General features: G+C 47.9%; 100 protein-coding genes, 1 tRNA gene and 4 pseudogenes (2 of these 105 running past the window's edge). 52 read left to right on the top strand and 53 right to left on the bottom strand.

Annotation, left to right across the window (positions count from 1 at the left end):
- Positions 1 to 753 carry the 3' end of a hypothetical protein gene (locus B5G04_RS01705; protein WP_143270411.1) on the top strand. The gene continues 1,539 nt to the left of window position 1, outside the view, so the window shows 753 of its 2,292 coding nt (coding positions 1,540-2,292); the start codon falls outside the window, past its left edge; it ends in the stop codon at positions 751 to 753.
- 345 nt (positions 754 to 1,098) lie between these two features.
- Entirely contained in the window at positions 1,099 to 2,040 is a 942-nt protein-coding gene (gene bla, locus B5G04_RS01700; RefSeq protein ID WP_087395388.1) for a class A beta-lactamase, subclass A2, read from the top strand.
- On the opposite strand, the gene B5G04_RS19250 is transcribed toward bla, so the two are convergent.
- From B5G04_RS19250 to B5G04_RS01690, 3 genes are all read right to left on the bottom strand, one after another.
- Positions 1,967 to 2,251, bottom strand: coding sequence for a hypothetical protein (locus B5G04_RS19250; protein ID WP_143270410.1), 285 nt, complete (start codon positions 2,249 to 2,251; stop codon positions 1,967 to 1,969). The genes bla and B5G04_RS19250 overlap by 74 nt on opposite strands.
- A 99-nt stretch (positions 2,252 to 2,350) precedes the next feature.
- Complete coding sequence (locus tag B5G04_RS01695) at positions 2,351 to 2,830, bottom strand: S-ribosylhomocysteine lyase (RefSeq protein WP_087395386.1); 480 nt, start codon at positions 2,828 to 2,830, stop codon at positions 2,351 to 2,353.
- A gap of 12 nt (positions 2,831 to 2,842) precedes the next feature.
- A complete protein-coding gene (locus B5G04_RS01690; protein ID WP_087207990.1) occupies positions 2,843 to 3,538 on the bottom strand; it encodes a 5'-methylthioadenosine/adenosylhomocysteine nucleosidase in 696 nt (231 codons plus the stop codon).
- Positions 3,539 to 3,627: 89 nt separating this feature from the next.
- On the opposite strand from B5G04_RS01690, the gene B5G04_RS01685 reads away from it, so the two are divergent.
- Positions 3,628 to 6,120, top strand: a complete 2,493-nt coding sequence (locus B5G04_RS01685) for a YfhO family protein (protein ID WP_087395383.1) — start codon at positions 3,628 to 3,630, stop codon at positions 6,118 to 6,120.
- Between the two features lie 116 nt (positions 6,121 to 6,236).
- Here B5G04_RS01685 and B5G04_RS01680 read toward each other — a convergent pair whose 3' ends face one another.
- Both B5G04_RS01680 and B5G04_RS01675 read right to left on the bottom strand, forming a co-directional pair.
- Entirely contained in the window at positions 6,237 to 6,986 is a 750-nt protein-coding gene (locus B5G04_RS01680) for a glycosyltransferase family 2 protein (protein WP_087395380.1), read from the bottom strand.
- A gap of 9 nt (positions 6,987 to 6,995) precedes the next feature.
- Positions 6,996 to 8,258 carry a glycosyltransferase family 4 protein gene (locus B5G04_RS01675; RefSeq protein WP_022039013.1) on the bottom strand — a complete coding sequence of 421 codons (1,263 nt, stop codon included), beginning with the start codon at positions 8,256 to 8,258 and terminating at the stop codon, positions 6,996 to 6,998.
- A gap of 76 nt (positions 8,259 to 8,334) precedes the next feature.
- Between B5G04_RS01675 and B5G04_RS01670 the strand changes: the two genes are divergently transcribed.
- Complete coding sequence (locus tag B5G04_RS01670) at positions 8,335 to 9,156, top strand: glycosyl transferase (protein WP_239413999.1); 822 nt, start codon at positions 8,335 to 8,337, stop codon at positions 9,154 to 9,156.
- Between the two features lie 116 nt (positions 9,157 to 9,272).
- Positions 9,273 to 9,836 carry an NUDIX hydrolase gene (locus tag B5G04_RS01665; protein WP_013618324.1) on the top strand — a complete coding sequence of 188 codons (564 nt, stop codon included), beginning with the start codon at positions 9,273 to 9,275 and terminating at the stop codon, positions 9,834 to 9,836.
- Between the two features lie 38 nt (positions 9,837 to 9,874).
- Here B5G04_RS01665 and B5G04_RS01660 read toward each other — a convergent pair whose 3' ends face one another.
- On the bottom strand, positions 9,875 to 10,774 hold the full coding sequence (locus tag B5G04_RS01660) for a serine acetyltransferase (protein WP_022039010.1): 900 nt from the start codon (positions 10,772 to 10,774) through the stop codon (positions 9,875 to 9,877).
- A gap of 90 nt (positions 10,775 to 10,864) precedes the next feature.
- On the bottom strand, positions 10,865 to 11,998 hold the full coding sequence (gene mnmA / locus B5G04_RS01655; RefSeq protein WP_255395959.1) for a tRNA 2-thiouridine(34) synthase MnmA: 1,134 nt from the start codon (positions 11,996 to 11,998) through the stop codon (positions 10,865 to 10,867).
- A gap of 268 nt (positions 11,999 to 12,266) precedes the next feature.
- On the opposite strand from mnmA, the gene B5G04_RS01650 reads away from it, so the two are divergent.
- The 8 genes from B5G04_RS01650 (at position 12,267) to B5G04_RS01620 (ending at position 18,203) form a co-directional block, all read left to right on the top strand.
- Positions 12,267 to 12,983 (top strand): hypothetical protein, encoded by a 717-nt coding sequence (locus B5G04_RS01650; RefSeq protein ID WP_022039008.1) that lies wholly within the window; start codon positions 12,267 to 12,269, stop codon positions 12,981 to 12,983.
- 88 nt (positions 12,984 to 13,071) lie between these two features.
- On the top strand, positions 13,072 to 13,842 hold the full coding sequence (locus B5G04_RS01645) for a lipopolysaccharide kinase InaA family protein (protein WP_022039007.1): 771 nt from the start codon (positions 13,072 to 13,074) through the stop codon (positions 13,840 to 13,842).
- The gene (locus tag B5G04_RS01640) at positions 13,839 to 14,738 is read left to right on the top strand and encodes a glycosyltransferase family 2 protein (RefSeq protein WP_087395375.1); all 900 of its coding nucleotides are present in this window, start codon (positions 13,839 to 13,841) and stop codon (positions 14,736 to 14,738) included. Before B5G04_RS01645 ends, B5G04_RS01640 begins: the two co-directional genes overlap by 4 nt.
- Positions 14,739 to 14,755: 17 nt before the next feature.
- Positions 14,756 to 15,598 carry an alpha-1,2-fucosyltransferase gene (locus B5G04_RS01635; protein ID WP_087208004.1) on the top strand — a complete coding sequence of 281 codons (843 nt, stop codon included), beginning with the start codon at positions 14,756 to 14,758 and terminating at the stop codon, positions 15,596 to 15,598.
- Between the two features lie 13 nt (positions 15,599 to 15,611).
- Entirely contained in the window at positions 15,612 to 16,514 is a 903-nt protein-coding gene (locus B5G04_RS01630) for a glycosyltransferase family 2 protein (protein WP_204246985.1), read from the top strand.
- On the top strand, positions 16,514 to 17,395 hold the full coding sequence (locus tag B5G04_RS01625) for a beta-1,6-N-acetylglucosaminyltransferase (RefSeq protein WP_022039002.1): 882 nt from the start codon (positions 16,514 to 16,516) through the stop codon (positions 17,393 to 17,395). The genes B5G04_RS01630 and B5G04_RS01625 overlap by 1 nt, the downstream gene beginning before the upstream one ends.
- A gap of 1 nt (position 17,396) precedes the next feature.
- On the top strand, positions 17,397 to 17,504 hold the full coding sequence (locus tag B5G04_RS20130) for a glycosyltransferase family 2 protein (protein ID WP_143270409.1): 108 nt from the start codon (positions 17,397 to 17,399) through the stop codon (positions 17,502 to 17,504).
- Positions 17,505 to 18,203 carry a hypothetical protein gene (locus tag B5G04_RS01620; protein ID WP_087395373.1) on the top strand — a complete coding sequence of 233 codons (699 nt, stop codon included), beginning with the start codon at positions 17,505 to 17,507 and terminating at the stop codon, positions 18,201 to 18,203.
- Between the two features lie 166 nt (positions 18,204 to 18,369).
- On the opposite strand, the gene B5G04_RS01615 is transcribed toward B5G04_RS01620, so the two are convergent.
- On the bottom strand, positions 18,370 to 19,635 hold the full coding sequence (locus tag B5G04_RS01615) for a glycosyltransferase family 4 protein (RefSeq protein ID WP_022039000.1): 1,266 nt from the start codon (positions 19,633 to 19,635) through the stop codon (positions 18,370 to 18,372).
- 326 nt (positions 19,636 to 19,961) lie between these two features.
- Positions 19,962 to 21,794, bottom strand: a complete 1,833-nt coding sequence (locus tag B5G04_RS01610) for an ABC transporter ATP-binding protein (protein ID WP_022038999.1) — start codon at positions 21,792 to 21,794, stop codon at positions 19,962 to 19,964.
- 262 nt (positions 21,795 to 22,056) lie between these two features.
- Between B5G04_RS01610 and B5G04_RS01605 the strand changes: the two genes are divergently transcribed.
- From B5G04_RS01605 to B5G04_RS01580, 6 genes are all read left to right on the top strand, one after another.
- On the top strand, positions 22,057 to 22,959 hold the full coding sequence (locus B5G04_RS01605; protein ID WP_087395370.1) for a lysophospholipid acyltransferase family protein: 903 nt from the start codon (positions 22,057 to 22,059) through the stop codon (positions 22,957 to 22,959).
- A gap of 11 nt (positions 22,960 to 22,970) precedes the next feature.
- Positions 22,971 to 23,687 carry a glycosyltransferase gene (locus B5G04_RS01600; protein ID WP_087395802.1) on the top strand — a complete coding sequence of 239 codons (717 nt, stop codon included), beginning with the start codon at positions 22,971 to 22,973 and terminating at the stop codon, positions 23,685 to 23,687.
- Between the two features lie 5 nt (positions 23,688 to 23,692).
- Complete coding sequence (locus B5G04_RS01595) at positions 23,693 to 25,405, top strand: glycosyltransferase family 39 protein (protein ID WP_087395800.1); 1,713 nt, start codon at positions 23,693 to 23,695, stop codon at positions 25,403 to 25,405.
- Positions 25,402 to 25,779, top strand: coding sequence for a GtrA family protein (locus tag B5G04_RS01590; RefSeq protein ID WP_022038995.1), 378 nt, complete (start codon positions 25,402 to 25,404; stop codon positions 25,777 to 25,779). Before B5G04_RS01595 ends, B5G04_RS01590 begins: the two co-directional genes overlap by 4 nt.
- 4 nt (positions 25,780 to 25,783) lie before the next feature.
- Positions 25,784 to 26,758, top strand: coding sequence for a glycosyltransferase family 2 protein (locus tag B5G04_RS01585; RefSeq protein ID WP_087395367.1), 975 nt, complete (start codon positions 25,784 to 25,786; stop codon positions 26,756 to 26,758).
- A gap of 125 nt (positions 26,759 to 26,883) precedes the next feature.
- The gene (locus B5G04_RS01580) at positions 26,884 to 29,427 is read left to right on the top strand and encodes a glycoside hydrolase family 9 protein (protein WP_204246984.1); all 2,544 of its coding nucleotides are present in this window, start codon (positions 26,884 to 26,886) and stop codon (positions 29,425 to 29,427) included.
- A 129-nt stretch (positions 29,428 to 29,556) separates the two neighbouring features.
- Here the strand turns inward: B5G04_RS01580 and typA are convergent, their stop codons facing one another.
- The gene (gene typA, locus B5G04_RS01575; protein ID WP_022038992.1) at positions 29,557 to 31,362 is read right to left on the bottom strand and encodes a translational GTPase TypA; all 1,806 of its coding nucleotides are present in this window, start codon (positions 31,360 to 31,362) and stop codon (positions 29,557 to 29,559) included.
- A 218-nt stretch (positions 31,363 to 31,580) separates the two neighbouring features.
- Between typA and B5G04_RS01570 the strand changes: the two are divergent.
- From B5G04_RS01570 to rpsO, 4 genes and pseudogenes are all read left to right on the top strand, one after another.
- Positions 31,581 to 31,742 (top strand): annotated as a pseudogene (locus B5G04_RS01570) (DNA adenine methylase); the annotation flags it as partial.
- A gap of 65 nt (positions 31,743 to 31,807) precedes the next feature.
- Positions 31,808 to 32,551 (top strand): hypothetical protein, encoded by a 744-nt coding sequence (locus tag B5G04_RS01565; RefSeq protein WP_087208018.1) that lies wholly within the window; start codon positions 31,808 to 31,810, stop codon positions 32,549 to 32,551.
- A 167-nt stretch (positions 32,552 to 32,718) separates the two neighbouring features.
- The gene (locus B5G04_RS01560) at positions 32,719 to 33,792 is read left to right on the top strand and encodes a DNA methyltransferase (protein WP_158098035.1); all 1,074 of its coding nucleotides are present in this window, start codon (positions 32,719 to 32,721) and stop codon (positions 33,790 to 33,792) included.
- Between the two features lie 204 nt (positions 33,793 to 33,996).
- Positions 33,997 to 34,266, top strand: coding sequence for a 30S ribosomal protein S15 (gene rpsO / locus B5G04_RS01555; protein WP_022038638.1), 270 nt, complete (start codon positions 33,997 to 33,999; stop codon positions 34,264 to 34,266).
- A gap of 622 nt (positions 34,267 to 34,888) precedes the next feature.
- Here the strand turns inward: rpsO and B5G04_RS01545 are convergent.
- The 4 genes from B5G04_RS01545 to xerD all read right to left on the bottom strand — a co-directional run bounded on the left by B5G04_RS01545 (position 34,889) and on the right by xerD (position 40,314).
- On the bottom strand, positions 34,889 to 36,427 hold the full coding sequence (locus B5G04_RS01545) for a YifB family Mg chelatase-like AAA ATPase (RefSeq protein ID WP_087395359.1): 1,539 nt from the start codon (positions 36,425 to 36,427) through the stop codon (positions 34,889 to 34,891).
- A 19-nt stretch (positions 36,428 to 36,446) separates the two neighbouring features.
- A complete protein-coding gene (locus tag B5G04_RS01540) occupies positions 36,447 to 37,454 on the bottom strand; it encodes a thioredoxin-like domain-containing protein (RefSeq protein WP_087395356.1) in 1,008 nt (335 codons plus the stop codon).
- A 110-nt stretch (positions 37,455 to 37,564) separates the two neighbouring features.
- Positions 37,565 to 39,241 (bottom strand): tetratricopeptide repeat protein, encoded by a 1,677-nt coding sequence (locus tag B5G04_RS01535; protein WP_022038641.1) that lies wholly within the window; start codon positions 39,239 to 39,241, stop codon positions 37,565 to 37,567.
- A 161-nt stretch (positions 39,242 to 39,402) separates the two neighbouring features.
- Complete coding sequence (xerD, locus tag B5G04_RS01530; protein ID WP_087395352.1) at positions 39,403 to 40,314, bottom strand: site-specific tyrosine recombinase XerD; 912 nt, start codon at positions 40,312 to 40,314, stop codon at positions 39,403 to 39,405.
- Between the two features lie 66 nt (positions 40,315 to 40,380).
- On the opposite strand from xerD, the gene aroQ reads away from it, so the two are divergent.
- The 9 genes from aroQ (at position 40,381) to B5G04_RS19240 (ending at position 48,231) form a co-directional block, all read left to right on the top strand.
- Positions 40,381 to 40,821, top strand: a complete 441-nt coding sequence (gene aroQ / locus B5G04_RS01525; protein ID WP_087250416.1) for a type II 3-dehydroquinate dehydratase — start codon at positions 40,381 to 40,383, stop codon at positions 40,819 to 40,821.
- 108 nt (positions 40,822 to 40,929) lie between these two features.
- Positions 40,930 to 42,390, top strand: coding sequence for a pyruvate kinase (pyk, locus tag B5G04_RS01520; protein WP_022038644.1), 1,461 nt, complete (start codon positions 40,930 to 40,932; stop codon positions 42,388 to 42,390).
- Between the two features lie 110 nt (positions 42,391 to 42,500).
- Complete coding sequence (locus B5G04_RS01515; RefSeq protein WP_087210905.1) at positions 42,501 to 43,139, top strand: class I SAM-dependent methyltransferase; 639 nt, start codon at positions 42,501 to 42,503, stop codon at positions 43,137 to 43,139.
- A 113-nt stretch (positions 43,140 to 43,252) separates the two neighbouring features.
- Complete coding sequence (rbfA, locus tag B5G04_RS01510) at positions 43,253 to 43,588, top strand: 30S ribosome-binding factor RbfA (protein WP_022038646.1); 336 nt, start codon at positions 43,253 to 43,255, stop codon at positions 43,586 to 43,588.
- On the top strand, positions 43,585 to 44,811 hold the full coding sequence (locus tag B5G04_RS01505) for an FtsX-like permease family protein (RefSeq protein ID WP_022038647.1): 1,227 nt from the start codon (positions 43,585 to 43,587) through the stop codon (positions 44,809 to 44,811). Before rbfA ends, B5G04_RS01505 begins: the two co-directional genes overlap by 4 nt.
- Positions 44,812 to 45,195: 384 nt before the next feature.
- Positions 45,196 to 46,029 carry a hypothetical protein gene (locus B5G04_RS01500; RefSeq protein WP_087395349.1) on the top strand — a complete coding sequence of 278 codons (834 nt, stop codon included), beginning with the start codon at positions 45,196 to 45,198 and terminating at the stop codon, positions 46,027 to 46,029.
- Positions 46,030 to 46,131: 102 nt separating this feature from the next.
- Positions 46,132 to 46,410 carry a hypothetical protein gene (locus B5G04_RS01495; protein WP_087395348.1) on the top strand — a complete coding sequence of 93 codons (279 nt, stop codon included), beginning with the start codon at positions 46,132 to 46,134 and terminating at the stop codon, positions 46,408 to 46,410.
- Entirely contained in the window at positions 46,403 to 47,782 is a 1,380-nt protein-coding gene (locus B5G04_RS01490; protein ID WP_087395345.1) for a S41 family peptidase, read from the top strand. Before B5G04_RS01495 ends, B5G04_RS01490 begins: the two co-directional genes overlap by 8 nt.
- Before the next feature lie 188 nt (positions 47,783 to 47,970).
- The gene (locus B5G04_RS19240; RefSeq protein ID WP_143270408.1) at positions 47,971 to 48,231 is read left to right on the top strand and encodes a hypothetical protein; all 261 of its coding nucleotides are present in this window, start codon (positions 47,971 to 47,973) and stop codon (positions 48,229 to 48,231) included.
- Here the strand turns inward: B5G04_RS19240 and B5G04_RS01480 are convergent.
- On the bottom strand, positions 48,138 to 51,377 hold the full coding sequence (locus tag B5G04_RS01480) for a S41 family peptidase (RefSeq protein ID WP_087395342.1): 3,240 nt from the start codon (positions 51,375 to 51,377) through the stop codon (positions 48,138 to 48,140). The genes B5G04_RS19240 and B5G04_RS01480 overlap by 94 nt on opposite strands.
- Before the next feature lie 133 nt (positions 51,378 to 51,510).
- Here B5G04_RS01480 and B5G04_RS01475 point away from each other — a divergent pair.
- Both B5G04_RS01475 and mutS read left to right on the top strand, forming a co-directional pair.
- Positions 51,511 to 51,581: transfer RNA gene (locus tag B5G04_RS01475), tRNA-Gln, on the top strand.
- A 263-nt stretch (positions 51,582 to 51,844) separates the two neighbouring features.
- Positions 51,845 to 54,433 carry a DNA mismatch repair protein MutS gene (gene mutS / locus B5G04_RS01470; protein ID WP_087395798.1) on the top strand — a complete coding sequence of 863 codons (2,589 nt, stop codon included), beginning with the start codon at positions 51,845 to 51,847 and terminating at the stop codon, positions 54,431 to 54,433.
- Between the two features lie 316 nt (positions 54,434 to 54,749).
- Here mutS and B5G04_RS20705 read toward each other — a convergent pair whose 3' ends face one another.
- On the bottom strand, positions 54,750 to 54,872 hold the full coding sequence (locus B5G04_RS20705) for a hypothetical protein (RefSeq protein ID WP_343211131.1): 123 nt from the start codon (positions 54,870 to 54,872) through the stop codon (positions 54,750 to 54,752).
- A 5-nt stretch (positions 54,873 to 54,877) separates the two neighbouring features.
- Complete coding sequence (locus B5G04_RS01465; protein WP_343211130.1) at positions 54,878 to 55,306, bottom strand: hypothetical protein; 429 nt, start codon at positions 55,304 to 55,306, stop codon at positions 54,878 to 54,880.
- A 290-nt stretch (positions 55,307 to 55,596) separates the two neighbouring features.
- Here B5G04_RS01465 and B5G04_RS01460 point away from each other — a divergent pair, with 290 nt between their 5' ends.
- Together B5G04_RS01460 and B5G04_RS01455 are read left to right on the top strand one after the other, a co-directional pair.
- Entirely contained in the window at positions 55,597 to 55,968 is a 372-nt protein-coding gene (locus tag B5G04_RS01460) for a helix-turn-helix domain-containing protein (protein ID WP_087213101.1), read from the top strand.
- A gap of 178 nt (positions 55,969 to 56,146) precedes the next feature.
- Positions 56,147 to 58,846 carry a TonB-dependent receptor gene (locus B5G04_RS01455; protein WP_087395340.1) on the top strand — a complete coding sequence of 900 codons (2,700 nt, stop codon included), beginning with the start codon at positions 56,147 to 56,149 and terminating at the stop codon, positions 58,844 to 58,846.
- Here B5G04_RS01455 and B5G04_RS19575 read toward each other — a convergent pair.
- The gene (locus tag B5G04_RS19575) at positions 58,843 to 59,013 is read right to left on the bottom strand and encodes a hypothetical protein (RefSeq protein WP_158098033.1); all 171 of its coding nucleotides are present in this window, start codon (positions 59,011 to 59,013) and stop codon (positions 58,843 to 58,845) included. The genes B5G04_RS01455 and B5G04_RS19575 overlap by 4 nt on opposite strands.
- Before the next feature lie 94 nt (positions 59,014 to 59,107).
- Between B5G04_RS19575 and B5G04_RS01450 the strand changes: the two are divergent.
- Positions 59,108 to 60,280, top strand: a pseudogene (locus B5G04_RS01450) (hypothetical protein); the annotation flags it as partial.
- Between the two features lie 39 nt (positions 60,281 to 60,319).
- Positions 60,320 to 61,354 (top strand): annotated as a pseudogene (locus B5G04_RS20335) (hypothetical protein); the annotation flags it as partial.
- 257 nt (positions 61,355 to 61,611) lie between these two features.
- Here B5G04_RS20335 and B5G04_RS01445 read toward each other — a convergent pair.
- On the bottom strand, positions 61,612 to 61,962 hold the full coding sequence (locus B5G04_RS01445; protein WP_021928858.1) for a helix-turn-helix domain-containing protein: 351 nt from the start codon (positions 61,960 to 61,962) through the stop codon (positions 61,612 to 61,614).
- A gap of 171 nt (positions 61,963 to 62,133) precedes the next feature.
- Here B5G04_RS01445 and B5G04_RS01440 point away from each other — a divergent pair, with 171 nt between their 5' ends.
- The 3 genes from B5G04_RS01440 to B5G04_RS01430 are packed head-to-tail and all read left to right on the top strand — an operon-like array spanning position 62,134 to position 63,706.
- Entirely contained in the window at positions 62,134 to 62,517 is a 384-nt protein-coding gene (locus tag B5G04_RS01440; protein WP_021928857.1) for a nuclear transport factor 2 family protein, read from the top strand.
- A 12-nt stretch (positions 62,518 to 62,529) separates the two neighbouring features.
- Positions 62,530 to 63,069: a flavodoxin family protein gene (locus tag B5G04_RS01435; RefSeq protein ID WP_087207705.1), complete on the top strand. Its 540-nt coding sequence runs from the start codon at positions 62,530 to 62,532 to the stop codon at positions 63,067 to 63,069.
- Positions 63,070 to 63,073: 4 nt separating this feature from the next.
- Complete coding sequence (locus B5G04_RS01430) at positions 63,074 to 63,706, top strand: flavodoxin family protein (protein ID WP_021928855.1); 633 nt, start codon at positions 63,074 to 63,076, stop codon at positions 63,704 to 63,706.
- Between the two features lie 137 nt (positions 63,707 to 63,843).
- Here B5G04_RS01430 and mobV read toward each other — a convergent pair whose 3' ends face one another.
- The 27 genes and pseudogenes from mobV to metG form a co-directional block, all read right to left on the bottom strand.
- Positions 63,844 to 65,214 carry a MobV family relaxase gene (mobV, locus tag B5G04_RS01425; RefSeq protein ID WP_087395336.1) on the bottom strand — a complete coding sequence of 457 codons (1,371 nt, stop codon included), beginning with the start codon at positions 65,212 to 65,214 and terminating at the stop codon, positions 63,844 to 63,846.
- A gap of 160 nt (positions 65,215 to 65,374) precedes the next feature.
- Positions 65,375 to 65,704 (bottom strand): hypothetical protein, encoded by a 330-nt coding sequence (locus tag B5G04_RS01420; protein ID WP_143270407.1) that lies wholly within the window; start codon positions 65,702 to 65,704, stop codon positions 65,375 to 65,377.
- Positions 65,705 to 65,794: 90 nt separating this feature from the next.
- Positions 65,795 to 66,988 carry a DUF5906 domain-containing protein gene (locus B5G04_RS01415; RefSeq protein ID WP_072530732.1) on the bottom strand — a complete coding sequence of 398 codons (1,194 nt, stop codon included), beginning with the start codon at positions 66,986 to 66,988 and terminating at the stop codon, positions 65,795 to 65,797.
- A gap of 295 nt (positions 66,989 to 67,283) precedes the next feature.
- Positions 67,284 to 67,655, bottom strand: coding sequence for a hypothetical protein (locus tag B5G04_RS01410; RefSeq protein WP_072530733.1), 372 nt, complete (start codon positions 67,653 to 67,655; stop codon positions 67,284 to 67,286).
- A gap of 11 nt (positions 67,656 to 67,666) precedes the next feature.
- Positions 67,667 to 68,878 (bottom strand): annotated as a pseudogene (locus B5G04_RS01405) (tyrosine-type recombinase/integrase).
- 310 nt (positions 68,879 to 69,188) lie between these two features.
- Positions 69,189 to 70,385, bottom strand: coding sequence for a multidrug effflux MFS transporter (locus tag B5G04_RS01400; RefSeq protein ID WP_087395330.1), 1,197 nt, complete (start codon positions 70,383 to 70,385; stop codon positions 69,189 to 69,191).
- Positions 70,386 to 70,591: 206 nt separating this feature from the next.
- Entirely contained in the window at positions 70,592 to 71,956 is a 1,365-nt protein-coding gene (locus B5G04_RS01395; protein WP_204246983.1) for an ammonium transporter, read from the bottom strand.
- A 44-nt stretch (positions 71,957 to 72,000) separates the two neighbouring features.
- Positions 72,001 to 72,357 (bottom strand): P-II family nitrogen regulator, encoded by a 357-nt coding sequence (locus B5G04_RS01390; protein ID WP_013618448.1) that lies wholly within the window; start codon positions 72,355 to 72,357, stop codon positions 72,001 to 72,003.
- Positions 72,358 to 72,431: 74 nt separating this feature from the next.
- The gene (locus tag B5G04_RS01385) at positions 72,432 to 73,136 is read right to left on the bottom strand and encodes a hypothetical protein (protein WP_087395327.1); all 705 of its coding nucleotides are present in this window, start codon (positions 73,134 to 73,136) and stop codon (positions 72,432 to 72,434) included.
- Between the two features lie 457 nt (positions 73,137 to 73,593).
- Entirely contained in the window at positions 73,594 to 73,956 is a 363-nt protein-coding gene (locus tag B5G04_RS01380) for a hypothetical protein (protein WP_022040778.1), read from the bottom strand.
- A gap of 70 nt (positions 73,957 to 74,026) precedes the next feature.
- The gene (locus B5G04_RS01375) at positions 74,027 to 74,743 is read right to left on the bottom strand and encodes an outer membrane beta-barrel protein (RefSeq protein ID WP_022040777.1); all 717 of its coding nucleotides are present in this window, start codon (positions 74,741 to 74,743) and stop codon (positions 74,027 to 74,029) included.
- A 21-nt stretch (positions 74,744 to 74,764) separates the two neighbouring features.
- On the bottom strand, positions 74,765 to 75,760 hold the full coding sequence (locus B5G04_RS01370; protein WP_022040776.1) for a PD40 domain-containing protein: 996 nt from the start codon (positions 75,758 to 75,760) through the stop codon (positions 74,765 to 74,767).
- Positions 75,761 to 75,866: 106 nt separating this feature from the next.
- Positions 75,867 to 76,076: an XRE family transcriptional regulator gene (locus B5G04_RS01365; RefSeq protein WP_204246982.1), complete on the bottom strand. Its 210-nt coding sequence runs from the start codon at positions 76,074 to 76,076 to the stop codon at positions 75,867 to 75,869.
- Between the two features lie 657 nt (positions 76,077 to 76,733).
- Positions 76,734 to 80,138 carry an SbcC/MukB-like Walker B domain-containing protein gene (locus B5G04_RS01360; protein WP_022040773.1) on the bottom strand — a complete coding sequence of 1,135 codons (3,405 nt, stop codon included), beginning with the start codon at positions 80,136 to 80,138 and terminating at the stop codon, positions 76,734 to 76,736.
- Positions 80,122 to 80,697, bottom strand: coding sequence for a DUF4194 domain-containing protein (locus tag B5G04_RS01355; RefSeq protein ID WP_022040772.1), 576 nt, complete (start codon positions 80,695 to 80,697; stop codon positions 80,122 to 80,124). The genes B5G04_RS01360 and B5G04_RS01355 overlap by 17 nt, the downstream gene beginning before the upstream one ends.
- A gap of 93 nt (positions 80,698 to 80,790) precedes the next feature.
- Complete coding sequence (locus B5G04_RS01350; RefSeq protein ID WP_022040771.1) at positions 80,791 to 82,254, bottom strand: DUF3375 domain-containing protein; 1,464 nt, start codon at positions 82,252 to 82,254, stop codon at positions 80,791 to 80,793.
- Between the two features lie 168 nt (positions 82,255 to 82,422).
- Positions 82,423 to 84,570 (bottom strand): ribonuclease R, encoded by a 2,148-nt coding sequence (rnr, locus tag B5G04_RS01345; RefSeq protein WP_087248652.1) that lies wholly within the window; start codon positions 84,568 to 84,570, stop codon positions 82,423 to 82,425.
- Between the two features lie 162 nt (positions 84,571 to 84,732).
- Positions 84,733 to 85,641 carry a glycosyltransferase gene (locus B5G04_RS01340; RefSeq protein ID WP_087395324.1) on the bottom strand — a complete coding sequence of 303 codons (909 nt, stop codon included), beginning with the start codon at positions 85,639 to 85,641 and terminating at the stop codon, positions 84,733 to 84,735.
- A 36-nt stretch (positions 85,642 to 85,677) separates the two neighbouring features.
- The gene (locus B5G04_RS01335) at positions 85,678 to 86,586 is read right to left on the bottom strand and encodes a glycosyltransferase family 2 protein (protein ID WP_087395321.1); all 909 of its coding nucleotides are present in this window, start codon (positions 86,584 to 86,586) and stop codon (positions 85,678 to 85,680) included.
- Between the two features lie 10 nt (positions 86,587 to 86,596).
- Entirely contained in the window at positions 86,597 to 87,592 is a 996-nt protein-coding gene (locus B5G04_RS01330) for a hypothetical protein (protein WP_087395318.1), read from the bottom strand.
- An 886-nt stretch (positions 87,593 to 88,478) separates the two neighbouring features.
- Positions 88,479 to 89,393, bottom strand: a complete 915-nt coding sequence (locus B5G04_RS01325) for a hypothetical protein (protein WP_087395316.1) — start codon at positions 89,391 to 89,393, stop codon at positions 88,479 to 88,481.
- A gap of 180 nt (positions 89,394 to 89,573) precedes the next feature.
- Positions 89,574 to 90,161, bottom strand: coding sequence for a DUF4840 domain-containing protein (locus B5G04_RS01320; protein ID WP_143270406.1), 588 nt, complete (start codon positions 90,159 to 90,161; stop codon positions 89,574 to 89,576).
- Between the two features lie 26 nt (positions 90,162 to 90,187).
- Complete coding sequence (locus B5G04_RS01315; protein ID WP_022039230.1) at positions 90,188 to 90,406, bottom strand: hypothetical protein; 219 nt, start codon at positions 90,404 to 90,406, stop codon at positions 90,188 to 90,190.
- Entirely contained in the window at positions 90,403 to 90,891 is a 489-nt protein-coding gene (locus tag B5G04_RS01310) for a DUF3990 domain-containing protein (protein WP_087395313.1), read from the bottom strand. The genes B5G04_RS01315 and B5G04_RS01310 overlap by 4 nt, the downstream gene beginning before the upstream one ends.
- Entirely contained in the window at positions 90,888 to 91,118 is a 231-nt protein-coding gene (locus B5G04_RS01305; RefSeq protein WP_087395310.1) for a DUF3791 domain-containing protein, read from the bottom strand. The genes B5G04_RS01310 and B5G04_RS01305 overlap by 4 nt, the downstream gene beginning before the upstream one ends.
- Positions 91,119 to 91,180: 62 nt before the next feature.
- Complete coding sequence (locus B5G04_RS01300) at positions 91,181 to 92,635, bottom strand: lipopolysaccharide biosynthesis protein (RefSeq protein WP_087395307.1); 1,455 nt, start codon at positions 92,633 to 92,635, stop codon at positions 91,181 to 91,183.
- A 109-nt stretch (positions 92,636 to 92,744) separates the two neighbouring features.
- A complete protein-coding gene (gene metG, locus B5G04_RS01295) occupies positions 92,745 to 94,787 on the bottom strand; it encodes a methionine--tRNA ligase (protein WP_087395303.1) in 2,043 nt (680 codons plus the stop codon).
- A 148-nt stretch (positions 94,788 to 94,935) separates the two neighbouring features.
- Here metG and B5G04_RS01290 point away from each other — a divergent pair, with 148 nt between their 5' ends.
- The 4 genes from B5G04_RS01290 to B5G04_RS01265 all read left to right on the top strand — a co-directional run bounded on the left by B5G04_RS01290 (position 94,936) and on the right by B5G04_RS01265 (position 100,316).
- Entirely contained in the window at positions 94,936 to 95,454 is a 519-nt protein-coding gene (locus B5G04_RS01290; protein WP_143270405.1) for a hypothetical protein, read from the top strand.
- A 755-nt stretch (positions 95,455 to 96,209) separates the two neighbouring features.
- On the top strand, positions 96,210 to 97,520 hold the full coding sequence (locus B5G04_RS01275) for a TolC family protein (protein WP_087395294.1): 1,311 nt from the start codon (positions 96,210 to 96,212) through the stop codon (positions 97,518 to 97,520).
- Positions 97,521 to 97,702: 182 nt separating this feature from the next.
- Entirely contained in the window at positions 97,703 to 98,734 is a 1,032-nt protein-coding gene (locus B5G04_RS01270) for an HlyD family secretion protein (RefSeq protein WP_087248670.1), read from the top strand.
- A gap of 1 nt (position 98,735) precedes the next feature.
- Entirely contained in the window at positions 98,736 to 100,316 is a 1,581-nt protein-coding gene (locus B5G04_RS01265; protein ID WP_087248672.1) for a hypothetical protein, read from the top strand.
- 161 nt (positions 100,317 to 100,477) lie between these two features.
- Here the strand turns inward: B5G04_RS01265 and pafA are convergent, their stop codons facing one another.
- Positions 100,478 to 102,118 (bottom strand): alkaline phosphatase PafA, encoded by a 1,641-nt coding sequence (gene pafA, locus B5G04_RS01260; RefSeq protein ID WP_158100013.1) that lies wholly within the window; start codon positions 102,116 to 102,118, stop codon positions 100,478 to 100,480.
- Between the two features lie 207 nt (positions 102,119 to 102,325).
- Here pafA and B5G04_RS01255 point away from each other — a divergent pair, with 207 nt between their 5' ends.
- From B5G04_RS01255 to B5G04_RS01240, 4 genes are all read left to right on the top strand, one after another.
- Positions 102,326 to 103,228 (top strand): cation diffusion facilitator family transporter, encoded by a 903-nt coding sequence (locus B5G04_RS01255; RefSeq protein ID WP_022038624.1) that lies wholly within the window; start codon positions 102,326 to 102,328, stop codon positions 103,226 to 103,228.
- A gap of 10 nt (positions 103,229 to 103,238) precedes the next feature.
- A complete protein-coding gene (locus tag B5G04_RS01250) occupies positions 103,239 to 104,261 on the top strand; it encodes an NAD(P)-dependent oxidoreductase (protein WP_239413998.1) in 1,023 nt (340 codons plus the stop codon).
- A complete protein-coding gene (locus B5G04_RS01245) occupies positions 104,252 to 105,226 on the top strand; it encodes a phosphatase PAP2 family protein (RefSeq protein WP_087395291.1) in 975 nt (324 codons plus the stop codon). The genes B5G04_RS01250 and B5G04_RS01245 overlap by 10 nt, the downstream gene beginning before the upstream one ends.
- Positions 105,227 to 105,375: 149 nt before the next feature.
- Complete coding sequence (locus B5G04_RS01240; RefSeq protein ID WP_087395288.1) at positions 105,376 to 106,296, top strand: DUF2807 domain-containing protein; 921 nt, start codon at positions 105,376 to 105,378, stop codon at positions 106,294 to 106,296.
- Positions 106,297 to 106,305: 9 nt separating this feature from the next.
- Here the strand turns inward: B5G04_RS01240 and B5G04_RS01235 are convergent, their stop codons facing one another.
- The 4 genes from B5G04_RS01235 to B5G04_RS01220 all read right to left on the bottom strand — a co-directional run bounded on the left by B5G04_RS01235 (position 106,306) and on the right by B5G04_RS01220 (position 111,664).
- Positions 106,306 to 108,918: a carboxypeptidase-like regulatory domain-containing protein gene (locus tag B5G04_RS01235; protein WP_087395285.1), complete on the bottom strand. Its 2,613-nt coding sequence runs from the start codon at positions 108,916 to 108,918 to the stop codon at positions 106,306 to 106,308.
- 154 nt (positions 108,919 to 109,072) lie between these two features.
- The gene (locus B5G04_RS01230) at positions 109,073 to 109,945 is read right to left on the bottom strand and encodes a cysteine peptidase family C39 domain-containing protein (protein WP_087395282.1); all 873 of its coding nucleotides are present in this window, start codon (positions 109,943 to 109,945) and stop codon (positions 109,073 to 109,075) included.
- Between the two features lie 50 nt (positions 109,946 to 109,995).
- Positions 109,996 to 110,817 (bottom strand): GLPGLI family protein, encoded by an 822-nt coding sequence (locus B5G04_RS01225; RefSeq protein WP_087248681.1) that lies wholly within the window; start codon positions 110,815 to 110,817, stop codon positions 109,996 to 109,998.
- Between the two features lie 13 nt (positions 110,818 to 110,830).
- The gene (locus tag B5G04_RS01220) at positions 110,831 to 111,664 is read right to left on the bottom strand and encodes a GLPGLI family protein (RefSeq protein ID WP_087395279.1); all 834 of its coding nucleotides are present in this window, start codon (positions 111,662 to 111,664) and stop codon (positions 110,831 to 110,833) included.
- A gap of 350 nt (positions 111,665 to 112,014) precedes the next feature.
- On the opposite strand from B5G04_RS01220, the gene B5G04_RS20665 reads away from it, so the two are divergent.
- On the top strand, positions 112,015 to 112,143 hold the full coding sequence (locus tag B5G04_RS20665) for a hypothetical protein (RefSeq protein ID WP_255395935.1): 129 nt from the start codon (positions 112,015 to 112,017) through the stop codon (positions 112,141 to 112,143).
- Between the two features lie 224 nt (positions 112,144 to 112,367).
- Here the strand turns inward: B5G04_RS20665 and B5G04_RS19570 are convergent, their stop codons facing one another.
- Complete coding sequence (locus tag B5G04_RS19570; protein WP_158100012.1) at positions 112,368 to 112,562, bottom strand: hypothetical protein; 195 nt, start codon at positions 112,560 to 112,562, stop codon at positions 112,368 to 112,370.
- Between the two features lie 101 nt (positions 112,563 to 112,663).
- Between B5G04_RS19570 and B5G04_RS01210 the strand changes: the two genes are divergently transcribed.
- Positions 112,664 to 114,403 carry an ATP-binding protein gene (locus B5G04_RS01210; RefSeq protein ID WP_087395273.1) on the top strand — a complete coding sequence of 580 codons (1,740 nt, stop codon included), beginning with the start codon at positions 112,664 to 112,666 and terminating at the stop codon, positions 114,401 to 114,403.
- 264 nt (positions 114,404 to 114,667) lie between these two features.
- Positions 114,668 to 114,838, top strand: coding sequence for a hypothetical protein (locus tag B5G04_RS19565; protein ID WP_158100011.1), 171 nt, complete (start codon positions 114,668 to 114,670; stop codon positions 114,836 to 114,838).
- Here the strand turns inward: B5G04_RS19565 and B5G04_RS01200 are convergent.
- On the bottom strand, positions 114,822 to 115,343 hold the 3' portion of the coding sequence (locus B5G04_RS01200; RefSeq protein ID WP_158100010.1) for a GLPGLI family protein. It continues 360 nt past the right edge of the window; the window shows 522 of its 882 coding nt (coding positions 361-882); its start codon lies beyond the right edge, outside the window — the gene reads right to left on this strand; its stop codon occupies positions 114,822 to 114,824. The genes B5G04_RS19565 and B5G04_RS01200 overlap by 17 nt on opposite strands.

The raw sequence follows: 115,343 nt of genomic DNA, 5'->3' as shown, positions 1-115,343 counted from the left end.
GGATTGCCAGTGACGTGGATGCACGGCATCTGGTGGTGCAAGTACAATGCCCGTGGTGATTCCCGCTCGTTCGAAGACCAGGTGCTTTCGTCCGATGATCCGGCACGCCGCGCAGGCCAGACCGTTTTCGAGTACTTGGGAGCGTGCCCGCCCGAAGCGTTTTTTGATTTGTGGAAATGGGCATATCAAGGTGACAGCGGCACAGGGTTGCAGGTAATAGACAAAAACGGTACGGCGGCATTGGATGGCTACAATCACCAGGTGTCCGTGCATATCAACCGCCTGCCTGCCGATGCGCTTGCCCCCGAAGGTTACGAACTTCCGTCGATGGAAGATTTCAACCGCATCTTTGACGCAACCGATTATGTATGGGTGATGTGGAACGGCACGCACACGCTGCGCACTCCGTGGGAAGGGCACAGCCAGGTGAAGCGGCTGCAGAAGCGGAGAAACGATGTGACGGTAGGCAATGTAGCCTTGCCCAGCCTGATTCTCATCGAGATGTGGAGCCCCGATTTCCCCGAGCATGAACCGGTTACGTGGTATGGCGTGGCATCGCAGTGGAACGACAGCGAAGGTGTCTTTCATAACGGGCATTACAACAATATACTCTTTGGCGTACACTCGCCGGAAGGTACAGGTTGGTTTATTCCCGGGAAAAACGATGCGCTTTATTTGCATAAGAACGGCGGCGCAGCCAAGGACACGCGCGTGCTGCGTTTCCGCAAGTCGGAGGTGGAGTATGTGTATTGAATACCTTACTTGATTTTGATAAAGAAATTAGGTAAGAGCATATAGGTTCATCTGGTGTAAGATTATTAATCTTCAGGCTGCAAGATTATTAATCTTACAAGCGGAAGATTATTAATCTTACACCAGACGAAGTTATCTGAAGGGAAACTTATATAATGAAGTACAAGTGCACAGGTATCTTCTTCAAGTAAAAGCCTTATCTTTGTAACCGTGAGTTTAGAGCTTACCGCATTGTGCATATTGCTTTTCTTGTAAAGTGAAATAAAATTCTCAAATGCTTCCGGCTTTATCTTTTTTCGGTAAAATCATGTATCTTTGCAAGCGGTTAATTAATTGTAGTAGAAGATGGCAACAATCAGGAAAAAACATATCGTTCTTTTGTGCTTGGCTTTGGCCTGCGTTGCAGGTTTGACTTTATTCTTCTCCAAACCGGCGAAAAGCGGTCGTGCTGGCATGTCATTGGCTGATGTCCTGACCGACAGCATTTCTCGAATCGTATCAGCCTGTCCGGGTGAGGTCGGGGTGGCTCTTATTGTCAACAACTCCGATACCGTTACCGTCAATAACAAAAGCATTTATCCGATGATGAGCGTGTTCAAGCTTCATCAGGCATTGGCTATTTGCAACCGGTTTGACCAAGACGGATTGTCTCTTGATACTTCATTGACTGTCCGGCGGGAAGACCTTGACCCTAAGACATGGAGTCCCATGCTGAAGGAGCATCGGGAGCCATTGATTACTTTGCCGGTCAGGGATTTGTTGCGTTATACGCTCATTCAAAGTGACAATAACGCGAGCAATCTCCTGTTTGAGCGCTTGGTAAGTGTTGCCGAAACAGATAGCTTTATCGCTACGCTCATTCCCCGTTCGAGTTTCCGGATAGCTTATACAGAATCGGAGATGGCGGCAGACCATGCGAAAGCCTATGCCAACTGTACATCTCCGCTTGGAGCGGCGATGCTGATTCACAGGCTGTTTACGGATGCTCTTGTAAGCCGTGAGAAGCAAGACTTCATCATGAAATCTTTGGGTGAATGTACTACCGGGAAAGACCGTATCGCAGCCCCTCTCCTTGGAAAGGAAGGGATATCTATTGCCCATAAGACCGGTTCCGGTTATACCGAAAACGGAGTCCTTGCAGCCCATAATGATGTTGCCTACATTTGTTTGCCCAACGGTGTAAATTATGCGCTGGCTGTATTTATCAAAGATTTTAAGGGCAATGAGTCACAGGCTTCCCAAGTTGCGGCACGTATATCAGCAGCCGTGTATTTGTTATTAGCGTAAGTGTTTGAATATTTTCGAGGGCATTTATAGCACAATGACTTGCGACACTCCCAAACACGGGCGTACGTGTCGTGCAACGTAATCGCTTGACGTGCCCGGTAGGACCGTTCGTCTCAGCCTGTATGGGCGTTCGCGTTTGTTCTTCGTCAGATAGCCCGCTATCTTCCTCATCACAGAAGCGAAAATGCCTCAAAAACTCATCCCAAATCATCGCACGATAAATTCAAAACAGCTTCTAAGTCAAAATAAGAACAAGCCCCCCGGAAACACAAGAGAAAGCGGTTTTCGGGGGCTTTGTATTCAGAGAATATTATTCTGGATAATTCAGGTTGGCGTCCGTCAGCTTCTCCAGCACCTCGTCAAGGAACTTTTGGGCTTCCCATCGTGCCATCGGAAGATTCATCATCAGGTAGTTGCCGCAATCTTTGGGACTGGCTCCCGGCACGTCACCTTCGAAAGTGGCGATAAAGCGGAAAGTCTCTTTCATCAGTCCGACGATATCGGTGGACTGAAGGTCGCCTTTCACAACCAGATAGTTGCCCGTAAGGCATCCCATCGGTCCCCAATAGATAATCTTGTCTGCCCATGTGGGATGATTGCGCAGGAACGTGGCGGCAAGATGTTCTATCGTGTGAATAGCCGAAGGGCTGAGGCACGGCTCGCGGTTGGGTTCTTTCATGCGGATATCGAATGTAGTGACGGTTTCGTCTCCCACCGCGTCTTTGCGTGATACGTAGATGCCACGCAGCAGGCGGATATGGTCTACGGTAAAGCTGGGTATCTTTTTCATATCTGTAGGGTTTTAAAGTTTGTTCGGTAATGCTTTCAGGAAGGTTTCGGTCACACGGAACGAGTTATCGGCTATTTCGCCCCAGAAGTTCTTGTATTGTTCCAAGTGTTTGTCCGCTCCCGGCGTATCGCTGATGATACGGAAACTGATGAAAGGCACGCGGTAGAGATGGCATACTTGGGCAATGGCAGCCGATTCCATATCGACCGCAAGTCCTTCGGGAAAGTTCTGCTTGATGGCATTCAGTTCCGTGCGGTCGGTGATGAATTTATCGCCCGTGCAAATCAGTCCGCCGTGAATCGGCGTTTCGGTATCGAGCGAGAGTGCACAATTATATAAGGTGTCATCACCACGGAAGAAAGTGGGGAAACCTTGTACTTGTCCGTAGGCATTTCCTTCGCCGCACCACACGTCGTGGTAAACGATGTTCCGGCTTACCACTACATCCATTACATTCAGTTCGCTGTCAATGCCTCCCGCCACTCCGGTGCTGATAATGCAGTCGGGCTGGAAATTGCGGATGAGCTCTACCGTTCCGGCGGCTGCATTTACTTTTCCGATGCCACATTGCATCAGGATGTGCGTGTTGTTCTTTACCGTTCCTTCAATGTAAGAGAAAGGTCCCTCACGATGTTCCGTTTTATTGTCCAGTTGGTTTGCCAGTTGCTTCTGCTCGGAAGACATGGCGGTGATGATTCCTATTTTCATAAATGATTTTATTTTACGCCGCAAAGTTAGCATTTTCAAGGAGTATTGTGTTATCTTTGCCCCCATTAAAACTCAAAAACTTATATCGTATGAATGAATTAAAGAAACTTCTTCCAGATGTGGCAGCGGTTGTGCTTTTCATAGCGATTTCGTTTGCTTACTTCTATCCGGCGGTGTTCGAGGGGCGCATCTTGGCGCAACACGATGCGGTAGCGGGTATCGGAGCCGGACGCGAACATCAGGAATATCATCAGAAACACGGAAAGGTGACCCGTTGGACGAACTCGCTGTTCAGCGGAATGCCTACATATCAGCTGGCTCCGGGATATGATTCGAGCCGTACGCTGAACACGGTGCAAGACCTGTATCATTTGTATTTGCCCACGTATGTATGGTACGTGTTTGTGATGTTGTTGGGATTTTACATCCTGCTTCGTGCGTTTAATTTCAAAGTCTGGATGGCGGCATTGGGAGCGGTTATATGGGCGTTCTCCTCGTATTTCTTCATCATCATAGCCGCCGGACATATCTGGAAATTCGTCACGCTTGCCTACATACCGCCTACCATTGCGGGAATGGTGCTGGCATATCGCGGCAAGTATTGGGCAGGAGGTATCGTCACCGCGCTTTTCGCCGCACTTCAGATAGTGTCGAACCACTTGCAGATGACGTATTACTTCCTCTTCGTAATGCTCTTTATGGCAATAGCGTTCGGCGTGAAGGCATGGAAGGAAAAGGCTTTCCCCCGCTTCCTGAAGGCAACGGGCGTGCTGGCGTTGGCGGGTGTGCTGGCGGTATGCATCAACCTGTCGAACCTTTATCACACCTACCAATACAGTAAGGAGAGCATGCGTGGCAAGAGCGAGCTGGTGAAGCCGCAGTCTGCCGACCAGACCGGAAGCGGGCTGGAGCGCAGTTACATTACGCAATGGAGCTACGGCATCGGCGAAACCTTCTCGTTGCTCGTGCCGAACGTGAAAGGCGGAGCCTCCGTACCTTTGGCACAAAACGAGCGGGCGATGAGCAAAGCCAATCCGGTGTATTCAGGCCTGTACAGCCAGTTGGGGCAATATTGGGGCGAACAGCCGGGCACGTCGGGACCGGTCTATGTAGGCGCTTTTGTGATGTTTCTTTTCGTATTGGGCTGCTTCATCGTGAAGGGACCGATGAAATGGGCGTTGCTGGGCGGAACCGTATTCTCTATCCTGCTTTCGTGGGGAAAGAACTTTATGGGGCTGACCGATTTCTTCATTGACTATGTGCCGATGTACAATAAGTTCCGTGCCGTTTCGTCTATCCTCGTCATAGCCGAATTCACCATACCTTTATTGGCGATGCTGGCGCTGAAACAGATAGTGGAGCGCCCTGAATTGCTGCGCGAGAAGGCAAAAGCGTTCTTCGTCAGTCTGGGGCTTACGGGGGGCTTGTCGCTATTGTTTGCCATCGCGCCCCGCGTATTCTTCCCTTCGTATGTATCGACGATGGAAATGAACGCGTTGCAGAACGCGCTTCCCGCCGAACATCTGGCGCCTGTCCTGATGAACCTCGAAGAAATGCGTGTCAGCATCTTTACCGCCGACGCTTGGCGCAGCTTCTGTGTCATTCTGGCAGGTGTGGCACTGCTGTTGATGTATGTGCGCGGAAAACTGAAATCCACCGCCCTCATCCTTTCGCTGGCGGCTCTCTGCCTGCTCGATATGTGGACGGTGAACAAGCGTTATCTGTACGACGCGCAGTTTGTGGCGAAAGGCACCGAGATGAAACCTTTCGCACAGCCTTCGGAAACCGACAAGGCGATTCTGAAGGATACCACGTATTATCGGGTGCTGAACCTATCGACCAATACCTTCAATGAAAACGAGACTTCTTATTGGCACAAAAGCATCGGGGGATATCACGCCGCCAAGCTCCGCCGCTATCAGGAGCTTATTGAAGCGTACATCCAGGGCGAAATGGGTAATCTCTTTTCTGAACTTCCTCAGACGGGAGGCGACATGTCGGCGCTCGACCCCGATCGCATACGTATCTTGAATATGCTGAACGCGAAATATTTCATCTTCCCCTTGCAGGGCGGAGGCACGATGCCCGTGCAGAACCCATACGCAATGGGCAACGCCTGGTTTGTAGACGATGTGCGTTATGTGGGCAATGCCAATGAAGAGCTGGACAGCCTTGCAGCAGTTGACTTACGCAAGACAGCCGTAGTTAATCTTCAGTTTGCCGAGCAAGTAAAAGCTCCTTCACAAGCATCGGTTGCCGATTCGACACGCAGCATTACGTTCAAGCATTACGAACCGAACGAACTGACGTACGAAATCAGTTCACAAGCCGGAGGTACGGTGGTGTTCTCCGAGATTTATTATCCCGAATGGCAGGCTTTTGTGGATGGAGAGGAAGTTCCCGTAGGCAGAGCCGATTACGTGCTCCGTGCCATCAATGTCCCGGCCGGGAAGCATACCGTCCGTTTGCTTTTCGAGCCGAAATCGGTTGCCATTACCGAAACCATCGCTTATTGTGCCTTGGGCATTCTGCTCGCAGGTGCCATTGTGCTGGTTGTGCTCCGCCTGCGGAGGCGCGGGTGATTCTCACCACAGATTCACGCAGATTATTTTTATTTTATCTGCGTGAATCTGCGCCAATCTACGTTTCAAGAGAAATAACTTAAAAAATCTGTGTAATCTGTGGTGAAAAACATCATTTATTTCTTATACAGCAGGCGCAGCGCGAACTTGAGGTGGAGCAGGATGGTCTGTACATAGCCGTAGTGGCGGCACATGATGCGGAAGCGCTCGGTGAGGGAGGCGCGGTGATTGCGCGTGGTCATGCCTTCGTTGAGGTAGTCGATGAGCGTGAGGCGCGTGTTATGCAGCACGGCGCTTTGCTTCATCACGCGGATGCACCAGTCGAAGTCAGCGGAGAAGCGGTAGCGGAGGTCATAGGGCACGGCATGGTCGCGGCGGGCGAAGAAAGCCTGGTGGCAGACGAGCATCCCTTGGCGGAAACTGTGCCATGTAAGGTTCTCAGGCGGTTCGAGGCGGCGCATTCGCAGAAAATGCCCTTCTTCATCGACGATGGCAGTACGCCCGTAAATGACATCGGGCAGTCCGGTCAATCCCGTAAGGCTGTGGACGATAAGCTGGAGGGTGTCATCTTCGTGCAGCTCGTCGCCGGCATTGAGGAAACACACGTAGTCGCCCGTAGCGAGGCGGATGCCTTTGTTCATCGCATCGTATAGTCCGCGGTCGGGTTCGCTCACTACGGTATGGATGTGCTTGCGGTAGCGTCCGATGATTTCCATTGTGCGGTCGGTAGAGGCTCCGTCGATGATGATGTATTCGATGTTCTTGTACGTCTGGGTGATGACACTCTGCAAGGTGTCTTCGATGACGGCGGCGGCGTTGTAGGTCACTGTGATGATGGAGAACTTGGGATGAAAGTGTGTCAGCATAGGCGTGTTTCAGTCGTTTTGTCCGGTGATGCGGTTGTAGATTCCGATGTATTTCATTGCTACCACGTGTTCGGCGTAGGTGCTGAGCACTTTGCGTCGGGCTTCGGTGCTGAGGCTTTGGTAATCGCCTTCGGTGAGTGACCAGCAGATGCCGTTTGCCAGGTCTTCGGCAGAGCGGTAGCGTGCCACGTAGCCGTTGTGCAGGTGGTCTATCATTTCGGGGATGCCCCCGATGCAGAATCCTACGCAGGGCACGCCGCACGACATGGCTTCCATAATGGTGTTGGGCAGGTTTTCCTGAAGCGAGGGGGTGACAAAGAGGTCTACGGCGTTATAAATAGTCGGCATTTCTTTTTCCTTACCTACATAATTGAGGCAATAAACAGGGAATGGGAAGAGGTCGGCATATTGTTGCGATTCCTTGCCTACCACCACTACTGCAAGTTCGCGACAAAAATCGGGTTGCATTTCGTTCAGGAGGCGGCAGGCTTCTACTAAATAATCGATGCCTTTTTTCTTGTCGGTAATTTTCATTGAACTGAACAGCAACAATCGTTTGTCTTCAGGGAGGTTCAATTTCCGTCGGGCAGCAAGCTTGTCGGTAGGATGAAACAGATTCGTATTGATAGGATTGGGAATATTGGTTACGGTATGTCCGTGGGTGAGGATACTTTTCTGAGCCAATCCTTCCAGCCAGCGGCTGCATGCTACAAAAGTAATGGGAGCATTCTTGTAGAGGCGTTGTTTTTTGACGAAAGTCTTATAAGAAAGGTCATGTTTGTGCCCACGGTACAACAAATGACAATCGTGACATTGCGTTTGGTAACGGATACAATCCTGTGCATGGTGACAGATACCTGTCACAGGCCACATATCATGCATTGTCCATACTACGGGTTTGCCCGATTGTAGTATTTTCTCAATGTCTTTCAGCGAGAGCATGCCTTGGTTGACCCAATGCAGGTGGATAACATCGGCTTGGTTGAATTCGGGCAACAAGGTGATGTCGGTACCTGTGTTGGCAATGTCTACGGCAAAGAGGTTGTGTTTCTTAAAGTGATTGGCTTTCCATATAATGATACGCTCCCATACGAATTGCCAGATTTGCCGCCAAGACTTCTTCAGTGCTACTACAGTTACCTGTTCAGTTTGTTTGTCGCGTACCAGCATCTTTGCTTTGATACCACTGCTTTTTAAGGCTTCCATCAGTCGGCTTGCGGCAATGGCTGCTCCTCCTATTCGTTCGGATGTATTTATGATAAGTACCCTCATATTTCATCAAAGTTTTTGCAAAGGTACGATTTTCTCTAAGATAAATTCGCTACTTTTGTGCGATATGAAAAGAAAAATGATATTTGTTCCTGCCGGAGGTTTGGCAAACCGCATCCGTGCCACGCTTTCCGCCATCGCATTGGCGGAGCAGACCGGCATTGAATTGAAAGTAATCTGGTTTCGTGACTGGGCATTGCATGCTGCTTTTCGTGATTTGTTCGTGCCCCGGAATTTGTCCGAAAAGGTATGTATTACCGAAGCATCGGCTTTTGATTTGTTGGTGTACGACCGTCCGAGGCAGAAGAACTTCCGTGTTCCTGCCTTGTTTCAGAAGCTGCTGTTCCGGTCGTGTCTGTACGAGCATCAGATAGACGCGCTCCGCACGCAAGGTTTCGACTTTGAGGGCTGGGCAAGGCAGGGGAATGTATATATGGCGTCTTATCTGCCTTTCTATGCTTATCCCGATGCGCTGCTGCACGAGGTGTTCCGCCCCGTTCCGCAGATAGAGGAGGTCATCGGGAAACGCATTTCCGCCTTTTCGGCTTATACCGTAGGCGTGCATATTCGCCGTACTGATAATATTTTGTCTATCGAGCACAGCCCGCTGGAGGCGTTTTTCGGTTGTTTGGATAAGGAACAGGCGGCGCATCCCGGCCTTTGTATTTACCTTGCCACCGATTCGGAAGAAGTGAAACAAGCGATGCGCACCCGTTACGGCGAAAGAATCGTCTGTGCCGAAAGCAAAGCCGACCGCAGTACCACGGAAGGCATCCGCGAAGGCATCGCCGACCTGTGGACGCTGGCACACACCCGGAAGATATACGGCTCGTTCCATAGCTCGTTCTCCGAACTGGCGGCAGAGCTGGGGGAAATTCCGCTGATAGTGGTGAAGCGATAGATTAATGCTGTTATAAGGAAACGCAGATTATCGCAGATTAACGCAAAATTTATTATCTGTGTAAATCTGCGTGAATCTGCGTTTCAAAATCGATACAGGTTATAAACTAATACAATATGCTGAAAGAAAACAATCAAGACCGGAAATGGACGGTGCTGGAGAGCGAATACCTCATCCGGCGTCCGTGGCTCACGGCACGAAAAGACCACGTGCTGTTGCCTACAGGAGCAGAAAACAAAGAGTATTATGTGCTGGAATATCCCGACTGGATAAACGTGCTGGCGATTACCCGCGACGGTAAGTTCCTGATGGAGCGCCAGTACCGCCACGGACTGGGGATGACTTGTTATGAAATCTGTGCAGGCGTATGCGAGAAAGGAGAATCGCCCCTCGAATCAGCTCGGCGTGAATTGTACGAGGAAACTGGTTTCGGCGGGGGCGAATGGCAACACTGGATGGACATCTCCGCCAATCCCAGCACGAACACGAACCTCTGCCATTGCTTCCTCGCCACCGGTGTGGAGCGTGTCTCTACCCAACATCTGGAAGAAACCGAGGACATCAGCGTCGAATTGCTTACAGCGGATGAAGTGCGCACCCTGCTCTTGAACGACCAAATCAAGCAAGCCCTGATGGCAGCCCCGCTTTGGAAATACTTTGCCGTGAACGGGCTGCTGTAGGTTTTTATGAAAATCTGAGCTATCTGTGGTGAAATGACTCAGCTTTTCCGCTGTACGATGCGTGCTCCAGCCGGAACACTTTCGGTTACCCAGATATTTCCTCCAATGGTAGCTCCGCGCCCGATGGTGATGCGTCCCAGGATGGTGGCATTCGAATAGACAATTACATCATCCTCCAGAATTGGATGGCGGGGGATACCTTTGATGGGATTTCCATGTTCGTCAAGCGGGAAGCTTTTTGCTCCTAGTGTCACTCCTTGATAAAGCTTGACATGATTGCCAATGATGCATGTGGCGCCGATAACCACGCCTGTACCGTGGTCGATGGTGAAGTGATCACCTATCTTTGCTCCCGGATGGATATCGATACCCGTTTCCGAGTGGGCCATTTCGGTGATGATACGTGGAATGAGTGGCACGCCTAGTGTGTAGAGTTCGTGGGCTATACGGTAATTGGTGATGGCACGGATAATGGGATAGCAACAGATGATTTCACCGAAGCAGGTAGCGGCAGGGTCGCCGTAGTAAGCCGCTTCTACATCTGTGGCTAGAGTGTGGCGTATTAGCGGCAGGCGACTGATGAACTGGGCAGCAATGTTTGAGGCTGTAGTATGGCACAGGCATTCTTCCGGAGATTCGTCGGAAAGTGCATTCTCGATGCCGAAACAGAATCCTGCCTCCACCTGTTCGGTAAGCAGGCGGAACAGTTCTTCTACATCTACACCGATGTGATAGTTGAGGGTGCGTCTGTGTATGGTAGAGTTGCCGAAGTAGCCAGGAAAAAGAATTTCACGTGACAGTTCTACGATGCGCCTGAGTGATTTGGCAGAGGGGAGGAGTTCACCGTCTTTGTATTGATGGAACAGTCCTTCATAGGAGGCAGGGTCGGACAATTCATTGACCGTTTTGTTGAGGATAGGAGTGTAATCGGGTATCATCATGCTAAGTGTTTTAATTTGTATGCGAGCAAATGTACAAAAAATATTGATTGATTGAAACAGAAAGTTGTAAAGACATGGAAAAACAATTTATTCAACTACGGCATCGATAATTCCTCCACCCAGTACAATGTTGTCTCGATAGAATACCGCCGCTTGTCCGCAGGCAATGGACGCCAACGGTTCGTGCAGGCAGACATGCAAACGGTTGTCGGCGGTAAGTGTAACCTTACAACGGTTGGCTTGTTTGCGGTAGCGTATTTTTACGATAATTTCATCATTGCTTCCAATGATTTCATCGGGGCATGCCAAGTACCAGTGTGAGAGGTACATGCCGTTATGTTCCAGTGCCTGCAAGCGGTTGCAGATGATGACTGCATTTGTTTCGGGAATGATTTGTTTGACGAATAATGCCTGGTTCTGATAAATACCCAGTCTGCGGCGTTGTCCGATGGTATAAAAAGGATATCCTTCGTGTGTCCCGATGGGGATGCCGGCTTCGTTGTAAAAGATGCCGGGTACGATTTTTCCAGTTTCTGTATGTTCGCGTAAGAAAGTGCGGTAATCTCCGGGACAAAAACAGACCCCCTGACTATCACGTTTGTGAGCCATTTTTGTGAATCCCCGTTCGGCAGCTAGTGCGCGCACTTCTTTTTTGGTAAGGTTACCCATGGGCAAAAGCATTCGTTGCAACGTTTCTTGCGACAATCCCCAAAGGAAAAATGATTGGTCTTTGTCTGGGTCAGAGCCGGCAGAGATATGCCAGCGTCCGTTGTGTAGGACCTTTTGTACATAGTGTCCTGTGGCGATATGATAGATGTCTTGTTCATCGGCAACTTGTTGTAAGAGCGGCCATTTCAGAAGATTGTTGCAAAGAGTGCAGGGCACGGGGGTGCGTCCTTTCAAATATTCGTTGATGAAATAAGTGATTATTCGTTGCTGGAAGATTTCGCGGGCATCATAAACGAGGTGTGGGATGTGTAGTCGTGTGCAGAGTTCAGCGGCATCGTCCAGATATTCGGTATGAGCATCTTTTTCGTAAAAGCGGAACGTGATACCGGTTACTTCGTATCCGGCATCCTGTAAGATAATGGCTGCTACCGAACTGTCGGTTCCACCACTCATTCCTAATAATACACGCTTGTTCTGTTTTGCTCTCATGACATACGGACATAAAAAAAGGAGTACCGCTGTACTCCAACCTTTGTTAACCTTAAATCTAATACTATGAAAAACACGATGCAAAGGTACGGACTTTTCTGGAATATGCAAGTGTATGTGCTAAAATAATATGTTTTATAACACGATTTAAGAATATAGCTTCGTATTATACGTTCATTAACAAATAGGGCTTTGCCGGTAAGGACATGTGTGTTGAAACGAATGCTGATGTATGGCGTTGAAATATAATTTTCGGTGGAAAGCTGGTCTATGTCGAAAAGATTCCTTAGCTTTGTATTTATTATGGTAGAATGAAAAGATATTCAGCCCTATGAAGTGTTTGCATGTGATAACTCCCGTAAAGGATTCCATTGATTCGACGCTTGAAACAATACAGGCGATTATGGAATCGGAAACAAGTGTTCCTTTTACCTATACTGTGTATAATGATTTCAGTACGCCTGAGAATACGCTCCGTTTGCAGGAAGCATCAGAGCGGTATGGCTTCGAGTTGGTGAATCTGTCGGAGGTAACTTCGCATCCCTCTCCCAATTATTTGCTGGTGTTGCAGATGGCACAGGCACGTGCCATTGAGGCTGATGCCGGTCTGCTGATAGTAGAGTCGGACGTAGTGGTGAGGCGGGATACCCTGCAGGGCTTGTTCGATGGGGCTTTGCAACGTCCAGGATGCGGTATTGCCGCTTCGGTCACGGTAGACGATAGCGGGGTGATAAATTATCCGTACCTGTATGCACAGGGACAGGAGAATCGTGTCATTGCGGAAAAGAAGCATCTGAGCTTCTGTTGCTCCCTGCTCTGTACCGATTTCTTGCGGAAGTATGATTTCCATCAGCTGGATGCCAGCAAGAATTGGTTCGATGTCACCATTTCGCATCAGGCATTGAAGGATGGATTTACCAATTATCTCTTCACTTCGCTGCCTGTTGTGCACCGTCCGCACGGAAGCCGTCCATGGAAGAAACTGAAATATACCAATCCGTTGAAGTATTATTGGTTGAAGTTCACCAAGGGGCTGGATAAGATTTGAGACTATATGCATGTGCCTGCGCAGCTATATGCATGTGCGATGGCATATATATGAATCAGGTATAGGAATTATATTCGTTTGTCAGTATATGAGCTTGTTCAATCATCAGACCTTGGTACTTCATCCGGACTTTGCCGGTCTGGAAGATTTTATGATAAGTTTGCCCGACCGTTTTTTGCACGATGAGGGTGTAGTTATTCATAACGGACGAAACCAGTTGAGGCGGATTACGTATCAGGGGGCAGATTATGTGGTGAAGGCTTTCCGCAGGCCGAACCTGGTCAATCGCTTTGTTTACGGGGTGTTGCGGCCTTCGAAGGCGAAACGTTCATACGACCATGCTCTCCTGTTTCAGCAGATAGGCGTGGGCACTCCTCAGCCTGTAGGCTATATGAATATCCGGAAGGGATTGCTTTTCGACCGGAGTTATTACGTAACCCTTGCCTCTACTTGTCCTTACCGGTATGAAGACCTGTTTCACCGGCATTTCGATTACGAGGAAGAGGTGTTGCGTGCCGTGGGACGGGTGACGGCGCTTCTGCATAATCACGGATATGCCCATAAGGATTACGGGCGTGCCAATATCCTGTTCGAGAAGACGCCCGAAGGCATCAGGCTGGATATTGTCGACCTGAACCGCCTTGCCATCGGACCGCTGGACATGAAGGCCGGATGTAAAAATCTGGAGCGTTTGCCTGCCACTCCTGCCATGCACCGGATTATTGCCGAGGAGTATGCCAAGGCACGCGGATTCGATGCCGGAGAATGTTATCGCCTGATGGTGGCGTACCGGAGTACCCAGCCGGGCAAGGAAGAAAAAGAAATCGAAGCTTTGAAGCATTATAAGGAAAAGATATGAAAATCATAGCCGTAGTAGTTACATACAACCGACTGGAATTGTTGAAGCGCAATATCGCTTGCTTGCGGGCGAACCGGCCGCTTGATGCTATCGTTGTGGTCAACAACGGGAGCACCGATGGTACTACCGCATGGCTGGCTTCAGAGCCGGGGCTGCATGTGGTCAATCAGGCAAACGTGGGCGGTTCGGGAGGTTTTTATACGGGCATTCGTGAGGCTTGCCGGCTGGATGCCGACTGGATATGGTGCATGGACGATGATGTGTTTCCCCGACCCGATTGTCTGGAGAATCTTTTGCGTCATGTCGGCCGGAGCGATGTGGGTATGCTCGCACCGCGCCGTCTGATGGAAGGCAAGGTGTATACGAACGATTTCCAGGCACTCGATTTGACATGTCCTTTCGCCTCCCTTTATAAAGGGAAGCTCTCGAAGATGCAGGTCGACGCGCCTACGGAGATTTGTGGAACGGCGTTCGAAGGTCCTTTTATCCGTAGGGAAGTGGTAGAGAAAATCGGTTTGCCCAAGAAAGAGCTTTTTATCTTTTGTGATGATACCGACTATTGCATCCGTACCGTGCAGGCGGGTTATAAGATAATGTATGTTCCCGAAGCGCTGATGGACAAGGAAAAGTTCTTTTCGAAAGACACGTGGGTGGAGCGCAATAAGAAAAAGAAATGGAAACGTTTCTATCAAGTGCGCAACTCCGCATACTTGAACCATCATTATGGGAAGAACTGGGCTGTAAGGTATCTGCGCGGTTTCAACGGGGTGATAGGCTATATTCTGATAGCTTTGTTTACGTGTCCGTTCAGCGATGCATATCGCCTGAGCGACATCGGCAGGTTCTGGAAAGCTTATCTGGACGGAGTGAATGAGCGGTTGGGAATGATGAAATAAGAAAAGAACAATGTGTTATGAGATTGATAAAAGTTACAGGTGGTTTAGGGAATCAGATGTTCATCTATGCATGTTATTTGCAGATGAAGAAGCGCTTTCCGCGGGTTTATATCGACTTGACAGATATGATGCACTATCATGTGCATTACGGTTACGAGATGCATCGGGTATTCGGCCTGCCCTGTGTAGAAATCTGTATGAACCAGGTGTTGAAGAAAGTCATCGAGTTTTTGTTTTTCAAGACCATCCTTGAACGTAAACAGCACGGCTCGATGCGTCCGTATACACGCAGTTACTTGTGGCCGCTTATCTATTTCAAGGGCTTTTACCAGTCGGAGAAATATTTTGCCGATATCAAGGACGAAGTGCGTCAGGCATTTACGTTCGACTTAAAGCAGGCTAACGGGCAAAGCCTTCGGATGCGTGAGCAGATAGATAAGGATGAACATGCCGTATCTTTGCACGTGCGCCGGGGCGATTACCTCCAACCCAAGCATTGGGAAGCCATCGGGTGCATTTGCCAGCTTTCATATTATCGGAATGCTTTGGAAGAAATGGGCAAACGGGTGGAGCGTCCCCGTTATTATGTCTTTTCGGATGACCTTGCCTGGGTGAAGGAGAATCTGGATTTGCCCGATGCGGTGTATATCGACTGGAACAAAGGAGAGGACAGCTGGCAGGACATGATGCTGATGAGCCGGTGCCGGCATCACATCATCTGCAATAGCACGTTCAGCTGGTGGGGAGCGTGGTTGAATCCGCGCAACGGTAAAATAGTCATTGCTCCCGAACGCTGGACACGCGATGCCGATAGCCGGGAGATTGTTCCGGCGGAGTGGTTGAGAGTATCTATTAAATAAAAGGAGTGAGGACATGCGTATGTATATGATGCGGAAGATAGGTTATGCATTGGTGGAAATCTTCAAGACGTTCCGCCGCATTTCTTCTCCACGGTTGATTATGACCCTTTTGGTGAAGAACGAGGAAGGTATGCTGGAAGAGAATCTGCGCTTTCACAAGGCGATGGGGGTAGATGGCTTTATCATTACTGATAACAATTCCACCGACCGCACACCGGAGATTATCGAAAAATACCGGCAAATGGGATGGGTGAAGGAAGTGATACAGGAAACAGCTACCAATTATGAGCAAAAAGCATGGGTAGACCGTATGATATGGAAAGCCAAGACCCGATACGGTGCCGACTGGATTATCAATGCCGATGCGGATGAGTTATGGTATGCTCCTTCGGGAAACCTGAAGGATGAACTGAGCCGTACGGGCGCCAATGTGCTGAATTGTGAGATGCGAAGCCTTTATCCTGAAGAAGACAAACCCTTCTGGCAATGGGACAAGGCGGTAAAATATGTACCCGACCTGGAACATTATGGTCTGTCACTCTATTCTCTTTTCGAGCGTCAGAACAAGAAAGTGGTACATCGGGCAGCCGGATACATACAGATTTCGATGGGGAACCACAAGGTGACGATGTTGCCTAAACGTTCGGCGGACACCGATATACGCGTGTACCATTATAATATAAGGGGCAAGCAACAATTCCTGGAAAAGATGATAAATGGAGGCAAGCAGTTGGAGCAACACAAAGGGCGGCACGGAGGCCGGCACTGGCGTTATTTTTATCGTTTGTATAAGGAGGGCAAGTTGGAAGAAGAATACGACCGTGTTATCGGTACCCACGTATTCGACCGCCTGCAAACAGACGGATATGTATATGAGGATGATACGATTTGCAGGTTTTTCGAGGAAAAGATGTAATGGACAAGCATGCTTATTTGATTATTGCCCATAACGAACCGGAAGTATTGAAGATGCTTTTGGATATGCTGGATGATGTACGGAATGATATTTTCGTGCATATTGACCGGCGTGCCCGTTCGTTGTACGAATCCATTAAGGGTTATACCCCTAACTATAGTGATTTGATTGTTTTAGAACATCCGATAGCGGTTTATTGGGGCGATATATCGCAAGTGAAGGTGGAATATATGCTTTTCGAGCGTGCTTTTTCCCAAGGTCCATACGCTTATTATCATCTGTTATCGGGTGTGGACTTGCCTATCAAGTCGCAAGACTATATTCATGCTTTCTTTCGGAAGAACCAAGGAAAAGAGTTTGTAGGTTTTTGGATGAATAAAGCTCATAAGCGCGATTTGGACCGGAAAGTTTATCGGTATTATCTTTTTACCCGTTACTTTAAAGGAGGAAACGTTATGGTTCATAGTGTATGCGCCTTGTGCCGGAATATATTTCTGGCATTGCAGAAAGTAACTCATTATAAGCGGAACCAAGGAAACATTGTTTTCCAAAAAGGTTTTAACTGGGTGAGCATTACGCAAGACTTTTGTGCTTGCTTGTTGTCTCAGAAAGAAAATGTGTTTCACACATTTCGTCATACCTTGTGCCCGGATGAGATTTTTATTCAGACTGTGTTGTGGAACTCACCCTTTCGGGACTCTATATATAATAAGGAGAATGCTCTTATCGGTTCGATGAGGTACATCGACTGGGAGCGAGGTAATCCGTATGTCTGGCGAGAAATTGATGTGGACGAATTGCTTGCTTCCCCTTATTTGTTCGCACGGAAATTTTCAATAACGTCAGGAAAAGTAATGTTTACCCGATTTTCAAATTATTGATATGAAACAAGTTAAGTTGGCAATTATTATCCCTGCATACAAAGAAGAATTTTTAGCTGAAACTTTAGAGTCTTTGGCTAATCAAACAAATATGGATTTTAATGTGTAAGTGGGAGATGATTGTAGCCCTTTTGATTTAGGCAAAATTGTTGATAGTTTTCAAGATAAATTGTCTGTTTCCTATACGCGTTTTTCTAATAATTTGGGCAAGACTAATTTGATTGCTCATTGGAATAGATGTCTTGATTTGTTGCAAGAAGAGGAATATTTCTGTTTGTTCTCGGATGATGATGTGATGGAATCCCGTTGTGTGGAGGCTTTCTATCAGTCTTTAGAAACTTCTCTTTTGTTTGATGTGTATCATTTCAATATCCATATCATTGATGAATATGGTAACCTTATTCGTAAGTGCCCTGATTATCCTGAAAGGCTTTCTTCTATCGATTTTTTTAAATTACTGTATACTTCTCAAATAGATGCACGGATGCCTGAGTTTATTTTCAATACTCGTCATTTCCGTTTGTGTAAAGGTTTTGTTGGATTTGATTTGGCTTTTCGTTCAGATAATGCGACTGTTATGTCCTGTGCTCAAGATAAAGGGATATACACCATTCCTTTGGTTAAAGTGCTATGGCGAGATAGCGGAAAGAATATATCTTCGGATAGGAATGTTTCAATAGAAATCAAATATAGAAAAGCGAAGGCCACCATTGCTTTTTGTAATTGGTTGAATGCTTTTTTATTAGGAATTCTCAGAAGAATCCTCTCTCAAGGCGAGAAGAGAGAAAGTTGGCACTTCGGGACATAAAGGCTTTGTATCCGGATTATTCATTTAAGACATTGGGAAAATTATTGCACTTATTCGAACATTTAAGTTCGAATAAGTGTTTGTTCCTTTATTATTGGATTGATTTGTTCTTGTGTATACAGAAACGTCATGTTAAGAGGATCGGTGGTTTTTTAAGAAACTATTTCTAACTCTTTCCTGATTTTTGTTTTGTGTTATTGATGTATTCAATCTGTTGATTTAATCTTTGTATGATTAAACTCCAATTATAGTTTTGTTGTACATAAGAGATGCCTTTCCCTTCCATTTCTTTTCTTAATGCATTGTTAAAGTCCAATGTGTAAAGTTGTTTGATGAAATCTTTTTTATTACGGTAAATAATGATTGCGTGATTGCTTTTTTCTTCGTGTTCTTTCATCACGTTGCATTTCCCGTTTGCCATCATTGCCTTGCCGAGGCTTAGTGCTTCCAATAGGATAAGGGATAAGCTTTCATATCTTGAAGGATTCAAGACAATCTTTGCGTGTTGGATAATGGTGATTTTTTCGTTATCATTGACAAAGCCTGTATAAATGATGTCGGGATGTTGTGCAGCATCAAAGAATTTGCTTCCCACTAATACCAGCTTCAACTTGGATTGTTTGTATTTGGCTTTGTATGTTAGGAAATAATTGAAAATGTTGTCAAGTTTTCCTGGGTCAATCCTGCCTACGTACAACAGGTATTCTTCGGGCAATCGGTATTTTGTTTGCGTCTCTTCCCAGTCTGCCTTAGAGGCAATGTTAATGCCTACGCTGATAACGCCGTGAGGGGACATTGCAGAGCCAAAGATATTCTCAGCCAATTTCATCTCACTTTCCATGTTGAAACCAATGTAAGCCACCCTGGTAAATACTTCGGTCAGTATCGGGCGGAAAGCGTTTTTGTGTTCATGCATGGTGGGAATGACCAAAGTCTTTTCTGGAGCATAAAGGGCTGTATAATAGGTCTCCGGATAATCGATGGTCAATGGAATAAATACATCATAATCGTTTTTGTGCGACTGGATATATGAAAACAACGAAGAAGAATAGAATAAGTTTTTGCGGAAAATCCGTAATTCATCCTTCTTTTGTATGTTCCATATAGGTAGATAGTTGGCTATTGGCTTTAAAAGCGATAATCTGTACAATAGCCTTCTGATGTCACGGATGATTCGTGAGTTACACAATGGGAATTTCCGTTTGATATGGACGGGGTCGGTCTTAAAGCGGCGTACGGTTACGCCGTTTATTGTTTCTTCTCCTTCTGGGTAGTCATTGGTAGGATTGCTGTAGCTATGAATGCATGTGGTCAAGACTTCTACTTGATAGTTTGCTACCAATCTTTCCGCTAACATCCGGCAATGCAATTCTGCTCCCCCGTTTACGTCTAAACCATATCGTACAACGACAAATGCTATTTTCTTTTTCATATAAGTCGATATTGATATTTAGTTTATATTATAGGAGTTAAGGGGTGATCACTCCGCTTTACTCCGTTAGGAGTTAACCGATAGTAAGTCAAAGAGCCGTATACACATAGATATTGGTTTAACTTCTTAACTCCTCAAAGATAATATCATTTAATTTTGATTACTTACTTACTTAAAATGAATACTTTTATTTTTATAATGTATGGGTTTGAAAAAAACTGCATCCGGATGTGATTATTTTGCATTCAATATCCAATTGAGATTACTTGTATGTAATTCTTCCCGTAACTCTTCTTAGCAGGTAGCCCATATAGAATTGTTTCCTTTTACAACGCCTGCATGTCGTTCAGCCGCTTGTAATAGCCGTTTTTCTGGAGCAGTTCCTCATGCTTGCCGCATTCCACAATGCGGCCTTCGTAGAGCACGTAGATGCGGTCGGCGTTCTTGATGGTAGAGAGACGATGGGCGATGGCGATTGTCGTGCGGGTCTTCATCAGCCGTTCCAGAGCCTCTTGCACCAGGCGTTCGCTTTCGGTATCAAGTGCTGATGTTGCTTCGTCCAGTATCAGGATAGCAGGGTTTTTCAGAATGGCGCGGGCGATAGAGATGCGTTGGCGCTGCCCTCCCGAAAGTTTGCATCCGCGGTCTCCGATGTTGGTATCATAACCTTGCTCGCTCTCCATGATGAATTCGTGGGCGTTTGCCACCTTGGCGGCGGCTATCACCTCTTCCATTGTGGCGTTGTCTACCCCGAAAGTAATGTTGTTGTAGAAACTGTCGTTGAACAAGATGGCTTCCTGGTTTACGTTGCCTATCAGGCTTCGCAGGTCTTTCACTTTCAGTCCTTTGATGTTCTTTCCGTCTATCAGTATTTCGCCCGACTGGACATCGTGGAAACGGGGTACGAGGTCGACCAGTGTCGATTTGCCGGAACCACTTTGTCCTACAAGTGCAATGGTCTCGCCTTTTTTCACGCTGAGGCTTACGTCGTGAAGCACTTCATGGGTGCCATAGCTGAACGAGATGTGGCGGAACTCCAGCCCGTCATTCAGTTCGCTGATAGGTTCGGCATCGGGACGTTCTTTGATAGGGTTTTCTGCCTTCAGTATCTTGTCCACACGCTCCATCGAGGCAAGTCCCTTCGGAATGTTGTAGCTCGCTTTCGAAAAGTCTTTCAGTGGATTGATGATGCTGTATAGGATGACCATGTAGAAGATGAACGTGGGTGCGTCAATAGGTGAGGTATCGCTCAGGATAAGCGTTCCGCCGAACCACAGCACCAGCACGATGAGTACCGTGCCCAGAAATTCGCTCATCGGATGGGCAAGGCTCTGGCGCATGGCTACGCGGCTGGTGGCGTCCCGGAACTCATTGCTGCATTTCACGAAGCGGTTTATCATCTTGTCTTCGGCTATAAATGCCTTGATGATGCGCATTCCGCCCAGTGTCTCTTCCAGTTGCGACATCGTTTCGCTCCATTTATTCTGGGCATCCAGCGACTGGCGTTTCAGCTTGCGGCCTACCCGCCCCATTACCCAACCCATTGCCGGAAGCACAATGATGGTAAAGAGTGTAAGTTGCCAGCTGGTAACCAGCAGGGTGGCGAAATAGGAAACGATAAGTATCGGATTCTTCAGCAGCATGTCGAGCGAGCTGGTGATGGAGTTCTCGATTTCGCCTACATCGCCGCTCATGCGAGCGATGATGTCTCCCTTTCGCTCATCGGAAAGGAAACTGAGAGGCAGGTGCATTACTTTGGTATATACCAGGATACGGATGTCACGCACTACGCCTGTGCGCAAAGGAACCATCACAGCTGTAGAGCCGAAGTAGCATGCAGTCTTCAGCAAGGTCATTCCGGCGAGGAACAATCCCAGCCACAGGAGGGTGGTCGAAGGACCGAATGTTTCAATCAGTTGGGAGGCGTAGTAATAGAAGTTGTTGACCGCCACGTCCTTGATGTCAGCACTTCCCCACGGCATGAAGTGATACTCCTGGCCGCTTCCCCCCGTCTTGAACAAGATATTCAGTATCGGGATAAGCAGGGAGAAAGAAAACACGTTGAAGATAGCGGAAAGGATGTTCAGCATCACCGCACCAGCCACATATCTTTTATAAGGCGAGATGAACCGCCGCATCATCTGGAAAAACTCTTTCATAAAGGAACGGATTGTTTGTGAATTGCAAAGATAGTGTTATTTCCCGTAATTCAATATGCTTGAAGCAAAATTTTGGAGTAAAATCCCATTTGCGGCTTTTCGGCAGGATCCTGTCCTATGCGAGGACATAAAACGAAGCCTTTTATCGGAAAGTAGGCTATAAATTCATGCTTTTGTCATTTTTTCTTTCTTGAAACAAGTTGCTTTAGGGTAATATTTGTATTTTTGTGCATTGAATTGAACAACCAAAGCCAATGATGGAATGAAATTTGTATATTATATAGTCTTTGCCTCGTGGTACGTGCTTTCGTTGCTCCCTTTGAGGGTGCTGTATGTCGTGTCTGATATTTTGTATCTGCCCTTGTTTTATTGTATCCGCTACCGGAGGCACATTGTCCACCGCAACCTGAAGGCGTCGTTTCCGGAGAAGAGTGAGCCGGAAATTCTCCGTATTGAAAAGCAGTTCTATCATTTCTTCTGCGATTATGTGGTAGAAACCATTAAGTTGTTTTCTATATCGAAGAAAGAGATGATGCGGCGGATGTCTTTTTCGGGACTCGACCGGGTGCAAGAGGAACTGGAACGGGAACAAAAGAAGTATTGTTTCATATATTTAGGGCATTATTGCAACTGGGAGTACGTGGCCTCCATGCAATACTGGCTTCCGGATATACATTGCGGACAGATTTACCATCCGCTTTATAACAAAGCGTTCGACCAACTGTTCTTACGGCTCCGCGGGCAGTTCGGGGGCGACAATATTCCGATGAAAGAAACCTTGCGCCGTATTATCAAATTAGGGAAGGGAGAAAAGAAAGTGATGATAGGGTTTATAGCCGATCAGGCACCTAGTTGGTGGGCTATGGAACATTGGACGACGTTTCTGAATCATGATACTGCTTTCTTTATGGGTACGGAACGTATCGGCAGGAAGCTGGATGCTGCTGTTTATTATCTGGATATCCGTAGGGTGAAGCGTGGCTATTATCATGCTGAGCTGAAACTTCTGACCCTGCATCCCAACGACTTGCCGCAATACCGCCTGACAGATATGTATTCCGAGTGTTTGGAAAAGCAGATTAAGGAAGCTCCTGCCTATTGGCTCTGGAGCCACAACCGCTGGAAACGTACGAAAGAGGAATGGCTGAAAGGTAATTGGAAATAAAAGAAAAGACTATGGTTCCTAAAATCATTCATTTGTGCTGGTTCGGAGACAGGGCATATCCGCTGGAAGTGAAAGTATGTATTGCCAGTTGGAAACGGTTGCTCCCTGATTATCAGATACGGGTATGGACGTATGAAGATGCCCGGGCTATCGGATGCCGTTTTATCGACCAGGCACTTTCGATGAAAAAATGGGCTTTTGCCGCAGATGGCGTACGCTTTTACGCGGTGTATCACGAAGGGGGGGTGTACATGGATAGCGATATCTTCTTGCGTAAGCGTTTCGACCGCTTTGTGCCCAAAGAAGGGGAGGGATGTACCACCTTCAATGAATGTTGGATGGAGCAACCGGATGACTTCGGGCTGCAGGCGGCATTCTTTATAGGCGAAAAAGGGAACAGCTTCTGCAAGGAAGTGTTCGAATATTACCGTACGCATGATTTTGTACATCCCGATGGTTCGTTCGACCAGACCATTTCGCCGATGATTATGAAAGAAATAGCTATGAAGCGTGGTTATGTATGCAGGGAAGAGGAGCAACATCTGGAAGGGCTGACCGTGTATCCTACGTTTTGGCTTTCGCCTTGCAACCATTATAATCACAGTCCGGAGGCTTTCGGAGTACATCGTTTGTACGGAAGTTGGCGGACACATAAGCTGGGACGCAAGATGGAACGTGCCGTCAAGCATATATGTAACGCAATAAGATATTATTTGTTTAAACGATGAAAGAAATGAAACGTATTCAAGGTCATTACGTATGGATATTGGCTGTGGTGTGTATCTGTTCGCTTTTCTTGTTTATCGGAGAGGCGTTTTTCAATACACGTGGTGAGCCACGTGAGGCAGTAGTGGCGCTTTCGATGTTGAAGGAAGGAAATTGGATTCTTCCCATAAACAATGGGGTGGAGCTGGCTTTCAAGCCACCTTTGTTCCACTGGATGATTGCTGCATTTTCTACCGTGACCGGAGCGGTGACCGAATATACTTCCCGTATGCCTTCGGCATTGGCACTTGCCGTGATGGTGCTTGCCGGGTACGGGTTTTATGCCCGGCGCAGAGGGGCGGAAGTGGCTTTTCTGATGGGACTGCTCACGCTTACTAACTTTGAGATGCACCGTGCCGGTACGAATTGTCGGGTGGACATGGTGCTTTCAGCACTGATGGTGCTGGCACTTTACCAGTTATACCGGTGGGGCGAAAAACGGTTGAAAGGAGTGCCCTGGCTGGGTGTGCTCTGTCTGAGTGGAGCTTTCCTCACAAAAGGACCGGTAGGTGTGTTGTTGCCCTGCCTGGTGGTGGCGGTGTTCTTGTGGATAAGGGGAATGAATTTCTGGCGCATCTTCTTTTCTTTTTTGGGCATTGTGTTGCTTTCGTGCGTGCTTCCGGCATGCTGGTATGTGGCTGCTTACCGGCAGGGAGGCGACCGCTTTCTTCAGTTGGTATTGGAAGAGAATGTGTTGCGCTTTTTGGGAAAGATGTCGTATGATTCGCATGTCAATCCGTGGTATTATAATTTCATTACTGTCTTTGCGGGTTATGTGCCTTACACGTTGCTGGTACTGATATCTTTGTTCTGTTTGCGTTACAGGCGCATTCAGGCAAAACCTGCCGGATGGTGGGCGCGTCTTAAGACGTATGTCCGTAATATGGACGATGCACGCCTGTTTTCGTTGCTCAGCATTGCGATTATCTTTGTGTTCTATTGTATACCGAAGAGCAAGCGCAGTGTGTATCTGTTGCCCATTTATCCGTTCATAGCCTATTTCCTTGCCGAATACATGATTTATCTGGTGCGTCATCATCGCCGTGTTCTTGTGTCATTCGGAGGTATTATGGGCGGTTTGTCTATTTTGTTGTTTCTGGTATTTGTGGCGGTACGTTGCGGTATGGTGCCCGATACGGTATTTTCGGGTAAGCATGCGGCAGAGAATATTGCCTTTATGCATGCCTTGGAGCAGACTTCTATCGGGTTGAAATGGATTGTTCTGTTGTTGCCACTGGTGGCGGTAGGTATTTTCTTCCGGGTGAGGAAGAAGAGTGGATGGACTTTGCTGTATGCCACAGTGGGCATTGTTTTCACCCTCTTTTTTGCCTTGGACGGTTTTTACCAGCCTACGGTGCTGAATGTGAAGTCGGACAAGCCTGTTGCCGACCATATTGCAACCGTTGTGCCGCAGGGTAGGTTGTATTCGTATCGCACGGATGTGTATACCGCCAATCGTACCCATCCGTTTACCATCAATTTTTATTTGGGCGACCGTATCGTGCCTTTTGATGTGTTTTTGCCCGATGCGGGTTATCTGGTGGTAGGTGAATCGGATGTGGAAGCTTTCCGCGAGGCTTATCCGGCATACGAAATCAGGCAGGTGTACGACAGTCGCCACCGGAGTTGTGATGACCATAAGGTAGTACAACTGTATCAGTTCAGGAAGGTTGGTCAATGAAGCAAAGGCATTTATATGGTGAAATTTTCCGCTTCGGGATAGTAGGTGTAGGGGCTACGGCGTTGCATTATGGCATCTATTACCTGTTACAGCGGTTTATCAATGTCAATGTGGCATATACTGTGGGGTATGTGCTGTCGTTTGTTGCCAATTTCTATGCTACGGCTTATTTCACTTTTGCCTCGGTGCCTTCGTGGAAGAAGCTGTTCGGGATGGGGGTGGCACACGGCGTCAATTACTTGCTTCACATCGTGTTGCTGAATATTTTTCTGTATGTTGGCATTTCGAAGGCATGGGCACCATTACCTGTGTTTGCTATTGCCATACCGGTCAATTTTCTGTTAGTTCGATTTGTTTTCAAACATAAAAGATAATGCTATGAAGTTTGTGATAATCGTTCCTTGTTACAATGAGGAGGCAGTATTGCCCGAAACTACTTACCAGCTTTCACGCGTGCTCGACGGTTTATTAGAGCGTGGGGTCATCGGGCATGGGATGATTCTGTACGTAGATGACGGGAGTAAGGATGCTACGTGGGGGCTGATACAGAAGTATGCCGAAGAGAATCCGTATGTGGAAGGATTGAAGCTGGCTCACAATATGGGACATCAGCATGCCTTGTGGGCAGGGCTGGAATGGGCATCGGCACATGCCGATGCTGCCGTGTCTATAGATGCCGACCTGCAAGACGATGTAGAAGCCATCGGCACAATGGTGGATTATTATAATAAAGGTATAGATATCGTGTACGGTGTGCGTCGCGAGCGGAAAACCGATACGTTCTTCAAAAAGCATACGGCTTTGGCTTTCTATCGGCTGATGCGTGGATTGGGAGGTGACATCGTTTATAATCATGCCGATTTTCGTCTGATGAGCCGGCGTACCTTACAGGCATTGGTATCGTTTCCGGAGCGTAATTTGTTTTTGCGGGGTATGGTTTCATCACTGGGCTTTCCTTCGGCATTGGTTTATTACGACCGCAAGGAGCGTTTTGCCGGAGAGTCGAAGTATCCGTTGAAGAAAATGATTAGTTTTGCACTCGATGGCATTACGTCTTTCTCGGTGCGTCCGTTGCGTTACATCACTTATCTGGGATTGTTTTTTATGCTGATAGCCATACTTGCCATTTTTTACGGACTCTGCTCGTATGCCGAAGGCAGTGCCTTGCCCGGCTGGACTTCTCTTCTGGTATCGGTGTGGTTCATCGGTGGAGCTATTCTGTTGGCGTGCGGTATCATAGGCGAATATGTGGGCAAGATATACAAAGAAGTAAAACAACGTCCGCGTTATTTCATCGAGCATACCACGTTTAAATCAAATGAAACACAGCTTAACGCAGGTGTACGTGGATAATGTCTTTATCGTGTGGTATATGCTTTGTTCTGGCTACACTGTTAATATTGTAAAAATGTAGCTCCTGTAGTTAAACATTTGTTTGTTGTCAGACTCTAAAAAGAAAACTTTAATCTATTTGTATTGTGAAGAACAGCAAGAAACATATACTTTGGGCGGCAGGTCTTGTACTGGCATCTTTTTCCCAGGCACAAGACCTGACGTTGAATGACAGTTGTTATTTTGAGCGGCAAGGAGTCAACGTATTGGTATTCAGCAATAGTTTTAATGGTGGTTTCAACGATGAGAAAAATTCAGGCATTGAGATTATCCAGCATGGCATTCGCGCCATTCAAGGGGGGGCTGTCCGCTTGAATAATACTCCCGAGCAATGGGACTTGGTGCCAAAGATGACTTTTCGGAAGGTGGACCGTGAGCAAGGAAGCATTGAAGTAGGCTTGCGCTACGATGACTATGATTTTGATAGCCGGATTGTGGTTACAGCCAAAGGTGAAGCGGTAGAGATAGCTGTATGGCTTGATAAGCCTGTGCCCGAAAAGCTTGTGGGCAATGCGGGGTTGAACCTGGAGTTTCTTCCGTCAAGATATTGGCTGAAGACATTTACGATGGATGGCCGTTTGAATCGGTTCCCGCGTTATGCTACCAGCCAGACTGTTGCCCGCCCCAATAGCGAGAAACCTCGGCAGTTTAAAGGATTCAAGACTTATGATGACCGCGGTACAGGATGTTTCGTAGACCCTCTTCCTATTGAGACGGGGCACAGCATTACAATGGCAATGGATGACCCGGAACGTATGATTCGCATTCACAGCAACGATGCCGAACTAAAGCTATACGACGGACGCATGTTGGCGCAGAATGGCTGGTTTGTGCTTCGTAGTATATTGCCGGGAGGGAAGACGGGTAAAGTGGTAAGCTGGATGGTAGAGCCTCATGCCGTTGAAGGATGGATTCGAAAGCCTAATATCGGATTTTGCCAGGTAGGTTATACACCCGGGCAGCCGAAAGTAAGTGTCATCGAATTAGATAAGAATGACTCGCCGAAAGCAACCGCTTCGTTGATGCGTATCAATGAGGACGGAACTGTCTCGAAAGCTTATGAAGGGAAGGTAGATGCGTGGGGACCTTATTATAAATACAACTATGTAAAGTTCGATTTTTCGGATGTGAAGGCTCCGGGTATTTACTATATCCAGTATGATACAGTGAAAACAAACAATTTTTTGATTGACCCGCATGTGTACGATAAGATAACCGATGCCACTACCGATGTGTGGGTGCCTATTCACATGAACCATATGTTTGTGAATGAGGCCTATCGGGTATGGCATGGGGAGCCGTTCAAGGAAGGTTATTTGCAGGCACCTCCCAGTGATCATTTCGATATACACTATCAAGGGCCTACAACCGACACCAAGTACAAGCCGTTGGAACTTATTCCGGGTTTGAATGTCGGTGGGTTCTTTGATGCAGGAGATTTCGATATCGAGACAGGGGCGAACATCAATGTGGTAGAAAACTTGATTCGTGCATGGGAGCTTTTCAAGCCATCGCGTGATGAAACCTTTGTGAGCGAAAAACAACGTTATGTCGATTTGCATCGTCCCGATGGCACTCCTGATGTCTTGCAGTACATCGAACACGGTGTATTGAATCTGGTAGCGCAGGCAGAGCAGATAGGACACATGGCTTCTACGCTTTCCAATTCGGTACTTGATAATTATCATCATTTGGGAGATGCCGCATCCATTACTGACGGATTGCATTATGATCCCTCACTCAAGCCTTATGAAGTATCTGCGGATGGGAAGCGGAGCGGCACGCCCGATGATATGTGGGCTTTTACTACACGTAATCCCCGGCTTGATATGCGTGCTGCGACCATGTTTGCCGCAGCAGCCCATGCCTTAGAAGGGCATAATGATAGTTTGGCTGCACGGGCACTGAAGCAATCGAAGCGTCTGATGAAGGAAGCCGAAGAGCTTTTGAGCCAGCGTACCGAATCCAAGCGGAACAATGCGCGTACAGGACTGGGTGGCATAGCTGCTACCAATTTGCAGCTTTATATCGCTACTCAGGAAAAGGAATATTTGGATGTATTTGAAAAAGAGATATGGAAGGAATTAGACCGGAACTTGAGGTTCAGTCTTCAGACAGCCCTTGATGCTATTCCTTATATGAATGAAGATTATCGCAAGCAGTTACGTCCTTATGTAGAGCAATATGCAACGTATATTCAAGATTTCGATCGGCAGAATCCGTATGGTGTGCCTATCGGTACAGGCAACTGGGCGGGAATCGGTCCGTTGCTTAGCTTTGGGACTACCGTATGCTTTGCACATCTTTATTATCCCGACATCGTGGCGAAAGATGAAGTATACCGGACGGCTAATTGGCTCTTCGGTTGTCATCCTTACCATAATTATTCATTTGTTGCCGCAGTAGGAGCTGCCCGTCCGAAGTTGGTCTTTTATGGAAATAATCGTGCCGACTTCTCATTCATACCAGGCAATGTAGCTCCCGGAGTGCTTTTCCGTAAGCCCGACCATTTTGAGAACTTTGATGATTGGCCCTTCCTGTGGGGGCAGAATGAGGGGACTATTGCTGGCAACACGCAATACATTATCTTTGGCTTGGCTTTCAAGCATATTGTTGAGGAGAAAAAATAAAAAATCTGTCTTGAAAGTAGATTGTATAGAGGTGTAGTATTCATGATAATCAATGCAAAGACGCGAAAGTGCTGTGACTTGTAAAATCATAGCGCTTTCGCACCTTTGCATTGATTAAAATATAGAGTATCAATTATTTTTGTTCGCACGTTTGCGTTCGGTCTCGTCGAGGATGATTTTACGCATACGCATGCTTTTGGGGGTTACTTCCACGTATTCGTCTTCCTTGATGTATTCCAGTGCTTCTTCCAGCGAGAATACCACCGGTGGAATGATGCGTGCCTTGTCGTCCGAACCCGATGCACGCATGTTGGTCAGCTTTTTCGATTTCGTGACATTTACCACCAGGTCGTTTTCGTGTACGTGTTCGCCTACTACTTGTCCGGCATATACTTCTTCCTGCGGATAGATGAAGAAGCGGCCGCGGTCTTGCAGCTTGTCAATGGCATACGCGAAGGCAGTCCCGCTCTCCATGGCAATCATCGATCCGTTGGTACGGCGGGGAATATCTCCCTTGTAGGGTTGGTATTCCTTGAATCGGTGTGCCATGATGGCTTCTCCTTGCGATGCAGTCAATACGTTGGTACGCAATCCGATAATACCGCGCGATGGCATATCAAACTCGATGTTCACACGGTCGCCTTGCGTTTCCATCGAAACCATTTCACCTTTACGGCGGGTCACCATGTCAATCATCTTGCTGGCAAATTCTTCGGGAACGCTGATGGTAAGTTCTTCAATCGGTTCGCAACGTACCCCGTCTATCTCTTTGTAAATAACCTGTGGCTGGCCTACCTGCAACTCGTAGCCTTCGCGGCGCATGGTTTCAATCAGTACTGAAAGGTGCAGCACACCACGTCCCGATACAATCCATTTGCCGTCTTCATTCTCGGTCTTGCGGACGCGCAGGGCAAGGTTCTTGTCCAACTCTTTCATCAGGCGGTCTTGTATGTGGCGAGAAGTCACATATTTGCCTTCTTTCCCGAAGAAAGGAGAGTCGTTGATGGTAAACAACATGCTCATCGTAGGCTCATCGATGGCAATAGGGGGCAGTGGCTCCGGATTTTCGAAGTCGCAGATGGTATCACCGATTTCGAATCCTTCTATGCCGATGATAGCACAGATGTCACCCGATGAGACCGATTGCACTTTCTTGCGTCCCAGTCCTTCAAATGTATGCACTTCCTTGATTTTCGATTTCAGCATCTGTCCGTCACGTTTTGCCAGCGTGATGTTCATGCCTTCGCTGATAGTTCCGCGATGCACGCGTCCTACGGCGATACGCCCTGTGTATGAAGAATAGTCGAGCGAGGTGATGAGCATCTGTGGTGTGCCTTCCAGTTGCTTGGGGGCTGGGATATATTTTACGATGGCATCCAGTAGCGGTTCGATGGTACCGGTAGGCGTTTTCCAGTCTTCACCCATCCAGTTGTTTTTTGCCGAGCCATAGAGCACGGGGAAATCCAGCTGGTCTTCTGTTGCGTTGAGGCTGAACATCAGGTCGAACACCATTTCGTATACTTCTTCAGGACGGCAATTCGGTTTGTCCACCTTGTTCACTACTACGATGGGTTTCAATCCGATTTGCAATGCCTTTTGCAGCACGAAGCGTGTCTGCGGCATCGGGCCTTCGAAAGCGTCTACCAGCAGGATACATCCGTCTGCCATATTCAATACACGTTCCACTTCACCACCGAAATCGGCGTGTCCCGGCGTATCGATGATATTGATTTTCGTACCCTTATAGTTGATAGATACATTCTTCGAAAGGATGGTTATCCCTCTTTCACGTTCCAAGTCGTTGTTGTCCAGCACCAGTTCGCCATTGGTCTGGTCGTTGCGGAACAGGTGTCCCGCCAGCATCATCTTGTCTACCAGCGTCGTCTTTCCATGGTCGACGTGGGCAATGATGGCAATGTTTCTAATGTCTTGCATACTATACCTATTATTTGGGTGCAAAGTTACTATTTTTCCGCAAATTATTCGAATCAATTCAAGTGTATTTGTTAAGTTTATATTTTGTATTTTTATGATTGGAGGATTAAATTTGCTCTGTTTGTATTGTTAATTTGCTCTGCAAGAATAATTATGGATATTAGCTTACCTCAAATAGATTTTATATCTTTGTGCTGTAAGTTATAATTATACTGAATATGCATAGTAAAACATATACATCTGCAAAACCTTTTGTGAAGTGGGTAGGTGGAAAGACACAACTTCTGGAAGATATAAGACGTTCTTTACCATCGGACTTTTCACAAAAGAAGGACATCGTTTATGTAGAACCTTTTGTGGGAGGAGGTGCCGTGTTATTTGGATAATACATTAACTTCCTAACCTAATATAATCAATGACATAAATTTTAATCCAATACATTCTTATGAAACAGTATGAGGCTGTTATTGAAACACTAAAGCGTTTAGGAGGAATTGCGACCCTTGGACAACTTTATCAAGAGGTTTTTAAAATAGAAGACTGCCAATGGAATACTAAAACACCATTTGCAAGTATAAGAAGAATAGTACAGGAACGTAAAGAAATATACAAGATAAAGCCGGGATTATGGGCTTTAATCTCCTGTCAAAAGGAACTTGAAGCTAATGGTTTTATTGTCGAAAATGAACATAATACAGACTCGACAATAATGAAAGATTTTAATCATTCGTATTATCAAGGTCTCTTGTTAGAAATCGGTAATTGCCGAAAGTTTTTTACGTATGTGCCTGAACAAGATAAGAATAAAAAATATGCAAGTGGTACATTAAAAGATATCCGTACACTTAATGCTATACCTCATTTCTCTTTTCCGGAATTAGTTCATAGAAGTTCAACCATAGATGTTATTTGGTTTAATGAACGAAAAATGCCATGTGCTTTTTTTGAAGTGGAACATTCTACAGATATACAAAACTCTCTTCTTAAATTTTTTGATTTACAAGATTTTTATAGTAAGATGTTCATTGTGGCTGATAATAAACGCATGAATGAGTTTGATAAGAAATTACACTATGGAGCATTCAAAGAATTGGTTAATAATAAAAGGGTAAAGTTTTTAAGTTATGATGCATTAAATAAACTATATAATCAGACCATTGAGAACCAGAAAAATCCAATCTTTATATAGATCACTTTTTAACATGATGTAAAATCAATAAATTCGCAAATGCCTGAAATATAGAATTAAAGCACCTACTCCAAATGATCTTTTCTGATCAAAAGAGTTATATAAAGATCTTTTGTCCTCTATGAATGTTTTTTGATATTCTTTTGTATTCCAAATATGAATATATAATGGAATACAACTTTGAAATAACAGAAACATTATCAAAGCAAATAGCCGTCCAATCTTCATCCGTAGAAGAAGCGTATAGGATTGTAAAAGGCTTATATGAGAATGAGAAGATTATACTCGATGCTTCTGATTTTATAGAGGTAGATATTTGTGAAAGGAATGATCCTTCAATAGATTATTTTCCTTCTTCAAATAGCCTCATATCTCCTTATTTCCGTTCCCCTGACCGCACCTTCACCCTCCTCCACGGCGATTGCATCGAACTGTTGAAGCAATTCAGTTTCAAGTTCGACATGATATTTGCCGACCCGCCTTACTTCCTTAGCAATGGAGGTATAAGTGTGCAAAGCGGTAAGGTGGTCTGTGTGGACAAGGGCGAATGGGACAAGGGCGGAACGCCGGAATACATGGATGCATTCAACAGGGCATGGATAAACGAGTGCCGGCAGAAGTTGAAAGACAATGGTACGATATGGGTCAGTGGCACATACCATAATATTTTTTCTATCGCCAATATTCTGACGGAGCAAGGCTTCAAAATTCTAAACGTAATCACTTGGGCAAAAACGAATCCTCCTCCTAATATTTCATGCCGTTATTTTACTCATTCAACGGAGTTTATCATTTGGGCACGTAAGTCGGCAAAAGTACCTCACTGTTATAACTATGATGTAATGAAACAAATTAACAGCGGCAAGCAAATGACAGACGTATGGCATTTGCCAGCCATTGCCCGATGGGAAAAGACATGTGGCAAACATCCGACTCAGAAACCGTTGGCAGTGTTGTCGCGTATTGTTCTGGCATCTACCCACAGCGGCGCATGGATTCTAGACCCTTTTACCGGTAGCAGTACCACTGGCATCGCTGCCAATCTTCTTGGAAGACGTTTCTTGGGTATTGACAAAGAGAAAGAATATTTAATTCTTAGCCAAAATCGAAAAAGAGAAATCGAGCAAATATCTGTACTTATGCAATTCCGCAAAAAGATTAAAGACATCGCCCTTTTGGACAGCATCGGCATTACATCTGTCGGTGAAGATGATACGTGTTATGGTGATTTGCCTTTTTAATTGCGGAAGTACAAATTTTGCATCATTTATTAGGAGACTTTTTGTTGGTTTATGTTTTGTATTTTTATAGCTGTAGGATTAAATTGTTTTGTATAGCATCTTCTTTGGAAGATATTTTGCAAAAGTGTTTGTTGGATGAAAGATTATTCCTATCTTTGCACCCGCAAATAGAATTTATATTATATAAACAAAACAGTCAAAATTATGTATTTAGACGCAGCTAAAAAGCAAGAAATCTTTGAAAAGTACGGAAAGTCTAACACTGATACTGGATCGCCCGAATCTCAGATTGCATTGTTTTCATACCGTATTTCTCACCTGACAGAGCACTTGAAGCTCCACAGAAAAGATTATACAACTGAAAGATCTTTGACCAAGCTGGTAGGTAAGCGTCGTGCATTGCTCGACTACTTGAAGCGTAACGACATCGAAAGATATCGTAACATCGTGAAAGAGCTTGGTCTGCGTAAGTAAGGCTTTACTTAGAGCGAACGAAACAAAGAAGAGTGCCGTTTGTCCGAGGAGGATAGACGGCACTCTTCTTTGTTTGGGAGTCTCACTATGCACAATATAGGCCCTCTGCGAACGAAGATATACTTCATCGGCAGTTTAATATATACTGCAACCGCCAACGAAGATATACTTCATCAGCCAACGAAGTATATCTTCATTTTCAATGGGGTCGGGTTGGCAAATCTAAAGGACATTCAAATATTGAATTTTAGAATGAAATGGAACGCTTTTTTCCTGAAGTAAACAGGCTTTTTATTATTGAGGGAAGTAATGCAACGGCATTATAGAAGGTAAATGACTCTGTTTTTTCGGCAAAGAATGAGTTTGTTTCAAAAATGAAATCAACTTTCATTTTGAGGCAGACTCACATTCTTTCATTATATTTATGCGAATCAGGAGTCAAACGTAGTTATTTCCCAAGAGTTATCACTTCGTTCAGAAGTTAAAGGCCAATAGCCTTGCTTCTGAAAGCGGTACAAAAGGTCTTGGTATCTAACTCCCAGCCCACCAAGCGGGCGATAACTCCTTATAACCCCTTTTTAACTCCTGATTCGCATTATTTACTTCTTATTCTATTAGCAAATCATCCTGCCCAGTTTTCCCGGTCCAGATTGCGGTAGCTGATGGCTTCGGCAAGGTGGCGAGGGAGGATAGCTTCGCTTCCGTCTAAATCGGCAATGGTGCGGGAGACTTTCAATATGCGGTCGTAGGCACGGGCAGAGAGGTTGAAGCGTTCCATGGCGGTGCGCAGGAGATTCATGCCGTGTGTGTCGGGTTGGGCATATTGGTGGAGCAGGCGAGAGGTCATCTGTGCATTGCAATGAATGCCAGGAAGGTCGGCAAAACGCTTTGCCTGTATCTGCCGGGCACGTATCACACGTTCGCGGATGGCGGCACTCGATTCGCCTTTCTCCCGTTCGGCAAGCTTCTCGAACGGTACGGGGACGATTTCTACCTGAATATCAATGCGGTCGAGCAGTGGGCCGGAGATGCGGTTCAAGTACTTCTGCACCTGTCCGGGTGTGCAGACACAATGACGTGTGGGATGGTTGTAATAGCCGCACGGACAGGGATTCATAGAAGCTATCAGGGTGAAGCTGGCAGGATAATCCAAGGTGTATTTGGCACGTGAGATGGTGATGCGCCGGTCTTCCAGCGGCTGGCGGAGTACTTCGAGTACACTTCGGTTGAACTCCGGAAGCTCGTCGAGGAACAATACGCCGTTGTGTGCCAGGCTGATTTCACCCGGCTGGGGATTGGTGCCTCCGCCTACCATGGCGACTTGCGAAATGGTGTGGTGTGGGCTGCGGAACGGGCGGACAGCGATAAGTGACGAGTCTTTTCCCAACTTGCCTGCTACAGAATGAATCTTGGTAGTTTCTAAACTTTCGGCAAGCGAGAGCGGAGGCAGGATGCTGGGAAGGCATTTCGCCATCATCGACTTGCCGCTTCCTGGTGCTCCTACCATGATAAGGTTATGGCCGCCTGCTGCTGCTACTTCCAGTGCGCGCTTTACATTCTCCTGCCCTTTTACATCGGCAAAGTCGAAAGGAAAGTTCGACTGGCTTCGGTAGAATTTCTCACGGGTGTTGACGACGGTAGGTTCCAGTTCGCGCTTGCCATTGAAGAAGTCGATGACTTCGGTGATGTTTTCCACGCCATATACATTCAGGTTGTTGACCACGGCGGCTTCGCGTGCATTCTGTTTGGGCAGGATGAAGCCTTCGAAACCTTGCTGGCGGGCGCAGATAGCTATGGGAAGGGCACCTTTGATGGACTGCAGGCTTCCGTCCAGGCTCAGTTCGCCGATGATGAGGTAGCGGTCGAACTTGTCGGTAGCTACGGCACCCGTCACTCCCAGTATGCCAAGTGCCAGCGGCAGGTCATACGATGAGCCTTCCTTGCGGATGTCGGCAGGAGCCATGTTGATAACTATCTGGCAGGTAGGAAATTTGTATCCGTTGACTTGCAGGGCGGCAACGATGCGTTCATGGCTTTCTTTTACGGCAGAGTCGGGCAGTCCTACGAGGAAGAACTTGATTCCCCGTGAGCTGTTCACTTCGATAGTGACGATGGTGGCGTCTATTCCTTGTACGGCGGCGCCGAAGAGTTTGATTAGCATTTAAGGTCGTATTTAAGGTTTATTTTTTTGTTGTCAGTTCTTTTATTTTGTCATAGAGCGGCTGGCCGTACAGGCCGGTTGCGAAAATCTTACGGTTGTTTCCTATCAGGATATTGTCGGGAAGGGTGTGGATTTGGTTTTGTTTGACCACAACATTGTCCCAGCCTTTGAAGTCGCAGGTTTCTATCCATTGTTTGGTATCTTCCTTGCATGCATTCAGCCACTTGTCTTTTTCGTAATCCAGTGAAATGTTCAGGACTTTGAATTGTTTTTCAGGGAACTTTTTAACCAAGGTTGCCAGCGAATCGCGTCGGGTTATGCTTTCCGGGTTCCAACTAGCCCAAAAGTTGAGCAGGGTGTAGCTGTCTTTTTCTCCACTCCACGAGATGTATTTCCCTTTTCGGTCTTTGCATGAGAAATAGTTGACGTATCCTTCCGATGTCCGTTTGAGGTCGGACTGGGAAGGCAAAGCCTTCAGTACGATGCTAAGCAAGCGGCTGTCCTTGATGTTTCCTGCCAAAGGGGCGATAAGCTGGTCGATTTTCTCCATATCGGGTTGGGGCACCTGGATGAAGTATCGGTTGATGAGGTAGGCAGAGGCAAACGATGTGGGATGCGTCTGGATAAACTTTTCTACTGTTTGTACAATGGATGTAGAGTCTTTTAGCGGTTGCAGTTCTTTTAATAGAGTTCCGTATGCTCCGTTGTCTCCGCTCCCCTGTATGTCGGGTTGTCCGAATGTGCCTGCCAACTTGACTTCTTGCCCACGGTCTGCAAAAAACGGAATCACTTCTCCTTCTGTGGAAACAAGCCGGAAAATGGTGATGGTGTCTGGAAGGAAAGCATATTCGAACTTGCCTTCTTTCGGGAAAATTGTATCAAGACGTGACACGGGGTCATCGTATATTACGAGGATGGGCTTGTCGGACAAGCCTGTCATTTCGGCGTGTAGCACAAAGCGATTGTCCTTCTTGCAGGCAGAAAGGGAAAGCATGATAAGTGCGACGAGTGGAGCAATTGTCTTCATGGCTCTGTGGATATATATTGATTTGCCTGCGAATGTACATAAATTATTTGAAATAAAAAAGCCGGAATGCGTTTTGCACTCCGGCTTTCATTGAAATCTATCAGATAAGATTATTGGATTTCGTTGGCATATTTAGCAAATTCGCGGTCGTTTTGTGCGCTTGCTTTCAAGTTGGCATCTTTCTGAGCCACTTTAGCCATGCTTGACTTAACCAGGTCGGCATTGTTGGTGCGTGCACCTACGATAGCCATCAGATAGTCAGTGTAAGCATCCGGATTCTTAACTGCCGACAATGTGCTCTTAGCTTTGTTGTAATCCTTAGCCAGGATTTGAGCCAAGGCAGCAGAGTTGGTCTTGGTGTCGCCGAAAGCTTGTACGGCACGGTCGTACTGACCTTGTTTGATGTAGAGGTTACCCAAAGCTTCGTTAGCGGTATTAGCACCAGTAGACTTGCTCAGGTAAGTTTCTGCATCAGCTACGTTGCCTTTGCACAATGCGCACAGACCGAGGTTGGTGTTGACTTCGGCAGCGTTGGCGTCTTTGCTTGCGGCTTGCTTGAAGTAGTTTTCAGCAGCGTTCAGGTCGCCTGCTGCGTATGACATCATACCCAGGTTGTTGTATGCACGGTAATCGTTCGGATATTTTTCGATAGCTCTCTTGTAGATGGCTTCCTTGCGTGCGTTGTCCTGAGTCAGGGTAGCTGCATACAGCAATTCGTCTACGCTGATAGAGTCTTCTTTCGCGTCGAATGCGGCGTTGATTTCTTCATCGCTACGTCCGATAACATCGTAGTTGGCGGTCAGGCGTGCACGGCGCAATTGCGGAAGGATTTCATCTGCCAAGGTCTTGTAAACTGAAGAGATGTTCTTGATTTCAGTTTCACGTTGTTCCGGATCTTGGTACATAGACAAGACGCGCAAGATGAGGTCTTTATCCTGGATGTTTGATTTAGAAACCAGTTCCTGGAAGCCTTCCCAGTCTTGTGCAGTATATTTAGCGTCAACCTGAGTTTCGATTTCGCCTTTCTTCAATTGCTTGTTCAGGTACTTTTCAGTGTTTTCCTGACGGTCTTCAGCCAAACCGGTGTTCAGTTTCACACCACCATCCGGAGATGCGTAAGCAGAGATTTCGATGTTGTTCAACTTGAAGTTTTTCTTGTCGCCGTTTACTGCAACCACTTTCTTGTTGAAATCCTTGATGCCTTCTGACTTCAGTTCGCTTGCGCGGATGTTAGCCTGTTGGATCAAGAACATGATTTGAGCTTCCTGAGCCTGCTTGATGATGCGTTGGAAAGCGTCTGCTGCGTAGGCTGCATTGGCTGATTCAACGGTCGGAAGTTCAGATGTAGCGATTACACCGTCGGCAATCTTTACAGAAGGGATGGTGTATTCTTTCTTTCCTTTCTTGATTTTGAAATCAAGATACAGTTCAGATTTAGCCATTTCCGGAACGTAGTCGAAAGAGGCTTTCATCGTATAAGTACCACCAGCCTTGTAAGATATGGTCTGGTCGTTGCCTTGTACTTTTTCGCCTTGGAACTTGGCGGGTTGGCCTTTGGCTTCGCCACCATCCCATCTCAAGACCGGAGTGACTTCAACGGTCGCATTTTTCTTGAAATACTTTTCAGGGAACTTGCCCGTGATAGTTACAGGCACCTTGCCACCGATAGCTTCCAATACTTCAGGATCAGTTGTGAAATAGCTCGGGTCTAATTCACCCATCTTGCTACATGAAGAGAAAGCAAGAACTAACAATGCCACTAAGGGCAAATACAACTTTTTAATCATGATTTTTACTATTTGGTTTGTTATAAAATATAATCTAGTTGGTTTTTTTACTTCGTTTTTATATTTGGGGCAAAGATAAGAAAAACTCCATTAGCTGTTAACTTTTTGCTCGTTTTTTTTAAACAGATACTAAAAAAAAGATTAAAACGGGGCAAAAGTGCTCACTCGGATTGCTTTTTCTTGTTCCGTGGGTGGTGTTCGATGATTTCTTGCCGCAACATATTGCGGTCGATGTGGGTATAAATCTCGGTGGTGCCGATGCTTTCGTGTCCCAGCATGCACTGGATGGCACGCAGGTTGGCACCGCCTTCGAGCAGATGGGTGGCGAACGAGTGGCGGAAAGTATGGGGACTGATGCTTTTTTTTAGTCCGATTTGGTCTGCCAACTCCTTTATTATATGAAACACCATAATGCGCGAAATGTTCTTGCCTATCCGGCTGATGAAGACAAAATCTTCGTAACCGGGACGGATTTTTGTTTCTTCGCGTTCTACGAAGTAATTCTTCAGCTCGTTGACGGCACGGGGAGAGATGGGTACCAGGCGTTGTTTGTTTCCCTTGCCTTCCACTTTGATAAAGCCTTCGGAAAGGTAGAGGTCGGATAGCCGGAGGTTGCAGAGTTCCGATACGCGAAGTCCGCAGCTGTACAAGGTTTCCAGAATGGCGCGGTTGCGTTGGCCCTCGGGGGTGCCTTGGTCGATGGCTCCGATAAGTGCATCTATTTCTCCCACGGTCAGTATGTCGGGAAGGTGTTTGCCTATCTGTGGTGATTCGAGCAGTTCGCTCGGGTCTTGCCGGATATAGTCGTCGAGGGTAAGAAAGCGGTAGAACGAGCGTATTCCTGAAAGGATGCGGGCTTGCGAACGAGGGTGGATGCCGATATCGTGGAGGCCGGCTGAGAAGTTTTCCAGATCCTGCAAGGTGGCTTCTGTGCAGTCGATGCCCTCCAGAGTGAAGTAGGCGAGGAGTTTGTCGAGGTCGGTGAGGTACGCTTGTATGGTGTTTTCCGACAGAGACTTTTCCAATTTCAGGTATTGTCGGTACTTTGTTATAATCTTCTCGTTGGTTTTCATTTCTTTTTCGTATCTTTGTGCCGGATTTTGCAGCAAAGTTATTAAAAAGTTTACTTCGTGAATATGATGAAGATACAAATAATCAATGGTCCCAATATTAATCTGTTGGGGAAACGCGAACCTTCCATTTATGGTTCGACTTCGTTCGAAGACTATTATCAGACACTTAAAGAGCGTTATCCCGATGTGGAACTCGATTATTTCCAGTCGAACGTGGAGGGCGAGCTAATCAACAAGATTCATGAAGTGGGATTTTCTTCCAACGGAATCATCCTGAATGCCGGAGCTTACACTCATACTTCTATCGCTTTGCAGGATGCTATCCGTTCTGTTACCACTCCGGTCATCGAAGTTCATATTTCGAATGTGCATACCCGGGAAGAGTTCCGGCACAAATCGATGATAGCGTGTGCGTGTAAAGGCGTGATTTGTGGCTTCGGCCTGGATTCGTACCGGCTGGCTCTGGAAGCGCTTCTAGGTACTAGTAGACCAGGTACTAGGAACTAGGTTTTAGATACTGGTTGACTGGATGTTAGGTAAAGCATTTTAGAACCTATTTCCTAGTGTCTGGTCAACTGGTCACCTCAAATATAAACACTAAAAACTTAAAACTATATGATGCTCAAACAAACAAAAATCGTTGCGTCTATTTCAGACTTACGTTGTGATGTCGATTTTATCCGCGACCTGTTTAACGCGGGGATGAATGTGGTGCGTATGAATACTGCCCACGCCAGCCGCGAAGGGTTCGAGACATTAATTAATAATGTGCGCCAAGTATCCAACCGAATCGGTATCCTGATGGATACAAAAGGACCGGAAGTGCGTACAACGGCAAGTGCCGAAGGACACATCGATTTCAAGACCGGCGAACGGGTAACTATCGTCGGCAAACCCGAACAGGAAACGACGCATGAATGCATCGCCGTCAGCTATCCGGGATTTGTAAACGACCTGTCAGTGGGTGCAGATGTACTGATTGATGATGGCGACCTGGAGCTGCGGGTGATAGACAAGAACGAAGATACCTTGTTCTGCGAAGTTTGCAATGATGCTACACTGGGAAACCGCAAGAGCGTGAATGTGCCTGGCGTGCGTATCAATCTGCCTTCGCTCACGGAAAAAGACCGTAATAATATCTTGTATGCCATCGAAAAGGATATCGATTTTATCGCCCACTCTTTTGTGCGCAACAAGCAGGATGTACTTGATATCCGCGAGATACTCGACGCTCATCAGAGTGATATCCAGATTATCGCGAAAATCGAAAATCAGGAGGGTGTGGACAATATCGATGAGATTCTGGAAGTGGCAGACGGGGTGATGGTAGCCCGTGGAGATTTGGGCATCGAAGTGCCGCAGGAGCGCATCCCCGGCATCCAGCGCAAGCTTATCAAAAAATGTATCCTGGCACGCAAACCGGTCATTGTGGCTACCCAGATGCTTCACACGATGATAAACAATCCGCGTCCTACCCGTGCCGAGGTGACCGACATTGCCAATGCCATCTATTACCGCACCGACGCCCTGATGCTGAGTGGCGAAACGGCATACGGCAAATATCCGGTAGAGGCAGTGAAGACCATGGCAAAGATTGCCGCACAGGCGGAAAAAGACAAGATGGAAGAAAACGACATACCTATTCCTTTGACTCCGGACAATACTGATGTGACCAGCTTCCTGGCAAAACAGGCGGTACGTGCCACCACACTGATGCCTATCCGTGCCATCATTACCGACAGCTTCAGTGGACGTACGGCACGCAATCTGGCTGCTTTCCGTGGTAAATATCCTGTGCTTGCCATCTGCTACAAGGAAAAGACAATGCGTCATCTTGCCTTGTCGTATGGAGTGGAGGCTATCTATATGCCCGAAAAGGCAAACGGACAGGAGTATTATTTCACGGCATTGCGTAAGTTGCTGAGCGACGGTGTGCTGACTCCGAAAGAAATGGTAGCATACCTGAGCGGCGGTAAGAAAGGCACGCACACTTCGTTCCTCGAAATCAACCAGGTGGACGATGTGCTGGAAGATACCGAGAACTATGTGTTGCCGAACCGGAACAGATATTTATAATTAGAGGTGACTAGTTAACTAGGTACCAGGTGACTAGGTTTTAGATACTAAGCCAACCTGGCTATTTAAAACCTAGTCAACTAGTACCTTGTCAACTGGTCAACTGAGATATGAAAGAAACCGACGCATTGGATGCATATATCCTCGGACATATTGATGAGGAGAGCGATTACCTGAAGGCGCTCTATCGGGCTACGCATGTCAAGTTGTTGCGTCCCCGTATGGCTTCGGGACACCTGCAGGGGCGGATGCTGAAGATGTTTGTCACAATGATACGTCCACGGCAGGTGCTTGAAATAGGTACGTACAGCGGCTATTCGGCATTGTGTCTGGCAGAGGGACTGGAAGAAGGGGCGATGCTCCATACCTTTGAAATCAATGACGAGCAGGAAGATTTTACCCGTCCGTGGCTGGAAGGTTCGCCCTATGCCGACCGCATCCGCTTCTATATTGGCGATGCCTTGCAGATAGTGCCTACGATGGACATCACGTTCGACCTTGCTTTTGTCGACGGCAACAAGCGGGTCTACATAGATTACTACGAGATGATACTGCCCCGGCTCCGCAAGGGAGGGTATATCATTGCTGATAATACGCTGTGGGACGGACATGTGCTGGAAGAACCCCGGAGTGCTGATGCACAGACCATCGGCATCAAGCGGTTCAATGACCATGTAGCTTCCGACCGGCGTGTGGAAAAAGTTATCCTTCCCTTGCGGGACGGGTTGACGATAATTCGAAAACTATAGGTAGCAGGTACTAGGCATTAGTTGACAGGTATAAATGATAAACCAATGTATTTAAGACCTAGTCATCTAGTACCTGTTAACTAGCCACTTGAAAACATAAACCAAAGAAATATATGGAAACAACCAGACAAAACAAGATAGCCCGGCTGATTCAGAAAGAGCTGAGCGAGATGTTCCAGCAGCAGACGCGGACAATGCACGGCGTGTTGGTATCGGTAAGTGTGGTGCGTATTAGCCCCGATATGAGTTATGCACGTGCTTACCTTAGTGTGTTCCCTTCGGAACGTGCTGAAGAGATAGTGAAAAATATCAATGACAACGTGAAGTCCATCCGCTACGAATTGGGTACCCGTGTGCGTTATCAGCTTCGCATCATCCCCGAACTGAAGTTCTTTGTGGATGACTCGTTAGATTATGCCGCACACATCGACGAGTTGCTGAAGAAATGAATTTCCCCTTCTATATCGCCCGCCGATACCTGTTTTCGAAGAAGTCGCACAATGCCATCAACGTCATTTCCGCCATCTCTGTGTGTGGAGTGGCGCTTGCTACGTTGGCGTTGGTGTGTACCCTGTCGGTATTCAACGGCTTTCAAGATCTTGTGGCATCGTTTTTTACCGCCTTCGACCCTCAATTGCGCATTACAGCAGTGCGCGGTAAGGTGTTCGATGGGGAAGACCCGCGTATCCTTGCTTTGCGGCAGATGCCCGAGGTAGCGGTATGGTCGCGCTCGCTCGAAGACAATGCCATGGTGCAATACCAGGGCAGGCAGGCAATGGCGGTTATCAAGGGTGTGGAAGACAACTTCGATATTCTCACGCCTATCGACAGTATCCTTTACGGACGCGGTGAGCTGACCTTGCACGATGAGGTGGCTCACTATGCCATCCCCGGCATTCAGCTGCTCGCCACATTGGGCAGCAGCATCCGTTTCCTTGACCCTCTGGAGGTGTACGCTCCCAGGCGCGGTGCGAAAGTGAACCTTGCCAATCCTTCTACGGCATTTGTCACCGGTAGCCTGTTTTCTTCCGGACTGGTTTTTTCGGTCAATCAGGAAAAATACGATGCCTCTTACATCCTGACTTCCATCGACTTTGCCCGTAGTCTCTTCCAATACACTACCGAAGTGAGTGCTGTCAATCTCCGCCTTGCTCCCGGTGCCGATACCGAAGCGGTGAAGCGGCAGATTCAGCAGCAGCTAGGTGGTGACTTCCGTGTGGAAGACCGCTATGAGCAGCAGGCGGATACCTACCGCATCATGCGTGTGGAAAAACTTATCTCTTACCTTTTCCTTACATTCATTCTCGTGATAGCTTGCTTTAACATCATCGGTTCGCTCTCAATGCTCATCATTGATAAGCGTGATGACGTGGCAACCTTGCGTAACCTGGGTGCGAGCGACAAGCAGATAGTCCGTATCTTCCTTTTCGAGGGACGGATGATTTCGTTTATTGGCGCATCGGTGGGCGTGGTGCTGGGACTGATACTCTGCTGGGTGCAACAAGCATTCGGGCTGATAAAATTAGGCAGTTCGGGCAGCTTTGTGGTCGATGCTTATCCCGTCAGTGTGGAAGTGACAGATGTGGCAGTGGTCTTTGTCACCGTCCTCGTGGTAGGTTTCCTATCGGTGTGGTATCCCGTGCGTTATCTTAGCAAGCGGTTGCTGAAGTGACAGCTTTTAGTAAGACTTGGTGTGTCGCCTGTGTCATTCCCAAGGAGTGTGTGGGCAATGCATAGTGCAAAAGATAGACAACGGATTGAAAACGAGTTTAATTCGTTATTTCAATTTTCGGCAAAAGTCGTCAGAATGTAAAGTGCCGCTTACATGTTATCCATAAACTGTTTATCTTAGGGATGTTTTTTTAAGGAAAACAGTTATGACAGACAAAAGTTTATTGAATATCAGCATTTTACTCAATTGCCATGTAAAGGCGTATCGGATATTCAATTTTTCTGATTCCGAACTCACGTGATAAATAGAAAACATTACCTTTGCATTGGTAAAAACATGAACTGATGCAGAGCCTTTATCAATGAATAGAATAAGTTCGTCCAGATGAAAAAACTTCTTTTCATAATCGTATCCATAGCAACGGTCGGGTTGGTCCTTATCGGAATGAAACCGAAGATAAATCCTTTTGTCTCTGCGTTTGACAAGGACGGTTATGTAACATTCTCCGGGAACGGGATGAATTTTCTTTTTGATACGGGAGCGAATATTACCTTGCTTTATGCTGATACCGTGCCGGAATCTTTTCATCCTTTTATGCAGGCGGACGCGAAAGATATAGCCGGCAATGATTTTTCAGTGAAGAAATATTTTTCGTTTTATACGTGTCTGGGGAATATCGAAGGAAATTTGTGGACAGTCGTCTTATTGCCGCGGCGTTTTCAATGGCAACATATCCATGGGGTTATAGGCACAGACATGATAGACCGTTGTAATTGGTTGCTTGACTTTGAAGAAGGTACAATCTCTAATGTTCATCCGTTTGTTTCCGGAACTCCGGATATGGTCTTGCGCTATAAGAAGGAACGAGGCTTGTATTATGTGGAGGAAATGGAACTGAATGGAGTCAAATGCTCTCATATATTGATAGATACGGGATATGACCGGAGTGATTTCTTATTGTCAAAGCAGGATATAGAACAAATGTCTGACGCTTGCTTTTTGAAAAAAGATACTTGTTATGGCTTTGCTGATACGGGGAATGAGATAAGCATTTATGAAGTGGCTCAAGGGGAGGTAAATAAAATGCAGTTTAAAAACGTGACGTTGGCAACATTGGCATCTCAAAGCACAATGGGGCTTTCGTTTTTCAAACGCTTCTCGCAAGTCGTATTGGATACTCGCCAGCAGGAGATAAAGTGTTATTGTTTGAAAGAGTAACAAGGAAAATAGATAGTAATTGTAGCTGGTTTGAAGTAAATCGTTATCTTTGCGATTGTGATTAAGAAGAAAGAAACATAAAACAGGAAGGAAAGCAATAAAATGAAAGAAAGCATTACTGACCGCTATATCGGCATCGGAACAGGTGTCGGGGTAGTTCTTGGTTTTATATTGAAAATGGTGTTAGACTCTTCAGCCGGACTTGTTATCGGTATTGGTTTGGGCGTGTTTGGCGGAAGTATGGCGGGCCTGATCAAACAGATGAGTCGGAAAAGCAATATGGATAAGAAGAAATTAGCATTCTATTTCTGGTGCGGATGTGCAATAGGAGTTATGGCAGGCATCGTGGGTATGGCATTTTATTTGATTGAAAATGGATAACGTTTTTCCTATACCTATATTATATAAGGAGAAAGCCGGCAATCCGTATCAGCATGAAGTGATGAATCTGTTGGCTTTCATCAAGGCGTTTCATCCGCTTCCGCTGGTGGATGAAGCGGCTTTTGCACGTTTCGAGAAGTATGCCGAATCTTTATGCGATAAGTTGGACGAGCGGATGGAACGTCCGGCGTTTCAGGTAGAACTGAACCGTTGGCTGGCTTTGCTTCAAGATGCGCATACATTTGTGATGCTTGACGATACATCGCTTTATCCTTTCACGTTACGTTATTATGAGGGGAGTTTTTATTTTCGAAGTCTTCCGGATTCGGTTCCGGATTGTACAGGGAAGGAACTTATAGCTATTAATGCGTGTCCGATTGGTTCATTGATACAAAAATTAAAGGTTTATGTTCCTTCGGAGAATCAGATAAAGGCTTGTATTACGGGAAGCTTTTTTATGAACAATAAAGCGTTTCTGAACGCTTTGGGGATAGATACGGACACGGTTATCCGTTTTATGTTTGCGGATGGAAGTGAAGTGTGTTTGCCTTCGTCCTTACATGAAGGTGCATCAGGCTTGTATCAGGTGAAGCAGGTTCCGCATCCGGTTACGGCAAGGAGAAACGAGCCTTTTCATTATCAGATAATCGGCGATACGTGTTATTTTCAGTTTAATGCGATGATAGACCGGTTTACTTATTGGCAAGGATGCCGTTTGATGCAGGTCTCTCCAGATAAAGCCGTGGAGGATAGTCTTCCGTTGTTTGCGGATTTCCTGGATGAAATGGCACGTGCAATGGCGGTGCATAACGTGAATCGGCTGGTGATAGACATGCGTTATAATGGAGGAGGGAATAGTGTATTGGGCGATGTGTTGCTTGAATTTCTGGGTGTCTCCCTTCGGGATATTTGTCCGTTTCATTCCTACATCCGTGTGTCTGATTTCTTGCAAACGTGTTATCCTACGCTTTTTATCCGTGACAAGTATGAATCAATGAAAGGGGAGTTGGCGGAACAACATCAAGTAATGAATGATTTTACCGGTGATATGCCGAAGCCTTCCAATCGTTTTCATGGAGAAGTGGCGTTTATTCAAGGGCAGAATACCTTCAGCAGTGCCAATTATCTGTTGACGCTCATCAAAGACAATGCGCTTTTCCCGATTATCGGGACTCCTACCTCCCAAAAGCCGACCTGTTTCGGTGATGTGCTTTGCGTAGAACTTCCTTATACCCAAACCCAAGCTTACATCAGCCATTCGTATTTTGTACGGCCCGATGAACGGAATCAGGATACGAGTTTATTGCCCGATTCTCTTGTACGAACTTCATTGAAGGACTGGTTGAACGGGAAAGATGCATGTTGGGATTAAATTTAAATGAATATCCGCATTTCCGCCCAATAAACTGTAGGGGCGTATCGCATACGCCCTAAAAGCATCCACATGGATAAGTTGGCGTATTCGGGCGTATGCAATACGCCCCTACAGGGGTCGTTTGCGGATATTCATCAATTATTTTTATTCATTCTTTTTAGAAGCTGTTTTGAATTTATCGTGCGATGATTGGGGATGAGTTTTTGAGGCATTTTCGCTTCTGTGATGAGGAAGATAGCGGGCTATCTGACGAAGAACAGGAGCGAAAAGGACCAAAAAATCGCCCGAAGCACACACGAAAACGAACACATCAAGCCAAGAAAAACTTTTTGGAGAAATTCAAAACAGCTTCTTATTCTCCGATTTCTTTCAGCAATTCATCTACGGCTGCTTTCAATTGTGTGTCTTCTCCTTTCACAATCGTTTCGGGAGCGTTCAGCACATAGATGTCGGGGTCTAACTGGGTGTTTTCCAGATAGCTTCCGTCGGGGAGGCGATAGCCTACCACCGGAATGCCGAATACGAGGGTCGGGTCTTGTGTCGTTACCCAGTTTACGCTGGTCATGGTTCCGGGAACGGGCGCACCTACCAGCTTGCCCAGTCCGCGATGCTTGTATACCCACGGGGTGCCGTGTGCGTTCGAGTAGTTCGCTTCACATTGCACCATGATGGAAGGCTTGTTCCAGCGCCGGCTGGGCATATCGCAGGTCTCGCGCCCGCGGATGACTTGGGTGAAGTATTTCTTTCCGCTGAACAATACTTCGATGTCCTCGTGCAAGCGTCCGCCTCCATTGAAGCGGGTGTCTATCACGATGCCTTCGCATTGGTTGTACTTGCCCAAGATGTCCGAGTAAACCGAACGGAAACTGGAATCATCCATCGATTCGATGTGCACATAGCCCAAACGTCCGTTCGACCAGCGTTTTACGTCCTCCGCACGTTGTTTTACCCAGCGCGTATAGAGCAAGCCATTCATTGCTCCGTTGCTTATGGGTTTCACCACTTCTTCCCAACGTTGGTTGGTTTCCGGGTCGTAGAGCGATACCAAGGTTTTCTTGCCTGCCTGCCCATTTAATAAAGGAGTATAGTCTTTTTCGGCTTCGAGGGTCTGGCCGTTGATTTTCTCGATAATCACACCGGCTTTGGCACGGGTGCTCTTGCGGTCGAAAGGTCCTTTCTCGATGATTTCGGCGATGCGCAATCCGTTGCCCGTATACTCCCAGTCGTACAATAGTCCCAGCTGGGCAGTGCTTTCGGTGTCCAGTTCGGGATAGAAGCGTCCGCCGGTATGAGATACGTTCAGTTCGCCCAGCCATTCGCTCAGCATTTCGGCGAAATCATAATTGTTATTGATATGAGGCAGGAACTTGCGGTAGGTCTCCGTCAAGGCATTCCAGTCCACGCCGTGCATGTTCACGTTGTAGAAGCGTGCCTTTTCCTCGCGGTAGATGTTGTCGAAGATGTATTCGCGTTCTTCGTAGGGGTTCATCTTCACTTCGGCACGGTAGGTAATCGGTTCCAGTTTTTCCGATTTCCCGTCCATCTTCTGCATGGTTCCTCCTCCCAGTACGAAGAAATTCCCTTCGCGGTCGGTCTCCATATTCGCCCAGCGCGCGTCCATTTTGTGCAGAAGCTTGGTCTCATGCTTGCGCAAGTCCATTTTCCACATGTCGAATCCGCCTTCGAACGCAGATAAATAGTACAGGGTTTCCCCGTCTTTCGAGATAGCGGCTGAGGACAAGCGCGATGAGTTGGGCGTGAGGCGCACGATGCGGTCTTCTATACCGTCCGGTTCAACCGTGATTAATTTCACGCTATCTGTTTTTGCATCCGCTTTCTTATCCTTTTTCTTGTCTTTCGAAGCGGTTTCACCCGCTTTTTCCTGCTCTTTCTCCAGTTCCTTTTGCAATTCGTAATCCTCTTTGCTCAGGCGGAACTTGTCGTATGCGTCCTGGTTCAGGAAGACCATCATTACATCGTCCAGCGAGCCCCACGAGGCATGATTGCGCATACCATACCGTTCGGTGGTGAAGAGCAGGGCGTTTCCGTCCATGGTCCAGCGGGGCATGCCGCTCGTATAACCGCTGTTGGTCAGGTTGATAATCGGGCTTTTCCCGTCGGCGCAAACCAGTCCGATGTCCGAATAAGGCTCGTGCTTGTGGGCGATGAATTCCAGTGCAAACCATTTCCCGTCGGGCGACCACTGGTAGTCAAAGCCTCCCGAAAGCGAGTACCACGTAGACCCATCGGTCACCTGGCGCACCTTCTTGTTCTTCAGGTTCAGCACCATGAGGCGGGTACGCCCTTCGATGAAGGCGATTTCTTTCCCGTCGGGCGAGAATTTCGGATAGCTCCGCTCTACGGTTTTCGAGGGAAGCAGGGCTTCTTCTTCTATCAGCGTGGCATTGGGGAAATTCTTTTCTTCCTCGCGTGAGATTTTTGCGGTGTAAAGTCCGCTTATGCCATCGCGTTCGCTGGCATAGACCAAAGTGCGGTTGTCCGCGCCGAACGAAACGCCTTCTTCGGCTTCGGGCGTATGGGTGATTTGCTTGGTGGTGCCGTATTCGACGGATGTCACGAACACTTCACCCCGCACCACGAACGCCACCTGTTTGCCGTCGGGCGATACCGTAGCTTCCGATGCTCCGCGTGTAAAATTATAAGTGACGGGCATTTCCTCTTCATCGCGGATAAGTGAGATATTGACCTTAGTGGGTTTTCCTCCATTGGGTTGGGTATAGATTTCGCCATCGTAGGTGTAGCAGAGTGTACCGTTGTGGCTCATTGAGAGGAAGCGTACAGGGTTTCCCTTGAATGAAGTAACGGGCTGCACATCAGCAGGGCGGTCCAACAGGAAGCGATAGACGTTGAATGAACCTCCATTGCGTTCGCTCAAGAAGTACACGGTTTTTCCATCGGCACTCAATACAGGGTCGCGGTCTTCTCCCGGTCGGGCGGTCAGGTTGGTATGTTTACCGCTGGTGGTGTCATACATCCATACGTCCCGGGTGATGGATGAAGTGTGATGCTTGCGCCATTCGTCTTCGAATCCTTTCCGGTCCTGATAGAGGAAGAAGGTTCCCGCTGGTGCATAGCACACTTTTTCCGCCGGTGTGCCTAATACTTGTTCAGTGCGTCCGCCTGCTACGGACACCTGATATAATTCGGTCATTGCACTGGTGGGAAACATGGCACTTTCTGCCGGGTCTTGCAGGGAGGCAGAAAACAGCACGTGTTTGCCGTCGGGCGTGAAGGCCGAAGGTGTTTCGTTTGCCGAATTGCTGGTCAGCCGGCGTGCTTCGCCTCCGCTGGCGGGCATCACGAAGATGTCGGTGCTTCCAAAGCGATCGCTGGCGAAAGCAATTTGTTGTCCATCGGGCGACCATACGGGGGTTGATTCATACGAAGGTTGTGTGGTGAGTCGTAGTGCTTCGCCTCCCTTGGCATTCACCTTATAAATATCTCCTTTGTAACAGAAAGCGATTTCGCTTCCATCGGGTGAGATGGCAGCATCGCGCATCCAAAGTGGTGTCATCGCTTGGAGCGATACGCATCCTACCCCTAACATAAATCCTAATACTGTTTTTTTCATAAACTCTTATGCATTTATAGGCGGCAAAGATACGGAATATTGAAAAAAGAGATAAAAAAAGTGGGGAATTATTTGGAGGATATTATAAAAAACACTTATCTTTGCACCGCTTTCTAAGGAAAGCACGAAAGTTTGGACTATGGTGTAATGGCAGCACAACAGGTTTTGGTTCTGTTTGTCTAGGTTCGAATCCTGGTAGTCCAACGCAAATCAGGTCATTTTAAGGTATAGCCCCGTAAAAACGTCGTTTTTGCGGGGCTTTCCTTTGTATGCTCGGCATGAGTATTAGCTAGGCTCCGTTATTATGTTCATCCGTTCATGCAGGTACTTGTGCCGGGCGTTGCAGATACTTGCGTCACGGAAGGCAGATATTTGGGAAATTTTCGTACCTTTGCAGGTACGGACAACACATTAATAAAAGAAAGGACAACACAGTGGCTAAAGATAATGACGTGGTATTGACCCCCATGATGAAACAGTATTTCGACCTGAAGGCGAAGCATCCCGACGCGCTGATGCTTTTCCGGTGCGGCGACTTTTACGAAACCTATTCCGAAGATGCCGTGACCGCTTCGCAAATACTGGGAATAACCTTGACCAGGCGTGCCAACGGGCAGGCGAAGACGGTGGAAATGGCAGGATTTCCGCACCATGCCCTCGATACGTATTTGCCCAAACTGATACGTGCCGGAAGGCGTGTGGCTATCTGCGACCAGCTGGAAGACCCGAAAACCACGAAGAAGCTGGTGAAGCGGGGCATTACCGAACTGGTGACGCCAGGCGTTGCCATCAGCGACAATGTGTTGTCGTATAAGGAGAACAATTTCCTTGCCGCCATCCATTTCGGGAAAACCGCGTGCGGCATCGCTTTTCTGGACATCTCTACCGGCGAGTTCCTGACCGCCGAGGGACCTTTTGACTACATCGACAAGCTTCTGAATAATTTCGCTCCCAAGGAAGTGTTGTTCGAGCGGGGCAAGAAACCCATGTTCGAAGGCAATTTCGGAAGCAAGTTTTTTACCTTCGAGCTGGATGACTGGGTGTTTACCGAGGCTTCGGCACGCGAGAAACTCTTGAAACATTTCGAGACCAAGAACCTGAAAGGCTTCGGCGTAGAGCATCTGAAGAACGGCATCATCGCGGCTGGAGCCATCCTGCAATACCTCGACATGACCCAGCATTATCAGATAGGGCATATCACTTCGCTGGCACGCATCGAAGAGGAACGCTATGTGCGGCTGGACAAGTTTACGGTGCACAGCCTGGAGCTGATAGGCAGCATGAACGAGGGAGGCACCAGCCTGCTGGACGTGATAGACCATACCATCAGCCCCATGGGTGCCCGCCTGCTGAAACGCTGGATGGTGTTTCCCCTGAAGGAAGTAAAACCGATTAACGCCCGGCTGGACGTAGTGGAGTATTTCTTCCGCGAGCCCGACTTCAAGGACTTTATCGAAGAGAAGCTGCACCGTATAGGCGACCTAGAACGCATCGTATCAAAAGCCGCAGTGGGACGTATCTCCCCTCGCGAGGTGGTACAGCTGAAAGTGGCGCTCCAAGCCATCGAACCCATCAAGAATGCCTGCCTGAACGCGGACAACGAAAGCCTCCGGCGCATCGGGGAGCAGTTGAACCTCTGCGTCTCGATTCGGGATAAAATAGCGAAGGAGATAGTGAACGACCCGCCTCTGCTGGTGAACAAGGGCGGGGTGATAGCCGACGGAGTGAATGCCGAGCTGGATGAGCTGCGCCGTATTTCCTATTCGGGAAAGGATTACCTGCTTCAAATCCAGCAGCGCGAAATCGAGCAGACCGGCATCCCCAGCCTGAAGATTGCCTATAACAATGTGTTTGGCTATTACATCGAAGTGCGGAACGCACACAAGGAGAAAGTGCCTGCCGAGTGGATACGCAAGCAGACGCTGGTGAACGCCGAGCGGTATATCACGCAGGAACTGAAAGAATACGAAGAGAAGATATTGGGGGCGGAAGATAAAATCCTGGTACTGGAAACCAAGCTTTATAATGACTTGGTGGCAGACCTTGCCGAGTTTATTCCGGCTATCCAGATCAATGCCACGCAAATCGCACGTCTGGATTGCCTGCTCTCCTTTGCCGATGTGGCGCGCGAGAACAAGTATATCCGTCCGGTGGTAGCCGATGATGACGTGCTCGACATCAAGCAAGGACGCCATCCGGTCATCGAGAAGCAATTGCCCGTGGGCGAGAAATACATTGCCAACGATGTCTATCTCGATACGGAATCACAACAGATTATCATTATCACGGGACCCAATATGGCGGGTAAGTCTGCCTTGCTCCGCCAGACGGCGCTTATCACGCTCTTGGCTCAGATAGGCTGCTTCGTGCCAGCCGAAAGTGCGCATATCGGACTGGTAGACAAGATATTTACCCGTGTAGGAGCAAGTGACAACATATCGGTGGGCGAATCAACGTTCATGGTCGAGATGAATGAAGCCGCCAATATCCTGAACAACCTCTCTCCCCGAAGCCTGGTGCTGTTTGATGAGTTGGGGCGCGGCACTTCCACGTATGACGGCATCTCCATTGCATGGGCTATCGTAGAGCACATCCACGAGAACAAGAAAGCCCATGCCCGTACGCTTTTTGCCACGCACTATCACGAGTTGAACGATATGGAAGCACTTTTCCCGCGTATCAAGAATTATAATGTAACGGTCAAGGAGGTCAATAATAAGGTGATTTTCCTGCGTAAGCTGGAGCGTGGAGGAAGCGAGCATTCGTTTGGTATTCATGTGGCAAAAATGGCGGGCATGCCCCAAAGCATCGTGAAGCGTGCCGATGAAATCCTGCACCGTCTGGAGCAAGAGAACCGGCAGGAAGGCATGGCGTCGCGTCCGAAGGTACAGGCTTCTGCTCCTAAAGACGGCGTCCAGCTCAGCTTCTTCCAGCTTGATGACCCGGTGTTATGCCAGATACGGGATGAAATCTTGCATCTGGATGTGAACAACTTGACGCCGATAGAAGCGTTGAACAAACTGAATGACATTAAACGTATCGTGACAGGAAAGTGAGGGTATTTACTATTTATGCGAATCAGGAGTTATACTTTAAACGGCATTAAAATATGTATTTTGTATATGCCACGTAGTAGAGACGATGTGCACATCGTCTCTACAGAAACGGTACGAGATGTTCAAGGAAATGCACAAATTTATACCATGTATAGTATAAGCGTAGTTATGTTTCACAAGAGTTATAGGAGTTAAAGGTCAATAGTCTTGTTTCTGAAAACGATGCAAAAAGTATTGGCGTCTAACTCCCAGTCCGCCAGGCGGACGATAACTCCTTATAACTCCCTTTTAACTCCTGATTGGTTTTATTCGATAATTATTTGTAGAGTGCCTTACTCAATTCTTCCAGTCCGGCTTCTCCCGGCAGTCCGGGGAAAGCTTTCTTCATGTCGTCCATAAAAGCTTGTGCCGTCTGGTTATTGCCGAGCACCTCTTTCATCTTTTTCAGATAGGCAATTTTGAACTCACCGCATCGCGCTTTGCTGCACCTCCGTGTCCGCCGATGAACAGTTCCGCGCCCGATGCCAGTGACTTTTTTGCTTCTGCTATTTCCGCATCAATGGCAGCCGGAGAAGAAACCTGCAAATGGCTTACGTGTGCCTTTGCCGGAGTCCAGTGCGTATAATAAGCCTTGCCTCCTATCAGGATGCTTGCGCCCGGAAAATCGGATGTCGCTCCGTGGCGGAATTCGAACGGAACTCCTGCCCAAGTCTGCGTAGTGCCGAATGCCACTTCCGAAGCCTTGCCTGTAGGCATGTCGGTCAGGGCATCGCCGAAAGCCTGCGCGAATCCTTTCATCATGCCGCCATAGATTTCCCCTTTCGTAAATTCGGGCATTTTGGCAGATTGCGGGCACTCACTATGTGTTTTCAACGAGCTTGTTTCTTGTATACAGTTAGTTCCATTCTATATTCCACGGCGTGGAATGTATATTCCAGCCCATGGAACGTACATTCCAGCCCGTGGAACGTATATTCCGGCTGGTGGAATATAGAATATAGCTAAGTGCATGAAGGTTTTCAGTTATCGGTTCAATGAAATTGTCTTGTCTTTTATAATAAATAATGTGGAGGATAAGGGCTGATTGCCGCCCATCCGATAAAAGCTTGCTACATAAAAGGAGTTTGATTACTTTTGTAGAGTGAATTGAAAAGCAGTATAATATGGATAGGACAATGATAGAAGATATGATGTTTCCGGATTGCCCGATACGGAACATCTTGGCAAGGCTCTGTGACAAATGGTCGCTTCTGGTTATATATACGCTGAACAAGGCGGGTAAGGAAGTCATGCGCTTCAAGGAGTTGCAGCGCGAAATCCCGGACATATCGCAGAAGATGCTGACCGTAACCTTGCGGACATTGGAGGAGGACGGCTATATTACCCGTACCGTCTATCCGGAAGTGCCTCCGAGGGTGGAGTATGCCCTGACACCGCGTACCCATTCGTTGCTTCCGCACATCAATGCGCTGATAAGTTGGGCGTTGGAGAACAAGGATGCCATTATCGAAGACAGGAAAAGAGTAAAGAAGTAAAACGCTTACATGTCCGTTTCCGGCATTCGGCCTTATTCGGTATGCAGGGGCATACAACTTCTTCAATATTGTAATCTTATTGCAACGGACTTGTAAACGGAAAGTTATCCGATTGTCGTATACCTGTAAAAGGGAAGCTCTTTCTTTGCACTCGGTAAAAGTTTAGTAAAATAAGGTAATGAAAAGAGTTAGAAAATGGATGACTTCGGCTGTTCTCTTATCGATGTTTGCAGCCAATGTTTTTGCGGTTGAGGTAAATGTGAATGTAAAAGGTTGTATCAAGGACCAGAAATCGAAAGAACCTCTTATCGGGGCTACTATCCGGATTGTGGGAAGCAATATCGGAGCTGTAACGGATATAGACGGAAACTTCCAGCTGAAAGGGGTGGAAGACGGTATCTATGACATTGAAATTAAATATGTTGGTTATAAAACAACGGTCAAACGTCAGGTAAAGGTAGAGGATAACAAAGTAACCACACTCGATTTCGAGTTGGAACCCGATACACAAATGTTGTCGGATGTGGTGGTTGTGGCTAAGGCGAACCGCGAGTCGGAGAACGTTACTTTATTGGAGCAAAAGAAATCGGTGGTGGCAATTCAGTCGGTTGGCGCCCAGGAGTTATCCCGCAAGGGTGTGGGAGATGCCGAAGGGGCAGTTACCAAGATATCGGGCATTTCGAAACAAGACGGTGTGAAGAATGTGTTTGTCCGCGGATTGGGCGACCGGTATAACTTGACTACGCTGAACCGTTTTCCGATTCCTTCGGAAGATCCGGAGTACAAGAACATTGCGCTCGATTTCTTTTCTACTGACATTATCCAGTCGGTAGATGTCAACAAAGCTTTTTATGGCAATACATACGCTGACGTGGCGGGAGCTAACATCAACATTTCCTCGAAAGAGCTGACGGGTTATGGTGAAGTGAACGCCAGCATTTCAGGTGGCTTCAATACGCAATCGCTCTCGTCCGATTTCTTGAAAATGGACGGAGTGAATGCCTTTGGTTTCGCCAATAGCAAGCAGCCGAGCGATGATCTTTCTGTATACAACTTCCAGAACCGCTTGGATCCTTCGAAGAAGAACGGGCTGGTAAACCAAAGTTATAGCATTTCGGGCGGAAAGAAATTTGATATCCACGACAATCCGCTTTCGTTCTACCTGATTGCCAGTCATAACCGCGATTATTCTTATTATGAAGAAGAAGTGCGCAATTCGATTACCACGGGTGAGCTTTCGCAGGATATGCTCGGAAAGAAGTCGAATGTGGAAACTTCGCAAGTCGTGATGGCGAACCTGAACTACTTGCATGATCACAAGTACGAGTTGACATACAATTTCATCATGTTGCACGCTTCGCGCGAGTCGGTGGGCGATTACTTGGGTATGGATGCCGATTACCAGTCTTCGGACACCTACGAAGGCTTCATGCGCCGCCAGCAGACCAATGATAACTTGCTTTTCGTCAATCAGCTGGATACCAAATGGGCGTTGGCGGATAAGCTCGACTTTAATGTAGGTGCCGCTTATAACATTATCAAAGGACTGGAACCAGACCGGCGCATCAATAATCTGGTAAAGACCGACCGGGGCTATGTGCCGATGAAAGGTACAGGTATCCAGCAACGTTATTTCTCGGAACTGAATGAAGACGACCTGAATATCTGTGCAGGTTTTACTTATAAACTTCCCGATAACTTTTCACAGGAATCCAACATCCAGTTGGGCTATGCCGGACGCATTGTGGACGATAATTTTACAGCTACCGAGTATGATATGTCGGTAGTGCGTCAGGAAGAGTTTGATATCAATAATGTACGGTTCGATAATTATTATACGCAAGAGAACCTGGACAACAACTACTTTATCCTGGATAAAAACATCGATGAGTATGGAGTAAACAAAAACATCCACTCGGCATACGTGGAAGCCACTTACCAGTTTACCGAAGGCTTCATTGCCAATCTGGGCGTGAAATACGATAAGGTGAATATGGACGTAGATTACAATGTGAATCGTGGCGGAACCAAGGGAAGCCAGTCCATCAACAAAGACTATGTGCTGCCCAGCATCAACTTGCGTTATAATTTCAATGACAAGCATTCGCTCCGGTTTGCTGCCAGCAAGACTTATACCTTGCCTCAGGCAAAGGAAATATCTCCGTTCCGTTATGTAAACGTTACATTCAATAGTCAGGGTAATCCCGATTTGCAGCCTTCGGATAACTACAACGTAGATTTGAAGTGGGACTGGTATCTTTCGCCCAGTGAACTGATTTCAGTAACCGGTTTCTATAAATACATCAAGAACCCGATTTCACGTATCGAGATTGCCAGTGCCGGCGGATTCCTTTCGTATGAAAACATTGCCGACCATGCTACTGTAGCCGGTGCGGAAATCGAGATACGGAAAGACTTGTTTTCTCATCCGATGCAAGACGGAGGTCTGCATAAGCTGAGTTTCGGTGTGAACGGCGCTTATACTTATACGTGTGCGAAAGTGCCTTTGGCTACTGACCCGACCGGTTCCCAGTTGGAAGGCGCGGCTCCCTGGCTTGTCAATGCCGACCTGACTTACTTGGTGCGTAAAGGAAGCAACTCGTTTACCAATGCATTGGTGTTCAATTATTTCAGCGACCGTCTGTACACCATCGGCACACAAGGATACCAGGACATTGTAGAAAACGGGATTCCGACGCTTGACTTTGTATCTTCGGCTAAGATTGGCGAGCACTTTACCATCAGCCTGAAAGCGCAAAACTTGTTGAACTCCGTTCACCAGCTGACACGTAAAGGAAATGCAACGAATGAAGAGGTGGTGTTAAGCAAGTACCGCAGAGGAATCGATTTCAGCCTTGGGGTGGCATGCACGTTCTAAGAAGCTGTTTTGAATTTCTCCAAAAAGTTTTTCTTGGCTTGATGTATCCGTTTTCGTGTGTGCTTTGGGCGATTTTTTGGTCCTTTTCGCTCCTGTTCTTCGTCAGATAGCCCGCTATCTTCCTCATCACAGAAGCGGAAATGCCTCAAAAACTCATCCCAAATCATCGCACGATAAATTCAAAACAGCTTCTAAGCCTGCTTGGAAAAAATATAATCAGAACAATAAACCAAACTATAATTTTAACCAAATTATCGAACAATGAAAAAGTTTTTCTTAAATGCGATGTTGTTTGCCGCATTGGCAAGCAGTGTATCACTGACTTCTTGTAGTGACGATGACGATCCTCAAGGCGGAGACCAAGGCGGAGGTAACGAACCTACAGAAACCGTGGAACTTTCGGGTAATGTGGAAGGAACGATGACCTTGGATGCCAATACGGAATATCTTTTGACTGGTACGCTGACTGTACCCGATGGCGCTGTTCTTGAAATTCCTGCCGGAACTACCATCAAGGCACAACAGGGCTTCGACAAATACATCATTGTGGCACAGGGCGGACGCATCAATGCCCAAGGTACGGCACAGGCTCCCATCGTGTTTACGGTAGACGATGAAAGCAAGGCTGAGCCGGGCTATTGGGGCGGTTTGATTATCAATGGTAAGGCTCCTATTTCAGGTCCTGCAGGAAGTACCGCTACCGGTGCTACCGAGGTGGACAACAACATGGCTTACGGAGGAAGCGATGCTGCAGACAATAGCGGAACATTGCAATACATCGAATTGTGGTACACCGGAGCGCGCTCAAGTGCAGACATCGAGCACAACGGTTTGACCTTAAACGGTGTAGGTAACGGTACTACCATTAACAATGTATATATTGTAGAAGGTGCCGACGATGCTATCGAGTTCTTCGGAGGTACAGTAAATGTAAGCAATTTGCTTGCTGTAAACTGTGATGACGATATGTTCGACTTTACTCAGGGGTATTCCGGTACCTTGTCTAACTGCTACGGCATTTGGGAAGAAGGTTTCACTAGCACCGAAGAAGACCCGCGCGGTGTAGAAGCCGATGGTAACATGGACGGAAATGGTCCTGACCATACACCGCAATCAGACTTCCGTATAGAGAACATGACTATCGCTAATTTCTCTGATTATTCGATGAACGATGCTATCAAGGTACGCCGCGGTGCTACAGCACACATCACCAACGCTTTGGTAATGGGTACAGGTCCTGTAGAAAACCTGATTGACGTGACCGATGGAAAAGGCGGAGCAGGTGAAGGTACTGAAATGAGTGTAAGCAATCAGTTGGCTTCGGCTACTACCGATGGCGACTTGAACGCAGAAGGCACTTACGAAGGCATCGTGATGGAGGCAGGAAATACGGGTGCCAATACCAGTGCACTGTCATGGACAGGCTATCATTTCCCGGGCGAAACCGAAGCTCCGGAACCTGCTACGGCAACCCTTTCAGGCGATATCGCTTCGGATATGACTCTCGATGCGAATACTGAATATACACTCGAAGGTGCTGTAGTAGTGAAAGAAGGTGCTACGCTGACCATCCCTGCCGGATTGACCATCAAGGCAAAAGAAGGTTTTGGCAATTACTTGCTGGTAGAACGTGGCGGTAAGATTATGGCAGAAGGAACTGCTGAGGCTCCCATCACCTTTACGGCAGAAGATGAAGCCAATGCCGGACCGGGTTACTGGGGAGGATTGATTATCAACGGTTATGCCCGTATCTCAGGCGTAGAGGGAACTGTAACCGAAGGTGCTACCGAGATTGATAACAACCAACCCTACGGAGGCGATGACAATGCCGACAATTCGGGCGTGTTGCGTTATGTCAAGCTGCTTTATACCGGAGCGCGTTCGAGTGCCGATATCGAGCACAACGGACTTACACTGAATGCAGTAGGAAACGGAACGGTGATTGAAAACATTTATATTGCTGACGGTGCCGATGATGCCATCGAATTCTTCGGAGGCTCGGTAAACGTAACCGGACTGCTTGCCGTAAACTGCGATGACGATATGTTCGACTTCACTCAAGGCTATTGCGGTACGCTGAAGGACTGCTACGGACGTTGGGAAGCCGGATTCACCAGCACCGAAGAAGACCCGCGTGGTGTAGAAGCTGACGGAAATCTGGACGGAAACGGTGCAGACCACGCTCCGCAATCCGACTTCACCATCGAGAACATGACTATCGAAAACTTGTCTGAAGCAGCCGAAATGGTAGACGCTATCAAGATTCGCCGGGGTGCGAAGGCTACCATTACCAATGCGTTGGTCATCGGTACGGGTGCGGTAGATGACTTGGTTGACTTGACCGATAGCAAGGGCGATGCACAGGCGACTACAACTATCTCTGTAACCAATGAATTGACTTCGACGCTTACAGGCGATGAAATACACGGAACAGGTGAGGTTACCGTAGCCGATGGCAATACCGGAGCTTCTGCCGACCTCTTCGGATGGACAGGATATCAGTTCTGAAAATTATCCACATTCTCGTAAGGAGGATTGTCACGTAAAAAAACGCGGAGAGCATACAACCAACAAGCTCTCCGCGTTTCTTTTGTCGTAAAAAACGATATTGAAATAGGAATATATTAAAAATAAGCTACTTATAAGCATTTCTCAAAAAACGAGGTAATGACTTGGAAACAGTCACAAATTCTGCAATATGCGGTAAATTTCTGTCAAACAACTCTTGTCTTAGCGCAAAGATAGTGAAAAGCAACCAAATTCTATTACCGTTTCCCATATTTCTTTTCAAATAATTCTGTATTCTTCTCTCCCCATGCAATCATAGCATCGATGATGGGAATAAGCGTCATCCCCAACGGAGTGATAGCATACTCCGAACGAGGAGGCAGTTCAGGGTAGATGGTCTTCGATACGAGCCCGTCCTCTACCAGTTCCTTCAGTTGCAAGTCGAGCACACGAGGCGTGGCTTCGGGAAATATCTTGTGCAATTCACTGGGACGCAGGGCACGGTGGCGCAGTTCGTCCAAGATGCATGACTTCCACTTGGAATCAATCAGGCTCATGGTCAGCCGCAAGGGACAGTCCAAATCTACGGGTATCTTTCTTTCGTACATGGTTTTATCTTTATTGAATGTTACGCCTGCAAAGGTAAGGATAATATATCGTAACGGGTATATACCGAATAATTTTTCAGTATATGAATAATTTTTCGGTACTTGTGCAAACTGGAGGAATCACCTACCTTTGGAGCATCAAAACAAGATAATCAATTAAACATTAGCATCATGAGAGCAAATATCGAAGAGTACAAGGCAGTGGAAGAAGCTGCCATGAAGTTTGTGAAAAGTGTGGCAGAAGGCAACAGCAAGTATGCCCGCGAATTGTTTATTGACGAAGCCGTCTTATTCGGCTACTTGGACGGGAAGCTGGAGCACGGCAGCATCGAGCAGTTCTACCACAATGTGGACACCGTAGGCGCAGGCGATGACTTCAAGGCACGCATCGACGTGGTGGACGTAGAAGAGACCCTCGCCGTGGTGCGCGTGCTGGAAGAGAAATGGGGAGGCCGTATCGACTTCACCGACTACCTGCTGCTGATGAAGATGGACGGCGAGTGGCGGTGCGTGGCGAAGGCGTACAATCAGAATTCGAATACCATTCAAAAGTAAGGAGGAAGCGTCATGAAGATAACAGTTATTACGGGAAGTCCACGCAAGCATGGCAACAGCTTTGCCATGACGGACGCATTTATCAGGGAAGCGGAGACACTCGGCCACACGGTGCGACGATTTGATGCCGCACTGATGAAGATAGGCGGTTGCCGTGCCTGCCAGACCTGCTTCAAGACGGGCAAGGCTTGTTCGTTCGACGACGATTTCAACCTTATCGCACCTGCCATTATGGAAGCCGATGCTGTTGTATTCACCATGCCAACCTACTGGTATTCCATCCCGGCACAGATAAAGGGTGTGATTGACCGCCTGTTTTCATTCGTGGTGGGCGGAAAGGATATCGCCGGAAAGAAATGCGGACTGATAGCCTGCTGCGAAGAAAACGACGTGACGGTAATGGACGGCATCCGTATGCCGCTGGAACGTTCTGCCGCTCTGCTGAAATGGGAGATGGCTGGCGAAGTGCTTATTACCGGAGTATTGAACGAAGGTGACATCAACAAGACGGACGGCTGCAAGCAAGCGGCTGAACTGGCGCATAAATTCTGAACGTATGAAGGTATTGTTGATTAATGGCAGCCCGAATCAAACGGGCTGCACCTATACCGCCCTGCACGAAGTGGAAACCACCTTGCAGGCAAACGGCATTGAGACGGAATTGCTGTATTTAGGCAAGAAGCCCATAGCGGGTTGCATCGCCTGTGGAGCCTGCATGAATACAGGACATTGTTTCCGCGACGACCTCGTGCAAGAGATACAGAAACGGCTGGATGAATTTGATGCCATCGTCATCGGTTCTCCGGTTTATTACAGTGCACCAACGGGGCAACTCGTTTCGTTCCTGAACCGCCTGTTCTTCGCCACGGAGAACCGCATGGCGGGCAAGCTCGGCGCATCAGTAGTATCGTGCCGCCGTGGTGGAGCCTCCGCCACCTTCGAGCAATTGAATCAATATTTCACTATTGCGAATATGCCTATCGTAGCATCGCAATACTGGAACTCGGTACACGGCTTCACACCCGACGATGTGCGCAAGGACAAGGAAGGCTTGCAGACCATGCGCATCTTGGGGCAAAATATGGCGTGGTTGCTAAAGTGCATTGAAAGCGGACGGAAGAACGGCGTTCGCAAGCCGGAATATGAACCGAGAATGCGGACGCACTTCATCCAAGACAAATATGAATAACCAAACTTAACAAGAAAACTTATAGATTTTTGAGTAGAGGATGTTTCCTGTCCGATTTTGAATTTAACCAATGGGAGGATAGCAAGCGGTTTTGGTCTGCCCCAAACACAAACTTGCTACCCTCCCGTTGGCATCGTTTATAATCTCATGCCCTTGTCTCTCCTAAGCGGCTTAACAGTCCTTTTAATGGATGAGAACAGCCTGCCAAACTGTTCCTTGAACCATTCGCCAATCAGTTGCCCATTGATGGCAAGCGCAAGTTTGGATTTGTCTTTCGGGTCTTTCACCACTTGGAAGCCTGCTTCCTCGGTCGTGAACTTCCGCCTGTGCTCCTCCGAATAGAGTTCGCCCTCATAGAACAACGGCTTGCCGCTGATGAGCGTGGCGGTCTGCCGCTCGTTGAAGCCGACTTTAAGGCAGAATTTCTCCATGTACACCAACTCTTGGAACAGCGGAAACCATTTCTTGGCTTTTTGGATGATGGATTTCAGGAATGACACTTCCCTTTGGTGTTCCGCTTCCTTGTCCGCCATTTCTCTGCGGTGCTTGGCTTGCAGTTCCATCAGTTGACGGCTGTGTTCATCCTGCTGCCGCTGCATCTGTTGTTGCAACAACTCGATGCTTTCGTCACGGGCTGCAACCTCATTTTGCAGGGTGCGGTTGTCGGCTTCAAGTTCTTTCAGCTTGCCGCTTCCCAAAAGAGAACCGACCTTTGCCACAAGTGCCGTTCTCGCTTCGGTCTTGGCGGCTTCCAGCTTCTCCGACTTGATTTCCTTCCTGACTTCGGCAAGCAGCCGTTCCGCTTGTTTCTGTTCGGTCTGCAACTGCCTTACGTTGGTTTCAAGCTCTCCCGTCTGCCGTTTCAAGTCACGGTAGTATTGGGCTGTGGTGGTATGCCGTGCCTCTGACCCACGTATGCCACGATGCAAGCCGTACTTTGCCATCGCTTCAGCATAGCTATCGTGGTAGGCAACAAGCCGTTCACGGGTCAAGAGGTCATCTGCGCACAGGCGCACGGCGTTGGCTTTCTTGCGGTAGGTGCGTTTGCCCTCCGCTTGCTTCTTCCTCGCTTTCCTGCGCTCTCCCGTCACTATCGGAACGACCGTGGCATGGATATGTGGAGTGTGTTCGTCCATGTGCAGCACTGCCGAAACGGTGTTCTCCCTGCCGAACGTGCGGTGCAGCCATTGCAGGTTGTCATCGCACCATTCGGATAGTCTACCCTCGTCTTGTACTTTCACCATATCCTCATGCGTACCTGAAAGCACGATGCGGATTGCCCGTACTTGGTCGGACGTTATCTTACGCCTGATGCCAGCCGTGCGGATGCGGTGGCTTATCGCTTCGGTACGGTCTGCCACGCCATCGGGGAATTGCACCAGTTCACGGTTGAGATGGGTGCGTGTGGGGTCTGTGTTCTTGGGCGTGGTCTTGCGTTCTATGTGGTCGGATGCGCCCGTGTCAGCCGACCCTTTCGCCTTGTTGATTTGAATGCTTATGTATCCCATGTTCGTTTCTTGTTTTTGAGGTTCTACAAACTTGTTTGTCAATGTTCGTCCGCCTGCGGTCATGCCGCACAGGACAAACGGGGGTGTCCAGAGGGGTGCAACCCCATTGGCTCATTAGGGTGTTTTTAGCATGAGCGAAGCGGTGCGTGAAGAAAACGCCCTAATGAGCTATGGCTTTTTGTTTCCCAAAAGCCTGCGGTGGTGTCAGCGGTGATGTTAGCGGACATTGGTTGCTTTTTCTTTTCGCCAGCGACATCGGCTTTCCCTTGTCGGTCGGCAGGACGGAAGTCCGTCCGACCAGCCTACGGATGGCGATATTCACCTTTGTTGCTTTCCCGGCGGACTTGATGAGGGGTGAAAATCCGATGAATTGATGATTGGATAGTCTAATATACTGACAACTAATGCAATAACCTTTCATCAGCGTTTCATCAAACCGCTCGCCAAAAGAAAAGTGATGTGTGAGGCTGCATCCGCTTTCTCTTTTCATCAGCCAAATACTTTTGTTGAGGGTTTGATGAGCATGTAAGTCGCTGTTATTTTTTATGTTTACATATACTTTCATCATTTCATCAAAATATCAGAGTGTTTCCAACTGCACTTTGCTTACCGTATAGTAGCGTCCAATCCGTCTGACAGGTGAATAGTGACATTCGTGGTTGTAATCGTATTGGTAGGTGGTGTAAGAAAGCGAATTGGATACAGGAGCCAGCTTCCAGCATTCCTGCACCACTTTCCGAACCTGCGACTTCTCCACCTTGACTTGCGAGCAGACAAGCAACGGGATAATGTCATTGAGGCAAAAAGAAACAGAACTGACACCCGTGCTTGCCATGATGTCGAGCAGCAGTTCCGCCATCTCTATCTCCAAACGGTTGCGGTTGCTTCGGATAATCTTCCGCAAGGCATCTGTTTCCAGCTGCTTCGGGTTGAACCACATGCGGCTTTCTTTCTCGGTGGAGAGTTGCCTGTGTTGCAGGAAATGGAGAAAAGCTGGGATTTCCGCTTTCAGCTTTTGCAGGAAGTCTGTATCGTCATTCTTGAGCGGCACAATTTTCCGCACCCAATAGCGTGTCTCGCCAATGTCAATGATGACGGGCAGATGCTCGTTGTTGGAACACAACACGAACTTTGCGAAGAAGCCTATCTCGTCACGGTCTTTTCCTTTCGCCTCTACCTTGTAGGAAAGCGTGGTACTGAGATTCTTCAAACGCTCGCTGTCCTCACGGCGGTTGAGCAATACCTCGTCCACCATGATGAGCAGCTTGCCAGCCCAGTCGGAATTGAACTGGCTGCGGAAGTCCTCGTTGGTATTGAACGTCACGTTGTTTTGGAATACGGCTTTCAGGAAGTTCAGGAACGTACTTTTGCCCGTATTCCGTTCTTCGGACACGAGCAGGAGGATGGGGAGTTTCTGAACGGGATAGAGGTAGAGCAGCTGCAAGTAGTCCATGCCCAACTCGTACTGTTCGCCGAAGATGTGTTCCACCAACGAGCGGATGCAGGGAAAGTCGCCCTCCTGCGGCTGGTGGTTTATCGGCTCGTAGAGGTTGAGGAACTTGCCGACAACGGGCTGGTAGCCCACATGGTCGGGTACAGTGCAGAAGCCGTCATACTTCGGGACACTTGCCATGTAATCCTTGCCGTAGTCTTGCCGCAGGGTCTCGGAGTTCCATGCGATGCGCTTTCTCACATAGCCGCCGTCAATGCGGGGCTGGTCCACAATCTTGTAAAGCGTTGTGCCTACTCGGATGAATGTTTCTTTCTTTTCCATGTTTCAAATATAGGTTTTAGTGCCGCCGACACCCTGTTGGCAGGCGGATTAAACATGGCTGCAAAGCTACGGCATGACGGTTAAAACCTTGATACGTAAAACTATGCAGAACGGCGCAAAAGAAACCGACAAACAAGAAAATGCAGCGAAACGGGCAATGCCAGCCATCAAAAGGTGAAAAGAAAAAGCCCGAAGAAGCAAAACCGCACTTCTTCGGACTGATATGATAGTGGTATGGATGTGTAACCACACAGGCGTATTGACGAATGGATATATTGACGAATAATCGCACCCATTAACATTTACATGGCTGTCTGTCGCTTAACGAAAGCCACAGCATTTGTCTGTCTTTTCGCAAGCACATCCTTTCCAAAAGGGCATTGCGCACCCTTGCGGCATTGGGTGTGTTGATATGGAAGGCAAGTGCAACGACCATTGGCAGGGCATACGCTTCCGCATAATAGCCATTAGGCAGCCTGATACGCGTTTCCACCTCGCAAGATTTCAACACTCCGCTCTTATACACGGATCGGACGGTGGCACGGAGTGTAGGAACGATTACATTGAAAAGTTCCACCAGTTCCATTTCGCTCATCCATACGCTGGCGGCATCGGACGGTACAGCAACCCTGCCGTACTCGTCCATCGTGATTGTTGTCCGTTTCATACCCTGTGCGTTTATATGGCGAAACGTCCGCTTACCTTGCTCTCGAAATCGGATATGTCGTTTTCAAGTTTTTTGTTCGTCACTTTCGCGTAAATTTGCGTGGTGGTGATATTGGTATGTCCTAAAATCTTGCTCACGCTCTCTATCGGCATACCGTAATTCAATGCCAAAACAGCGAATGAATGGCGGCTCAGATGGAATGAAACCGTCTTTTCTATACCGCATCTTTTAGCTATTTTCTTGATGCGCTTGTTCACCATGTCAAGCGAGCCGATATTGAACAGCCGCTTGTCAGTCCTGAACGCTTCATGCCGCTTGATAATCTGCATCGGGATGTCCATCAACTTGATTTGGAACGGTACGCCCGTCTTTTAGCGTTTCGACACAATCCACGATGCACCATTCATTTCAATGATGTTGTCGGTGGTCAGGTTCTTGATGTCCGTGAACGAGATTCCCGTCCAACAACCGAACAGGAACAGGTCTCTTGCCAATGCAAAGTTGGGATTGTCCAGCTTGATTGCACTCAACGCCTGAATTTCATCCTCCGTGAGAAAGCCACGCTCCTTGTGGTCAGGGTCAAGATGGTACATCGCAAACGGGTTTCTCGCTATCTTCCCGTTATAGTGGGCTGCGGTGACGATGTGTTTCAACGGTATGGAGTATACACACACGGATGATTGTTCCAGCCCGACTTCGTTGCGCAGGTACAGGCAGTAGTCACGGATGAAGTCCTCGGTCAGTTCGTTCATCGCTATGTCCGTCCGCTTGTATTTCTTCTTGATAAACTCCGCAACATATCTCCTGACAATGACATATTTCAGATATGTGCGTTTGGAACGGTCTTTGCCCACCCGTTTGGCGAATGCCTCGTTCTCCTTATCAAAGGCACGCAACAATGTTTCATACTCCGTGCCTACACCTTGATAGGCATTGCGTACCATTTCTGCCGTGACAAACGCCTCACGGTCGGAAAGCCGCTGGTAGTGCTTCGTTATCTGCGCCTTGATGTTGTCAAGGGCATAATTGACCGCCACCGCCTCTCGGCTCTTGCCTTTCGCCCTGTTGCCTTTGGCATCCCAAAGTTCTTTTGAGATGCTCTGTTTGCAACTGAACTGCGCGATAGTCCCGTTGATTGTAACCCGTCCCATGATGGGGACAATTCCGTTCTTCTCTTTGCTTCCGTTTACATAAAAAACGGTCTTGAATGTACTCCTCATAATCCTTGCTTTTTGTTTGGTGCAAAATTAGTTTACGGGAGTTGTAAAGGCAGAATGTAAACCTACGCAGAACGCAGAAATAGAGACCGTTAGTGTTAAATGTGCATCAGGTGTCGGGTAATGATTTGGAAGTGCATCTATTTCTGCAATCTGCCTAAATCCGTTTTCCCGACCTTATGCCAATTTGTTCCATCCAAAGTCAAACTCTCTGACTGTCAGCGAGAATACTCAAATTTGCTTTATTCTGCGTTTTATCCTATTATTTTGTCGAAAAATCAGATACTTTTGTCATCCAGTACGATTCTTTTCGGTATTACTTGCCGCATGCTACAGCAACCTTACGTCTTATCAGTCTGCGCATGGGGATACGGGCACATGTGAAAGCCCCCAGTGAGCTTGCGGTAAATACGATACCTGTAGAAAGCATGATGTCGCCGATACCCACCAACGGAGAAACAATGCCGCCAAAAGCAAAGCCTAACGCACCCAATACCGCGGATGCCGTTCCGGCATGTTGGCGTTCGGCGTTCATGGCTAAGGTGTTGGACGATGTGAATGTCAGCCCCAGCATCACCAACAGGCAGAGCAACAATGTTTCGTAAATCCAAAAGCTGCACGAGGAACCCATCGCTGCCAGCAGGAGGATGGAAACGGCCAGTATGCCCTGACTTCCGCGATAGAGTACCAGCTCCGGATGGCGGAACCTGACAGATAATGCCGCCGAGAAGACAATTGCCAGCGCATTGGCACCGAAGCATACGCTGAACGTCATCGGCGAGAAGCCATAATGTTCTTGCATGATAAACGGGGCGGACGATATGTTGGCGAATAACACGCCCTGGGCAAACCCGAACTGCAGGATGTAGCATAAGTACTGGCGGTTACGCAAGACCGCACCGAAACCGCGAAACACATCTGCCCAGTCTGTTTTTCTCCGGTTAGCTGCCGGAAGTGACTCGGTCAGGTGGAAGCTGCCTGCCAGAAGCAGGATGCCTATGCAGAACAAGCACCAGAAAATGCCTTGCCAGCCGATGCTTTCCGCCAGCATCCCTCCTCCCATCGGAGCAGCTACCGGAGCCACTCCGTTGATGGCGCCTATGATGCCTAACATCTTTGCCAGTTCGCGTCCGGCATATTTGTCGGCGGCTATCGAGCGCGATATCACAATCCCGCTTGCCCCGGCTATCCCCTGCACCAGCCGCCAGCCTACAAACTGCAGGGCGGTCTGCGAATATACGCATCCCAGCGTAGAAATCAGGAACAGAAACATGCCGGCAATCAGCAACGGGCGTCTCCCGTACTTGTCGCTCAGCGGTCCGAAGAACAATTGCCCCGCCGCCAGGCCTATCATGCTGGCGGTCAAGCCCAGTTGGACCATCGAAGAAGATGTGTGAAAAAAATCTGCCATCTCGGGGAAAGTAGGCAGATACATATCGGTGACAAACGGCCCGAAGGCGGTAAGCATACCCAAAAAGATTAAAATAAATACACGTGAGTTTTGTCTAGCCATAAATTATCCTTTCTTTTACCGCTGCAAAAGTACCAAAAATGTCGCGTGTACCTCTCTTGTTTGTCACACCCTTTGGCATAAAAAACATTCTATAACAATATGAGGGGAACGGGCTTTCCAAAACATGCAGAGGACACAGAACTCCGAGGCTTGTGCAAAGCCTTGGAATTCTGTGTGCCCTTAAAACCAATTCTCCTTGTCAGCTATCAATGATTGTAAGCCGACTCGCCGTGTTCGTAGATGTCAAGCCCTTCTTCTTCTACGCGCTTGTCTACGCGGAGCCCGATGGTAGAGTCTACTATCTTGAACAGGATGAAGGTAATGACCGCGCTGAACACGATAGATACCACGGTTGCTACAATCTGAACCCAAAGCTGGTGCCAGTCGCCGTAGAGAGCGCCTTGAACGCCGTCTTCGCCCGAAATGAAGCGGGTAGCGAATACACCGGTCAGGATAGAACCGATGATACCGCCTATGCCGTGTACGCCGAACGCATCGAGTGCATCGTCATACTTGAATTTCGGCTTGACCGCAGCTACCATGAAGAAGCATACTATCGGCGTGATGATACCGATGCAGAACGCGCCCAGCAGGTCTACCGTGCCTGCCGCCGGAGTGATTGCCACCAGTCCGGCTACGGCTCCCGTACAGGCGCCGATGGTGGTGGGTTTCTTGTTGCAGAGCCAGTCGATGACCATCCACGTGATAGCCGCCATAGCCGTTGCCACATGGGTTACGAGGAAGGCGTTTGCGGCAAGCCCGTCGGCGGCAAGCCCGCTTCCGGCATTGAAGCCGAACCATCCCAGCCATAGGAACGAAGTGCCCATGAAGACGAAGGTCACGTTATGCGGCGTAATGGGATGCCCTACCTTATAGTCCATGCGCTTGCCCAGCATAATCGCCATGATTAATGCCGAAATCCCGGCATTGATGTGCACCACCGTACCTCCGGCAAAGTCGATGGCTCCCATTTGCTGCAGGAAGCCTCCGCCCCATACCCAGTGTGCCATCGGGAAGTAGGCAAGGATTACCCACAACGTGATGAACACGATATAGCCCGAAAACTTGATACGTTCGGCAAAGGCACCCAATATCAGCGCGGGGGTGATGATGGCAAACATGCACTGGAACATCACGAATACCAGTTCGGGAATGTTGCCCGCGGTCAGCGTATCCAGGGTGATGCCGTGGAGGAACGCCTTGTCGAATCCGCCTATCACACACGCCAGCGGGTTTCCTGCATCGGCAAAGCTGGTATCGAACGCCCAGCTATACCCGAAGGCTATCCATAAGATGCTGACCACGCCTACGATGAAGAGGGTTTGCATAATGACACTCAATACATTCTTCTGGCGCACCAAGCCGCCATAGAACAGGGCAATGCCCGGAATGCTCATCAATAACACTAAGATGGAAGAGGTCAGAATCCACGCTGTATTGCCCGAATCGAGCGCAGGCATATCCGCTCCGCTTGCCTCCTGTGCCAGCAGGGAAGGCGTGGAAATCAAAAGCATAAGAATCGCCGCGGCATACCTCATCCAGCATCTGCCGCCTTTTGTATATGTATCCATAATAAAATCTCGTTTAGATATTGTATTTGTATGACTTATGTGGCTTATTTCTCTTGTTCGGCGTTATAGAGCGCAATGTCCCCCCGTTCGCCGGTACGGATGCGGATGGCGTCCTCTACCGGGATGACGAAGATGCGCCCGTCGCCTATCTCGCCCGTCTGGGCGGCTTTCAGTATCGCCTGGATGGTTTTCTCTACATTCTTTTCGCGCACCACGATGGAGAGCAGGATGCGCTCTATCGAGCTTGTATCGTACACCACGCCGCGGTAAATGCGGCCTTCGCGGGTCTTTCCTACGCCCCGCACGTCGTAATAGGAGAACCACTCGATGTCAGCATCCAGCAATGCTTGTTTCACATCGTCGAACCGTGTTCTCCGGATAATCGCTTCAATCTTTTTCATCTTGTATTTGTATTTTGTAGTTAGTACTTTGCCAGAAATGTTATCCCTCAATCTTTTACCTCTCGTTTATCCTATCAAAAACTTAAGCCTGCCACGAAATAGGCGCCTTCTGTTGCCGGGTTCCATATCGCCTGCGCAAAGACGGGCAGGGTCCACGAATCGGTGATTTTCAGTTCCTTGGTGGCTTTAATGCCTACCTCGCTCACGGCAAATCCGTTCTTGCCTCCGTTATAGAAATCGTTCTCCCAGGGCGTGGCGCCTACCGTGGCTTCCCAGTCAAGCCCGCCCAGACGGAAAGGAGCCGAAAGGGCGATGTATGAGGCATACGCACGGTCGCCGTCCGAATTATACCCTACATTGCCGGCGAAATTGGTGTACCAGTTTACGGCAAGCACGCCGAAATCATATCCCACTTGCGCCTCGAACGTGTGGTTCGTGTCGTGTGCTCCGTAATGGAAATACGCCGGCCCGTTGTTGAACCAATAGTCCGTTACAGATACGCTGAACCCGCCGATGCCATACCCCAGCGTAAGGTCGAACTCTTTCGTATCTGACTTCTCGAACCCTACCGACCCCCAAGCCGAGAGCGAGAACCCTTTGTAGGCGATGGAGAGCGAGGGTTGGATGCTGACATTCCCCAAATCTTGCCCGCGCCAGATATATCCGCTCATCAGGTCGGCTCCCACACTTGCTTCCACTTTGTCTTGTGCCATCAGCACTGCTGGAGATAGTATTGCAACTGCAATCCATGCTCCTCCTTTTTTAAGTAATCCTTTCATAGTTTCCTGATTTAATCATTCATACCATTTAAACTAACACATTTACAGTTGTTATCCCGGATAAACATCTTTTTGTTTTATTACACTGCAAATTTATGTCTTTTTGTTTTTATTTTAAGCTGAATGAGTGCACTTTTTAAGCATAATAGCTTGTTGTGTTTTAAATTGAAAGGATTTTCTATATAATGTGTTGCAAAATGAAAAATATTTTGATGAATTGTGGACGAAATGAAATCAAATAAAGATTTAATGTAAGTAAAAAGATTCAGTATTCCTTGTTTTGTTTTCTTTTTGTTTCTTGTGGGTGAGATTTTGTGTGCAAAAAGAAATGTCAGAAACTGTTTTGAATTTATTGTGTACTGATTTGGAATATGTTTTTGAGAACCCTTCCCGACCTTCCATTATGGGGGGAGGCTGGGAAGGGATGTAATGAGGAAGATAGCGGGTTGTTTGTTTTTTACCTGTTTCCCATATTTATTCGTCGGTAAGTTTCCGGGTCATCATGAGCTATCCCTTCTTCGTCCAATTCGTCAAGAATCATTGTGTCGGATGTTAATTCAACAATTAGAAAAGCTTCCTCATAATTACCGTATTCGTCTGTCCATGAAATATACAAACGGTCTCCATTTAGATAGTAAGTGCCATACTCATCTTCAGAAACAACCTGTCCATCGCTCATAAATATCCATATGCGGGAAGTATGAATTTCAGATTGCCATGCGCCTACAATCGAACTTTCAAGGTCATTATCATCATCCGAGCAGCTTACTGCCATCAATGCCATAACAGTAAATAGCCAAAATAATCGAATTGTTTTCATAAGTATTAAGATTAAAGAAGGTGTGCCGAAATAGGATTTGGCACACCTTACTCTTTGTTTGGTTTATATATCAGAAGTTTAGTCCCAATGTAATGGAAGTGGTTGCGAATTTTGTTTTTTCGGCTATCTCGTTGAAGTCGGTTCCATATTCTACTCCTACATGTAGTACACGGTAATCAAATCCTACACCAAGATGCCAGCCGGCTTGGAAGCGTCCCCAAGCTTCGTTGTCCATATCGTCATCGTCAAACAAATTCCAATCTTCCGAATCTGTATTACCGTCATAACTTATCTCGTATTTGTTTTTACCAAGCAAATTAATGCGAAAATCCAATCCGAAATAAGGACTGATAGAAAAATCATCTGTGATGTTGAACCGATACAATAAATTTACAGGAATATTCAGCGACAACATGTTGTATTTGTCAGAATAGCTGGCTTCATATCCGCCATAAGAATCAGATTCTTCGTCCTTATAGCTTCTGTACTGAACGCCTGCACCTACCTCCATGTACAAGGGTAACTTTTGGGTAAGCCCGAAGCCTCTTAACCAACCAACGGTCAATCCTTTGAATTTTATATCATCCGCATCGTCATAATCAAATTTCAACTTTGAAGGATTGTACGATACATAGATGCGATTCCATCCGCTAGTCTTTACGGAAGTGACATCAAATGAACTGCTGTTTGATGTGCTACTGGATGTGCCTGAATTAACGAACTGTGCAGAAGCACTGGTTGCCAAGCCTATAAAAGCCAACAACACAAATAACTTAAACTTTTTCATGATACATAAATTTAAAAGGTATTAGTAATTAAAGTTCATTCGCCAGATATTGGCTGTACCTGAGGTACTTCCACGTTGGGAAATAAAATAGATGTATTTCCCGTCTCTGCTCCATACGGGGCTGAGGTCATCGGCGGCATGGTAGGTGAGTTGTGTCATGTCCGTGCCGTCTGTTCTTGCTACAAATATGTCGGTATTCAAATAAGTGAATGTCCCTGATGTTATTTTGCTGCTTCCTACAAACAACAGCCATTTCCCATCGGGTGAAATTATTGGAGAAGTGAAACTTCGTTCGGGGTCAGAGATAATGCATTCCTCTGTGCCTGTATGATAATTTATTTTCCATATTTCGCTTTTTCCTGCTGCATTGGGACGGGTACATACAAATGCTTGTTCTGATTTTACAGGATACGGATTCATGCCACTGGTGAATGTTGAAAGGAAATTGTTTTGTACATTATAACTCCAGATACTGACACTTTTCAGCTCTTGTCTGGCAAAGAATATTTGTGTCATGTTTGTTGAATAAACGGGGGAATAATCTTGACTTCCACTGGTGATTTGCCGACACACATATCCCTCTTTGGCATCGGTGCGGAATATCTGGTTTGTTCCCCCGCGAGTTTCTGAAAAACAAATGTATTTTCCATCGGGTGAATAAGAAAAGTCCAGCACAGCCGAACGATTGGTTCGTTGTACAGAACCTCCTTGTTTGTTTAAATCTTTTATAAAGATGTTGGTCGTGTTGTTGCGTGCTGAAAGATAGGCGATATGTTGCCCGTCGGTTGAAGTGTCTAATATGCGATTGGAGAGCCAGTCAATGCGTTTGTTCCCGTTCCGTTTTACGATGGGCATACATACACAATCGGCATCTGATGTGATACGGATGAATTGGTTACTGGATTCTTCTGGAACTGAAACTACGGAGTAGTCTACTTGTTGTGCTTGGATATATCCGCCGAATCCGGTGAAAATGCATATGCCTGTCAATATAATTTGCTTTACTTTGTTGTTCATATTTTGTGTGTTTGACTGTTTAGATATACAAAGAAAAAAATATATATTAACAAAATGAAGTAAAAGTGTCCCCAATAAGTGTATATGTTTATATATTGGGGACATTTTACTTTAATTCATTCGAATAGCTGGCAAAGAAATCGTGCTTTAATAAAATGGAAATGCGCAATAACAAATCAGTGTCGATGGATTTCTTGTCGTATATTTTGTATACATTTGTTCTGCAATACGACAATTCTCTGGCCAGCCAAGATACTGTTTTTCCTTGTTTGTCCATTTCTTGTTTGATGAGTTGACCGATATGCATTGTTTTCATATATAATTAAGGTATAACAAAAATATAGGTAAACATTAAAAAAGATATGGGAATCTGTTTTCCGGTTTGTCTTGTTTCTTGAGAGTTTGCGTTATTCCCTTAGGAAAAGACAAGTATGAATGTCTTCATTCCGGAAAGATTGACATATCTTCATTTTGTTATCTTTTATCAGTTATGTTTTGCAATTATACTCTGCGCGGTATGGATTTGTGCATTTTTGTTGATGTTGTCACAGAACACAAGGGCTCACAGGCAACACTGCAAAGACAATTCCTTTTTTGTTTTTACAATATTCAGGAAGTAAAAGATAAACGCATGAAAAATATCTTTCTTTACATGTAATACCGTCTGCCATTATTCATAGTAATTGGTTAGACATAACAAAGATATAAGTAATCATGGAAAATTCAAAATTTTCATACATGCAATTTGTCAAAAACGGAATTTTTTTCATACATTTTTCCTATATGCTGGAGGAAATGTATGATAAGATGGTGTGCTGAAATAGGATTGAACTATCAAAAAGTATGTCTGGAGGCGCATAGCGAAGGATTTCGTATGCATCGGTTTATGTTTTCGAAATCCTTCACTGTGCTGGCAGTGATAAAATGAAAGCAGACTTTTATTTTGGTGCGGTTTCATGTCAGTAGTTCGGTTTCAGGTCCTACTTGGTTGTTCGTGGGTCTCGCGTTTCCATTGTTCTATCGGCATGCTATAGAGCCAGGAGGTTTTCTCCTCTTTGCGTTCTACGAAATAGACGTACGAGATATCGTTTTCCACAATATGGATGTTGTCGTTGGGCGTCACTACAAGGAGTTGGAGATGGAGTTGCTTGCACAGGGTGATGAGGTAGCGTGCCTTGTCTTCGTCCTGTGCCTTGAATGCCTCGTCGATTGCCACGAACCGGAACGAATCACTTTGCAATCCACTTTTGGTAAGTCCGAACTGGTAGGCAATGGCGGAACCGAGGATGGTATACGTCAGCTGCGCTTTTTCTCCTCCCGAAAGGTGTCCCATATTCTCATAGGTGGTTTCCTTGTGTCCGTTCTGGCGGTTGAATTCTTCTGCTTTGTAGGTGAACCAGAAGCGTACGTCCATAACTTTGGCTCGCCATTCCTCGTCTGCCAGACGGCTCATAAACGGTTCTACGTGTTCGTAGAAGTGTATTCGCCTGCCGTCGGATGTGGCATTGATTTTCTGTACATTCGGAACCGCTTCGTCCATAAGCCGTCTGAACTCGCTGGCTTCTTCACTGATTTGTGTAAGGGCGGTGAGCTGGATGTAGGTAACGGGACGCATCCGGTAATCGATGGCTTTCAACGAGTCATTGAGCATATCGATGTTGCTCTTGATGGTATGCATCCAGTTGATGAAGAACATCCGGAACTCGCCCACTTTATCGGTGAGTGTCTTTTGCAGATAGCCGTCGAATTGCTTTTCGTACTTGGGCAGGTTTTCTTTTTCCAGCCTTTCCAGCATTTGCCGGTAGGCGTCTATCAGTTCGATATGAGTGGCATCAGGCAAAGTGTCTACATCGGCACGCCAGTCTTTAAAACGGGTGAGGATATCCTCATCGGGATGCTTGAAGGCGGTAATTTTCACTTTTGCCTCGTCTTCGTATCCGCGTTTTTCCGTTTCCAGTTTTTTGCGCTCACGCTCGTTCTTTGCCTGGAACTTGCCGCGCTCTTGTTTCAATTGGTCGTAAGAAAGTTCGCACAAGTAGGCATAATTCTTTTCGAAATCAGTGAAGAGTAATGACCGGATGGACGAAATTACCCGTTGGTTTTCGTCTATTTCCCGTTGCAACTGTTCGATGCGGTATTCGGCATGAATCATTTTCCGGGTGTGTTCCGGAATGTCAGTCACCGAGAGGCGGTGCTGTTCTTCGTGTACATTTTCCAGTTGTGTCTGGAGGGTGTGCAGATGGTCATTCCCTTTTTCCAAGGCTTCTTTTTCTTCCTGTTTGCGTTGGATTTCGCCTACGAAGCTTTGCCAGTCTATTTTCTTGAAGTCAGGGAATAAGTCTACCAATCGGCGGTGCAAGGCACACCGGGCTTCTCCTTCTGCAGCTTCTTGCCGGATGCGGTCTATCTCTCGTGCAAGCGTGGCGTCCTGTTCCTGAAGTTGGAGCAATTCTTGTTGCAAGAGACGTATCTTTTCTTTATTCTCCCAGCCCAGAACAAAATTCTCACGGCGCAAGATGTGTGGACGATCGTCTTTCTCGTGGCGTTCGCCGGCAAATTTGACCAGTCCTTCGCGGGTAACCACTTTTTCTCGGTAACGCTCGAATGCGGACAGTGTATCGGCACATGTGTAGTTGTATTTTTCCAGAATCATGTCGCGCACCCATTCTTCGTATTCGCTATCGGGACGGATTTCAATCTTGTCGATGACTTGTCCTTCTTCGCCAGCGGAAAGCTGGTACGTCTGCATACCGGCAAGCGAACCTGAGGGCGTATAGCGGTAGAACATCACCCGTCCTTTCAAGTTGGTGGTATTTACGTATTCGTTGACCTGATGGTAATATTTGTCGGGCACAATAAGGTGGAGTGCGAAGTGGTGCAGGATTTTTTCCAGTGCTATTTCCCATTCTTTTTCGTCTTCAGCCACCCGGCATAATTCGCCAACGAAAGGAATTTCTTCTTTCGAAGCTCCTGTATGCGCTAAAATGGCGTCACGGATTTCGGTTTCGCGTAAGGGAATGTTGTTCTTGTTTTTCTGGAGCATTTCTACTGTGTGTACCAGCTCTTCTACCTGCTGTGCCAGTTTTTTTTGTTCATTTTCTGTCTGGACTTGTTTTCGGATACATGTTTCCTTGGTTTCCGTCCATTCTTCAATCTGTTGTGCAGCCTGGGCCCGCTGGGCGTTGAAGGTCTTTTCGTCGGGGTTGGGTGAGAACCCGGATTTGCTGGCAAGTTCGTTGTAAGTGTCCATTGATGCCATTCGCTCGTTGCGCACTTTTGAGAGGCGTTCGATGTCGGTTTCCAATTCTTTCAGTTTACGCCCGACTTCGTCTTTCTCGATGGCAAGCGAGAGTGTGCGTTCTTCCTGCTTCAGTTTTTCTTCACGCTGGCGCAGGTGTGCGATTTCGGTTTCCAGTTTTTCTTTTTCCTTCATTGCCACATCGAGTTTCTCCTTGGCAAGGTCTATCAGTTGTTTGGCAAACCAATAGACAGCTGTGTCTTTGTCGGTCATCAGCTGGTGAAGCCGTTCGTCGGCACTTTCTATTTGGGATGCCAGGCTGGCTATCGGCTGGAGCATCTCTATTTGGGTGCGTGCTTTCTCAATGTTGACTTTGGCGTCTATCAGGGTAGTAAAACTATCTTTCAGTTGTAGGTACTGGGATTCGGCATCGTGTTCTTCCAGCATATTGATGCGGATAAATTCATCGAGGTCGTCAAGCACTTTCACGCCCACAATCTGGTTGAACAGGCTCAGTGCCTTGACCGAACGCATACCGAACAGTTGGGTGATGCGCTCGGCATAGCCTACTGGTCCGTCGAAGAACTCAACCAGCGTGCGTGCTCCTTTGTAGGATGCCTCCAGCCTGCGCCGCCATACACCTTTGCCATCGAAGGGCTGAAAGTCTTTTTGTATTTCCAGGGGGACATGGGCAAGCCCGAAACTACGTCTCAGTTCTCCACCCGAGAACCAGCGCACCTGGAAGATGGTAACTACCCGCTGGTCTGTATTCGAAAACGAGGCGAGCAGCACCGAGTAGGCGCTTTTGTCACGTAAGGCTTGCGTGGTGACTCCCCGTTCACCTTCTTTCTGTATATTACCGTAATGTCCCAGTACATAGGTTTCTTCGGTACGGTTCCCTTTCTTTTCCACGCCCGAAGACTGATTATAGAAACGGTCTTTCTTAGCTGGCACCAGTAAAGTGAGCAACGCATCGATGATGGTGCTTTTGCCCGAAGCATTGGCTCCGGTAAGCAAGGCATTGTTGCCTTGTGGGGCAAGTCGGAAGATGCGTTCGTGGAATGTGCCCCAGTTATAGATTTCCATATAGTCGAGGCGGAACCCCGCCGTATCCGAAGATGTACTAAACAGATTCAACATAGCTTTCGAGTTTCTTTTTAAATTCTACCAATTGGTCGAGTGTGACCTTTTCTTTGATAATGCGGTGGATTTGATAAAAGGTACGCCCTTCTTGCTCTCTTTCTATCAGGAACCCCAGTTGCACCATACGGGCGATGTACGAGTCAAGTTCGTTTAAGAGCTTGACACGGTTGAAGCGTTCGGGGAGGAACAGTTCGATGCGTTCTTTCAGTTCCTTGCCGGTGATGTAGCATGCGGTGGTATATAGCTCGTCAAGGTTGCTGTCGAATTCTTCGAGCACCTCACGGAGGATGATGGCGAGCACTGAACATTCGAACCCCAGCGGCTTGCGGGGCACCAGTCCCAGGGTATTGCCACTCTCGTCGGTCATCTGTTTCAGGTAAGCGAATCCTTCGTCGCGTTTTACAATCAGTTCCAGCCCGATTTGTGAAATATATTTCTGGATTTCTGTCTGGTAATGTAACAGGTCGTTCCAGCATCGGTCGGTGGTATTTACCGGACCTTTCAACAGGCAGACCACTGCCCGTGCGTATGGGGAGATGTAAGATTCTAAGTTCATTCGTTTTTGAGTTTTAAGTTCTTGGGTTTTGGAGTTTGGGCTTACCACAGAGGAAATAATTGAAATACTCAGTGTCCTCTGTAAACATGCACTTCATCGCACGACAATGATTTCTGGAATAACAATTGCTTTGTGCTGTGTTTCGTCGAACGTTACGGTCTGTGTCCGCTCGGCATGGATGATATGCCGGAAATCGCGTATTACACTGATGTAGCCGAATAATTCCGACAAACCCTGCTGTAAGCCACCGTTTTCCTGGATGACATCGCCTAATGTAGTCTGACGCTTGTGTCGCAAGGCATGCTGAATGTGTTGTTTCAATGTGCGTCGGTCTATACGGTTTTGCACGAACAGGTTCTCTGCCGAATGGGCTTCGCTGATGTCCGAACTTGCCATTTCCAATGCTTGTCGATAGATGACTTCTACGTTTCGTTCCAAGGTAAGTTTCCGTTCCAGAGGCATATTGATGTCAGGTAGTGTTTCTACTTCCAGCGATACATCGGGCGTGATGCCTTTTTGTGCCAATGCTAACAGGGACGACTGGATGTCGGTTATCACCCGTTGGGTGGCAATGGTAGGTATCGTTCCGTTTTCGCAGATGATGCGGCTTAGTTTCTCTGCCATCTTGTCATTTGCCTGATATACTTTTTTCCCGGCGGAATAGAGGTATTGCTTCATATTTTTCAGGAAGGTGTCGTTCACCTCCAACCGCTTGTCGTCCAGCGTGTCGTAGAGGTGTTCCACCAGTTCATCCCATGTGTGTTGTAATGAAGGGGTCAGCAGGAAATCCCAAAAGGCATAAAAGCTTTTGCCTTGCGGACTCTGTTGTAGGTTTGCCAAGGCATCGAAGGTAAAGCCCAGGATGTCACCTTTTGAATATGCTCCGTCGGCATGTCGGCGGTAGATGTCCTTGGTAATGCTTTTAAAGTTTTCTTCTACCTCTTTGAAGTCGGAAAGCAATTCTTTTGCCGACTGGCTGATTTGCTTGAAGCGAGGCAATATCTGGTATTCCTCGAATATCTGTGCGTCACCTCCTGCACGGATGGACTGAATCTGGTGTTCTATCTCGCGCTTTTTCTCTTCCAGCATCCGTATGCGCTCTTCCTTGTCTTCGTTGGTAAACTCTACCAGTTCCTTCAGTTGTCCGAAGAGATTCATGAATTTCGATTCCGTGCCCACGAATTCCTCACGTTTCAGGCTCAGCAGCCAGTCGATGGTTTTGCTGGTATAGAGTGATAGCTCGTAAAATACTTCGCCTGTTTCTTCCTGATAGTTGCGCAAGAATCCTTTGTCGGTCCACCGTTGGATGTATTTGCCTGCCTTTTCCTCGAATGAATCGAATTCTGTGATGCCGCTTTCTTCGTCCTGTTCTAGTCGTACAGCGCTCAGGTAGTCGGCCAGTTGCATGCGTAAGGATTCGAAAGGCACGGCGGTCTGCCTATGATAGAACATTTTGAAAAGAAATAGGATAATCAGTTGCCGGTTGCGCAAGCGGAGCAGTTCCACGCAAGGCGAAGTTCGCAGGATTTCGGATAACACTTCAGTTTGTAACGCCATTCTTATTTTCAATTAGTGTGCAAAATTACAAACTTCTTGTGGAAATCAATGGCAGTGCTTGTGGAAAATTTTAAGGACTTCCGGAGAATATCCTATTCATATATCACCACAGAGGCCATGGGTAAAATGATTTCAGTGTGTCCTCTGTGGTGAATAGTTGAGGCAGGGTTATTCCGCCAGCGTGAAGTCGAGCTGCTTCTTCTCCAGGTTGGCGCGTGCCACCTTGATTTTCACCGGGTCGCCCAGGCTGAACTTGCGGTGATGGCGGCGTCCGATGAGGCAGTAGTTTTTCTCGTCGAACTCGTAGTAATCATCGCCCAGGTCGCGCATCGGTACCATGCCTTCGCACTTGTTCTCGTTGATTTCCACGTAGATGCCCCATTCGGTGACGCCCGAGATGACACCGTCGTACACGTTGCCGATACGTTCGCCCATAAACTCTACTTGCTTGTACTTCACGGAGGCGCGTTCGGCGCTTGCCGCGGTCTGCTCCATGGCAGAGCTGTGCTCGCACAATTCCTCGTACTTGTCGGCTTGGGCGGTGCGCCCTCCGGCTTCGTAGCGGGTGAGGAGGCGGTGCACCATCAGGTCGGGATAGCGGCGGATGGGCGAGGTGAAGTGGGTGTAATAGTCGAACGCCAGCCCGTAGTGCCCGATGTTATGGATGGAGTAGCGGGCTTTCTGCATGGCGCGGAGCGATACCGTCTCGATGAGGTTCTGCTCTTTCTTGCCCGACACGTCGCTGAGCAGGCGGTTGAGCGAGCGCGACACTTCGGTCTTGCTTCCCCCCGTGCGTATCTTGTAGCCGAAGCGGGCGATGAACTGGTTCAGGTTTTCCAGCTTCATCGGGTCGGGCAGGTCGTGGATACGGTAGGGGAATACTTTCGGCTTCTTGTTTTTGGGCACTTTGCCGATGTGTTCCGCCACGGTGCGGTTTGCCAGCAGCATGAATTCCTCTATCAGCTTGTTGGCTTCTTTCGATTGTTTGAAGTACACGCTCAGCGGCTTGCCTTTTTCGTCGATTTCGAATTTCACTTCCACGCGGTCGAAGTCGATGGAACCTGCTGCCATGCGCCGTGCGCGGAGCTGCTGGGCGAGGCGGTTCAGTTCCAGTATTTCGTAGGTATAGTCGCCCGTTCCGGTCTCGATGATGGCTTGCGCCTCTTCGTAGGTGAAGCGGCGGTCCGACTTGATGACCGTGTGGCGGATGCGGTAATCCTTCACTTCGGCGTTGTCGTTGAGGGTGAAGATGACCGAGTAGGCGAGCTTTTCTTCATTAGGGCGGAGCGAGCAGATGAAGTTGCACAGGCGTTCGGGAAGCATCGGGATGGTGCGGTCGACCAGGTATACCGAGGTGGCGCGCTTCACGGCCTCCTTGTCGATGGCGCCGCCTTCCTTCACGTAGTGCGACACGTCGGCGATATGCACGCCCACTTCCCACAGCCCCGGCTTCAGCGGGCGGATGGAGAGGGCATCGTCGAAGTCTTTCGCGTCCTTGGGGTCGATGGTGAAGGTGGTCACGGTGCGGAAGTCCTCACGCTCGGCATAGTCCTCGGGGGTGATTTCCGCCGAGAGCTTCTCCGCCGCGGCTTCCACCGATGCCGGATAGGTATAGGGCAGCCCGTATTCCGCCAGGATGGCATGCATCTCGGTATTGTTGTCGCCTGCTTTGCCCAGCACGTCCACTACTTCGCCGAAAGGATTCTTCGCCTCGTCGGGCCACTCGGTGATGCGCACCACCGCCTTGTCGCCGTTCTTTCCGCCTTTCAGCTTTTCCTTCGGGATGAAGATGTCGTTTGCCAGCGTGCTCGATTCGGTGAGCAGGAAAGCGTAGTTCTTGGTCACTTTCAGCGTGCCTACGAAGGTGGTCTTGGCGTGTTCCAGAATTTCGATGACCTGCCCTTCGGGTTCTTTGCGCTTGCGGCGTGCACAAAGGCTCACTTTTACCCTGTCACCGTTCATGGCGTGTGCCGCGTTGCGTTCGGCGATGAAGATGGGTTCTCCTCCGTCATCGGGCGTAAACGAGTTCTTACCGTTGCTTTTGCGCTGGAAGATACCGGTCAGCACTTGTCCTTTATCGTTCAGTTTATATTGTCCGTCTTCGGTTTTGATGAGGAATCCGTCCTCAGCCATTTCTTGCAGGATATCCGTGCAGAGCATTTTCAAGGGGTGTGTAGTGAGTTTCAACCCCCTGAACAATTGTTTCAGCCCGAAGGCCTGTCCTGCCCGCAGTTGGAAATAACTGATGAGCAGTTCGGCGAGTTCTTTTTTCTTCATGCGTTTCCCGCCTTTTTTTTCTTTCTTCTTCTTAGCCATAGTCGGTAGTTTTTTTTCTTCCTACAAAGTAAAGAAAATAAATGGAATCTTGTTTGTTTTGAGGCATTTTTATTTAGATAGTCTTCAATCGTGGCAGATATTCATGAAGGCTAATTGTAATTGTAATGATTGTAACGCCTTTTGTGTAATCTGTGGTGAGAACTAAGCTCCGAAGTCTCCCCGCAACGTCCGCTTGATGCGCCGGATGGCTTTCGCCCAAAAGCCGTTGGTGCGGTGATAATAGCGGGCGAAGGCACGGCGGGCTTCTTGGTTCTCCGCGATGGGGGAAATAGGGACGACGGGGAGCGGATGCATCCACAGGTCGGAAGCATAGAGGCCTCCGCCTCCGCAATTCGTGCCCGTGCCGTCGAATCCGGTGTTCTGCACCAGCGACTTGCCCACGTTCAGCGAAAGGATGCCGGCGAGGAAGAGGCTGGCGTTCCAGCGTATCGCCCACGAATTGTTCTTGCCCGCAATCTGGCGGCGGAGCATGCGGGTGAAGGGATAGTTGCCTCCGAAGTCGAAGGTGCGGGTGAGGCGGCGCGCTTCCAGCTGGGCGAGCAGGGCTTTCCCGTCGGGATTGAAATGCCGCCATGCCCGTGCCCACGTTGCCCATCCCCAGCTTCCCGTCCACTTGATGAGGAACGTGTCGGGCAAGGCTGGGTCTTTCGTAAAGTCGCACGCCTGAATGTGTCCTACCCGCTCTTCGTCCTTGTACGTTTCCAGCGCATCGTTCATAAAGCGCAGGAAGTAGGGCGACACCACTAAGTCGTCTTCCAGCACAATCACACGTCCGTAAGCGTTGACCTGCGTGCTCACGCCATCGATGATGTTGCGGGCAAGCCCCCAGTTCTCTGTACGTTCAATGATTTTTATCTGCCCGAAGCCATCGATGCTCCGGATGTACCGGCGCACTTCTTCCACGCGGGGAGCATCGGCTTCGCCTCGTGCCTGGTCGGCGTAGATGATGAGGGGGCTGGCGGAAGCCTCGGCGTTAGACTTTAATGACTCGATAACCCGGCGTGTGTGCCCGGGACGGTTGTAGACGAATAGGAGAATCGGAGCGTACATGGTTTCAGTGAGTAATTAACAATTAACAATTAATAATTAATGGCGGGCTGTTTCGAGTAAGAAGTGAGGCGCTTCCTTGCGGGTCTGCCGGCGGACGCACCTGACTGCGTGCGTCTTTCCACTTAGCTTCAGGGCAAGGCGCAGATAGGTGCATCCGTCTTTCCACTTGTGATGGACGAAGGCGAGCAGGCTTTTCTTCACGCAGGCAAGGACGCTATAGGCGAAAGCGCTCCCGAAAGTGCGGTTCAGGTTGGTATATTCGGAGAGCAGATACACGTACTCGGTGCGGAAAAACACCTCACGGGTGACGGGGCGCGATTGGCGGTCGTGGTTCCCGTAAGCTCCCGGCACATAGCCCACTTTCAATTTGTGGTAATGCAGGCGGTTCACGTAGTCCTTGTCCTCGCCATAATGGTAGAAGAGAGGCGAAAATCCGCCCAGCCTCTTCAGCGTGCGGACGGGAATGAACCAGAATGCCGCGTTGATAAAGGGAGCTTCTGTCACGTCCCGGTCGCGCGGAATGCGTGCAGGGTCGGTCTGATGCACATGACTGGCGAATCCGTGGTCCAGCTGGTTGCCCGTCCCGTTCAGATGTACAGGCGAGAGGATGCCGTATTCGGGATGCTTCTCTGCCTGACTTGCCAAAGAGCCGATGGCGTCCGGTGCCACCCATGCGTCCTGGTTCAGCAGGAATACGGCGTCATAGCCTTCCTCCAAGGCAAGGCGCATGCCGATGTTGTTCGCCCGTCCGAACCCTAAATTCTTCCCGTTGGCAAGGAGGCGCACATGCGGGTAAGCGTCCCGGACGGTTTGCACAGTATCGTCTTTCGAACCATTGTCGATAACCAGCACATCGGTGGGACACGCGGAATGCATTAAGCTTTCCAAGCAAGGCTTCATCCACCTCTCAAAGTTATAAGATACAATGATAGTCAATATTTTCATGGCTCTTGATTTATTTCGTAAACAACATCAGCAGTGTAGTCCATCGGTCGCGCAGACGCTTGACGAGGCTCACGGCAGGCACGCCCGTCCACGCTTTTGCTTTCTTCCAAAAGCAGGCTTCATCGCCCAACCCTTTTTGTTTTTCAAGAAGGCGGAAGAGGCGGTACAGCCCTCGCTTCTTCTCGTAAGGCAGGTGCCATACGGCAAGATGCTCGTCTTCGGGACGGACGTTGTTGAATTGCGGCGAAGTCCACATCCGCTTCACGTAGCGGTTGGCTATGGCGTTGCGCAGGTTCAGCCGCTCGGCAAGGATGCTGAGCACGTGCGCTTCCTCGTTCAGCTTCGGGATGTTTCGCGATGTACGATTGAGGTTGAATTGCCACAATTCGCGGAACGCCCTGTTGATGAGGCTCACCTTGTCGCCCCGCAGGGTGATGAACTCGCCACCGTAATAAGCAAGGGGCGAACGGGGAGGCTCGCCGTAGCATGCCTCGTAGAACGCTTCCATTTGGGGCAAGGTAATGCCGTTGATAGAAACGGTACGGTCGGTGATGAACTCATAGAGCGCGCTTCCCCGTTTGCGTGTCTCGTCGAATAGCGGGCCGAGCGAAGAGCGGCACAGGCAATCGGCGTCGCATACCAGCACCGTGTCGTCCGCCTGCATCCTGCCTTCCATGTCCCGCAAGATATCATACAGATAGAACTGGTTTTGCCACGCCCCGTACCAGTCCTTCGGCGGACGGCACGTATAGGGGAGCGTGATGACCTTGACACGCAAGGCATCAAACGTTTCCAGCAAGAAGCGAGGCAAGCTGTCACGTTGTAGGTTGGTGAAGAACAGCAGCCCTGCCTCGGGATTATAACGGCGGAACGTGTGGAAGAAGGGCACCTGAATCTGCATATAGATGGAATGCACCAATGCCGAGTCGCCCTTCTGCCCCATCTGCGGATAGAAGCTCGCCTCGTCCGCCGATTCGCGGTAAAACCAAGTGATGATGTAGTTCATATCGTTAATAATTAATAGTTAACGACGGCAAGCCAACAACCGCTGCCGTCATTAACTATTTGTTACGGTTTCAAAGTTAGTTCTATTTCCCGAAAAACCGCTTCGGAAGCGAATAAAAATGTGCGCCGTACCCCGAGAACAGGCCTTGAAAAACGTGCAAAATGTGTTTTAGAGGTCTGAATTGCATTTTGCACGTTTTTCGAAGGATAATCAAGCGAAAAGCACCAACTGTAGGGGCGGGGTCTGCCCGCCCTTGCGATATTTACAGCTGCACTTGTATGCTCAGTTTTCCGCCCAAACCTTTGGTCACAATGTCGTATAAGGTAGACAAGGTCAGTGTTTCCTCGTTTATGCAGGATTATAAACAAAATATTAAATTGTCATTATGTATATGTAAATGTTGATTTGCGTCAATATTTTGTTACATATTTAATATTTTGATATCATATTGCATATGTAAATAATGTTATGTGTTTATCTTTGTACAGCTAAATGTAAATTGCAAATGCAAGTGGAGAAATCATTCCAACATCAAGGGGGGATTCTTCTTGGATAGATTGTGTTGACAAAACAACCGATGATACAGCAAATGGAAAGTATGGTACAACAGCGAAAGTATTATATAAAATTTGTTCAGGTTGTGGAGTGGCTGCAGCTGCAGTAATTTGTTTATTTAAAAAAAGTAAATTATGGCAAAAGATAAAATTGTAAGGTGGGGATGTATGGCTATTGTGATACTCGCAATAATCATAACGGCTTTTTTTATGGTACTTTATTTTATAAAATAATAAGATAAGATTCGTATTGCAGGGGTGGAGTTGCCGTGACGGAATACATTCATATAGGGTGTTTTTAGACAGCGATTCCATCCCTGCAACGTTTCTTGTCAGAATAAGTAATGCCTAATCCACTCGTTCACGTCGTAGGCGGCACGGACGTGTTCGGGCACCTTGGCAAGAGGACTTTCGATGAAGGCACGGAGCCGCTCTATCGGGTCTTTTCCAAGGATAAAGACGTTCTGCGGACGATAGAAGTCATAGCGTGCTATCTCCGGATTGTTCGTCAGGAGCTTCTTGTCATAAAAGAGGGCTTCGAGGGGGCGGCGGGTCAGTCCGGTCTGTCCCTGCTGGCAGATGTCGATGACGCAACGGGTGTGGGCAAGGCGGTCGAGGTACTGGGGATAAGTGAGCTTCTCCGACGGGGTGCGGGGAATGACGAAATCACACACAAGGCCTTCAGACTCCAGACTGGTACGAAGGTCATGAAGAAGTCCGGCACGGTTTTTGGGCAGCCCGCAGAAGAAACAATCGGAAGTGATATCATCGGATTGGCTTTCGGGATAGCGGAAGTATTGTCCCGTGCACTCCATTCCGTATCGCTTTGCTTCGCAAGGGTCGAAACTCGTCAGACGGTATCCGAGGGAGCGGATGGCTTGCAGTTCTTCGGCAGGACGGCGAAAGGTGGTGCCTACGGGGTTGCAATAGTAGATGTAGCAGGGCACGTCCTTAGGCAGATAAGGACGGATGGCACGGAGCACCCGCACATTGCACGCCTCGTAAATCAAAATGGCATCGCCGGGACGGGCATGGATAATCCGGTCGAAGTGTTCTTTCGGAAACCAATAATACAGGATTCGCTTGGGCAGGGGGATGCGTCCGGCAAGCAGGCTTCGGGTGATTCCCTTGAAGCGTCCGGCGGGATAGCGCAGGAAGTCGGGCAGCATCACGATGTGCTGCTTCACTTCGGGCTTCAAGCCTTCGAAGATTTCAAGCGGGGGGCTGACTACGTAAAGGGTGCTCATGGAGTATGTTGAAACGCAGATTAACGCGGATTTCCGCAGATTGTTTTTATTATATGAATTTCGCATTCCACCCAATGCCTTGTAGGGGCAGGGTCTGCCTGCCCGAAAACGTCTACGTGAATGCATACGGGCGGGCTAACCCCGCCCCTACAGGGAATGATTGCGGATATTCAAATTTTACTATTTGGTTTCGCCTTCGAAATGGTAAACTATTTTATCGGCGTAAGGAACCTGAAACGTTTCGTATTTCTCGCCGTTTACCCATAACTCTGCCGGGGCAATATTGAATGAAATATAATTCTTTTGATTATAATATTCATAACGACCGTCATAAAGCGAAGAAAAAACAATTCGGATGGTAGGCGGTGCTCCCAATCCACCGTAAATGATAGCATCTTCAGGATATAATCTAAAATTGGTATAAGTCTCACCTGTTGCATTTAAAAATTCATATCCGGCAGTAACCGTAATTTCGCCGATATCACACAGCCGTTGGGCTACGCTTTTATCCGAAACCATTTTGGCTATCGGCTCCAACGGCATAATAAACATCAGTGAATCGCGGGAGCGGGCTACGGTTTTTAAGGTATCAAGAGTCAGACTATCCTTACGGCAAATTACTTCTACTGTTCCGTAATAATCATCCTTCATATTAAAAAGGAACCGCTGGATTTCATCACGTGAAAAGAGGTCTTCGTCTTTGTTGCAACTCATAAAGCAGCAAAGGCTAAGGAGCATCGCTCCTACTAATAAGCATCTTGTTTTCATAACGCGTTGGTATTTTAGATTGTCTTTTATGCCATTTTTCCTGTCGCCAGTTCGTGCTCAAGGTATTCGTACACGTATGCGGTGCTTTGCGAAAACAGCCCCGTGCGGAGGTTTGTCAGCTTGGCATAGGTGTCCGAAGTATAGAGTGTACGGAGGGCTTCTTTCAAATCCATTCCGTGCTCTTCCATTAAGAGGAGCACGATTTCCTTGGATAGTTCTTCTATCATAAATGTTTCTTTGGTCATAGGGTTTTGAGTTTTTTCAGATAACGGATTGCTTTTTCTGTGCCGAAAAAATATTGGATGGTGACTCCTTTCATATATTTCAGTTCTTCGATGAACTGGTTTTTGTTTATCAGTCCTGCCGTGAATCGCCGTATTTGAAGGCCGACCGCATCGTTTGCTATCGGTCCAATGACAATGTCATAATCGTGTGCAGGAGTTCGGGTACGGTTCCGGCGGTTCATCAATATGAATTCCGCCCATTCCTGGCTATATGTTTGGAAATGGAGAACGGACAAATTTGCGCTCTGCAAATTGGTTTCATCGAATTCGTAAACATTCAGTACAGGATTTCCTGTTCCGATTTGCTCTGTTTTCCGCTTTGCCAGTGCGAGTGCTTGCTCTTTGTCTGCCGAAAGATAGAATCCGCATCCGAAATCTTTGCCCACTTTCGATTGTGAGAGGTCTATATCTGTGATGTCAATATTTGAACCGTGATAAAGTATCATACCAACGCTCCTCCTTTCCGGTGGCAATAAGAGGTGAGGTCTGCTATCACATCCTCAAAGGAAAAGGTGTGTTCGACATCATAAAAACGAGTCACAAAGTCGATACCTTTAAACCTGTCTAAATAACGATAGGCTTGTGATGGGGTAAGCGAATGTGCTGTGGCAAATTCGCTGATTACGGCGATGATATAAGCCACTTTATCTTTGGTGTTAGGTTCTGTTTTCATAATGGATTGGTATTTTGATTGTTTCCACAAATGTAGCAAAGTTCCGTTACTTTACAAACGATTTATGCGCGTTTCTTCCTAAACAGGTAATCGATGCATTCTTGCAGGATTTCGGCACGAGCAAGCCTCATTATGAGGAAATAGCATCCTGCCGCAACAATGATTTTCGTAAGGAAAGTAATGAGAAGCGGTCCTCCCATCCATGCCGTTATTGCCCAGCCGGAGGCACAGGCTGCGAGGGCGGTGAGGAGGAAGGGAGCAAGGTCGAGCAGGAGCATTCGCAGGCTGAGACGGATAAAGCGGCGGGCAAAGCGTTGCCACACGAAGAGCCAGCCCACGTTGATGCATACGCCTGCAATGACCATCGCGTAGATATTGCCTCCGAAGCGGGCAATCAGCAATACCGTTGCCAACTGGAGCACGACCTGGGCGATGATGTTCCACATGTAAATGTTCGATTTCCCCTGGCTGATGATGAGGTTCGAAAACAAGGTGTTGAGAGGAATGAACGCACCTCCGATGCAGAGCAACTGCATCAGGGGGATGCTGCCCGTCCATTTCTCGCCTACGGTGAGCAGAATCAATTCGTGTGTCACGATGCTTAGCCCGAACATTGCCGGAAAAGCAAGAAAGGCGCAGAAGCGGAGAATCTTGCGGAACACACGCAGGGAGCGTTCGCGGTCGTCATTGATGCTTGCCAATACGGGTTGTGCCACGCTGCCCATCATTCCCGTAATGAACTGGTGCCCCGTGCCGTTCCATTTGTTCGCCTGATTGTAGTTGCCCACGGCTTGCGGATTGAAATACTTTCCCAGTATCACCGAGAGCAGGTTGTTGTTCAGCTGGTTGGCGATGTTTGTTATCAGGAGTTTGCTGCTGAAGGCAAAGAGCGGTTTCAGCGGCCGGAAATCGATGCGGAACGTGGGCCGCCAAGGCGAGAAATACCACGTGCAGAGCGTTACGGTTATCAGGTAAGTAAGGCTTTGCGTGGCGATGCCCCAATAAGAGAAGCCATTGAAGGCGAGCGTGATGCCCAGACATCCCGACACCACGTGGGCGATGATGCCCGAAAGCGCTTGCTGGCGCACCTTCAGGTTGCGGAATAGATAGGCTCCTTGCGCCGTGCCGAGGCTGGCAATGGGAATGGCAAGAAAGCAATAGCGTGCCAGCGGGATGAGTTCGGGTTCCTGATAGAAGTGGGCGATGAGCGGGGCGCAGAAGAAAAGGAGCAAATAAGCGCCTGTCCCGATGAACACGCTGCACCAGAACACGGCGTTGTAGTCTTCGTGCCGGATGTTCTTCACGTTCACCAATGCCGCCCGGAATCCGCTTTCCTGCAACGAGTTCCCGATGAGGGTGAAGACGGTGAGCATTCCCACCATGCCGTATTCCGCCGGTCCGAGAATCCGTCCCAAGATAATGCCGAACAAGAGCACAAGCAATTGCTGGGCACCGTTGTTGACGGCTCCCCAGAACAGTCCTTTCGCGGTCTTTTCCTTTAATGATTGTTCGGGCATAGGGTTGGTGTTTTTTTCACCACAGATTACACAGATTTATTTATTAGGATTGCCTCTGTGTTTTTATTTTAATTACTTAATCTGTGTAATCTGTGGTGAAAATAAAAAGCTACTTCACTTCGCTACCTGGCTTCACTTCGCGCAAGACGGAAGTGACCGCCAGTGAGCCGTCGAAGTTTTCGGCACTCAATATCATGCCTTCGCTCACTAAGCCGTTCTTGAACTGGCGCGGGGCGAGGTTGGCGATGAACAATACTTGCTTACCCACCAGTTCTTCGGGCTTGTAGTGCTGGGCGATGCCGCTCACGATGGTACGGTTTTCCAGTCCGTCGGCTATCTTGAACTTCAGGAGCTTCTTCATCTTGGGCACGTTTTCGCATTCCAGCACCGTGCCTACGCGGATGTCCAGCTTGTCGAAGTCTTCGATGCTGACCGTCGGCTTCACGGGATTAGCCTTGTAGGCGGCAGCCTCGTTCGCCTTCTTGGTGGCGAGCAGCTTGTCCACTTGCGCCTGAATGACGTCGTCTTCTATCTTTTCGAAGAGCAGTTCCGCCTTGTTCAGCACGTGTCCGGCTTCCAGCAGGTCGGTACGTCCCAATTGTTCCCAGCTGAAAGTCTCCATGTTCAGCATCTTGCGCAGCTTTTCGGAACTGAAGGGCAAGAAAGGCTCGAACGCGATGGAAAGGTTCGCCACCAGTTGCAGGGCGATGTTGAGGATGGTTGCCACGCGGTCCATGTCCGTCTTCGCCAGCTTCCACGGTTCGGTGTCGGCAAGGTATTTGTTGCCGATGCGTGCCAAGTTCATAGCTTCCTTTTGCGCGTCGCGGAACTTGAATACGTCAAGCAGTTTCTCTACCTGTGCCTTCACGTCGGCAAATTCCTGCAGGGTCGCCCGGTCGTAATCGTTCAGCTCGCCGCAAGCGGGCACCTTGCCTTCGAAATACTTGTGGGTCAACACTAAGGCACGGTTTACGAAGTTTCCGTATACAGCTACCAGCTCATTATTGTTGCGTGCCTGGAAGTCTTTCCACGTAAAGTCGTTGTCCTTTGTCTCCGGTGCGTTGGCGGTGAGCACGTAGCGTAAAACATCTTGCTTGCCGGGGAAATCTTGCAGGTATTCGTGCAGCCATACCGCCCAGTTGCGTGAGGTGGAAATCTTGTCTCCTTCCAGATTCAGGAACTCGTTGGCGGGGACGTTGTCGGGCAGGATGTAGCTGCCTTCCGCCTTCAGCATGGCAGGGAACACGATGCAGTGGAACACGATGTTGTCCTTTCCGATGAAGTGGATGAGGCGCGTTTCGGGGTCTTTCCACCATTTCTCCCACGAGTCGGGCAGCAGTTCCTTGGTGTTCGAGATGTAGCCAATCGGAGCGTCAAACCACACATAAAGCACCTTGCCTTCGGCACCTTCTACCGGGACAGGGATGCCCCAGTCGAGGTCACGGCTTACGGCGCGAGGCTGAAGTCCCATGTCGAGCCACGACTTGCATTGTCCGTACACGTTGGGCCGCCATTCCTTGTGGTCCTCCAAAATCCATTTGCGCAGCCATGCCTCGTGCTTGTCGAGCGGCAGATACCAGTGCTTGGTTTCCTTCATCACCGGCTGGCTCCCGCTGATGGCACTCTTCGGGTTAATCAGCTCGGTGGGCGAAAGGGTGGAGCCGCATTTCTCGCACTGGTCGCCATAAGCGCCCTGCGCGTGGCAACGCGGACATTCGCCCGTGATGTAGCGGTCGGCAAGGAAGGTCTTCGCTTCCTCGTCGTAATACTGCATCGAAGTCTTCTCGATGAACTCACCTTTGTCGTAGAGGGTGCGGAAGAACGCCGACGCCGTGTCGTGGTGCACCTTCGAAGTGGTCCGTCCGTATACGTCGAACGAGATGCCGAACTCCTTGAATGAGTCTTTGATGAGCTTGTGATAGCGGTCCACGATATCCTGCGGCGTGCATCCTTCCTTCTTGGCGCGGATGGTGATAGGCACACCGTGCTCGTCCGAGCCTCCGATAAATAATACTTCTTCTTTCTTCAGGCGCAGGTAGCGCACGTAGATGTCGGCAGGCACATATACGCCCGCCAGGTGTCCGATGTGGACCGGCCCGTTGGCGTAAGGCAATGCCGAGGTGACAGTAGTCCGTTTGAATTTCTTTTCCATATAGCGTATGTTTTTTCTTTGATACTAAATAACTTTTGCAAAGATAGCGAATTTAAATGAAGAATGAAGAACGAAGAATGAAGAATCTTGCGGTTGCGCTTTTCCCTTCTTTTCCCTAAATTTGCAGAGACCAAAACCTTATGTGCGTATGAAACCGATGATATGTTTCTTATTGCTTGCCTTAGGAGCCTGCGGAGGACAGCAGAAGACAGGAACTCCGCTTGCGGCTGAAACCGATACGATACAGGTAAAGGAACCGGACAAAGAACCGATAACCTTGGAGCGTGAGACCGGAAAGCCGGTTTATGACATGATAGAAGGAGATACGGTCTACAGATATGCGGACAGCGGGCCGGAGTTTTCCATTCCTAAGCCTTACGGCTCGGAATATAATACGGGCTTGGAACACTACATACAAGAAGCCGTGAAGGACATCCACATCGGTGAAGGCATCTCTGTGGTCTATTTTGTGGTCAATAAAATGGGATTGCCTTGTCACGTCACCCTCGCAAGGTCGGCAAAGGTATTTGCGCCTGATGCCCGTTCATACCGCCAAATGGATTCCATTGCTTGCGAGGTGGTCCGCAACCTGCCTTACTTCATCCCTGCCAGCCTTAACGGGGAGCCGGTCAACCATCTGATAGGAGTAGCGGTAAGGTTTAAATAAATGGGTAGTATTCAGATTATTTAAAAGGTTGTTATTATCTTCTTTTCTCAGCGCAGATAACTTCGTCTGGTGTAAGATTATTAATCTTACAGCGGATAGACCTATATGCGTTGAAAGCTATGAATACATTCCTGCAAACTCTTTAGGGCTGTAACAGGCATGAAACCATAGGCAAAAGCGTAATGTCCAAACGTATGGACATAAAAAAAGGAGTACCGCTGTACTCCAACCTTTGTTAACCTTAAATCTAATACTATGAAAAACACGTTGCAAAGGTACGGACTTCTGGGAAATATGCAAATGTTTTGACTAAAATAAAATGTTTTATAACAAGAATTAAGGGATGACAACCTCTGTTTTCAGTACGGCTCTTTTTTAAGCGGTGTTTTTGTGTTTTCTTTTGAAATCTGGAAAGAAACATGGTGAACTGTTTTGAATTTATCGTGTGCTGATTTGGAATGAGTTTCTGATGTATATTCGCTTGTGTGATATATGTAGCTTTTTTGTTAAAGAAATGCAAAATGCAGCGCTTGTAAGGTTACAACTTGCGGATTGTTTTTCTAACTTCGCGCCGGATTTAGAAAGAGTCCGCCCTACGAATATGACACAGAAGAAAACTTACATCGTCCGTTTTAGTAACAAAATTCATGATTTCCACGCATGGGGCGTGGCGGCTTTGATTTGATGGCCGGCTTCGGTATACGACAACGGGGATTTCTATTTTTTCATTCAACCATTTTTTAATCAGTTACATTATGAGCAAAAACTTTAGGCTCATAGTGCCTTGCTTGGTGGCACTATGCAGCCTGCACCTTTGTGCCCAACCGCGAGTGATGGGCATCGATGAACTGTTCCGCCTTGCCGATGTGAACAGTACAAGCATACAGGCGTATGCGACAGGAAAAGAAGCTGCCGCCGAAGCGCTGAAGGCGGCAAAAGCGCAACGTCTGCCTGACATCAGCGCCTCGCTTTCGGGCAGCTATTGGGGCGACGGGAAGCTGTGGAACCGCGATTTTGGCAATGCCACCCACATCGACATGCCCCACTGGGGGAACAATTTCGCCCTCGAAGCCCAACAGGTTATCTATGCCGGAGGGGCGGTGAACAGCGGTATCGAGCTGGCAAGGCTTGATAAGCAAAAGGCGGAACTGGACTGGGAGAAGAACCGGCAGGATGTCCGCTTCCAGCTCGTGGGATATTACCTCGACTTGTACAAGCTGAACAACCAGGCGCAGGTGCTGGAAAAAAACCTCGCCCTCGCCCTGCAGGTGATAGCCGACATGCAGGCACGGCGCGAGCAGGGCACCGCTTTGCAAAACGACATCACCCGCTATGAGTTTCAGAAAGAAAATCTGAAACTGCAATTGGCGAAGGTGAACGATGCGTGCAAGATAGTAAACCACCGGTTGGTGACTATCCTGCACTTGCCCGAAGAGACGGTCGTCGTGCCTGACACAACCCTGCTTGCCACCGAAGTGCAGACACTAAGCGAAAATGACTGGCAGGAGCTTGCCACACAGACCAACATCGACTTGCGGCAGGCGGCGACGGGCATCGAGACGAGCAAGCAACTGGTGAAACGCGAACGCTCGGAACGCTTGCCTAAGGTGTCGCTCTTTGCCGCCGAACATCTGGATGGACCTATCACTATCGAAGTACCCGTTTTGGACAACAACTTCAACCAGTGGTACGTGGGCGTAAGTGTGAGTTATAACTTCTCGTCGCTCTTCAAGAATACCCGCAAGCTGAAGCAGGCACGGCTGAACGTGCGCCGGGCGCAAGAGACACACGGGCTGGCACAAGAGCAGGTGGAAAATGCCGTACAGGCAAGCTATACTTCTCTGCTGACTGCTTTTACCGAGCTGCGGACTCAGGAGAAGAACGTGCAGCTTGCTAATGAGAATTACAGCGTGACCAGCAACCGCTACCGCAACGAGCTTGCCCTGCTGACCGACATGTTGGATGCCGGCAACACCAAACTGAGCGCCGATCTTGCACTGGTGAACGCCCGCATCGACTTGGTTTACCATTATTATCAGATGAGATATGTGACACATACGTTGTAATTTTAAGGAGTTAAAGGAGTTAGAGGAGTTATCACTCCGCTTCGCTTCGTTAGGAGTTAAGCCAATAGTTTTTACTCCTTAACTTCTTAACTCCTTAACTCCTTAATTTCTTAACTCCTTAACTCCTTAATTTCTTAACTCCTTAATTTCTTAACTTCTTAACTACCAAACTCAATAGACTTATGCTTACAAAAAAGACTAAAAAACAGATTTATAATACCGTAGTGATTGCCCTGCTTGCCGTGGGACTGGTTTACGTTTGCTCGCGCTTCATTCATTTGGGTGTGGAATATACCGATAATGCGCAGGTGCGTCAACATATTACGCCCGTCAATACCCGTGTGCAGGGTTTTATCAAGAAGATTTATTTCGAAGAATACCAGCCGGTGCGCAAAGGCGATACCTTGCTGGTGATAGAAGACACCGAATTCCGCCTGCGCCTTGCTCAGGCAGAAGCTGACCTTGCCAACGCCCTTTCGGGACGCCGTGCCACATCGACCGGTATCGCTACTACACAAAACAACCTGCGTGTAAGCGATGCGGGCATCGAAGAAGTGCGGGTGCAGATGCAGAACGCCGAGCGTGAATGGCACCGCTACGAGAAACTTCTGAAGCAAGATGCCGTGACACCTCAACAATACGACCAAGTGCACACGGCATACGAAGCTATTAAGGCACGTTATGAACAGCTCTTGCGTGCCAAGCAATCGACCGCCCTCACCCGTGATGAGCAGACGCACCGGCTGGAGCAGAACGAAGCGGGCATCCGGCTGGCGGAAGCAGCCGTGGATTTGGCAAAGCTGAACCTGTCGTACACCGTGATTGTCGCCACTTGCGACGGCGTGACGGGGCGCAAGGATATTCATGAAGGGCAGCTGGTGCAGCCCGGACAAACAATGGTGGATATCGTAGACGGGCAGGACTTGTGGGTCATTGCCAACTACCGTGAGACCCAACTTCCGCACATTCATGTAGGTTCGGAAGTGATGCTTACCGCCGATGCCGTTCCGGGTGTGACCTATACCGGCACGGTGGAATCTATCTCGGATGCCACGGGAGCCGCCTTCTCGCTCATCCCACAAGACAATGCTACAGGCAACTTTGTAAAGGTGGAACAGCGCGTGCCTGTCCGTATCAGCCTGAAAGGTAACGATGTGGAGAAGCTGAGTCTTCTGCGTGCTGGGCTGAATGTGGAATGTAAAGTGAAGCGTTGAGATGGGAGCGCCTGTACTTAACGGACCGTTCACGATGCCGATGGTCCGCGGCTTTGTGCCCCGTCTCATGCAGCCCTGGCTTTATGTCTTTATGGCAGTCACGTTCCAGCTTTCGGGAGGGCTTTATCTGGGTACGCTGGCAGAGATGATGGGTGAAATCACCCTGATGCGCGAGGACTTGCTAATGTGTCTTTATGCCAACCTGGCGGGAATGGCGATTTATTTCCCTCTGCTGTTCCGGATGAAGTTCCGTTTCACCAACAAGACGTTGCTGGCGGTATCTGCTACGGGTGTGTTGGTGTGCAACTTGGCTGCACCACACGTTACGTTCCTGCCCTTGCTTTGGGTAATCTGTTTCGTGGAGGGCATCTGCAAGATACAGGGTACTTTCGAATGTATGTCCACCATCCAGCTTTGGATGACGCCAAAGCGTGATTTCACGGTGTTCTTCCCCATGCTGCACATTATTATATTAGGGAGCATGCAGGTGTCCGACCTTCTTGCCACTTATCTGATGCATTACTATCATTGGTCGTACATGCATTGGTTCATGGCGGGGGTGATGATGGTTGACTTGTTGATAATCACCCTTTGTACACGGCATTTCCGCATCGTCAAGAAGTTCCCGCTTTTCGGCATCGACTGGCTGGGAGCCTTGTTGTGGGCGCTGCTCTTGCTGGAAGTGGCTTATTTCTTCTGTTACGGAGAGTTTTACGACTGGTGGAACAGTCCTGTTATTCGCGTGCTGGCAGTGATGATTGTGTCCACGCTGGCGGTGTGTGTCGGACGGATGCTTCATGTGCGCCATCCTTTCCTCGAACCGAAGATGTGGACATACAGGCATCTTTTCCCCATCTTGCTGCTCATTATGCTGGTCGAAATGTACCTTGCCGCCGAACGTTCGCTGGAAGAAGTGTTCTACGAGAGCGTGATGCATTATGAGGCGTTGGTCAGCGTCCGGCTCGACTGGCTGGTGCTGGCGGGTGTGGTGGCAGGCTGTCTTTTCGCTTACTGGTGGATGCACGTAAGACGGTTCAGTTATTTGCGCCTTCTGGCGGTAGGCATAGCTGTGCTGGCGTGTTATCTTGTAGGCTTTTATTTCACGCTTTCGTCAGAAATTCATATTTCTCAGCTTTATCTGCCTGTAGCGTGCCGTGGATTCGCCTATGCCGTACTGAGTGCTACGTTTATGGTCTGTCTGGAAGAAATTATGACGTTTCAGCACTTCTTCCAGGCGTTGAGTGTGTTCAATATGCTGCACATGGTGGTAGGCGGTGTACTGGGGGCAGCCGTCTATACCGAAGGTCTGTCTTACTACATGGCGGATAATCTGGCGCGTTACGGCACTGCTATTGATAACGTAGCAGTCAGCTCCTCGCCTTTCGATTTAGGCGGATATATGCCGGGGTTCATCGAACGGATGATGGAAGTGAGCATCAAGCAAATCTATGGCTGGGTGATTTACGCCTGCCTTCTGCTGTTCCTTCTCTTCTTGCTTTACGATGCTCCTATCCGTCGCGAACTGAAACAGATGCCCGGCTGGCGTGCTTTGAGGCGTGAGGCGGAAAAAGCTTTCAGGTAAACGGGTTTGGAGATAACATACAGACGGACACAGATTTTTCTCGATACCTTTTATTATATAAGGTGTTTATGTAAATTCTGTGTCCGTCTTGTGTTTCATTGATGCGTTATGAAGTTAAGGGGCTGAGCAAAATTTAAACAGGTTAAAGGATGCCGGTTGTTTTATTCCACTACTGTTTCTACAGGTGTTCCGATACAGCCGTTGGGCATCTGTATGCGAAGCAGGGCACAGACGGTGGCGGCAATGTCAGTCATGTGTACAGGGTGGAAAGTATTACCCGATTCGATGTGCCAACCCATGAAAAACAGCGGGATATGTGCATCATAAGGATTCCATACGCCGTGGTCGGTACCACCTGTTTTATCAGGTCGGTCAATGTTGTACCAGCCGGGTTGCATGATGAGCTGAATGTCACCGCTGCGCAGTCGGTTGTAACCATTGATGGCACGTTCGCGCACATCGGCAGGTAGGGTGGCGTTACTCAGGTCTTCCATGTCTGCCACGTAGGCAAATTGTGGGTAACTTTTCAGGAAATCAATGGCGCAGGCTTTTGCGGCGCGTAAATCAATGTTTGCTTGGCGGATGTATGCATGGTCGAAGAATACTTGATAGTTAAGGATGTCTTTCACCAGTGGATGGCCAGAGCCGAACTGTTTGTCAAGCACAGCATTGAGCGAATCTTTGACAGTGCCCGCATACCAGCCCCCGGCAGGAATTCCACAGTCTTGCATCAGGCGGAAATTGTGGGCGGCTGCATGGTCGGCAGTAAGGAAGAGAAGGTAGTTATTCTTACCTATCGTCTCGTCCAGCGTACGGAAAAAGTCGGCAAGGTCACGGTCAAGACGGAGATAAGTATCTTCTGTTTCGATGGCATAAGTTCCGAACTGGTGTCCTACGTAGTCGGTTGACGAAAGACTGACGGTGAGCATATCAGTTTCGGGACCTTGACCCAGTTGTTCACCTTTCAGTACAGCCTTGGCTAGTTCCAGCGTGAGCGAGTTGCCATAAGGAGTGGTGCGGATGACACTGTAGCCTTTCTGTTCGAACAGGTGTGAGGTGGGCACGGGCAGTATAGGAGTGTCGGCAAGGGGTAATTCGTAAGCAGTGCTGTCGGCTGTGCTTGCAGTGTAGGTCTCGATGGGGTAGAGGGTGTCCCAGTCTTGCAAGAGATATTGTCGGGCAAGGTCACGTTGGTTGAAGTCGTTCAGCCATTGGGGAAGTGATTTCCGGTAATAAGTGCTGGTGATGAAGCGTCCGGTCTCGTCATCGAACCAATAGGCTGCATCGGGTGTATGTCCGGCAGGAAGAATCGAAGCGCGGTCTTTCAAGGCTACGCCGATGACGCGCGAACGGAAGTTGGTAGCAAGTTTCAGTTCGTCGCCGATAGTGGTGACCAATAAGTTGCGTGGTGACATTTTGCCGGCAGGACTGTTGCTTCCCACACCTGTTACGGTAGGATCGTCGGTACAATATACCAGTGTATCATTCTTGTAGAAATTGTTTCCTGCAATGCCATGGATAGAGGGTACGGAACCGGTATAGATAGACGAGTGCCCGATGGCGGTCACGGTGGGTATGTAGTTGAGATGAGTGTTGTCGCAACTGAAGCCTTCGTTCATTAGGCGCCGGAAGCCTCCTTCTCCGAAACGCGGATAGAAACGGTAGAGGTAATCCCAACGCATCTGGTCGACTACAATGCCGATTACTAATCGGGGACGCTCTACGTGTGGCGAATTGGTTTGTGCCTTTATCACGAAGCTGCAACACAAGCATAATAACAGGGTGATGAAACTCTTTTTCATAATTTCTTGTCTTTTTTGATTCGGGTGCAAAGGTGTAGTTTTTGTGTTACAGGGGCGTGAAACAGGTATTACAAAAGTGATACGAATCAGATTGTCGGGATTCTTGTCCTGTCTGTCAAAAATATGAAGATTCCTTATGCTTCGTTCTTTATTCTTCATTAGAATTGCGTATCTTTGCCCCATGCTTATGTAAAAAATGAATGTGATATGAATGAGACTGATGCTGCTGTCCGCCGGCGTGCCATATACGGGGTGACGCTGGCAGGCAGCGTGGTAAATGTCGTGCTGGTGCTGTGTAAGTTTGCTGCAGGCATATTGGGACGCAGTGCCGCGATGATAGCTGATGCGGTACACTCATTATCCGATTTGGCTACAGATGTGATTGTATTGGTGTTTGTGCGTATTTCAGACAAGCCGGAAGACAAAGGACACGATTATGGACACGGAAAATATGAAACCTTTGCCACCTTGCTGATTGGCGTGGCATTACTGGTGGTAGGTATTGGTATCCTATGGAGCGGAGGCGAACAGATTTACGCTTTTTTACAGGGGGAAACGTTGCCTTCGCCGGGTTGGATTGCCTTGTGGGCAGCATTGTTTTCAATTGTGTCGAAAGAGGTTCTGTTTCATTACACACGTCTGGTAGGAAGGAAATACGATAGTCCGGCGGTGATAGCTAACGCCTGGCACCACCGGAGTGATTCGTTTTCGTCTATAGGGACAGCAGTAGGTATCGGCGGCGCCATTTTGTTGGGCGAAGACTGGCGGGTACTCGACCCTTTGGCGGCAGTTATCGTAAGTTTTTTTATTATCCATGTGGCGATAAAGCAATTGGGACCTTGTCTGGACGAACTGTTGGAACGTTCGTTGCCCGATGATGTGGAACGTCATATCACCGACTTGGTGCTTTCGGTACCTGGTGTATCACAGCCGCACCATTTGCGCACGAGGCGTATAGGCAACCGTTATGCGATAGATGTGCATATCCGGATGGATGGCAATATGCCTTTGAGTGAGGCGCATGACCGTGCCACGCAAGTAGAGCAGAAATTGCGTGACACATATGGGAAGGATACATACATCAACATCCATGTAGAGCCGATGAAATGAAGAATTAAGAATGAAGAATATAGGAAACATGAAGATATTAGTGACAGGCGCAAGCGGATTCATCGGCAGTTTTTTGGTCGAAGGAGGATTGGAACGTGGCATGCAGGTATGGGCAGGTGTAAGGCAGAGTAGCAGTCGGAAATATCTGCAGGATGAGCGTATCCGTTTTGCCGAACTCGATTTTACAGATTCCGATCATTTGGAAGAACAGCTGAAGCGACATAAAAAAGAGCATGACGGGTGGGATTGCATTATCCACTGTGCGGGTGTGACAAAATGCCTGCATCAGGCAGACTTCGAAATAGGTAATTATTGGGCTACGCGTCATTTTGTCGAAGTGTTGATAAGATTGGACATGGTGCCACGTCAGTTCGTTTACCTTAGTTCGCTGAGTGTGTTCGGTCCCATACATGAACGTGACTATCTGCCCATAGGTGAGTGCGACACGCCACAACCCAATACGGCATACGGGGTGAGCAAGCTTCATACCGAAGCATACATACGTTCACTGGAAAACTTGCCGTGGGTGATATTCCGCCCTACGGGAGTATACGGTCCTCGTGAGCGTGATTATTTCCTGATGGCTCAATCCATATCGCGCCATTTGGACATCGTTGCTGGTTTCCGCCGGCAAGATCTTACGTTTGTGTATGTGACCGATTTGGTGCAGGCCATTTATTTGGCTGTGGAAAAGCAGGTGACGGGACGCGCTTATTTCGTAAGCGATGGCGAAGTGTATAGTAGCCGCACGTTCTCCGACTTGATACGGACCGAATTGGGACATCCTTGGCTGGTACGTTTTACGTGTCCGCTTGGGTTGTTGAAGATTATTTCGTCTGTGGCAGGAAACGTGGCGAAGCTGATGCATAAACCCAGTACGCTTAATCCCGACAAATATAAGATTATGAAACAGCGTAATTGGCGGTGCGACATAGCTCCGTTGGAAAACGAACTGGGTTACCAGCCTGCATATCCGCTGGAGAGAGGAGTAAAAGAAACAATCAGATGGTATAAGAAAGAGGGATGGCTATAAAATTATTCGAACGGGTAGAAAGCGGTAAGGAACTGTTTGCCGTAGAGACAATCAGCTTGATTTATAATGCACTGACCAGTTTTTTGGTTTTGTTGCTGTATCAGCGTATGGACCATCCGGGCACAATGTTACTGGAACGTTTGGGTATTGTGATTCTGACATTTGTGCTGATATTCCTGTATCAGGCGTTTCCGTGCAGGCTGACAGCATTTGTCCGTATGGTGGTGCAGATGAGTCTGCTTGCTTATTGGTATCCCGATACGTTTGAATTCAATCGTTTGTTCCCGAACCTTGATTATTTGTTTGCACGCAATGAGCAGGCATTGTTCGGGTGCCAGCCTTCGGTAGAGTTCAGCGAGCATTGTCCATCCATCTGGTTCAGCGAGCCGTTTAATATGGGCTATTTTTTTTATTATCCGATGATGCTCATTGTGGTACTTTATTACTTCGTGAAGCGTTTCGAGTGGTTCGAGAAGATTTGCTTTGTGCTGGTCACTTCGTTCTTCATTTATTATTTGGTTTATATTATGTTGCCTGTGGCAGGACCGCAGTTCTATTTCCCGGCTATTGGGATGGACAGGGTGAATGCGTGCGATTTTCCTCCTATTGGCGATTATTTCAATACGAATGATTACTTGATACCGGGACCGGGGTTCGACCATGGTTTTTTCTTTAATTTAGTGGAGGCTTCACAAGAAGTGGGCGAACGGCCTACGGCGGCTTTCCCCAGTTCGCACGTAGGTATATCTACCATTGTGATGATTATGGCGTGGCGGGTCAATCGGAGGCTGGCATATTTCCTGGCACCTTTTTATGTGTTGTTGTGTTGTGCAACGGTTTATATTCAGGCGCATTATCTGGTCGATTCCATAGCCGGTTTCTTTACCGCCTTTTTCGTTTACCAGCTTGCCACCCTGATGTATAAGCGCTGGTTTATCTCGCCGACGTTCAAGTACTTTAAGTAATTAAGAATGAAGAATGAAGAATGAAGAATTGCTTCGCCCGCATGGAAATTCTTCATTCTTCATTCAAAAAGATTCTTTATTTTTCCGTAACTTTTTTCGCGACTTTGCGTCTAACAAGTAGAACATAAACAATTAAACGAACAGAAACTATGAAATATTTTTCAATGATTGTGGCATCATGTGTCTTGGCAATGATGCTTACCGTTTCCGGATGCTACGCCGGAAGCAGAAACGTGGTAAAACCCAGCAAGAATTATGTGACCCAGAAAGTATCGCTTACCGGCATTGATGCTATTCGTTCGTCTTCATCGGTAGATGTAGTCTATACGCAGGCTTCGGGTACACCCTATGCCGAAATCTATGCACCTGATAACATTGTGCCTTTGATAAAAGTAGAACAGGAAGGAAGTAAGTTGCATGTAGGTTTCAAGAGCGGTACATCCATTACTGGAAGATATAAATGCGAAGTGCGTGTGTATGCTCCCGAAGTGACTTCATTCTCCACATCCAGTTCGTCCGACATTATCTTGGCAAACGGCTTGAAGACCCAAAAGGCTGTATCGTTCCGTGCATCGAGTAGCGGCGACATCAAGGCAGGGGCTGTAGCTTGTGCCGATGTGGAAATGATTACGCAGAGCAGCGGCGACATCGTGGTAGATGCTGTCCGGTGCGGGCAGCTGAGTCTGGATACGCAGAGCAGCGGCGATATCAAGGTGAATACCGCCCAATGCAGTGGAGCCGTTATCGAATCCAGTTCGGCAGGCGACTGCACGGTAAAGAACCTGACCTGTGAAGGTGATGTGAAAGCATCTACCAGCTCATCGAGCGACATCAAGCTTGCCGGCACATGCCGTAACGCTACGTTCAGTGCCAGTTCGGCAGGCGGCATCTATGCCAAGGACCTGCTGGCGAAAGATGTAAAGGCGACCGCCTCTTCGGCAGGCGATATCGAGTGTAACGCCAGCGGCGTGCTTTCCACTTCGGTGTCAAGTGCCGGCGATATCCGTTATAAAGGTACCCCCACCCGTGTAGAAGGCAAGATAAAAGGGGTTTCTAAAATGAAGGATTAAAGTGTGGCCTCAGTACGTCATCCGCAGGGTGAACAGCAGATTGCGGGGGCGGATGCGGTAGCTGCGTGATACGGTGCTGGCTTCATCGGTGAAAGAGGTATAGGCGTATTCTCTTTCGTCCAGCAAGTTGGTGGCGGCAAGCTCCATGTCTATCCGTTTGGAGAGTTTGTATGACACCACGGCATCGGCAAGGAAGAAATCCCGCTTGCGGCTATCTGTTTCCCGGTTGCGGTAATGCCCGCCTTTCAGCAAGATGCTGAGCTTTGCGGCGGGTGTTATCCGCAGGCTGAGGCTTTGCTCTAATGAGGCGGTATTCGTCTCGCTTCCTTCTTCTTCCAGCCTTAACTTGCTTTTCCCATAGTTTAACTCATAGTGCAGGGTAATTTTTTCCGTCAGGTCCGCTTCGATGCGCGGCCCGATGCTCCACATTGTGCGCACGTTCGGTATCCGTTCTTCGTTGCGCACCAGCACCGCGTGGCGGTTGGTGTACATCCCTTTCAGGTAGATGTAGCAGTTCAGGAAATCGAATCCTTTTGATACATTGCCGTTCACGTCCAGCTGGCGTGCCGTGTTTTCTCCCTGCTGGTATGAAGTGACGATGAAATCTTCTTCGAATTGCTGATGGGTCAGGTAGGGCAGGCTCATCCAGTTGTGCGACACCGACACATCGGCAAACAGTTCGTCCAAGGGACGCTTGTAGTAGATGCCACCTTCGATGTATTTGCTGGTGCTCAGCCCGTATACGGGATAACCTTTCATCAGCGTGCGGTAAGAATCCATCAGGTAACCCGGATAGAAAGAGGCATCACCGAGCGGACGGCTGGTGATTCCGCCCGAAAGGTCGATGTCCCAGCGTGCGCTTAGGGTATACGACAGGTACAGGTCTGGATTGAACAACACACGGGTCGAGGGGCTTTTCAGCCCGTTTGCCTTTTCCTTATATAGATAATGGTAGAAGTTGACGGGCAGCGCAAGTCGGGTCTTCAGCCTGCGCCACGTATATTCCAGTTTGGGGGTGAGGTAGAGCTGCGTGTAGTTCATGCCCGAACCTTCCTCGTCATTATCGGTCAGCGTTACGCCCTCCAGTTCCGATGCCATGTCGCGCCACATCACTTTGGCTCCGGCTCCTAGGCTTACCGTGACTTGCCCTATGGCGAATCCATAATCCACTTTGTTGTCTGAGAACAGTTTTCGCTGCTTTATCCGCTGGCTGCGTGTTTCGTCTCCGTACGTCACGTCCATCCGTTGCGGATGGTCTTGCACGAAGGTGTACGAGGTGAAGATGATGAACTTGTTGCCGAACCGCTTCAGCAGGTAGAGGTCGTTGGTCAGCTGTTTGTCGGGCGACCAGGCATCTTGGGTGTTGGGGATGGTTCCGCTCACGCCGTCATTCTTGTCCAGCCATGCGAAGTCTGCCATCAGGCGTTCGGTCAGGTTGTAGGTGTCTTCGTTCGCTTCCAGCCGTATCTCGGCGGAAAGCTGCTGTTGCTCGAAGAGCGAACTCTCTTTTTCGCGGATGGTGGTGGTATCGGCGTTCGCTTGGAAATATTGCGTCACGGTCTGCTTGTCCGATTCGGTCCGGTGGTTCATGTAGCCGATGCCTACGGTCACGTTCATTCCGTTCTTCAGTTGGAACAGGTTGTTCGAAGTCGCCTGATGGGTTCGGTTGAACAGCTCGCGCTCTTTGTTCAGTGCCTGTACTGCCGGAGGCACGATGCGGATGTAGTCGGTCAGTTTTTCGCGCCGGTAGCGTGTGGCGTTGATGTCGAACGACTTGAACTCGCGGGTCACGTCCCTGCCCGTGTTGTTGGTCTTGTAGGTATTGAGCGACTGGAATTTCTTGTTGAACTGCATGGCTATCAGTTCCTCGTCCCATAGTGCCGATGCAGGCGCGGCAAGCCCGATTCCTCCTTTCACGCTTCCTATCCACCGTTGCTTCACGTTCTCTTTCAGGCGCAGGTTGATGGCTGCCTGATCCGAAAGGCTCAGTCCGCTTAGTGCCTTGATGGGCTGGTGGTTCTCCATCACTTCTACGCTGTTTACGTCTTGGTTGGAGATGCTGTTGGTGGCGATGCCGTACTTTCCTCCCAGCAGGTCTTTGCCTTCGATGTAGAACTTGTTGATGGGTGTGCCTAGGTACGAAATCTTCCCGTCATCTGCCACCTGTATGCCGGGCAGCTTTTTCAGGATGTCCCCGATGGTGCGGTCGCCCTCTTTCGAGAAGCGTGCTACATTATAGATGATCGTATCTCCTTGCGCCCGTATCTTCGGTGCTTTCACGATGACCTCCCGGATGCTGATTTCTTCGGGTTGCAAGCCGATGCGGTAGGTTTGGTCTTGCGGCTGGATAGGGCGGGTCACGGCTGCATAGCCCAGGCAAGAGAAGCGTATCACCGCACGGCTTGCCTTTGTGCTGTCCACGTTTAGGCTGAATGTCCCGTCCTCGTCCGTAATGGCAAAGGCAAGGATGCTTTTTCCGTCTGCCCGGCAGACTGTTACACTTACTCCTTGTAAGGAGACTTGCTTGGCGGAATCGGTCACTTTGCCCGTTAATGTCCGTTGCTGGGCGCAGAGGGAAGAAGCGAGGCAGAGCAAGAACAGGTATACGATAAGGTGTTTCATGAATTGCAATTATTAGCTGTTGGGTTCTTTACTGTTTTAGTAAAGGTAGGCAAATCTGCCAGGTCGGGAACTATAAAATCGTTCGGTTTTTGTTCGATGTTTCCTCCTTGCAGTTTGTTTTTTGTTCGTCAGGTATATTTCTCCCATAAATATTTCAATGGGTCCAGCAGTCTTGCCGTAGGCTGGCTTCTTGGATGCGTGCCGAAGACAGGTTGCTCATCATCTGTTCCATGCCCCTTTGTTGGTTCAGGAAGGCACGGCGTGCTTCTTCGTGTTCTTCAGCCGAGATAAGCGAGATGTTGATGCGTGTGCCCAAGTGCAGCAATATCCAGCCGCGGATAAAGCCCACGCCCGCATTGCTGATGGATAAAGTGAGTTGTGCCAGCAAGACCAGGTACACGTAGTTCAGGTTCTGGTTGTTGATGCCGAAGTCTACGATAGACTGGGTGAGGAAAGGCAGTATCAGCTGTATCAGGCTGCCCAACAGCAAGCCGAGGAACAGTTGTCCCACCAGTTGCTTGTAAGGCTTGATGTACGAAAGCATGAAGCCCATCCCTTGAAAGCCGTTGTCCGTTTCATCGTCTTCTTCTTTGTAAAACTCCGGCGAAGGTTCCAGTAGCAGGGCAATGCCTGTGTCCTGTCCCTCTTTGCGGTTGCTCGTCCAGCAGCGGCAGAACTCTTCTGCCGTATACTTCAGTTTGCTGGTTGCAGGGTCTGCTACCCATACCTGTTTTTCCGTACAGCGATACACCACGACGAAGTGTTCTTGGTTCCAGTGTACGATGCAGGGCAATGGGGCATCTTCTGCCAATTGCTTGAAACTGATTTCCACTCCCATGCTGCGCATCCCTATCTTTTCGGCTGCTTCGCTGATGCCCAGCATCGATACGCCCAGCCTGCTGATGTGGCACTGCTCGCGCAAGCGTTCCAACGAGTAGCGTTTGCCATAATAGGCGGCTATCATACGCAGGCAGGTCGGTCCGCAGTCCATTTGTTCATGTTGCCGATAGTGGGGGAAACGTTGCATGAAGTTTTTCAATAGTTTGTTTTATTGTATTAGGTTCGTTTTATCTAAAATTAATAGTTATGATAATCGGTTTCCATGTAATCGTAAGCGACCGTGTTTCCTTTTGAGTCTTTTTTCTTCTCATGCATATACGGATTGTTTTCCGCTGACTGTTTTAAATAAGAAATACGGTCTATCCTTTCTCCTTGAGATTGTGACGAATTCTTGATATCATAAAAACATACAGGGGGAAGATTCTCTCGTTTTACACTAACTAAGGTGAAATGATAATGGTCTTTCGTGTCGTAAACCTCTATGATTAATCCGGGTAAACCATGAAACTTCCACGGTCCTTCTTGATAAAGAAGTTCAGTGGTGTACCAGGCTTTATATTCCCTACCATGAAATTTGCATACAGCTAAACGACATTGATACTTATTTATGGTTTTAATGCTGTCTTCTATCAATATCCATGGCTGTTTTTCATATTTTTCTTCTATCTGATAGGCTATTGATTTTGTCACCCACGTTGTGAGTTTGCCTTTCGGATAATTTTTATAATAGTATTCATTGATGATTTTTGTTCCTAATGCAGGACCTTCTCCATTAAATGATGCCATCATTTGTTGTAATAAGGTTTCACTCCCTTTGGGATCATTAGCGAGAGAATCTATTTTAAACGTGGAATACGGATAACATTGGCTTACATTTTTCCCAATGCGTAAAATCATTGTATCAATTACTACATTATTTTTTAGTGTATCTTGCTTTTGTATCCATTGGTATTTACATTCCAATAGCGATGGTTCAATAATTTGCGTGATGTGGTCTATTTGTGCTTGTGCGTGTGGTAAAATGCACAAGAGTATATAAAATAGGAGATTTCGTTTCATGATGTTAAGATTTTTATTGTCGGTAATCTAATTCTAAGAAATCATATTGGGTATATTTTAAGTGTTCCCTATATTGGGTTATGAACTTATGCGCTCTTTTTAAATAGTTAAGTCGTGTAGTCTGTTCAAATACCGAATTCCAATAATTATAAAAAATGATTGGCTCCACGTTTTTTGTACGTATGCTTGTTAATGTATAATGGTAATAATTTTGCTTGTCGTATGCTTCCATAATCAGTCCTGGCAATCCGCAAAGTTTCCATGGTCCGTTATCAATGGGAATATCAAGAGAAAACCAAGCATACCATAGTCTGCCTCTAAATTGAGTAACGGCAAGTTGGCAGGAATAACCTGCTATCTGTTTTATAGAGTCTTGCACTTTCCACGTTTGTTTAGGCGTATCTTCTGAGAAATATAGGCAGGCGGGTTTCTTTTGGAGTGTCAAATCTGGTTCTACTTGCATAACGTATGTAGTGGTTACCCCTTTTTGGGGATATGATTTATAGATATATCCGGGCGTACGTTCGCCCGGTTTGTTTTCGAAGTTTTTTGTACGAATGGCTTCGAATGTTCTTTTTATAGCTATTTGTTGTCCTGTAGGGCTTGACCATAATGAATCTCCATAGTGAGTGTACCAGCTATAGAACTGGCTGACATTTTTTCCTATCCGCAAAATCATCCGGTCTTTCATTACCTGGCTGCGGTCGAGTGTGTCTCGTACAGCAGTATGGTCGTACTGGCATTCCATGATGGCTGGTTCTATTACTTGTGTGGTGGTTCCGATTTGTGCCTGTGCCGGAAGCAGGAAGCCGAGCATCATCAAGGCGATAAATGTGTGTTTTGCCATATCTGTAAAGTTTTAAATTCGATATCGGCAAAAGTAGGGAAACCGCTTGAACCGGAAGCTATAAAACAGTTCAGTTTTTGTTCGATGCTACGGTTTTAGGATTCGGTTTTTGTTCGATGAAAATTTTTATACTTTGCGCGGTATGAAAGTGTGCATTTTCTTACCACAGAGGGCACAGGTACACAGAGTCTTTTAAATTTTTCCTCTGTGGTTCTTTGTGGCCTCTGTGGTGAATAGTTATGTTTCATTAAAATGCACAAATCTATACCGCATAGTATAAGTTCCTATTTTGAATTTATCGTGCGATGAATGACCGCCATTAAGAAAATATCTATGAAACTGCTGAAAATATGATGATTACTGAATGTTTGCGAAAAGAGCTGGAAGTGATGGGAGCTTCCTCACTGCCAGTATTTTATTCCAGAATGGCTCCATTCTTCTGCAAGGCAAATATGGTATTGCCTCACACCGGTAAATGACAGGCATGAATAGTAATAATACCATACTACGAATAAGACTTAAAGTAGTCAACCTTTTCTACAAAGCTGCACGACCTTTTCTACAAAGCTATAATCTTTCCCTGTCCTGATAGGCTGGGACTGCAGTTTTACCTTACTGGTACTGCAGTCCTATACTATCTAGGACTGCAGTCCTGACAATATGGGATTGGGGGAGGACTGGAATGTATTTCCTCACGCTCCTTTTATCTACTGGCATTTTGAGGATATTCAGAAGCTGTTTTGAATTTCTCCAAAAAGTTTTTCTTGGCTTGATGTATCCGTTTTCGTGTGTGCTTTGGGCGATTTTTTGGTCTTTTTCGCTCCTGTTCTTCGTCAGATAGCCCGCTATCTTCCTCATCACAGAAGCGGAAATGCCTCAAAAACTCATCCCAAATCATCGCACGATAAATTCAAAATAGCTTCTAATGGACTTGACAAGTTGGGCTGTTTCGGGAAAATCCGTATCTTTGCCTATGCGGAAACTTAGAACTTAAAGAGTATGGAAAAGGCAGCAGTCAAAGGTATTCCTTATGGAGTGGCAAGCTTCGAAGACGTAAGAAGCAAAAACCGGTATTATATAGATAAAACGATGTATCTTCCTTTATTAGAAGAGGCAAGCGACTTCTTGTTCTTAATTCGCCCCCGGCGTTTCGGCAAGAGCGTGTTCGTAAGCATGATGCAGGCGTATTACGATATCGCCATGGCAGACCGTTTCGACACGTTGTTCGACGGGCTTTGGATAAAGGAGCATCCCACGCCGCTGAAGAACGCTTTCCAGGTGATTTATTTTGATTTCTCGTTGGCGGGGGCAGGCATGGAAAGGCTGGAATATACGTTCAACGACTATTGCTGTGCCGAACTTGATTCATTTATCAAGCAATATAAAGATTATTACGATGAGTCAACCTTCGAAAATGTGCTTGCCGAAAAAGACGCGGCTTCCAAGCTGAGGCTGATTAATGCTGAAGCACGCCGCAAGAAATACTTGCTTTATCTGATTATTGACGAATACGACAATTTCACCAATGTAATCTTGAGTGAAGGCGGTAAGGAAGTGTTCCGCAACCTGACCCATGCCAGCGGTTTCTACCGTGAGTATTTCAAGATATTCAAGGCGATGTTCAGCCGCATCTTCATGATAGGGGTGTCTCCCGTTACGCTGGATGACCTTACGAGCGGATACAACATCGGTTGGAACATCTCGCAAGACCCGCGGTTCAACTACATGCTCGGTTTCCCGGAGTCGGACGTGCGCACCATGTTCCAATACTACAAGGACAACGGCAAGCTGCGTGCCGATGCCGACATCGAAGCGATGCTGACGGAAATGAAGCCGTGGTATAACAACTATTGCTTTGCGGAAGAGTATACCGATGAAGAACGCTTGTACAACTGCGACATGGTGCTCTACTATTTACGCCACCAAGTCGCCTTTAACCGTCCGCCTAAGGAAATGGTGGACATGAACGTCCGCACGGATTACAAGAAACTGCAGATGCTGGCGGAAATAGACCGTGGCAACCTGAAGGAGAAACGTATGAGCGTGATAGAAGAAATCTCTGCAACAGGGTCGATTGTGATGACGTTGAAAACCTCTTTCCCTGCCGAAGGTGTGACTGATGAAGATAATTTCCGGAGCCTGCTTTATTATTACGGTTTGCTTACAATGAAAAAAAGTCTCGGCAGACGTATCGAAATGGAAATACCGAACAATTGCGTGAAAGAGCAGTATTGGAGTTTCATGAGGGATTATTTCGGCCGCAGCGCACGGGTAGACATGACCGCTTTGCAAGATGAAATGGACCAGATGTCATTCGATGGGGATTGGATGTCGCTAATCAACCGCATTGCCGAGGTATACAAGGAAAACTCTTCGGTGCGCGACAGCATCTTGGGCGAGCACAACCTGCAAGGCTTTTTCAAGGCATACCTCGCCCTGAATACCCTTTACCTGGTAGAGCCTGAAATCGAACTGAATTATGGGTATAGTGACTTCCTGATGTTGCCCGACAAGGCACGTTATCCGGAGATTGCGCATAGCTACATCTTGGAGTTGAAATACGTAAAGCCCACCGCTACGGATGCGGAAGTGGAGGCAAAGAGCACGGAAGCCGACGGCCAGTTGCATCAATACGCCAACGACAAGATAGTGAAACGGCTCTGTCAAGGCACGCGGCTTCATTTGCTGAAAGTGGTGTTCCGCGGGGCGGAAATAGCCCTTTGTTCAGAAATCAGTTGAATTTCCCGCATGTCTTCCATACATTTGGGTGAATGTTTGGATTATATTATCGGTGCAGATAGCATCCTTTTATGGTTTCCGTCCCAAAACCGTACGTTTTTGGTTCGGAAACCGTACGGTTTTGGGACGGAGAACGTAAAATGTAGACTGCTTGAAGCTGATTGTAATTCTTTCAATCAAGCATTGGTTCATATCCTGCCAAGCAAATTTATCAGAGGAAATGAAAAAACACTTCCTTAGAAGCTGTTTTGAATTTATCGTGCGATGATTTGGGATGAGTTTTTGAGGCATTTTCGCTTCTGTGATGAGGAAGATAGCGGGCTATCTGACGAAGAACAGGAGCGAAAAGGGCCAAAAAATCGCCCAAAGCACACACGAAAACGGATACATCAAGCCAAGAAAAACTTTTTGAAGAAATTCAAAACAGCTTCTTAGTGTGTGTGATAATCGGTTTCCATATAGTCGTAGGCGATGCATTGCCTTTGGGCATTTTTTGCCTGTCTTTCTTTTTGCCTCCGCTTAATCCTGTTTTCTGTATGAAGCCGGGGACGCCTGCCGTGCCTTCTTCCTTGAGTTGCAAGTAACGGATGCGGTCGGTGCGTTCCGCTGTCCGTGGGTCGGGTAGTGTATAGTAGAAACATACGGGGGCGATGTTTGTCCGCTCTATGCTTTCTATCAAGAAATGATAATGGTTCTTCGTGTCGTACACTTCCAGTATCAGTCCGGGCAAGCCTTTGAACTTCCACGGCCCGTTGGCAATCGGTATATCCGAGGTAAACCATGCCTGGTAGTCTCGTCCGCGGAAACTGCACGTGGCAAGTTGACAGGGATAGCCCAGCAGGGTCTTGGTGCTGTCCTGCAAAGTCCAATCCTGTCCGGTGTAGTCTTCTTCTATCTGTACGCTTGTTACTCCCAGTTGGGCATACGTGCTGAGTTTGCC

The sequence above is a fragment of the Bacteroides sp. An51A genome, from assembly GCF_002161565.1.
GTDB lineage: Bacteria > Bacteroidota > Bacteroidia > Bacteroidales > Bacteroidaceae > Phocaeicola > Phocaeicola intestinalis.
Note: the sequence above shows the minus strand (reverse complement) of the source record. Positions and strands in the feature narration are given on the sequence as shown.

Bases quoted from the DNA above. Each gene is read 5' to 3' on its own strand.
- B5G04_RS01270 (WP_087248670.1), top strand. From the start codon at position 97,703: ATGCTTACAAAAAAGACTAAAAAACAGATTTATAATACCGTAGTGATT.
- B5G04_RS19570 (WP_158100012.1), bottom strand. From the start codon at position 112,562: ATGATTTGGGATGAGTTTTTGAGGCATTTCCGCTTCTGTGATGAGGAA.
- bla (WP_087395388.1), top strand. From the start codon at position 1,099: ATGGCAACAATCAGGAAAAAACATATCGTTCTTTTGTGCTTGGCTTTG.
- typA (WP_022038992.1), bottom strand. From the start codon at position 31,362: ATGCAAGACATTAGAAACATTGCCATCATTGCCCACGTCGACCATGGA.
- B5G04_RS01240 (WP_087395288.1), top strand. From the start codon at position 105,376: ATGAAATATTTTTCAATGATTGTGGCATCATGTGTCTTGGCAATGATG.
- B5G04_RS01630 (WP_204246985.1), top strand. From the start codon at position 15,612: ATGCGTATGTATATGATGCGGAAGATAGGTTATGCATTGGTGGAAATC.
- B5G04_RS01315 (WP_022039230.1), bottom strand. From the start codon at position 90,406: ATGACCAAAGAAACATTTATGATAGAAGAACTATCCAAGGAAATCGTG.
- B5G04_RS20705 (WP_343211131.1), bottom strand. From the start codon at position 54,872: ATGAAAGAGGTGCTCGGCAATAACCAGACGGCACAAGCTTTTATGGAC.
- B5G04_RS01495 (WP_087395348.1), top strand. From the start codon at position 46,132: ATGAAAGAAAGCATTACTGACCGCTATATCGGCATCGGAACAGGTGTC.
- B5G04_RS01340 (WP_087395324.1), bottom strand. From the start codon at position 85,641: ATGTACGCTCCGATTCTCCTATTCGTCTACAACCGTCCCGGGCACACA.
- B5G04_RS01590 (WP_022038995.1), top strand. From the start codon at position 25,402: ATGAAGCAAAGGCATTTATATGGTGAAATTTTCCGCTTCGGGATAGTA.
- B5G04_RS20130 (WP_143270409.1), top strand. From the start codon at position 17,397: ATGAAACAAGTTAAGTTGGCAATTATTATCCCTGCATACAAAGAAGAA.
- B5G04_RS01395 (WP_204246983.1), bottom strand. From the start codon at position 71,956: ATGGATACATATACAAAAGGCGGCAGATGCTGGATGAGGTATGCCGCG.
- B5G04_RS01675 (WP_022039013.1), bottom strand. From the start codon at position 8,258: ATGAGGGTACTTATCATAAATACATCCGAACGAATAGGAGGAGCAGCC.
- rpsO (WP_022038638.1), top strand. From the start codon at position 33,997: ATGTATTTAGACGCAGCTAAAAAGCAAGAAATCTTTGAAAAGTACGGA.
- B5G04_RS01500 (WP_087395349.1), top strand. From the start codon at position 45,196: ATGAAAAAACTTCTTTTCATAATCGTATCCATAGCAACGGTCGGGTTG.
- B5G04_RS01685 (WP_087395383.1), top strand. From the start codon at position 3,628: ATGAATGAATTAAAGAAACTTCTTCCAGATGTGGCAGCGGTTGTGCTT.
- B5G04_RS01385 (WP_087395327.1), bottom strand. From the start codon at position 73,136: ATGAAAGGATTACTTAAAAAAGGAGGAGCATGGATTGCAGTTGCAATA.
- B5G04_RS01255 (WP_022038624.1), top strand. From the start codon at position 102,326: ATGAATGAGACTGATGCTGCTGTCCGCCGGCGTGCCATATACGGGGTG.
- B5G04_RS01305 (WP_087395310.1), bottom strand. From the start codon at position 91,118: ATGAAAACAGAACCTAACACCAAAGATAAAGTGGCTTATATCATCGCC.
- B5G04_RS01300 (WP_087395307.1), bottom strand. From the start codon at position 92,635: ATGCCCGAACAATCATTAAAGGAAAAGACCGCGAAAGGACTGTTCTGG.
- B5G04_RS01265 (WP_087248672.1), top strand. From the start codon at position 98,736: ATGGGAGCGCCTGTACTTAACGGACCGTTCACGATGCCGATGGTCCGC.
- B5G04_RS01540 (WP_087395356.1), bottom strand. From the start codon at position 37,454: ATGAAGACAATTGCTCCACTCGTCGCACTTATCATGCTTTCCCTTTCT.
- B5G04_RS01695 (WP_087395386.1), bottom strand. From the start codon at position 2,830: ATGAAAAAGATACCCAGCTTTACCGTAGACCATATCCGCCTGCTGCGT.
- B5G04_RS01230 (WP_087395282.1), bottom strand. From the start codon at position 109,945: ATGCAACGTTTCCCCCACTATCGGCAACATGAACAAATGGACTGCGGA.
- B5G04_RS01220 (WP_087395279.1), bottom strand. From the start codon at position 111,664: ATGGCAAAACACACATTTATCGCCTTGATGATGCTCGGCTTCCTGCTT.
- B5G04_RS01515 (WP_087210905.1), top strand. From the start codon at position 42,501: ATGAAAGAAACCGACGCATTGGATGCATATATCCTCGGACATATTGAT.
- B5G04_RS01605 (WP_087395370.1), top strand. From the start codon at position 22,057: ATGAAATTTGTATATTATATAGTCTTTGCCTCGTGGTACGTGCTTTCG.
- B5G04_RS01545 (WP_087395359.1), bottom strand. From the start codon at position 36,427: ATGCTAATCAAACTCTTCGGCGCCGCCGTACAAGGAATAGACGCCACC.
- B5G04_RS01335 (WP_087395321.1), bottom strand. From the start codon at position 86,586: ATGAAAATATTGACTATCATTGTATCTTATAACTTTGAGAGGTGGATG.
- metG (WP_087395303.1), bottom strand. From the start codon at position 94,787: ATGGAAAAGAAATTCAAACGGACTACTGTCACCTCGGCATTGCCTTAC.
- B5G04_RS01595 (WP_087395800.1), top strand. From the start codon at position 23,693: ATGAAACGTATTCAAGGTCATTACGTATGGATATTGGCTGTGGTGTGT.
- mutS (WP_087395798.1), top strand. From the start codon at position 51,845: ATGATGAAACAGTATTTCGACCTGAAGGCGAAGCATCCCGACGCGCTG.
- B5G04_RS01650 (WP_022039008.1), top strand. From the start codon at position 12,267: ATGAAGTGTTTGCATGTGATAACTCCCGTAAAGGATTCCATTGATTCG.
- B5G04_RS01245 (WP_087395291.1), top strand. From the start codon at position 104,252: ATGGCTATAAAATTATTCGAACGGGTAGAAAGCGGTAAGGAACTGTTT.
- B5G04_RS01235 (WP_087395285.1), bottom strand. From the start codon at position 108,918: ATGAAACACCTTATCGTATACCTGTTCTTGCTCTGCCTCGCTTCTTCC.
- B5G04_RS01460 (WP_087213101.1), top strand. From the start codon at position 55,597: ATGGATAGGACAATGATAGAAGATATGATGTTTCCGGATTGCCCGATA.
- B5G04_RS01615 (WP_022039000.1), bottom strand. From the start codon at position 19,635: ATGAAAAAGAAAATAGCATTTGTCGTTGTACGATATGGTTTAGACGTA.
- B5G04_RS01250 (WP_239413998.1), top strand. From the start codon at position 103,239: ATGAAGAATATAGGAAACATGAAGATATTAGTGACAGGCGCAAGCGGA.
- B5G04_RS01440 (WP_021928857.1), top strand. From the start codon at position 62,134: ATGAGAGCAAATATCGAAGAGTACAAGGCAGTGGAAGAAGCTGCCATG.
- B5G04_RS01360 (WP_022040773.1), bottom strand. From the start codon at position 80,138: ATGTTGAATCTGTTTAGTACATCTTCGGATACGGCGGGGTTCCGCCTC.
- B5G04_RS01410 (WP_072530733.1), bottom strand. From the start codon at position 67,655: ATGAAACGGACAACAATCACGATGGACGAGTACGGCAGGGTTGCTGTA.
- B5G04_RS01505 (WP_022038647.1), top strand. From the start codon at position 43,585: ATGAATTTCCCCTTCTATATCGCCCGCCGATACCTGTTTTCGAAGAAG.
- B5G04_RS01640 (WP_087395375.1), top strand. From the start codon at position 13,839: ATGAAAATCATAGCCGTAGTAGTTACATACAACCGACTGGAATTGTTG.
- B5G04_RS01325 (WP_087395316.1), bottom strand. From the start codon at position 89,393: ATGAGCACCCTTTACGTAGTCAGCCCCCCGCTTGAAATCTTCGAAGGC.
- B5G04_RS01625 (WP_022039002.1), top strand. From the start codon at position 16,514: ATGGACAAGCATGCTTATTTGATTATTGCCCATAACGAACCGGAAGTA.
- B5G04_RS01680 (WP_087395380.1), bottom strand. From the start codon at position 6,986: ATGCTGACACACTTTCATCCCAAGTTCTCCATCATCACAGTGACCTAC.
- B5G04_RS01670 (WP_239413999.1), top strand. From the start codon at position 8,335: ATGATATTTGTTCCTGCCGGAGGTTTGGCAAACCGCATCCGTGCCACG.
- B5G04_RS01585 (WP_087395367.1), top strand. From the start codon at position 25,784: ATGAAGTTTGTGATAATCGTTCCTTGTTACAATGAGGAGGCAGTATTG.
- B5G04_RS01455 (WP_087395340.1), top strand. From the start codon at position 56,147: ATGAAAAGAGTTAGAAAATGGATGACTTCGGCTGTTCTCTTATCGATG.
- B5G04_RS01330 (WP_087395318.1), bottom strand. From the start codon at position 87,592: ATGAACTACATCATCACTTGGTTTTACCGCGAATCGGCGGACGAGGCG.
- B5G04_RS19575 (WP_158098033.1), bottom strand. From the start codon at position 59,013: ATGATTTGGGATGAGTTTTTGAGGCATTTCCGCTTCTGTGATGAGGAA.
- B5G04_RS01445 (WP_021928858.1), bottom strand. From the start codon at position 61,962: ATGTACGAAAGAAAGATACCCGTAGATTTGGACTGTCCCTTGCGGCTG.
- B5G04_RS01225 (WP_087248681.1), bottom strand. From the start codon at position 110,817: ATGAAACGAAATCTCCTATTTTATATACTCTTGTGCATTTTACCACAC.
- B5G04_RS01480 (WP_087395342.1), bottom strand. From the start codon at position 51,377: ATGAAAAAAACAGTATTAGGATTTATGTTAGGGGTAGGATGCGTATCG.
- B5G04_RS01210 (WP_087395273.1), top strand. From the start codon at position 112,664: ATGGAAAAGGCAGCAGTCAAAGGTATTCCTTATGGAGTGGCAAGCTTC.
- B5G04_RS01635 (WP_087208004.1), top strand. From the start codon at position 14,756: ATGAGATTGATAAAAGTTACAGGTGGTTTAGGGAATCAGATGTTCATC.
- B5G04_RS01665 (WP_013618324.1), top strand. From the start codon at position 9,273: ATGCTGAAAGAAAACAATCAAGACCGGAAATGGACGGTGCTGGAGAGC.
- B5G04_RS01350 (WP_022040771.1), bottom strand. From the start codon at position 82,254: ATGGCGTTACAAACTGAAGTGTTATCCGAAATCCTGCGAACTTCGCCT.
- B5G04_RS19240 (WP_143270408.1), top strand. From the start codon at position 47,971: ATGATTGGGGATGAGTTTTTGAGGCATTTTCGCTTCTGTGATGAGGAA.
- mobV (WP_087395336.1), bottom strand. From the start codon at position 65,214: ATGGGATACATAAGCATTCAAATCAACAAGGCGAAAGGGTCGGCTGAC.
- B5G04_RS19565 (WP_158100011.1), top strand. From the start codon at position 114,668: ATGATTTGGGATGAGTTTTTGAGGCATTTTCGCTTCTGTGATGAGGAA.
- B5G04_RS01415 (WP_072530732.1), bottom strand. From the start codon at position 66,988: ATGGAAAAGAAAGAAACATTCATCCGAGTAGGCACAACGCTTTACAAG.
- B5G04_RS01380 (WP_022040778.1), bottom strand. From the start codon at position 73,956: ATGAAAACAATTCGATTATTTTGGCTATTTACTGTTATGGCATTGATG.
- aroQ (WP_087250416.1), top strand. From the start codon at position 40,381: ATGAAGATACAAATAATCAATGGTCCCAATATTAATCTGTTGGGGAAA.
- B5G04_RS01420 (WP_143270407.1), bottom strand. From the start codon at position 65,704: ATGAAAAGAGAAAGCGGATGCAGCCTCACACATCACTTTTCTTTTGGC.
- B5G04_RS01290 (WP_143270405.1), top strand. From the start codon at position 94,936: ATGAAACCGATGATATGTTTCTTATTGCTTGCCTTAGGAGCCTGCGGA.
- B5G04_RS01600 (WP_087395802.1), top strand. From the start codon at position 22,971: ATGGTTCCTAAAATCATTCATTTGTGCTGGTTCGGAGACAGGGCATAT.
- B5G04_RS01370 (WP_022040776.1), bottom strand. From the start codon at position 75,760: ATGAACAACAAAGTAAAGCAAATTATATTGACAGGCATATGCATTTTC.
- B5G04_RS01560 (WP_158098035.1), top strand. From the start codon at position 32,719: ATGGAATACAACTTTGAAATAACAGAAACATTATCAAAGCAAATAGCC.
- B5G04_RS01355 (WP_022040772.1), bottom strand. From the start codon at position 80,697: ATGAACTTAGAATCTTACATCTCCCCATACGCACGGGCAGTGGTCTGC.
- B5G04_RS01275 (WP_087395294.1), top strand. From the start codon at position 96,210: ATGAGCAAAAACTTTAGGCTCATAGTGCCTTGCTTGGTGGCACTATGC.
- B5G04_RS01690 (WP_087207990.1), bottom strand. From the start codon at position 3,538: ATGAAAATAGGAATCATCACCGCCATGTCTTCCGAGCAGAAGCAACTG.
- xerD (WP_087395352.1), bottom strand. From the start codon at position 40,314: ATGAAAACCAACGAGAAGATTATAACAAAGTACCGACAATACCTGAAA.
- B5G04_RS01535 (WP_022038641.1), bottom strand. From the start codon at position 39,241: ATGATTAAAAAGTTGTATTTGCCCTTAGTGGCATTGTTAGTTCTTGCT.
- B5G04_RS01375 (WP_022040777.1), bottom strand. From the start codon at position 74,743: ATGAAAAAGTTTAAGTTATTTGTGTTGTTGGCTTTTATAGGCTTGGCA.
- B5G04_RS01390 (WP_013618448.1), bottom strand. From the start codon at position 72,357: ATGAAAAAGATTGAAGCGATTATCCGGAGAACACGGTTCGACGATGTG.
- rnr (WP_087248652.1), bottom strand. From the start codon at position 84,570: ATGGCTAAGAAGAAGAAAGAAAAAAAAGGCGGGAAACGCATGAAGAAA.
- pyk (WP_022038644.1), top strand. From the start codon at position 40,930: ATGATGCTCAAACAAACAAAAATCGTTGCGTCTATTTCAGACTTACGT.
- B5G04_RS01660 (WP_022039010.1), bottom strand. From the start codon at position 10,774: ATGATACCCGATTACACTCCTATCCTCAACAAAACGGTCAATGAATTG.
- B5G04_RS01610 (WP_022038999.1), bottom strand. From the start codon at position 21,794: ATGAAAGAGTTTTTCCAGATGATGCGGCGGTTCATCTCGCCTTATAAA.
- B5G04_RS19250 (WP_143270410.1), bottom strand. From the start codon at position 2,251: ATGATTTGGGATGAGTTTTTGAGGCATTTTCGCTTCTGTGATGAGGAA.
- B5G04_RS01365 (WP_204246982.1), bottom strand. From the start codon at position 76,076: ATGAAAACAATGCATATCGGTCAACTCATCAAACAAGAAATGGACAAA.
- B5G04_RS01435 (WP_087207705.1), top strand. From the start codon at position 62,530: ATGAAGATAACAGTTATTACGGGAAGTCCACGCAAGCATGGCAACAGC.
- B5G04_RS01565 (WP_087208018.1), top strand. From the start codon at position 31,808: ATGAAACAGTATGAGGCTGTTATTGAAACACTAAAGCGTTTAGGAGGA.
- pafA (WP_158100013.1), bottom strand. From the start codon at position 102,118: ATGAAAAAGAGTTTCATCACCCTGTTATTATGCTTGTGTTGCAGCTTC.
- B5G04_RS01430 (WP_021928855.1), top strand. From the start codon at position 63,074: ATGAAGGTATTGTTGATTAATGGCAGCCCGAATCAAACGGGCTGCACC.
- B5G04_RS20665 (WP_255395935.1), top strand. From the start codon at position 112,015: ATGATGATTACTGAATGTTTGCGAAAAGAGCTGGAAGTGATGGGAGCT.
- B5G04_RS01320 (WP_143270406.1), bottom strand. From the start codon at position 90,161: ATGAAAACAAGATGCTTATTAGTAGGAGCGATGCTCCTTAGCCTTTGC.
- B5G04_RS01310 (WP_087395313.1), bottom strand. From the start codon at position 90,891: ATGATACTTTATCACGGTTCAAATATTGACATCACAGATATAGACCTC.
- rbfA (WP_022038646.1), top strand. From the start codon at position 43,253: ATGGAAACAACCAGACAAAACAAGATAGCCCGGCTGATTCAGAAAGAG.
- B5G04_RS01645 (WP_022039007.1), top strand. From the start codon at position 13,072: ATGAGCTTGTTCAATCATCAGACCTTGGTACTTCATCCGGACTTTGCC.
- B5G04_RS01400 (WP_087395330.1), bottom strand. From the start codon at position 70,385: ATGGCTAGACAAAACTCACGTGTATTTATTTTAATCTTTTTGGGTATG.
- B5G04_RS01490 (WP_087395345.1), top strand. From the start codon at position 46,403: ATGGATAACGTTTTTCCTATACCTATATTATATAAGGAGAAAGCCGGC.